Origin of the sequence: Peribacillus sp. Bi96 (assembly GCF_918698115.1) — a bacterium.
In the GTDB taxonomy this organism is placed as follows: domain Bacteria; phylum Bacillota; class Bacilli; order Bacillales; family DSM-1321; genus Peribacillus.
Map to the genome: position 1 here is coordinate 230,083 of NZ_CAKKLV010000004.1, position 82,739 is coordinate 312,821.

Annotated in this window: 76 protein-coding genes, 1 other RNA gene, 1 pseudogene and 1 riboswitch (1 of these 79 running past the window's edge); of the genes and pseudogenes, 61 read left to right on the forward strand and 17 right to left on the reverse strand. The window is 39.2% G+C overall.

Annotated features, from left to right (window positions below):
• On the forward strand, positions 1–536 hold the end of the coding sequence (hpaB, locus tag LQ203_RS07755) for a 4-hydroxyphenylacetate 3-monooxygenase, oxygenase component (RefSeq protein WP_230157004.1). Its footprint begins 949 nt before the window's first position; only the last 536 of its 1,485 coding nucleotides appear in the window; the start codon falls outside the window, past its left edge; the stop codon is at positions 534–536.
• 77 nt (positions 537–613) lie between these two features.
• Here hpaB and LQ203_RS07760 read toward each other — a convergent pair whose 3' ends face one another.
• The 3 genes from LQ203_RS07760 to LQ203_RS07770 are packed head-to-tail and all read right to left on the reverse strand — an operon-like array spanning position 614 to position 2,587.
• Complete coding sequence (locus LQ203_RS07760; protein WP_230157005.1) at positions 614–997, reverse strand: 5-carboxymethyl-2-hydroxymuconate Delta-isomerase; 384 nt, start codon at positions 995–997, stop codon at positions 614–616.
• Positions 998–1,001: 4 nt separating this feature from the next.
• The gene (locus LQ203_RS07765) at positions 1,002–1,802 is read right to left on the reverse strand and encodes a fumarylacetoacetate hydrolase family protein (protein ID WP_230157006.1); all 801 of its coding nucleotides are present in this window, start codon (positions 1,800–1,802) and stop codon (positions 1,002–1,004) included.
• Positions 1,799–2,587, reverse strand: a complete 789-nt coding sequence (locus LQ203_RS07770; RefSeq protein ID WP_230157007.1) for a fumarylacetoacetate hydrolase family protein — start codon at positions 2,585–2,587, stop codon at positions 1,799–1,801. Before LQ203_RS07770 ends, LQ203_RS07765 begins: the two co-directional genes overlap by 4 nt.
• A 202-nt stretch (positions 2,588–2,789) precedes the next feature.
• Between LQ203_RS07770 and LQ203_RS07775 the strand changes: the two genes are divergently transcribed.
• From LQ203_RS07775 to LQ203_RS07800, 6 genes are all read left to right on the forward strand, one after another.
• On the forward strand, positions 2,790–4,307 hold the full coding sequence (locus tag LQ203_RS07775; protein WP_230157008.1) for a 4-hydroxyphenylacetate 3-hydroxylase family protein: 1,518 nt from the start codon (positions 2,790–2,792) through the stop codon (positions 4,305–4,307).
• A 174-nt stretch (positions 4,308–4,481) separates the two neighbouring features.
• A complete protein-coding gene (locus LQ203_RS07780; protein ID WP_230157009.1) occupies positions 4,482–6,350 on the forward strand; it encodes a XylR N-terminal domain-containing protein in 1,869 nt (622 codons plus the stop codon).
• A 282-nt stretch (positions 6,351–6,632) separates the two neighbouring features.
• Positions 6,633–7,925: an asparagine--tRNA ligase gene (asnS, locus tag LQ203_RS07785; protein WP_230157010.1), complete on the forward strand. Its 1,293-nt coding sequence runs from the start codon at positions 6,633–6,635 to the stop codon at positions 7,923–7,925.
• 116 nt (positions 7,926–8,041) lie between these two features.
• Positions 8,042–8,737, forward strand: coding sequence for a DnaD domain-containing protein (locus LQ203_RS07790; RefSeq protein WP_230157011.1), 696 nt, complete (start codon positions 8,042–8,044; stop codon positions 8,735–8,737).
• Between the two features lie 22 nt (positions 8,738–8,759).
• Complete coding sequence (gene nth, locus LQ203_RS07795) at positions 8,760–9,416, forward strand: endonuclease III (RefSeq protein WP_230157012.1); 657 nt, start codon at positions 8,760–8,762, stop codon at positions 9,414–9,416.
• Positions 9,413–9,952 (forward strand): YpoC family protein, encoded by a 540-nt coding sequence (locus tag LQ203_RS07800; protein WP_230157013.1) that lies wholly within the window; start codon positions 9,413–9,415, stop codon positions 9,950–9,952. Before nth ends, LQ203_RS07800 begins: the two co-directional genes overlap by 4 nt.
• 25 nt (positions 9,953–9,977) lie before the next feature.
• Here LQ203_RS07800 and LQ203_RS07805 read toward each other — a convergent pair whose 3' ends face one another.
• Both LQ203_RS07805 and recU read right to left on the reverse strand, forming a co-directional pair.
• Entirely contained in the window at positions 9,978–12,686 is a 2,709-nt protein-coding gene (locus LQ203_RS07805; RefSeq protein ID WP_230157014.1) for a penicillin-binding protein 1A, read from the reverse strand.
• Positions 12,687–12,713: 27 nt separating this feature from the next.
• On the reverse strand, positions 12,714–13,325 hold the full coding sequence (recU, locus tag LQ203_RS07810) for a Holliday junction resolvase RecU (protein ID WP_230157015.1): 612 nt from the start codon (positions 13,323–13,325) through the stop codon (positions 12,714–12,716).
• Between the two features lie 145 nt (positions 13,326–13,470).
• Between recU and LQ203_RS07815 the strand changes: the two genes are divergently transcribed.
• The 4 genes from LQ203_RS07815 (at position 13,471) to LQ203_RS07830 (ending at position 16,164) form a co-directional block, all read left to right on the forward strand.
• Positions 13,471–14,418 (forward strand): DUF2515 family protein, encoded by a 948-nt coding sequence (locus LQ203_RS07815; protein ID WP_230157016.1) that lies wholly within the window; start codon positions 13,471–13,473, stop codon positions 14,416–14,418.
• A 359-nt stretch (positions 14,419–14,777) separates the two neighbouring features.
• Positions 14,778–15,050 carry a hypothetical protein gene (locus tag LQ203_RS07820; RefSeq protein ID WP_230157017.1) on the forward strand — a complete coding sequence of 91 codons (273 nt, stop codon included), beginning with the start codon at positions 14,778–14,780 and terminating at the stop codon, positions 15,048–15,050.
• Between the two features lie 69 nt (positions 15,051–15,119).
• On the forward strand, positions 15,120–15,488 hold the full coding sequence (locus LQ203_RS07825; RefSeq protein ID WP_230157018.1) for a YppE family protein: 369 nt from the start codon (positions 15,120–15,122) through the stop codon (positions 15,486–15,488).
• Between the two features lie 79 nt (positions 15,489–15,567).
• Positions 15,568–16,164, forward strand: a complete 597-nt coding sequence (locus tag LQ203_RS07830) for a YppG family protein (protein ID WP_230157096.1) — start codon at positions 15,568–15,570, stop codon at positions 16,162–16,164.
• 69 nt (positions 16,165–16,233) lie between these two features.
• Here LQ203_RS07830 and LQ203_RS07835 read toward each other — a convergent pair whose 3' ends face one another.
• Positions 16,234–16,692: an Hsp20/alpha crystallin family protein gene (locus LQ203_RS07835; protein WP_230157019.1), complete on the reverse strand. Its 459-nt coding sequence runs from the start codon at positions 16,690–16,692 to the stop codon at positions 16,234–16,236.
• 139 nt (positions 16,693–16,831) lie between these two features.
• On the opposite strand from LQ203_RS07835, the gene LQ203_RS07840 reads away from it, so the two are divergent.
• The 13 genes from LQ203_RS07840 to LQ203_RS07900 all read left to right on the forward strand — a co-directional run bounded on the left by LQ203_RS07840 (position 16,832) and on the right by LQ203_RS07900 (position 32,289).
• A complete protein-coding gene (locus tag LQ203_RS07840) occupies positions 16,832–17,590 on the forward strand; it encodes an alpha/beta hydrolase (RefSeq protein ID WP_230157020.1) in 759 nt (252 codons plus the stop codon).
• A 126-nt stretch (positions 17,591–17,716) separates the two neighbouring features.
• Complete coding sequence (locus LQ203_RS07845; RefSeq protein WP_230157021.1) at positions 17,717–19,996, forward strand: DEAD/DEAH box helicase; 2,280 nt, start codon at positions 17,717–17,719, stop codon at positions 19,994–19,996.
• Between the two features lie 32 nt (positions 19,997–20,028).
• Positions 20,029–21,297 carry a ribonuclease H-like domain-containing protein gene (locus LQ203_RS07850; protein WP_230157022.1) on the forward strand — a complete coding sequence of 423 codons (1,269 nt, stop codon included), beginning with the start codon at positions 20,029–20,031 and terminating at the stop codon, positions 21,295–21,297.
• 454 nt (positions 21,298–21,751) lie between these two features.
• Positions 21,752–22,261, forward strand: a complete 510-nt coding sequence (locus tag LQ203_RS07855) for a CotD family spore coat protein (RefSeq protein ID WP_230157023.1) — start codon at positions 21,752–21,754, stop codon at positions 22,259–22,261.
• 66 nt (positions 22,262–22,327) lie between these two features.
• The gene (locus LQ203_RS07860; protein WP_230157024.1) at positions 22,328–22,876 is read left to right on the forward strand and encodes a DUF1273 domain-containing protein; all 549 of its coding nucleotides are present in this window, start codon (positions 22,328–22,330) and stop codon (positions 22,874–22,876) included.
• 200 nt (positions 22,877–23,076) lie between these two features.
• Positions 23,077–23,388 (forward strand): cell division regulator GpsB, encoded by a 312-nt coding sequence (gpsB, locus tag LQ203_RS07865; protein ID WP_230157025.1) that lies wholly within the window; start codon positions 23,077–23,079, stop codon positions 23,386–23,388.
• 80 nt (positions 23,389–23,468) lie between these two features.
• Positions 23,469–23,858, forward strand: an RNA gene (gene rnpB / locus LQ203_RS07870) — RNase P RNA component class B.
• Between the two features lie 650 nt (positions 23,859–24,508).
• A complete protein-coding gene (locus tag LQ203_RS07875; protein WP_230157026.1) occupies positions 24,509–25,657 on the forward strand; it encodes a class I SAM-dependent RNA methyltransferase in 1,149 nt (382 codons plus the stop codon).
• A 193-nt stretch (positions 25,658–25,850) separates the two neighbouring features.
• The gene (locus LQ203_RS07880; protein ID WP_034307871.1) at positions 25,851–26,051 is read left to right on the forward strand and encodes a cold-shock protein; all 201 of its coding nucleotides are present in this window, start codon (positions 25,851–25,853) and stop codon (positions 26,049–26,051) included.
• 204 nt (positions 26,052–26,255) lie between these two features.
• Positions 26,256–28,169, forward strand: coding sequence for an ATP-dependent DNA helicase (locus LQ203_RS07885; RefSeq protein WP_230157027.1), 1,914 nt, complete (start codon positions 26,256–26,258; stop codon positions 28,167–28,169).
• 126 nt (positions 28,170–28,295) lie between these two features.
• Positions 28,296–29,813: a carboxypeptidase M32 gene (locus tag LQ203_RS07890; protein WP_230157028.1), complete on the forward strand. Its 1,518-nt coding sequence runs from the start codon at positions 28,296–28,298 to the stop codon at positions 29,811–29,813.
• Positions 29,814–30,120: 307 nt separating this feature from the next.
• A riboswitch (purine riboswitch) is annotated at positions 30,121–30,222 on the forward strand.
• Between the two features lie 161 nt (positions 30,223–30,383).
• Complete coding sequence (locus LQ203_RS07895; protein ID WP_230157029.1) at positions 30,384–30,983, forward strand: xanthine phosphoribosyltransferase; 600 nt, start codon at positions 30,384–30,386, stop codon at positions 30,981–30,983.
• On the forward strand, positions 30,976–32,289 hold the full coding sequence (locus LQ203_RS07900; protein WP_230157030.1) for a nucleobase:cation symporter-2 family protein: 1,314 nt from the start codon (positions 30,976–30,978) through the stop codon (positions 32,287–32,289). Before LQ203_RS07895 ends, LQ203_RS07900 begins: the two co-directional genes overlap by 8 nt.
• Before the next feature lie 394 nt (positions 32,290–32,683).
• Here the strand turns inward: LQ203_RS07900 and LQ203_RS07905 are convergent.
• Positions 32,684–33,129, reverse strand: a pseudogene (locus tag LQ203_RS07905) (chemotaxis protein CheX).
• A gap of 191 nt (positions 33,130–33,320) precedes the next feature.
• Between LQ203_RS07905 and LQ203_RS07910 the strand changes: the two are divergent.
• The 8 genes from LQ203_RS07910 (at position 33,321) to LQ203_RS07945 (ending at position 42,189) form a co-directional block, all read left to right on the forward strand.
• Positions 33,321–34,409 carry a 3-oxoacyl-[acyl-carrier-protein] synthase III C-terminal domain-containing protein gene (locus LQ203_RS07910; RefSeq protein ID WP_230157031.1) on the forward strand — a complete coding sequence of 363 codons (1,089 nt, stop codon included), beginning with the start codon at positions 33,321–33,323 and terminating at the stop codon, positions 34,407–34,409.
• Complete coding sequence (locus LQ203_RS07915; protein WP_230157032.1) at positions 34,409–34,939, forward strand: isoprenylcysteine carboxylmethyltransferase family protein; 531 nt, start codon at positions 34,409–34,411, stop codon at positions 34,937–34,939. Before LQ203_RS07910 ends, LQ203_RS07915 begins: the two co-directional genes overlap by 1 nt.
• 142 nt (positions 34,940–35,081) lie before the next feature.
• Positions 35,082–35,240, forward strand: coding sequence for a hypothetical protein (locus tag LQ203_RS07920; protein ID WP_230157034.1), 159 nt, complete (start codon positions 35,082–35,084; stop codon positions 35,238–35,240).
• Between the two features lie 196 nt (positions 35,241–35,436).
• A complete protein-coding gene (locus tag LQ203_RS07925) occupies positions 35,437–39,150 on the forward strand; it encodes a dynamin family protein (protein WP_230157035.1) in 3,714 nt (1,237 codons plus the stop codon).
• Positions 39,151–39,166: 16 nt separating this feature from the next.
• A complete protein-coding gene (locus LQ203_RS07930; RefSeq protein ID WP_230157037.1) occupies positions 39,167–39,307 on the forward strand; it encodes a hypothetical protein in 141 nt (46 codons plus the stop codon).
• A gap of 287 nt (positions 39,308–39,594) precedes the next feature.
• Positions 39,595–40,422, forward strand: a complete 828-nt coding sequence (locus tag LQ203_RS07935) for a sulfurtransferase (RefSeq protein ID WP_230157038.1) — start codon at positions 39,595–39,597, stop codon at positions 40,420–40,422.
• Between the two features lie 85 nt (positions 40,423–40,507).
• Positions 40,508–41,383, forward strand: coding sequence for a 5'-3' exonuclease H3TH domain-containing protein (locus tag LQ203_RS07940; RefSeq protein WP_230157097.1), 876 nt, complete (start codon positions 40,508–40,510; stop codon positions 41,381–41,383).
• Positions 41,384–41,910: 527 nt separating this feature from the next.
• Positions 41,911–42,189: a DUF6123 family protein gene (locus tag LQ203_RS07945; protein ID WP_230157040.1), complete on the forward strand. Its 279-nt coding sequence runs from the start codon at positions 41,911–41,913 to the stop codon at positions 42,187–42,189.
• Between the two features lie 44 nt (positions 42,190–42,233).
• Here LQ203_RS07945 and LQ203_RS07950 read toward each other — a convergent pair whose 3' ends face one another.
• Positions 42,234–43,142, reverse strand: a complete 909-nt coding sequence (locus LQ203_RS07950; protein WP_230157042.1) for a DMT family transporter — start codon at positions 43,140–43,142, stop codon at positions 42,234–42,236.
• Positions 43,126–43,539: a reverse transcriptase-like protein gene (locus LQ203_RS07955; protein ID WP_230157043.1), complete on the reverse strand. Its 414-nt coding sequence runs from the start codon at positions 43,537–43,539 to the stop codon at positions 43,126–43,128. The genes LQ203_RS07950 and LQ203_RS07955 overlap by 17 nt, the downstream gene beginning before the upstream one ends.
• 227 nt (positions 43,540–43,766) lie before the next feature.
• On the opposite strand from LQ203_RS07955, the gene LQ203_RS07960 reads away from it, so the two are divergent.
• The 3 genes from LQ203_RS07960 (at position 43,767) to LQ203_RS07970 (ending at position 45,265) form a co-directional block, all read left to right on the forward strand.
• Positions 43,767–44,447: a reverse transcriptase-like protein gene (locus tag LQ203_RS07960; protein ID WP_230157044.1), complete on the forward strand. Its 681-nt coding sequence runs from the start codon at positions 43,767–43,769 to the stop codon at positions 44,445–44,447.
• Positions 44,444–44,629: a zinc-finger domain-containing protein gene (locus LQ203_RS07965; protein WP_230157045.1), complete on the forward strand. Its 186-nt coding sequence runs from the start codon at positions 44,444–44,446 to the stop codon at positions 44,627–44,629. The genes LQ203_RS07960 and LQ203_RS07965 overlap by 4 nt, the downstream gene beginning before the upstream one ends.
• 348 nt (positions 44,630–44,977) lie before the next feature.
• Positions 44,978–45,265, forward strand: a complete 288-nt coding sequence (locus LQ203_RS07970) for an HD domain-containing phosphohydrolase (RefSeq protein ID WP_230157046.1) — start codon at positions 44,978–44,980, stop codon at positions 45,263–45,265.
• A gap of 91 nt (positions 45,266–45,356) precedes the next feature.
• On the opposite strand, the gene LQ203_RS07975 is transcribed toward LQ203_RS07970, so the two are convergent.
• Positions 45,357–45,821: an Rrf2 family transcriptional regulator gene (locus LQ203_RS07975; protein WP_230157047.1), complete on the reverse strand. Its 465-nt coding sequence runs from the start codon at positions 45,819–45,821 to the stop codon at positions 45,357–45,359.
• Between the two features lie 171 nt (positions 45,822–45,992).
• Between LQ203_RS07975 and hmpA the strand changes: the two genes are divergently transcribed.
• The 13 genes from hmpA to LQ203_RS08040 all read left to right on the forward strand — a co-directional run bounded on the left by hmpA (position 45,993) and on the right by LQ203_RS08040 (position 63,100).
• Positions 45,993–47,201: an NO-inducible flavohemoprotein gene (hmpA, locus tag LQ203_RS07980; protein WP_230157048.1), complete on the forward strand. Its 1,209-nt coding sequence runs from the start codon at positions 45,993–45,995 to the stop codon at positions 47,199–47,201.
• 334 nt (positions 47,202–47,535) lie between these two features.
• Positions 47,536–48,624 carry a glutamate 5-kinase gene (proB, locus tag LQ203_RS07985; protein ID WP_230157049.1) on the forward strand — a complete coding sequence of 363 codons (1,089 nt, stop codon included), beginning with the start codon at positions 47,536–47,538 and terminating at the stop codon, positions 48,622–48,624.
• A gap of 42 nt (positions 48,625–48,666) precedes the next feature.
• A complete protein-coding gene (locus LQ203_RS07990; RefSeq protein ID WP_230157050.1) occupies positions 48,667–49,914 on the forward strand; it encodes a glutamate-5-semialdehyde dehydrogenase in 1,248 nt (415 codons plus the stop codon).
• 80 nt (positions 49,915–49,994) lie between these two features.
• Entirely contained in the window at positions 49,995–50,441 is a 447-nt protein-coding gene (locus tag LQ203_RS07995; protein WP_230157051.1) for a general stress protein, read from the forward strand.
• A 660-nt stretch (positions 50,442–51,101) separates the two neighbouring features.
• Positions 51,102–53,033 carry a sigma 54-interacting transcriptional regulator gene (locus LQ203_RS08000; RefSeq protein WP_230157053.1) on the forward strand — a complete coding sequence of 644 codons (1,932 nt, stop codon included), beginning with the start codon at positions 51,102–51,104 and terminating at the stop codon, positions 53,031–53,033.
• 186 nt (positions 53,034–53,219) lie between these two features.
• A complete protein-coding gene (locus LQ203_RS08005; RefSeq protein WP_230157054.1) occupies positions 53,220–54,194 on the forward strand; it encodes a hydroxyacid dehydrogenase in 975 nt (324 codons plus the stop codon).
• 75 nt (positions 54,195–54,269) lie between these two features.
• Positions 54,270–54,461 (forward strand): DUF3311 domain-containing protein, encoded by a 192-nt coding sequence (locus tag LQ203_RS08010; protein ID WP_230157056.1) that lies wholly within the window; start codon positions 54,270–54,272, stop codon positions 54,459–54,461.
• Positions 54,461–55,957: a sodium:solute symporter family protein gene (locus LQ203_RS08015; RefSeq protein ID WP_230157058.1), complete on the forward strand. Its 1,497-nt coding sequence runs from the start codon at positions 54,461–54,463 to the stop codon at positions 55,955–55,957. The genes LQ203_RS08010 and LQ203_RS08015 overlap by 1 nt, the downstream gene beginning before the upstream one ends.
• A gap of 79 nt (positions 55,958–56,036) precedes the next feature.
• Complete coding sequence (locus tag LQ203_RS08020; protein WP_230157060.1) at positions 56,037–57,701, forward strand: thiamine pyrophosphate-dependent enzyme; 1,665 nt, start codon at positions 56,037–56,039, stop codon at positions 57,699–57,701.
• 83 nt (positions 57,702–57,784) lie between these two features.
• Positions 57,785–58,960 (forward strand): Glu/Leu/Phe/Val dehydrogenase dimerization domain-containing protein, encoded by a 1,176-nt coding sequence (locus LQ203_RS08025; protein ID WP_230157062.1) that lies wholly within the window; start codon positions 57,785–57,787, stop codon positions 58,958–58,960.
• Between the two features lie 93 nt (positions 58,961–59,053).
• Complete coding sequence (locus LQ203_RS08030) at positions 59,054–60,481, forward strand: amino acid permease (RefSeq protein WP_230157063.1); 1,428 nt, start codon at positions 59,054–59,056, stop codon at positions 60,479–60,481.
• A 75-nt stretch (positions 60,482–60,556) separates the two neighbouring features.
• On the forward strand, positions 60,557–61,999 hold the full coding sequence (locus tag LQ203_RS08035) for an aldehyde dehydrogenase family protein (RefSeq protein ID WP_230157066.1): 1,443 nt from the start codon (positions 60,557–60,559) through the stop codon (positions 61,997–61,999).
• Positions 62,000–62,068: 69 nt separating this feature from the next.
• Positions 62,069–63,100 carry an SRPBCC family protein gene (locus LQ203_RS08040; protein WP_230157067.1) on the forward strand — a complete coding sequence of 344 codons (1,032 nt, stop codon included), beginning with the start codon at positions 62,069–62,071 and terminating at the stop codon, positions 63,098–63,100.
• 199 nt (positions 63,101–63,299) lie between these two features.
• Here LQ203_RS08040 and LQ203_RS08045 read toward each other — a convergent pair whose 3' ends face one another.
• On the reverse strand, positions 63,300–63,746 hold the full coding sequence (locus LQ203_RS08045) for a DUF5392 family protein (RefSeq protein WP_230157068.1): 447 nt from the start codon (positions 63,744–63,746) through the stop codon (positions 63,300–63,302).
• A 169-nt stretch (positions 63,747–63,915) separates the two neighbouring features.
• Here LQ203_RS08045 and LQ203_RS27470 point away from each other — a divergent pair, with 169 nt between their 5' ends.
• The 3 genes from LQ203_RS27470 (at position 63,916) to LQ203_RS08055 (ending at position 65,105) form a co-directional block, all read left to right on the forward strand.
• Positions 63,916–64,044, forward strand: a complete 129-nt coding sequence (locus LQ203_RS27470; RefSeq protein ID WP_290370541.1) for a hypothetical protein — start codon at positions 63,916–63,918, stop codon at positions 64,042–64,044.
• Between the two features lie 214 nt (positions 64,045–64,258).
• Positions 64,259–64,639: an endonuclease Q family protein gene (locus tag LQ203_RS08050; RefSeq protein ID WP_230157069.1), complete on the forward strand. Its 381-nt coding sequence runs from the start codon at positions 64,259–64,261 to the stop codon at positions 64,637–64,639.
• Positions 64,629–65,105 carry an endolytic transglycosylase MltG gene (locus LQ203_RS08055; RefSeq protein ID WP_230157070.1) on the forward strand — a complete coding sequence of 159 codons (477 nt, stop codon included), beginning with the start codon at positions 64,629–64,631 and terminating at the stop codon, positions 65,103–65,105. Before LQ203_RS08050 ends, LQ203_RS08055 begins: the two co-directional genes overlap by 11 nt.
• A gap of 130 nt (positions 65,106–65,235) precedes the next feature.
• On the opposite strand, the gene LQ203_RS08060 is transcribed toward LQ203_RS08055, so the two are convergent.
• Both LQ203_RS08060 and LQ203_RS08065 read right to left on the reverse strand, forming a co-directional pair.
• Positions 65,236–65,478: a hypothetical protein gene (locus LQ203_RS08060; protein WP_230157071.1), complete on the reverse strand. Its 243-nt coding sequence runs from the start codon at positions 65,476–65,478 to the stop codon at positions 65,236–65,238.
• Positions 65,479–65,718: 240 nt separating this feature from the next.
• Positions 65,719–67,023: an MFS transporter gene (locus LQ203_RS08065; RefSeq protein WP_230157072.1), complete on the reverse strand. Its 1,305-nt coding sequence runs from the start codon at positions 67,021–67,023 to the stop codon at positions 65,719–65,721.
• A gap of 618 nt (positions 67,024–67,641) precedes the next feature.
• Here LQ203_RS08065 and LQ203_RS08070 point away from each other — a divergent pair.
• Both LQ203_RS08070 and LQ203_RS08075 read left to right on the forward strand, forming a co-directional pair.
• Entirely contained in the window at positions 67,642–69,090 is a 1,449-nt protein-coding gene (locus tag LQ203_RS08070; RefSeq protein WP_230157073.1) for a HAMP domain-containing sensor histidine kinase, read from the forward strand.
• The gene (locus tag LQ203_RS08075) at positions 69,087–69,773 is read left to right on the forward strand and encodes a response regulator transcription factor (protein WP_230157074.1); all 687 of its coding nucleotides are present in this window, start codon (positions 69,087–69,089) and stop codon (positions 69,771–69,773) included. Before LQ203_RS08070 ends, LQ203_RS08075 begins: the two co-directional genes overlap by 4 nt.
• A gap of 560 nt (positions 69,774–70,333) precedes the next feature.
• Here the strand turns inward: LQ203_RS08075 and speB are convergent.
• Complete coding sequence (speB, locus tag LQ203_RS08080) at positions 70,334–71,293, reverse strand: agmatinase (RefSeq protein WP_230157075.1); 960 nt, start codon at positions 71,291–71,293, stop codon at positions 70,334–70,336.
• A 419-nt stretch (positions 71,294–71,712) separates the two neighbouring features.
• On the opposite strand from speB, the gene LQ203_RS08085 reads away from it, so the two are divergent.
• From LQ203_RS08085 to LQ203_RS08105, 5 genes are all read left to right on the forward strand, one after another.
• Positions 71,713–73,059: an APC family permease gene (locus LQ203_RS08085; protein WP_290370542.1), complete on the forward strand. Its 1,347-nt coding sequence runs from the start codon at positions 71,713–71,715 to the stop codon at positions 73,057–73,059.
• A gap of 213 nt (positions 73,060–73,272) precedes the next feature.
• Entirely contained in the window at positions 73,273–74,550 is a 1,278-nt protein-coding gene (locus LQ203_RS08090; RefSeq protein WP_230157076.1) for a Glu/Leu/Phe/Val dehydrogenase, read from the forward strand.
• A 35-nt stretch (positions 74,551–74,585) separates the two neighbouring features.
• Complete coding sequence (locus tag LQ203_RS08095; protein ID WP_230157077.1) at positions 74,586–74,876, forward strand: SAV0927 family protein; 291 nt, start codon at positions 74,586–74,588, stop codon at positions 74,874–74,876.
• A 16-nt stretch (positions 74,877–74,892) separates the two neighbouring features.
• On the forward strand, positions 74,893–75,141 hold the full coding sequence (locus LQ203_RS08100; RefSeq protein WP_230157079.1) for a hypothetical protein: 249 nt from the start codon (positions 74,893–74,895) through the stop codon (positions 75,139–75,141).
• Between the two features lie 388 nt (positions 75,142–75,529).
• Complete coding sequence (locus LQ203_RS08105; RefSeq protein WP_230157080.1) at positions 75,530–76,198, forward strand: NlpC/P60 family protein; 669 nt, start codon at positions 75,530–75,532, stop codon at positions 76,196–76,198.
• Between the two features lie 282 nt (positions 76,199–76,480).
• On the opposite strand, the gene LQ203_RS08110 is transcribed toward LQ203_RS08105, so the two are convergent.
• Positions 76,481–77,974 carry a DHA2 family efflux MFS transporter permease subunit gene (locus tag LQ203_RS08110; protein ID WP_230157081.1) on the reverse strand — a complete coding sequence of 498 codons (1,494 nt, stop codon included), beginning with the start codon at positions 77,972–77,974 and terminating at the stop codon, positions 76,481–76,483.
• 509 nt (positions 77,975–78,483) lie between these two features.
• On the opposite strand from LQ203_RS08110, the gene LQ203_RS08115 reads away from it, so the two are divergent.
• Together LQ203_RS08115 and LQ203_RS08120 are read left to right on the forward strand one after the other, a co-directional pair.
• Positions 78,484–79,689 carry a styrene monooxygenase/indole monooxygenase family protein gene (locus LQ203_RS08115; protein WP_230157099.1) on the forward strand — a complete coding sequence of 402 codons (1,206 nt, stop codon included), beginning with the start codon at positions 78,484–78,486 and terminating at the stop codon, positions 79,687–79,689.
• A gap of 154 nt (positions 79,690–79,843) precedes the next feature.
• Complete coding sequence (locus tag LQ203_RS08120; RefSeq protein ID WP_230157082.1) at positions 79,844–80,347, forward strand: DinB family protein; 504 nt, start codon at positions 79,844–79,846, stop codon at positions 80,345–80,347.
• Between the two features lie 289 nt (positions 80,348–80,636).
• Here LQ203_RS08120 and LQ203_RS08125 read toward each other — a convergent pair whose 3' ends face one another.
• Positions 80,637–81,149 (reverse strand): DUF3189 family protein, encoded by a 513-nt coding sequence (locus LQ203_RS08125; RefSeq protein WP_230157083.1) that lies wholly within the window; start codon positions 81,147–81,149, stop codon positions 80,637–80,639.
• Between the two features lie 404 nt (positions 81,150–81,553).
• On the opposite strand from LQ203_RS08125, the gene sigH reads away from it, so the two are divergent.
• Positions 81,554–82,204, forward strand: a complete 651-nt coding sequence (gene sigH / locus LQ203_RS08130; RefSeq protein WP_230157084.1) for an RNA polymerase sporulation sigma factor SigH — start codon at positions 81,554–81,556, stop codon at positions 82,202–82,204.
• A gap of 443 nt (positions 82,205–82,647) precedes the next feature.
• Here sigH and LQ203_RS08135 read toward each other — a convergent pair.
• On the reverse strand, positions 82,648–82,739 hold a 92-nt coding region (locus tag LQ203_RS08135), incomplete at its 5' end, for an IS3 family transposase (protein ID WP_230156708.1).

An 82,739-nucleotide genomic window follows, 5' to 3' on the forward strand; every position in this document is an offset into this window, starting at 1 on the left:
TGGTAGAAACAATCAATATTGGGCAATACCAGCATGTTCAGGAGAAAATTTCGGAAGTCATTATAGCGCTTGAAACGGTAAAAGCTTTCATTACAGCTTCGGAGGCAAATGCAAAAGTGGATAAATGGGGCATAATGACACCTGATTTCACACCGTTAAACATTGCCCGTAATTATTATCCGAAGATTTACCCTAGGTTCAGTGAAATCATGCAGCTACTTGGAGCCAGTGGATTAATGGCGATACCAAATGAAGCGGATTTCAATTCAGAGCTTCGACCGGATTTAGATAAATATCTTCAAGCAGCCAATGGAGGAGCGTATGAAAGGGTTGAATTGTATCGTCTTGCATGGGATGTATGCATGAGTTCATTTGGAACAAGGCAAACGTTGTATGAACGGTTCTTTTTTGGGGATCCGATACGTATGGCAAGCGCTTTATATAACGGCTATGATAAACAGGAATATGTGGATCGTGTCAAGGAGTTCTTAAACCGTTCAGAACATCTTGCTGAAATCGACCGAGCACGGCTGTAGTTTCATATCATTTCATATTTAAAGGCCTTCCTGTTGATCGGGAAGGCCCTTAAATATGAAACCGGAAGTTCAGGTGTTCATTTATATCTGTTATGGATATTGTTCTTTTTATATGTGCCAAAATCACTGAATTCGGAAAGCTCCATGGAAAGGGCTAGATATCTCTTAGAAAAGAGGGCTGCCAAATGGGATTCCATCGTTTCGAAAAGTTTATCACATACTTTGGTTTTATCACTTTCATGGCGTCCAGCGCCAATTTTAAGTATGGCATGAACAAACGCATCATCCTCAGAACCATCGGCGACCCGATAATGCTTCAATTCTATGGCCCGGGAGCGAATGCCGCCAATTGGAAAGATGGAAGGATAGGAGATCAGGACATCATTCATCTTCTTTAACAACTCGTCAATCTGGATTTCATCTTTAATATTGTCCGTATATTCTATAATAATATGAGGCATGTGATTAATTCCTTCCATTGAGATGGATTTTTAGGTGCGACGATTCCTGGCCTGAGGTAAAAAGATCATCACCGACAATTGTGCTAATGAGTTTTCCGATCCCTTCAATTTCAGTGGTGATTTCATCGCCTACAGCGGTATCCGCCAATCCTTCAGGTGTGCCGGTCAATATGATATCTCCAGGACTCAATGTCATGAAGCTGCTGAAATATTCTATTAAATCAGCAATGCTGAAAATCATGTCTTTCGTGTTGCCTTCCTGAGTCAATTTTCCGTTGACGTAAGTCCTGATGGCAAGATTCGAAGGATTTGGAATATCTTCAGCGTCCACTAGCCATGGGCCAATGGGGGTGCATGTATCGCGATTTTTGACCTTTAAGTTCGGTCTGTAGTAATTCTCGAGATAATCCCTAATTGCAAAATCATTTGCAATTGTATAGCCACTTACATACTTAAGTGCTTCTTCTTTTTTTATGTTTTTCGCCCTTTTACCGATGACGACAGCCAATTCACATTCATAATGCATATAAGCTGCATCAGCAGGCCGTCTTGTCTGTCCCCGGTGGCCGATAAAGGTATTGGGACCTTTTAAGAACGCGAGGGGTTCTTCCGGCGCTTTAAAAGCAAGCTCCTTTGCATGATCTGCATAATTCAAGCCGAGCGCGAACACAGTACGGGGCTCCACTGGGGGAAGCCAAACAACATCTTGCTCGTCGACAATCCGGCCATCCGTTAATCGGAGCTGTCCATTATATTCACTTGCAAGATGTATGGCACCCGCATAGGCTACTCGAGCTCTCTTCATAAAATCCCCTCCAATGATAGTTTTTCTTCGGGTATTATTGAATTTTCCAAATAACCGATTTCGTCTATTTCAATTCTAATTTGATCATTGGCTTTTGCGAGGGGGGCATTCTCTGGAACACCAACTAAAAGAACGTCACCTGAATTCAATGTCATGAAGTCTGTTACATCCTCAATAAGGCGGGAAATGGAACGAATTAGATTTGAAGTTGAATTTTCTTGCTTTAGCTCTCCATTTATATATACCCGGATTCCTAAAGAATCGGGATTGGATATCGATTCTTTGGATACGACCCAGGGCCCGACCGGGCAAAATCCATCACGGGCTTTATGTCGAATGGCAGGTCGGTAAACGCTTTTATGCGGGATGCTGATATCATTGGCGATCGTAAAGCCTTCTATATAATCCAATGCATGTTCTTTCTTGACCCTTGTCGCTGTTTTACTGATTACAATACCAAGTGCCGCCCCGATTTCCAATTCAAGTATGCCTTTTGGAAGGGGAACCGGATTTAAAAAAGAAGAAAATGTGTTTCTAGGTTTAATATAAAGAATCGGCCCTTTAGGAGGCTCATTATAAGGAGGGTGGTGAAATTCATCCTTCAAGGCCTCCAATGTTCCTTTATAGTTTAATAATGTTCCATATACGGTTCCTGAAATAGGGATATCCAACTTTATTTGTGAAACCTCATATTTTTTTCCATTCATTAAAATATAGCGGTTTGATAATATTTCTATCTCTTCAGAATAATCTGATTTTTGTAGCTTCACTCTTGCTTTTGTCATGGACACTCACCCCTTGAATTTTATTAATCATATATGATATCGTATATGATTTTTTGTATAAGTTCAACATTTTTAGATTATTCAGTATAATTAGACAAAAATTGTTAGAAAAAAGATTGGATTCAACAGAAATATGCTTTGAACATTTAGTTAGTATGGAACTAGCAATTCAATTGAAAAATTGTGAATGGGGGATGTTCCGATGATGAATGGAAAAGAGTATTTAGAAAGTTTACGAGATGGAAGAACAGTATTCTTAAACGGTGATAAGGTCGATGATGTGACAACACACCCAGCATATCGCAATTCTGCCAGGTCAATTGCCCAACTATACGATGCTCTCCATGATCCAGTCACTGCACCGATTTTAACGGCAAAGACAGAAGAAGGCCATAGAACCCATAAGTTCTTCATGGCCTCAAAAAATGCAGAAGAACTTCTTGAAGCTAGAGATGCCATAGCACAATGGTCAAAACTAAGTTATGGATTCATGGGTCGTACCCCCGATTATAAAGCTGCTTTCACAGGGTCACTGGGACCATTTGCCGACTTTTATAAAGGATTTGAAGAAAATGCGAAAAGATGGTATGAAAAATCCACAAGGGATGTGCCATTCTGTAACCATACAATTATAAATCCGGCAATGGACAGGAATAAACCACTCCATGAAAACAAAGAAATTTTTGTACGTACAGTGGAAGAACGGGATGATGGAATAATCGTAAGCGGCGCCAAAATGGTTGGGACTTCTGCCGCGCTTACGAATTATAATTTCGTCGCTAATTATTCTCCTGTTGATCTTGGGGAAGGAGATAGAAGCCATGCATTGATTTTCTTTGTACCGATGAATGCGCCTGGATTGAAAATGATCAGCAGGCAGTCGTTTGAAGAAACCGCTGCAAAGACAGGCACTCCTTTTGATTACCCGCTTTCAAGTCGATTCGACGAAAATGATGCGGTCATCGTGCTTGATCATGTATTCATCCCATGGGAAGATGTATTTGCTTATAATAATGTGGACATTGCCAATGGATTTAGGGCCAAGACTGGATGGATGAACAGATATACTTTTCATGGGTGCACTCGGTATGCGGTTAAATTGGATTTTATGGCTGGACTTCTGATGAAGGCAACGGAAATGGCAGGAACGAATCAATTTAGGGGAGTTCAAGCCAATATTGGGGAAGTGCTCGCGTACAGGAATATGTTTTGGGCAATATCGACTGCGATGGCTACAGATCCGATGGAGGGGCCTAATGGCACTGTTCTGCCCAACAGCACATACGCTACTGCTTATAGGGTGTTCGCACCAATGGTCTGGCCAAAAGTGAAACAAATATTTGAACAGGTGGTAGCAGGCAATCTCATTCAACTCCCATCAAGCTCCAAGGACTTTCTAAACCCTGAGGTGCGACCGTATCTCGATAAATATTATAAGGGTTCAGGTGGGGTTTCAGCAGTAGAAAGGGTTAAACTGATGAAACTGATATGGGATTCCATCGGAACGGAATTTGGCGGCAGGAATGAGTTATATGAAATCAATTATGCGGGAAACCATGAAAATATCAGGCTTGAAACGATGAAAATGGCAGATTTAAATGGTCAATCGGATACATTCAAATCTTTTGTAGATCTGGCAATGAGCGATTATGACCTTCATGGCTGGACAAATGATAAGTGGATTAATGCCGAAACTGGTTTAAGTGCTAATTTGAACTAAATCGATAAAAAATTTCATACGAATGAATGCAGCCCATGATAACGGGAAATGTGGTTCGTAGTAGCATCCCTCCGGTTTTTCCATGACGAAAAAATGAATGCGTTTACATTTCTCTTGATAGCTAAGGTATGGAAAAAGTATAATATTATGTAAAAGGAAAGCCGGAGGGGTATCATGACGAATCTTTTGAATCTCAAGAATGATGAAGGTGAAATTCATTTAAATGATGAAAGGATGATCCTAACTTCCTCTTCGATTTTCGGCACCCTAAGAAAGGATTTGATCGAGACTATTGGATTTGAAAGAATGAAATCTTTTTTAATCCGTTATGGCTGGAATATCGGGGTCAAAGATGCAAAAAAGGCACTTAAAGGGGATTTGTCAAGTGTTAAGGAAATATTGAAACAAGGCCCCATTTTACATATGTTACAGGGCTATACAAAAGTTAAGACTACGAAATTGGAATTATCGATGGTGAATCAAGTGGATGTAGACTCCGTGAAGGTTGAAGGGGTGTGGGTGAACTCCTATGAGGCCGAGGAACACATTACCCAGACTGGCATCGCAAAAAGGCCAGTCTGTTATACATTGACGGGATATGCAAGTGGATTTTATTCTACGGTCTGCGGTCATGAAGTGATTTTTAAAGAAAGTGCCTGCAAGGGAGCAGGGCAAGCAGAGTGTAGATACGAAGGTAAATCCATACATTTATGGGGCAGGGAAATACAAGATGAGGTTAACTATTATAAAACGAAACCGATTGTTCAGGAACTAGCCTTAACGTATGAAATGCTGCTGGAAGAACGTAATAGCTTGTCTAAGGTGATGGATATTCATAATCTGTTGACAGAAGAGCTAATTAGCGGAAGAAACCTTCAATCTATAATGAGGATGGTTTATCAAAAAACTAAAATGCCTTTATTGATGGAGAATTTCCATAGCAATCAGGTTTATCATGCTGGATTTGACAACGGTAAGGCAACGGAGGTTAGAAATCAGCTAAAACTCAAATGGGAAAATGGTCCAGACACATTGGAGACCGGGAGTATCGTAACAGATGGCATTAAACTGCTTTATGCTCCCATTACGTTACAAAATCAAATTTACGGCTATTGTGCTTTTGCACTATCGAATCGTATTGAAGGTAAAACGAACCTGGAAATCAATCAAATGATTCTTGAAAGGGTGTCCATGGCCTGTTCCTTATTCCTCTTAAATGAAAAAAACAGTTTTGAAGCTCTTGAAAGGGTAAAGGGCCTATTTCTGGAACAAATATTAAATGGTGAATTTGCTTCTAGAGAAGAAATAATCAATAAAAGCATGTATCTAGACACTTCATTGGATCACCCTTTTACCATTGTTTTGTTAAGCTATCAAAATCCCTCCACTCAAAAGGTCGAGAATGATTATTTCATTCAGCAGAAAATCATCGAGGAGATTTATAGTTTTTTTAAAAAGCGGAATCAAGTCGTCTTAACGGCCTTAAGGGATGGCAATATCGTATTGCTTATACCTCTGCGGCCTGAAAATGAATCACAATCTTTAACTTACCTCAACCAGGAATGCATAAATCATTTATATGCCGTTTTTGGCGGATATCACTTTAAAATGGGAATCAGCACGATAAGTAATGAGTTGGAACGGGCTGATGAGGTTCTCCAAGAAGCTTTAACCGCTCTTAGAATGAACGAAGGGCATCGGAATATAATCAAATTTGAAGAGGTCGATCTACTTTCCATTTTAATGCATACTGGAAGTACTCCAGCCGTCCTTCAAAAAGCGGAGAAAATGATGGGTCCATTATTGTTGAAAGAAGATCCAAAAATGAATGAGCTATTGAAAACTCTCTATGTATTTCTGCAATGCGGCGGTAATCTCGAAAGTAGTATGAAAGCATTGAACATTTCAATGAGTGGTTTACGCTATCGGATCAAAAGACTCGAAGAACTTCTTGCCTGCCAGATAAGAAATCCTAAAAGTGCTTTTCAATTATATGCATCATTAGAAACCCTGTTAAATGCGAAAATGATAACCATTAGTTGATAGTGGGGCAATCAACTGTTTTAAAGCTACAATGTCAAATTTATATACATATAACGTTATGCATCTTACAGCATGGGCGGTCCCATATAAGCAAATTCGTTAGTAAATATGTAATCTATCATGCAATGCGGCGAATAAGCTTATTTAAATCAAAAAAAAGAGAAAGATAAAAGGCATGCAGACTTCCACTTCAAGTGATTTATTTGCTTGTAGGGAGGGCTATGGGTATAATAAGTAGAGTAAATTCGATAGTAAGTTAAGCTATTTTTGGAGGGAAATTCCGTGAAAATTACAATAAAAGATGCTAGCAAATTCGTCGGTCAAGAAGTTACCATTGGAGGCTGGCTTGCAAGCAAACGTTCCAGTGGGAAAATTGCTTTCCTTCAAATCCGTGATGGCTCTGGTTTCATTCAAGGAGTGGTCGTGAAAGCCGAGGTTGGTGAAGAAATTTTCGCTCGTGCGAAATCGGTTTCGCAAGAGACGTCCTTGTATATTACAGGTGTCATACAAAAGGATGAACGCTCTCCGTTCGGTTTTGAATTACAAGTGAAAGATATTGAAATCATTCATGAATCATCGGATTATCCCATTACACCTAAAGCACATGGTCCTGAATTCTTAATGGATAACCGTCACCTGTGGCTGCGTTCAAAACGTCAGCATGCTGTCATGAAAATCCGGAATGAAATCATCCGTGCTACATATGAATTCTTTAATGAAGAAGGGTTCGTTAAAGTCGATCCGCCAATTTTAACTGGAAGCGCTCCAGAGGGAACAAGTGAATTGTTCGCGACTAAATACTTTGATGAGGATGCATACCTATCACAAAGTGGTCAGCTCTATATGGAAGCGGCAGCCATGGCACTAGGGAAGGTATTTTCTTTTGGTCCTACTTTCCGGGCAGAAAAATCCAAAACAAGACGACATTTAATCGAGTTCTGGATGATTGAACCAGAAATGGCCTTCATCGAATTTAAAGAGAATCTCGAGGTTCAGGAACAATTCGTTACCTCCATAATTCAATCTGTATTGAAAAACTGTCAGCTTGAGTTGAATACACTAGGCCGTGACACAACAAAGCTTGAACAAATTAAAGCTCCTTTCCCACGGATTACATATGATGAAGCCATAAAGTTCCTTCATGAACAGGGTTTTGAAGATATCCAATGGGGTGATGATTTTGGAGCGCCGCACGAAACTGCAATAGCTGAAAGTTTTGATAAACCAGTTTTCATCACTCATTATCCAACCAATATCAAACCTTTCTATATGCAGCCAGACCCTGAGAGGGGAGAAGTCGTTCTTTGTGCCGATTTGATCGCTCCAGAAGGGTATGGGGAAATAATTGGCGGTTCAGAGCGGATTCATGATCAGGAATTGCTTGAACAAAGAATCAATGAGCATGGCTTGAGCGAAGAAGCTTACAAATGGTATATGGAATTAAGAAAATACGGTTCTGTACCGCATTCAGGCTTCGGTTTGGGGTTGGAACGTACGGTGGCTTGGATCAGCGGAGTTGAACATGTACGTGAAACCATTCCATTCCCACGTCTATTAAATCGATTATATCCTTGATCTCGTAATGAAACGGTTATCTTGTCATATTTGGCAGATAACCGTTTTTTGTTAAAATTATAAGCTTATTCGGAGAGCCATATTCATGTTATACTTAATTAGAGGTGTCCAAAAACATGAATAAAGAACATTTATATGCGTGGTTTAAGGAAGGAACGATAACGATTCCATCCTTTTTGTTGACTAACTATAAGACAATGGGACTAAACGAACAAGAAATGGTCCTATTATTACAATTGCAAAGCTTTATCGATAAAGGCAATCATTTTCCTGCACCATCCCAACTTTCTGACCGAATGACATTACAGGAAACGGAATGTCTATTCTTAATCCAGCGTTTGATTCAAAGGGGATTTGTGGAAATGGTGGTTGAAGGGAACCAAGAAATCGGTCAGGAAAAATATTCCCTTGATCCCCTATATGAAAAAATGATGGACTGTTTCTTGAAAACGTTGAAACAGGCAGAATCAGCTGAGGTGCAAAAAGCTGGGGAGAGCCTTTATACGATTTTTGAGAAGGAGTTCGGCCGCCCCTTATCTCCATTTGAATGTGAGACATTGGCAATGTGGATGGAGGATGATCACCAACCTGAAATCATTAAGTCAGCTCTTAGGGAGTCAGTCATTTCCGGAAAATTGAACTTCCGTTACATTGATCGTATTTTATTCGAGTGGAAAAAGAATGGAATAAAAACCTTGGAACAGGCAAGGGCGCAAGGACAAAAATTTAGAGTCCATCAAAAAAGGGACAGAAAGACAGAAACTGCACAACCATTGAAAGATGTGCCCTTTTATAATTGGCTTGAGCAGTAATGTAAATTGAAGGAGAACAAATATGTTGAATAAAGCTCAAATTCGATATTGTCTGGATACAATAGGTGAAATGTATCCGGATGCCCATTGTGAGCTGAATCACTCCAATCCATTTGAATTGGTGATTGCTGTTGCACTGTCAGCTCAATGTACGGATGTACTAGTCAATAAAGTCACTAAGGATTTGTTTCAAAAATATAAAACGCCTGAGGATTACATAAGCGTACCGATAGAAGAGTTGGAAAATGACATTCGCTCAATCGGTTTGTTTCGTAATAAGGCCAAAAATATTCAAAAGTTGTCACGAATGCTGATCGAAGAATACGGTAAGGTGGTTCCCAGGGATCGTGATGAGCTCGTTAATTTGCCTGGTGTTGGCAGAAAGACGGCGAATGTAGTCGTATCCGTTGCGTATGGTGTGCCTGCTATAGCTGTTGATACTCACGTAGAGCGTGTTTCCAAGCGTCTGGGTATATGCCGTTGGAAGGATAGTGTCCTAGAAGTTGAGAAAACGTTAATGACTAAAATCCCAAAGGATGAATGGTCAGTTTCGCATCACCGTCTCATATTCTTTGGACGCTATCATTGCAAGGCCCAGTCACCGAAATGTGAAACCTGCCCGCTTCTCGAATTATGCCGTGAGGGGCAAAAAAGAATGAAAAGGAAAGAGGCAAAGTGACGCAGTTCATATCCTTGAAAGTGCCTGCAGAATTAGAGCATCTTTTGTTTTTCCCTGAAAAGGAAACCATCTTGGAGAATGAGCACTATAAAAGATGGAGTGGATCAATCCCATTCGAGTCATTTCCATATGAGTTACTTTATTATAATAATGTAGAGTCGTATGCCCCTTGGACAAAGGGAGCGGAACATGTAAAGGAACTACTGGACAAGTGGAAGGAAATTGATTCTGAATGCAGCTCGTTATTTTCTGAACGAAAAGTGAATCAGACTTCGGGACTTATGAAACAGGGCATCAGTTTATTTTTAACTGCAGTCTTCTGGATGCATGGAAGGCCAGTGATATTGAGCTCTTTGCAGCGACAAATTGAATCCTTGAAAGATATTCCGGTAAACCTGGCTGAAAGGCTTTCTTTCATAATTGCAAGACCTGCTTTTTTCCATTCCTATAGACAGCTTAGTGAGTTGTTCCAGGAGTTTGAAAAACAATATGCGAAGTACTTGATCAAAAATAAGAACAGCAAAAAAAACGTCTAAGCTAAAAGCTTAGACGTTTTTTTAGTCAATCTTTGTTTTCTTTATCCTTGTCTTTATCTTTTTCTGGATCAGGGGCAGGGTTAGGGTCAGGGTCAGGAGTTTCACCTGGTTTTTCTTCCTCTACCGTTCCAGGGTCAGTGACGGCACCCCCGTCTTCAGCATTCTCATCGCCCTTATTGCCTTTTCCATCGTCAGGGTTGTTTCCATTTCCATTGTTATCAGTGTTTCCATTCCCATTGTTGCCATTGTTATTTTTGTCTTCATCTTTATTGCCTTTTTCGCCTTCAGCAGGAGTCTCTTCGGCCGGATCATCGCCTTCTGCCGGATCTTCAATATTGTCGTCTGTAGCCTCAGGGTCTTCCACTTGAGCAGGGATTTCCACAGATGTACTAGCCGGATCACTTTGTTGGCCATCCACTAAGGCAACCACAGAGAAGGTATATTTACTTCCAGGGTTTGGATTTGGGATCGTTAAACTAGTATCCTTCGATTTTTTTAACACACTCTGACCGCCGCCATCAACGGACATCAGAACTTCGAATTTTGTATCTCCATCACCTTTAGGATATGACCATGATAGATTGATTTCATTACTTTCTTGATTGTAAGAAGCGTTAATGCTAGGTTTGTCGATTTTCTCATATTCTGTAGTCACTTGTGTTGGCTCGTGACCCTTTACATAATATTCATAAGTGATTTTACTGCTTGGTGTGTATTCATTGGCTTTAACAGCCGGATTCGAACCTTTTATGACTCCAACCTTTACAACACTGTCCGGTTGATCAAAGTCTTTCGTTGCTTTTGACTGAGCCATATGTTCCATCAAACTCTTAAAGATCGATTTAGGAATCCGTTGAGATGAATCGCCAAGATACTCCATCTTTTTACCTGCTGCATTATCATAACCAGCCCATATCGCGACTGTATAATTGGTTGTATAACCTGCCATCCAGCTATCTTTTACACCGGAAGATGGGATGTTGTTTGCTGCACGCTGTTCTGGCGTGAAATTGGTTGAACCAGTTTTACCGGCTATAGGCAGACTAGGTATGTTCGCTAATCTTCCTGTTCCATAACTTTCATTCAAGACGCTTTTCAACATGTCGGTCACGATGAAAGCTGTGGAATCTTTCATGACTGGTTTCGATTCCGTCTTGTTTTTGATGGTTGTTTTGTCACGTAAAACAATCTTTTTAACACTATGCGGTTCATTATAGATACCATTGTTTCCGAATGCACTGTAAGCACCGGCAAGTTCTAGTGTAGAAACATCCTTACCGCCGCCCAATGCAGCTGATTCGGTGATTTCCTTTTCAAAAGGAATGCCAAGGTCAACGGCAAAATCACGCGCCCTGTCCAGACCTACCTCTTGAAGCGTTTTTAAAGCTGGAATATTCAATGACCGTGCTAGTGCTTCACGAATGGTAACTGTGCCATAATGGCGCCCTGAAGCATTTTTAAGCGGTGTTCCATTACTATACCTATATTCCTCGTCTTTAATCTGTTGGTAAGTGGACCAATTTAAATATTCTACAGCAGGACCATAATCCAAAATTGGCTTAATGGTCGAACCAGGTGAACGCTTGGCATCCGTGGCATAATTCCAGCCGCGTTTAACCGTAGTGTTCCTGCCGCCGCCGACAGCTTTAATTTCACCAGATTGCGTGTCAAGTAAGGTGACTCCAGCTTGAAGATCTTCACTTGGGTAATTGATGATTTCATCACTGTTCAACATTTTATAGACATATTCTTGGGCATCCTTATCAATAGTCGTTTGGATTTCCAAACCATCGGTAAAGACGTTATAGTCCCCCATATCTCCGACTTCTTCAATTACCAAATCGATGAATGCATCATAAGCAGTCGTATCGATTTGGCTCTTATCGATTTCTTGAAGTCCTTCTGTTATATCGATGCTTTGTGCATCTTTCATTTCCTTTTCGGTGATATATCCATGTTTATTCATTAAATGTAGGACAATGTCACGGCGTTCTTTTGCACGTTCAGGATATTTATAAGGGTCATAACGGCTTGGGCTTTGCGGTAATCCTACAAGCATGGCCGCTTCGTTTAATTTCAATTCGTTTAGATCTTTTCCATAATATGTCCGGGAAGCAGTTAAGACCCCGTTAGCACGGTTTGCGAAGAAAATCTTATTCACATACATTTCGAAAATTTCTTCTTTTGTATATTTTCTTTCTAGCTGTATGGAAAGCCACATTTCCTGCACTTTCCTTTTAATGGTCTTATCAGGTGTTAGATAAGAACGTTTGATAACCTGCTGGGTCAATGTACTTGCACCCTCTGAGCCGAATCCGTTTTTGACGTTGGCTATGACGGCACTGCCCAGACGTAATAAGTCCACCCCGTGATGTTCATAAAAACGGGAATCTTCCGTTGCCAGGAATGCCTCTTCGACAAGATCAGGTATGTCTTCATAATTCACATAATCCCGGTTTTCTGTGCCGACTTCAGCTAGCAATTTACCATTTTCATCGAGTATTTTGGATGTGACGGGATCTTTCAAAAGCTTTTCATCAAGTTTTGGAGCGTCGCTTATAAAGTAAGCCATTGCAGCTCCTCCGGCAACCAAGCCAATTATTCCGATTGTTACGAGTATAAGGAAAATGCGCTTAAGCATATTGGCCGGCTTCTTAGGACCTTTCTTCGGTCCTTTATTTTGTGTCTGCCCCTGCTTTCGGCGCTCTTCTCTAGTATTATATTTTTCAGCCATTACAGCTAACCTGCCTTTCTAAAAAAACTAAAAATTTTCTGAGATGAGCGAATCTACTACTTTAATATAGTCAATTCTCGGTTGAAAGCCAAGAGTAATCTTTCGTGAACTGCTTTCAACCTCTTGAAGAGTTATAGATTTGCGCCCGCCGTCTTTCATTCTCTTCCAATAATAATTCAGTTGTTCAGAACTCATCAAATATATATCATCCATGACGGAAAAGCGGATGATGACAAATGCAAGTCCGTCATGCTGAACGATCTGTTTCATATGTTCAATTTGATGGTCATGAAAATTCTTCAGAGGGAAGGAACTGCTGTTTTTCGTTTCCTTTGCCTCAAAATCAATGTACTTTCCTTTATAAACACCGTTGTAATCAGTGGTCGATGCTTGTTTGAAGTAGGCTTCTTTAATGACTGCGGCACTTCTCTTCGGGTAGTGGACATCGACAATTTGAATAGGTGTCGGTTTTTTATGAATGACGGCAATGCCGTGTGCTAAATAATATTGATTGGTTTCGTTCAAATCGTCTTCCAATGTTTTTCCCCGATTGCTATAACTGACTTTTTTTAGTGGGCCTTCCTTTTCTTCCATAGCCTGCGGTACAAATCTTCGCCCGTTGGGATAATGAAATGCCACTTTTACCCCTCCTTTTTTTCACTTATCTATATTAGCAAAAAAAGAATCCCATATGTGAATAAAAAGAATTGTTTCTTAGAACGATAGGATTTATGTACAACTATATGTCACAATTCATCGCTAAAGAAAGGCGGATGACCCATATATGCGAATGTTCCAAACAGAAAAGCAATTGCTTCTTTCGATAAAAGCCCAAACGGCGAAAGGGAATAGGGATAATATATCAAGAACTAAGGCATATGAACAATTTTTCAAGACGCATCCTGAAATACAATGGTCTTTTTTGGCAGGAATGGTTTCAAGGAATGCAGGTTGGAATATGTGTGACCTTGAAGGTATTTGGTTCTCCCAGTTGCTTAGCCTTAAATACAGGCATCACTTATTCCTAACATATGAAGAAGCCAATTGGAGAATATTCCAAGATGCTTATCCGCAATTACTTCTCTATCATTATTCGACGAAGTATAGACGTCCTTTGTTTCACTTAGGTCATTATTTTTTTATTACTAAATTCATGATGGAGGAATGGAATTCTTTTTGGAAACACGGAAATCGCGAAAAACTAGTCACTGCGCTTATAATAAATGAACAAAATATCATTGAAAAACCGGTCATTAAAAAGCAATCTTTCGTTTTCCATTCTTTATTATTTTTCCTGCAGGACTGGATGCACTTTAGCACTGTATTTTTTCCTACCTGCAATGGAAGACTGTATGGTTCGTCCGTTTCTCATTTTAGAAACATCGATGAAAGGATTAAATTGGGGAAAAGATTGGCTGGTCTTTTATTTTCTAAAGAGTTGTTTCCGCTCTTTTATGAATTTTCCTGCCGGACTGAGCCAACTGGAGCCAGATATGATTATGAACAATATCGAAAAAAGCCTAGGTACCATGAAACCCCTATGCTCCGGAGAGTTTATCCATTGATTCATCATCAAGCAGGAGATACGGTACAATGGGATGAGAATAAAAGGATAAAAAATGATTGGTTTATTGAACCCCGATGGGAAGAAGACCCGCAAATGACTGATTGGTTTGACCATAAACAAAAACAATTGCACAAAGTCGTACTGATCAAAAATTTACTTTTTTGAAAAGAAAAACAAGGAAGGCCTCGTTTAAGCCTTCCCTGTTAATGATGCACGTATTTAAGTTTTACGTTGAGGGGCGGTTTTCTCCATCAAGTTTTGGGTTCCCCGTTCCTGCCTTCTTAGTGGGCGGCTTTTGTCGTTTTTCGTATCCTTGCTCTTTGCTTTCATTCGACTGCATAAAATCACCTCCTGTCTGTATTTTTGTTTAAAACTCCATTCTTCATTCTGCCATTGTTGTCGAAGGGCATAATAAATTAAGTGAATTGCACTTTCTTTGCCGATTCCCTTCTAGTTTTGTCAGCCTTGAAGGGCTTTCCGATAAAAAAAAGAATAGTACAGGTAAAGAATGGGGAGGGATCAGCATGGTCAATAAAAGTGTCGCAACAGAGGAAATATTGAGGATGATAGCTGAGATCAGTACCAGCCTGGATCGTTTGGAAATTTCATATGGTGAAACTGTTAATACAGTTCGGTGCAAGCTATGGGCAGAGCAATATACATTAGTGAATGATGCCCAGGAAGCCATTGAGAAAGCCGAGGAATATTGGGTGAATACTGAAGGTGAAAACCATTCCTTCTCATTCGTTCCGGAGAAATCAATTAGAACGCACAATGTTTTGACTGCTCAGGTATAAGCCGACTGGATATCCTTTTATAAAAAACTGGATTATAATAAGGGAAACAAATGTACGGAGGAATATATTTTGCAAAAAGAAAAACTACAGCTATTAACGGAACAATTAATACAATATACATCCCAAGCGGATGAAATCTATGAAGGTGTACGCGAGGAAGGAAAAGAAAAGGATTTCTTCTCAGAAGTTAAGCCGTTTGCAGATAAGGTCAGGTCCGTATGCATCGAATGGGAAATTGGAATGAAGGAGTGGATGAAAGTAACGGAGTTTAAGCATCTTTTCCCCGAGCAAATCGAACAAACCGCTCATAACCTTTCTGATGTAGCCGTTCAGGCATTTTTTCCAAAAACCAGTTACAAGCGATTTAAAAGTCATGTCCAATCGGTTGAATATATCCTTAATAATGTAAAAGCGGAAATCGATCGGATTTTATCATAAAAAACACCTACACTTTATTTCCTCTTTTTTCATATATTATCAGAACCATGTAATGAAAAAAGAGGAGGGCTCATTGAATATGATGAGATCCGGTTTTAACCAAGTCTCCCCAAATCAAGGACAGTATCCTCAATCAATGCCGGAATATTGGGGAGGGCACCAGCAGCCAATGCCTCAACAGAATAATCAACTTTATGAACCATTTATGTATCCATATCATCCCCAGAATACAGGGGGCTATATGACGCCATATCATGATCCTTATCAGCAGGCGGCCTATCACCCCTTCCAACCAGTTCCGCAGCAGGCGATGCCTGTGGGAACTTTTCCGGGCAACAGTGTAATGCAGCCAATGCCTCAATATCCGCAAATGCAGCCAATGCAGTCCAATCAGCAACCGCAGCCTCAGCCGCAAGCTTTCAGCCCGTTTGATAACCCGTTACAGCCTGCTAAACGACCACCGCAAAGTCAACAGCAGGCATATAATCCTTATCCAAAGCAACAGTTCATGCAAAAACCGCAGCCATCAGGGATCAAATCGGTCATGAATCAATTCAAAACACAGGATGGATCAATGGATATAACGAAGATGATGAATACAGCTGGACAAATGATGAATACAGTTTCTCAAGTGTCTTCGATGGTCAAAGGAGTAGGGGGCTTCTTCAAAGTATAGATGGTGAATAAAGTAAAAGCAGACTTACAAGTGACCCAGCCACTTTATTAAGTCTGCTTTTAAAATTGCTCAATTGATCTCAATTCGATTTCCTTTAATTTTTGGTAGGTGAAGCGTAAGGATGCCATCGCGATGCCGTGCGGTTACTTTTGCTTCATCAATCGGTTTTGGAAAGGAAATGGTTCGTGTTATGTTACCTACAGAAACTTCCTTTTGAAACATTCCTTGAGTCTTAAGTTGTTTGTGTCGCCTATCACGCTTTGCCGTTATCGTTACAGCTTGAGTCAGCACATCAATTGATATTTGGCTGCGTGCAATTCCGGGCAAGGTAGCTTTAAGGATATATTCTGAATTCGTTTCATGAATATCAACCGGAAAGCTACGTTCTTTAGTCGAACTGAAGAAATCGTCTAGAGATTGCAGCATGCCTTTTGGAGGCCTTTCGGAAAACAGTCGATCCATTTTATTAATAAAATGGGTAAAGGGTTCTATTCGGTCCTGATTATTATTTTTTTCAGAAGAGGTCATCTCGGTGCTCCTTCCTAAAAATTCCTTTGCCTATAGGCTATGTGGGGACTGAAGATTTGTGAATGCACGGATGGGTTTTAGATATGGACATATAGGGAATAACGTTATGGAAAGAATAGTATAGGAAATGAGGGATATTATGACTGAAAATAGCAAGCTTTCCTACATAGATAACGGGAAAGGAACTAAAACGTTGTTGTTTATCCATGGATTTTGCGGAAGTCATGAATATTGGAGTGACATCATCGCTAAAGTTAAAGATGAATATCGTGTCGTTGCCGTTGATTTGCGAGGCCATGGTGCAAGTGAGGCAATAGGGGCATCTTTTTCGATTGAAGATATGGCTGCGGATATCGCATCATTCTTGGAAGATAGGGAAATCGATCAGGTTTATATGTTTGGCCATTCGCTCGGAGGGTACATCACCTTGGCGTTCGCAGAAAGGTTTCCTGGGAAATTGTCTGGTTTTTCACTCGTTCATTCAACTGCTTTGCCGGACGATGAAGCAGGTAAGGAAGGTCGATTAAAATCCGTCGAGAAAATTAAAAATGATGGAATTCCTGCTTTCATTGACGGACTTGTACCAAAGCTTTTTGCTAATTCAGATGATCCCCACATTGAACATACAAAGGAAATCGGTTATAAAACAAGTGAAAGTGGTGCAATCGGATCTTTGAATGCCATGAGGAACAGGACTGATAGAAATCATGTACTCAGAGATACGAAGCTTCCGGTTTTATTGGTTGCAGGTGAACAAGATAAGGTAATACCAGCTGAAAAAACCTTTTCTGTTAAAGGAAGTCATATTAAAGAAGTAATCCTTGAAGGAAGCGGCCATATGGGAATGCTGGAAGCTCCAAGCAGACTAGCCGAAGAAATCATTCGCTTTGTCAAATGAATGAACTAAAAAAGACTGAGCAGGAAACGATGTGTCGCCGTTTCCTGCTTTTTTTTTGGGAAAGGAAATAGTTTCCCTTTTGCATAGAACGTTCATTCGGTAGAATAGGAAGTATGAGGTGGTTATATGAAACTGCGAAAAAATTTACAAGAGGTCATCAATGATTTAAAAACCAATGAGGATTTTAATGATAATATCGTACATTGGCAGGTAATTGAAGCAAAAGAGGCAAAACACGTTCCATTTCCCGATCGAATGAATGATAAGATCAAGCAGGCCCTCGAAAAACGAGGGATAACTGGGTTGTATACCCATCAGGCAACTGCATTTGATGCAGCTGTGAGTGGCAATAGCCTTGTAGCAGTCACTCCAACGGCCTCTGGTAAAACATTATGCTATAATTTGCCGGTCCTTCAAAAAATACTTGAAGATGAAAAAACAAGAGCGCTATATATTTTTCCGACAAAAGCGCTGAGTTATGATCAAAAAAGCGAATTGAACGAAATGATTCATGAAATGGATGCAGCGATAAATAGTTATACATATGATGGGGACACACCTTCCAACATCCGGCAAAAAATTCGCCAAGCTGGGCATATCGTGATCACCAATCCAGATATGCTTCATTCCGGAATCTTGCCGCATCACACAAAATGGGTCTCTTTATTTGAAAACTTGAAGTATGTGATCATCGATGAACTCCATATTTACCGCGGTGTTTTCGGAAGTCATACGGCAAACGTCATAAGAAGGTTAAAGAGGATCTGCAAGTTTTATGGAAGCGACCCTGTGTTCGTCTGTACTTCTGCTACGATCAATAACCCAAAAGAGCTGGCTATGGAGCTAACGGAAAAAGAAATGGTCCTTGTCGATAATAACGGGGCACCGAGTGGAAAAAAACATTTTGTGTTTTACAATCCGCCAATTGTCAACAAACCGTTAAACATTCGAAGGAGTGCCGTTTTGGAGGTCAGGAAGCTTGCAAATCAATTTTTGAAAAATAAAATTCAAACGATCGTTTTTGCTCGAAGCAGGGTTCGTGTAGAAATTCTATTGACCTATTTACAGGAACTTGTGTCAAAGCAATTGGGGCCGAAATCGATCAGAGGTTATCGTGGAGGCTATTTGCCAACACAGCGTAGAGAAATTGAGCAGGGCCTAAGGGATGGCTCCATTTATGGTGTTATATCTACGAATGCGCTTGAGTTAGGGGTCGATATTGGCCAGCTCCAGGTTTGCATCATGACAGGTTATCCTGGATCGATATCGAGTGCCTGGCAACAGGCCGGCCGCGCAGGTAGAAGGCATGGAGAAGCCCTTATCATCATGGTCGGCAGTTCTAGTGCCCTTGATCAGTATATCGTACAGCACCCTGATTATTTCTTTACCAGGAATCCAGAAACGGCAAGAATCAATCCTGATAATCTTTTGATCATGGTTGATCATGTAAAATGTGCCGCATATGAGCTGCCGTTTAAAAAAGGCGATACCTTCGGAAAAACAGAGATTATGGACGTTCTGGAATTTCTTACGGAAGAAAGGGTTTTGCACCAAAATGGGGACAAATGGCATTGGATGAACGATGCATTTCCCGCAAGCAATATCAGTCTTCGTTCTGCGGCACAGGAAAATGTCGTGATCATTGACCAAACCAATGCCCCGAATAATCGGGTAATTGGAGAGATGGATACGTTCAGTGCAATGACCCTTCTACACGATGAAGCCATTTATTTGCATCAGGGAATACAATTTCAAGTGGAAGAACTGGATTGGGAAGAAAAGAAAGCATTCGTACGTGAGGTCAATGTGGACTATTATACGGATGCAAACCTAGCTGTTCAGTTGTCTGTATTGGAAGTGGATAAACAGCGCACTTTCGCTTCCACAACAGCTGCTTTTGGCGATGTCGCCATCCGGGCGATGCCTACGATATTCAAAAAAATCAAATTTGAAACGCATGAAAATATTGGATCAGGGCCAATCAGTCTGCCAGAAGTGGAACTACATACGAGTTCGGCCATGCTTTCCATGGAGCCTGATATATTTGAATGGGACGAAAATCGGATCGAGCAAGGAATGATTGGTGCTTCCCATGCGCTTAATTACATGATTCCGCTATATGTCATGTGCGATCCACATGATATCCATGTTTATCCTCAGGTTAAGGCCGCGCATAATGAAAAACCAACCATTTTTATCTATGATAGTTATCCAGGAGGCATTGGGTTAAGTGATAAAGTATATGAAAACTCTGAGATCATTCTACTTGAAACCATATCAATGATCGAAAATTGTTCTTGTGATAACGGCTGTCCTTCCTGTATAGGAACGGAATCCGCTACGAAAACGGCCAAGAGTGACGCAAAACAGTTATTGGGTCAATTTTGTCAGGAAAAACGATCATAGGGAGCGGGAATTAGGGAAGAGAGGTGTAGTTTATGTCATTAAAAAATAAATTGAACCGTATGAAAACGCATATGAACCTAGAGAAAGTGGATCATCCTTCTCCGGTGGAGGAAAATATCGGGATTGTGAATGAAGATATTCCTTTTCTTGAAAAATGGCTGGAGAACGATACCGTACCCTATCATTTCGATGATGACTATTGTTTCATTAGGGAGGTCCGCTATCCTTTAAATCATAAACATGGATTATATGCCTTTTCTGAATTGAAAAAAATCGTAAACGAATGGAATCAAACTTCATTGGAGCATCCCCTTTCCGCTAGAGGTGTGAATAGTGAGGACCTTTTTTTCTTCGATACGGAAACAACAGGGCTTGGCGGTGGTGCAGGTAATACCATTTTTTTACTTGGTTATGCCTATTTAGAAGGCGAAGAAGTGGTCGTGAAACAACATATCCTGCCCCAGCCCGGCAGTGAAATACCGCTTTACCAAAGCTTTCTGGAAAAAATTAATTACGAAACGCTTGTCACATATAATGGTAAGTCTTTTGATTGGCCTCAGCTAAAAACAAGACATACCTTGATAAAAGAACATGTTCCAAAACTCCCGGAATTCGGACATTTCGATTTGTATCATGCTTCAAGAAGGCTTTGGAGAAACAAATTGGAACGTGTGAAATTATCTGTAGTCGAAACAGACATTCTCGAAGTACATAGAGAGGATGATATTCCTGGATATTTGGCACCGATGATTTATTTTGATTTTGTTGAGAGAAAGAACCCGGAAATTTTGTTTGGAATCATGAAACATAATGAATTGGATATTTTATCACTGATCTCTTTGTATATTCATTTGTCCCGGAAAATTCTCCAAATCGATGGTTATACGGAAGATTCCATGGAAATTGCACGGTGGCTTGCATATCTAGGGAAAAAAGAGGAATCGGTTGAGACATATGAAAAAATATTGACAGCAGGAAATGAGGAAGATCGAATCATTGCTGGCCATGCTTTAGCCTTTCAGAAAAAGAAGGAAAAACAATTCAATGAAGCGCTGGAAATTTGGAAGGAAGTTGCCGTAAAAGGGAATGTACAATTACGGATACAGGCACAGATTGAATGTGCAAAATTATATGAACATCAATTTAAGGACGTCGCCTTTGCTCTAAAATGTTCTTTAATCGCGCATCAAGAGATGATAAGGGAAGAAAGTGGCCTGATTCCGGGGAAAAAACAATTGGAATTGGAAAAGAGGATCCGACGGCTTGAAAAGAAAGAGTTATCTAAGGATATTTTTGTATAAGATAAGGGATTTCGAATGGTCTTTTAGTGCGAAAGGCAAAAAAAAAAAAATGTAGATACAAATATTGTAGCCTTCAACTATTATGTGTAAAATGGAAAGAGTTGAGGGTGAAATTTTCAAGCATTCATTTCATTCCTTTCCAGTATAAATTTAAGGTGAAAGCGGAGCGGAGAAATGTATAAAACGACTTTATTTCTATTTTTTGTAGTACTTTGTTTAACGATTGTTTTATTTACATCATTAAAAGACAGTTTATATTCCTTTTTATAGAAAATTACCCTCAGTGCATTTGAAGGGTTTACCAAATATAATTTAGTGTACTTATTGACTGACATAAATGGTTTTATACTTATTCTGTATAAATAGGTCATTTCATCAGTACACGTCTCCCGTTTTTTTCATAGTCTGTAATGGTAAGACTAAACTTATCATGATGAAAGGGGACGTATTATATATGTATTTTCGTAATTGTGGAGGAAATAACCCCAATGTAATGGGAGCATCCAACAATGTAATGGGAGCATACGGTAATGCACCAGGAGTAATGGGAGCATCAACCGGTAAACACCACAATAATGTAATGGGAGCGTCAACCGGTAAACACCACAATAATGTAATGGGAGCGTATACTGGTCAAATGCCAACGGCTGTGTCTCCAGCGCAATATGGTCAAATGCCAACGGCTGTGTCTCCAGCGCAATATGGTCCAACACAAACATCTCCATCTCAAGTTGCCCCAGCGCAAGTTTCTCCAACACAGCAATTTGTCAATACGAATGTATCGAACACAGTGATTCCTGTCGTTCATCCATCACATACTACAAATGTGAATAAACAAGTGAACACATTTAAGCATTTCTTCCCGCATACTCAATCCGTGGTGAATGAGTGCTATAATCAACACTTGATTTGTGGAAGGCCGCCGCAAAACCCATGCTGTCCGCCTAGACATTTCGGATATTAAAAAATAAGGGCTTATCAAGCCCTTATTTTCTTACATAATTATGTTAAAAGGGAGATTGGCCAAGTAATGAAGGTTTTGTATATGACGGGCTACAAGGCTTTTGAATTCGGGATATTCAAAAATGACCATGAAGCTGTAAAATATATTAAGAAAGCGATGAAGCAACGTCTTTTACCATTGGTGGAAGATGAACTGGAATGGGTGATTATATCAGGCCAATTGGGTACGGAATTATGGGGTGCCGAAGTGGTGTTTGAATTGAAGGAAGAATATAATCAGCTTAAATTAGGGGTGCTTACTCCATTTCTGAATCAGGAAGAGTCATGGAACGAGACGAACCAAGATTATTACCGGTCCATATTGGCTCGTGCCGATTTTGTAGAGTCCATTTTCAATAAGCCATACGAAGGGCCACAACAACTAAAAACCAAAAATAAATATATGGTCCATAAAAGTGATGCCATGCTCATCATTTTTGAAGCCGAAAAAGAAGGATCAGCCAAATATCCATATTACGAAGCGATGAAAAAAGCGGAAACACAACCATATCCCATCTTTCAGATTAACTTTGATGACCTGCAAATGGCTGCTGAAGAAAGCAGCTGGTCCGAATGACAGATAGAAAATAATTATCGATTAAAAGTTGTTTCCAAAGCATATTCATATTATGATGAAATTTAGATAGAGATTCATGGGAGTACATAGCGGCACTGAAACAATAAGCATAAAAAAAGTGTTTCGTTGACAAACCCAAGTAGATTTGAAAAAATAATAAAAAGTCGATTGTATTGGCGAAAGTATTGAGGTGAAGTCTTATGCTATCCGATAAGATAAAATTAACGGCTAAAGATATTCTTGAAAAAGATTTTAAAACAGCCATGCGAGGTTATAAACCAGAAGATGTGGATCAATTCCTGGATCTTATCATGAAAGATTATGAAGTGTTTCATCAGGAGATTGAAGATCTTAAACAAGAAAATCTTAAATTGAAAAAACAGGCCGAAGAGAGTACAAAGCGTCCAAGTCAACCTGCTCCCGGTGCCACTCCGGGAACAACTAACTTTGACATCCTTAAACGATTATCCAACTTGGAGAAGCACGTTTTTGGAAACAAGCTGTTTGACTAAGGTGTTGCTTTTAAAAAGGGAAAATGATTTTGGTATTGTGTTTTCATGAAGAATGAAGTATAATCAATAATGTTATGTTAACGTTTGGGTAATTGCTGCTGCATTTTTTGCAGTAGAGGAAAGTCCATGCTCGCACGGACTGAGATGTCCGTAGTGTTCGTGCCTGGCGAAAAAATAAGCTTGGGCAGCAGTCTTTGATTGCTGACGGCTGGGAAAATGCCTAAGTCCTTTTGGATATGGCATGAATACCTATAAAAGTGCCACAGTGACGTAGCCTTTACAGAAATGTAAGGGGTGGAACGAGGTAAACCCCACGAGCGAGAAACCCAAATTAATGGTAGGGGCGCTTTCTTCCTTGGAAATGAACGAGGAGAAGGACAGAAGCTATGCTTCTGTAGATAGATGATTACCACCGAAGTACGAGACGCGAGTCGCTTGCAGTACTGAGGAACAAAACATGGCTTACAAAACGTTATCATATTCTACCAAAAGCACAACTCTCCTTTTAAAAGGAGAGTTTTTGTTTGTGAAAAAATGAAAAAAGTGGGGCATTCCAAATCATTTATCGTTTTCTAAAACCCTGCTGTGTTACACTAAGGACTTGATGAGATTTAAATCCCATTCGGATGATTTCTAATTCAAAGTGTAAGGGCAGAATTTTCATGTCAACCATTACATTTTAAAAAAAACGTGAGAATGTTAAGCAATTCCTTCATTCTGGGTATCCTATAAATGTTGGAGGGATTGAATGTCTGGATATGAAAGCATGACCTCAAATGTTACAGTTAATGAATGGGAAGCGTGTTTTAAAGGTATACATAATGAGCTGTGAATAACTGTTTTGGATATTTCACTCCTAAACCTTCGCAGCGTTTGGATACATAGAAAAATGAGTAAAGTTTATTTAGACTGTTGGATGACCCGGTTTTAAAAAAATGCAATCATTACAGGCCTAAGACATTTAGACAGGAATCAATGAAGAATTCTAAGCAAAAGTAAATGGAAGGTAGACTTTTTAAAAGAAGGGGTTTACTTGTCAAAAATCGATACCTATTTCTAATATGTGTGAATTAGAGAAGGTGCAATTGATTTGGATTAATGGGAAGAAGGTGCAAGACTAATGAAACAATTCGATATTATCGCAACATCCGCAATGGGATTGGAATCGATCGTTGCGAAGGAAGTTAGGGATCTTGGTTACGATTGTGAAGTTGAAAATGGTAAAATCATGTATAAAGGTGACCAATCTGCCATTGCTCGCTCTAATTTATGGCTGCGGAGTGCAGATAGGGTGAAAATTAAAGTAGGTGAATTTAAAGCATATTCTTTTGATGAGCTGTTTGAAAAGACTAAGGCCTTGAATTGGGAAGATTACTTATCGGCTGATGTCGAGTTCCCTGTAAGTGGTAAGTCGGTTAAGTCACAGCTTTACAGTGTCCCTGACTGTCAGGCTATCGTGAAAAAGGCAATTGTTGATAGATTGAAAAGCAAATATAAACAAGTATCTTGGTTTGCTGAGACGGGTCCGTTGTTTAAAATTGAAGTATCCATCTTAAAAGATGTAGTGACACTTACGATGGACACTTCAGGTGCAGGTTTACATAAACGAGGATATCGTACAGGGCAGGGAGAAGCGCCACTAAAAGAGACATTGGCGGCGGCTTTGATTATGCTGACCAATTGGAAACCTGATAAACCTTTCATAGATCCATTTTGTGGGTCTGGAACGATCCCTATCGAAGCTGCCTTAATCGGGCAGAACATTGCACCTGGCTTTAACAGGGAATTTGTTTCCGAAACGTGGTCATGGATGGACAGTAAGGTTTGGGATGAAGCGAGGATTGAAGCTGAAGATTTAGCTGATTATGATCAGTATTTGGACATAACCGGTTGTGACATTGACCATCGAATGGTTGATATATCCAAAGCAAATGGTATTGAAGCAGGTCTCGGTGATCTGATTGAATTCAAACAAATGCAGGTGAGGGATATCTCGACTAGGAAAGAATATGGCGTCATTGTCGGCAATCCGCCTTATGGAGAACGTCTTGGGGAGCAAAAAGCGGTAGAACAGATGTATAGAGAAATGGGCCAAGCCTTTAAGAAGCTTGATACTTGGTCTGTATACATGATTACCTCCAACCCTGACTTTGAACAGCATTACGGTAAGCCCGCAACGAAAAAAAGGAAGCTGTTCAATGGTTTCATCCGTGCTGACCTTTATCAGTATTGGGGAAAAAGGCCGCCGAGACAGCCCAGAGGTGAATGAGTAGGTAGAATATAACGGAAAATTATGAATAGTCAGGACATTTTATTCATAATAGGTTCCAGTCTTGCTTATCATTTCCTTTTCTGTTATTCTAATAATGAATTATTTTTGTTCAGATTTAAGGAATACCTTAATATTCAATGAGCAAGGATAGTAATATAATGTGTGGCGAACACACTAGGAGGCAACAAAAATGGAACAAGGTAAAGTAAAATGGTTTAACGCAGAAAAAGGTTTTGGATTCATCGAACGTGAAGGCGGAGATGACGTATTCGTACATTTCTCAGCAATCCAAGGCGAAGGTTTCAAAACACTTGAAGAAGGCCAAGATGTTACATTTGATGTAGAACAAGGTCAACGTGGACCACAAGCATCAAACGTAAACAAAGCTTAATTCAACCCTATATTATTTACAGACAGGCTCTCTTGTGGAGCCTGTCTTTTATTTTACGGATTTGAACAAGCAACATACATAGAATATCTGGTAGAATGGAAAATACCTTGACTATTAAAGTGAAATAAAGGATAATATACTTTTGCCTAGATATATTTTGATACGGATTCGATATACTGATGATAGATAAAAGGGGAGACCATGATGCTTAAAACACTGCCTTTTTCGGTAACAAAGGAAGATTCTTTTTATGATAAGCTTTCAGAATGGATCGGAGATGTCTTTTACGATATTCTTCCCGAAAAAGGATTTGAACTGCGTGACGAACAAATCTTTATGGCTTTTCAGTTAGAAAAAGCCTTTAAAGAAAAGAATGTAAGCTTTGCTGAAGCTGGTGTAGGGACCGGTAAGACGTTGGTTTATTTACTATATGCGATTTGTTATGCGAGATATACGAATAAACCGGCCATTATTTCGTGTGCAGATGAAACGCTGATTGAACAGCTTGTAAAAGAAGAAGGCGACATTCAAAAAATTAAGAATGCATTAGGTATTGAAGTGGATGTTCGTCTTGCCAAATATCACGATCAATATGTATGTCTTAAGAAGCTGGAACACGCAGTGAATCATGAAGATTCTGAGGGAATAGATCAGCTCTATGATGAACTTCCGAAGTTCGTTCATGATAATTCATCGATGAATGCCTATACTGCATATGGTGACCGTAAACAGTATCCATATTTGAATGATGAAGACTGGTCTAAAGTGGGCTGGGATCAGCTTCAAAACTGCTTTACTTGTGATAAACGACATCGTTGTGGACAAACCCTATCACGGGACCACTATCGGAAATCAAGCGATTTGATCATTTGTTCACATGACTTCTTCATGGAGCATGTATGGACTAAAGAAAAACGTAAGCGTGAAGGGCAATTACCGTTATTGCCTGAACATAGCTGCGTTGTCTTTGATGAAGGTCATCTATTGGAATTTGCTGCTCAAAAAGCGTTAACCTATAAAGTGGGTGAACAAACTCTTGCTTCTGTTTTAGAGTTGCTTACAGCCAATCAGGTTCGTGAAGAAACGTTATATATCATTGAAGACCTAATTGATATTAATGAAGAGTTTTTTGATTTATTGGACGAAAAAGCCATACATGTCAGCGGATCTAATCGCTATGAAATCCCGATGTCCAAACAAATAACAAGCTTTGCACAAAAGCTTCATAAAAAGGTTGAAGAGTTAGAGGAGAACCTTGTTTTCGAAGCGGAAATGTACACGATCAATGACTACGATTTAAAGGTGACGGAAGAATATTTAGAACAGCTCGGGTACTCTCTTTCACTATTTGTGAAGGATGAACAGGCCGTTTCCTGGTTTGAAGAAAATGAAATGACCAAAACATTGGTCATTATGCCAAGGCTTGTACAAGACATTTTGTCTGAACAGGTATTCTCTAAAAAAATCCCTTACATTTTTTCATCGGCAACATTATCGGATAATAAATCTTTCCAGTACATTGCGGATAGCTTAGGGATAGAAAAGTATGACAGCTTCTCTGTTGAATCACCATTTGACTATGATGAAGTCATGAAAATGAACATGCCGGTCTTTGAAAATGGAGACCAATTGGCAAAACTTCAATATACAATGAAGACAATTGAGGAAAATGAAGGTCGAACGCTTGTGTTATTCCAATCAAAAGAGGAATTGCATTGGTTCAAAGAAAACTGCCCAATATCATCCTATCCCTTTTATTTTGAAGGAGAAGCGGAAATCAGCGAGCTTGTTAAGAAGTTTCAAGAAGATGAGCAATCTGTACTTTTCTCCTATCATTTATGGGAAGGGCTTGATGTCCCAGGACCTTCATTACAAAATGTAGTGATACACTCCCTTCCATTCCCACCACGTGATCCGGTGTTCGAGGCGAAACGTAACTCGGTTACCAATGCATTTGAAGAAGTGGATCTTCCATACATGCTCCTTCGTTTGCGTCAGGGAATAGGGCGTTTGATAAGAACAAGCAATGATTCGGGAACCGTACAGATTTTGATAGAAAAGGATCTTTCGGAACAGGTCAAAGAGAAGATTGTTACCATTCTCCCTGTAACGCTTTAATACATTTAATTTGTGAGCCAAGGGAAATCTTCCCTTGGCTCTTATTTAATTTATTATATGGGGTAGTTCTGAAGTGAAAGATTTTTGTATAATATGGTAAAGTGAAGTTTGGAAGGAGCAGTGAATATGAATAAAAAGGGTACAGATTTGATAGAAAAAGAATTTAAAGAGTATGTCAAGAAAATCTCTGCTTATAATGAAGCTCTCGCTTTAATTTTTTGGGATTTGCGTACAGGTTCACCGAAAAAGGGCGTTGAACAACGTTCAGAAGTAATCGGGGTGCTTTCCTCTGAAGTATTTAATATGATCACAAGTAAGGAAATGGAATCTTTCATTACAGAACTTACAATGAAGGAAGCTTCTCTTAGTGAAACGACGAATATGATGGTTCAAGAGTGTAAAAAAGAATTCGAAAGGAATAAGAAAATCCCTGCTGACGAATTTAAAGAATTCGTCATTTTACAATCCCGCTCTGAAAGTGCATGGGAAGAGGCAAGGGAAAAAGCGGATTTTTCATTATTTCAACCGTATCTAGAGCAGGTTGTTGCTTATACCCGTAAGTTCGTAGAGTATTGGGGGTACGAAGGTCAGAAATATAATACCCTTCTAGATATGTATGAACCAGGCATGACGGTAGAGATACTCGATAAGGTATTCAGTGAACTGAGGGCGAGTATAGTTCCTCTGGTAAAACAAATTGCTAATAGCGAACACAAACCTGAAACAGCGTTCCTTTATAATAAATTCCCAAAAGAAAAACAACATCAACTCAATCTTGAGGTTTTAAATCAACTAGGATACGATTTCAAGGCTGGCAGGCTGGATGAAACAGTTCACCCATTTGCAACTGGAATAAATAGGGGCGATGTCCGTGTCACGACCCGTTATGATGAAAATGATTTTAGAGGGGCAATCTTTGGTACGATTCATGAATGCGGACATGCCATTTATGAGCAGAATATCGCTGAGGAATTAACCGGAACACTACTAGATGATGGGACATCGATGGGAATCCATGAATCACAATCATTGTTTTTTGAAAATTTCATCGGTCGGAACTATAGCTTCTGGAAAAATAAATTCAACCTTTTAAAAGAAAATGCTCCCGAACAATTCAATGATGTGACTTTGGATGAGTTTTACCGGGGCATTAACGAATCAAAACCATCGTTCATCCGTATAGAAGCAGATGAACTTACTTATCCTTTACATATTATGATTCGGTATGAACTGGAAAAGGCCCTCTTTAATGGAGAACTTGAAGTGAAGGATTTACCGGAAGTCTGGAATGCAAAATATAAGGAGTATTTGGGGATAGTACCAGAAAATGACGCTTTGGGTGTATTACAAGATGTACACTGGGCAGATGGCAGCTTTGGTTATTTCCCTTCTTACGCATTGGGATATATGTATGCAGCGCAAATCAAGCAGTCGATGCTTAAAGATTTGCCTGATTTTGATGGACTGCTGGAATCCGGTGATATTGCTCCAATCAGGAAATGGCTAAATGAAAAGATCCATAAATACGGAAAAACAAAAAAGCCTTTAGAGATTTTGAAAGAAACAACAGGGGAAGGCTTGAATGTTCAATACTTAATCGCATATCTTGAAAATAAATATAAGGAAGTTTATAAAATCAAATAAATCAAAGAAGGAAGCCTCGGCAAAATTGTCGGGGCTCCTTCTGCTTTAGAAAGCTAAACATTTTTTGTCCTTTAGGATCCTAAGAGCACAGTTTTTCATCATTGTTTTTTCGACTCTCTTTAGATAATTCTCCTACTAGTGATAGTGAAATTCGTTTCTTTAAACTGGTGAAATATCTCAATTTCCGATTGGTAAATTTCATAATTTTCAAAAAAAACGAATGATTATTTCGTTTTCAAAGTGAAAGTTCGGTTTTTATTAAAAATGCCTTTTCAAATGGTGCGAGCGTTGTTATAATTCATATATTAATAAAATATTAAGTTTCACTCGTATAATCGCAGGGATATGGCCTGCAAGTTTCTACCGAATTACCGTAAATGATTCGACTATGGGTGAGTAATGGATCTTGTTGCATAATGGACGGCTTTTCCCATTCATTTTTCATTCATGCCCAAGAAATATTGCTTCACTCCAAAAAAGTGCCGCAATGTTTCCTGGGCTTTTTTATTTGCCGGGAAACGATTGCCTAGTTTATGGGTCAATAAACATCCACGATTGGGAGGAACCTTCATGCAACTTTTAAAGGAAAAAATCTTGTCCGAGGGTCAAGCTTTATCAGAAGACATTTTAAAAGTAGATTCATTCTTAAACCATCAAATGGATCCTCTGCTAATGAAAGAAATTGGTAAAGAATTCGTAAAACGTTTCGGACAAAAGGAAATAACGAAAGTGCTGACCATTGAATCTTCAGGCATTGGACCTGGTTTGATGGCTGCGTTAGAATTGGAAGTTCCGCTAATTTTTGCACGTAAACGTAAATCACTTACTTTAACAGATGATTTAGTGACGGCGTCCGTACATTCTTTTACAAAAAAAGAAACCAACACAATTACGGTTTCCAATAAATATATTGAAGCTGGGGATAAAGTTTTGATCATCGATGACTTCCTTGCGGTCGGACAGGCAGCCCGGGGCTTGGTGGATATCTGTAAGCAGGTTGGAGCAGAAGTGGCCGGAATTGGCATCGTTATTGAAAAAGCATTTCAAAGTGGTGGTAAGGATCTTAGGGAACAAGGTTTTCATGTGGAATCTCTTGCGCGAATTGCAAAGTTGAAATTCGGTGAGATAACGTTCGCTGAGGAAAAGGAAGGGGCAACCGCCAATGTCTAATCAATCACCATTGAAAGTTGCTTCCTTAGGATTACAACATGTTCTTGCAATGTACGCAGGTGCAATTGTCATTCCATTGATTGTCGGTGGGGCACTGGGATTGACTGCAGCACAGTTAACTTATTTAGTATCGATTGATATTTTAATGTGTGGAATAGCAACCTTATTGCAAGTGTGGAAAAATAAATTCTTTGGAATTGGGCTTCCGGTCGTCCTAGGCTGCACATTCACAGCAGTTAGCCCGATGATTGCAATTGGTACGCAATATGGAATCAACTCCATTTATGGATCTATTTTGGTGTCGGGATTGATTGTCGTTTTAATTAGTAAATTCTTCGGAAAACTGGCAAGGTTCTTCCCACCCATTGTCACTGGTTCGGTCGTTTTGATTATTGGCATTACGCTCATTCCTGTTGCAATCAACAATCTTGGCGGAGGTCAAGGGGCTGCTGATTTCGGTGACTTGAATAATGTAGCTCTTGGCTTTGGAACTCTATTATTCATCATATTCATGTATAAATTCTCAACGGGATTCGTACGCTCCATTTCTATTTTATTGGGGCTGTTAGTCGGAACTTTTGTAGCTTTCTTCCTTGGAAAAGTGGATTTTAGCTCAGTGGTCAGTGCCACGTGGCTGCACTTGCCACACTTCTTCTACTTCGGCACTCCGACATTCCACGTCACACCGATCATTACAATGACCTTGGTGGCGATTGTCAGCTTGGTGGAATCGACTGGTGTTTATTATGCCCTTGGTGAAATTACGGACAAAGAGATTTCAGAAGACGATCTAGCTCGCGGATATCGTTCTGAAGGTCTTGCCATCATGATTGGCGGTTTGTTCAATGCGTTTCCATATACGGCTTTCTCACAAAATGTGGGATTGATTCAATTGTCAGGCATTAAAACAAGGAATGTCATTTATACGACAGCAGGTATCCTTATTTTCATAGGTTTTGTTCCGAAAATTGGTGCATTCACGACCATTATCCCTTCCTCCGTACTTGGCGGTGCAATGGTTGCGATGTTTGGTATGGTGATTGCCGCTGGAATAAAGATGTTGAGCAAAGTGGATTTTGCTTCCCAAGAAAATTTATTGATCATCGCTTGTTCAGTAGGCATGGGCCTTGGGGTAACAGTCGTTCCCGAGTTATTTGCCCAAATTCCTCAAAGCTTTCAAATCTTAACGGAAAACGGTATTGTAGCCGGAAGTTTGACAGCCATTTTCTTGAATATCGTCTTTAACATGGTCCCGACAAAAGGGAAAGTAAAGGAAGAGCGTATAGAAGGGCAAAAAGTAGCCTAATTAAAAATTGATTCGGTAAACTTGATAGATTCACCTAATAGATGTCCCCTGATCCTCAAACAATTGAGGGTAGGGGCATTTTTTTATTTTGCCCGGAGATTGATCACAGATCATGATTTTTTCATGAAATGGGGTTTTGTCAGATAAAAGGAAACTCTCTTCACTTTTTGAATATATTGATAGTATAAGTTCAGGAAAGTAGTGATAGAGATGGAGAAAAAATATTGTATTCATTGCCGGACCATTTTAAGTCAGGAGTACAGGTGCAGAGTGTGTGGAAAAGAGGAGTTTCAAAATATCATTATTCAAGTACAAAATCAATCCTCATTAAAGAAGGAAGAATGAAAGCCCCCCCTTACCGAGTATTAAGGTAAGGGGGTTTTATTATTTATGACTACATTTCAATCATTAAGATGATATGAATCGTACCTGCCCCATCCATTGAAATGGGTAAATGGATTGCTTCGTTAAATCCATACATTTTGGTTTTGCCCACAATGACAGTGGGCGGTGTAATATCCATTATTGTATCCTCGCTAGCTAAAGAGGTGGCGACATTGCCCGCGAGCATATTGCCGAGTTCTGCAGCGAAAGATTCAAGCATTTCACCTTCTAATGGCATGCCAAACATGCTTTCACCTATCTTGCTCATGCATCCGTTTGTACCTTCGATGATTAATCTTCCACAGATATCCCCTGTCATCCCATGAGGACGCTAATGGATTCCTGTTCGAAAGGCTGTCTAATGAGGGATGGCTTTTGAATGTCTAAAGAGAAAGGAAGAACGGACTTGACCGCCAGGATGGTTCCGTTTAAAACTTTTGTAATTATAGCGTTGATTTCCAAATTCAATCCCCAGTTTGTATGGTTATGTTCTCTATTTTAACAATGAAATAGGTGTTTTTACCTATTTTTCGAGAAAAAAATAAAAAAATAATCAACCATCAATAAATATACCCATTAAGCTATAAAGCATAAAAGGGTTTATGGTGGGTATATTAACCATATAAAGAATAATAAGGAGTGGGTTCATGCCATATTTATTATCTGCATCACATTTAAAGCTCCCATATTTGCTTTCACAGGAAAAAATAATGGAATTTTCGAGAGAAATATTCGGACCTTCATTTAAGAATATTGAAAGATTACTAAAGGCCTTTAAGAATGGCCAAGTAGAAAATCGTTATTTTACAAATGATCTTGATTGGTTTAAAGAGGAGCATACTTTTGCCGATCGGAATGATTTATACATCAAGCAGGCGGTCGAGTTTGGGAAAGAGGCGATAGAAAAATGTCTAGCAAACACAGAGTTTTTAAAAAACGAGCTGCAGGCAAATGAACTAGATGCTTTTTTTTATATTTCAAGCACGGGGATGGCTACCCCGACCATCGATGCCAGGATAATGAATGAGCTCCCATTTAACCCGCATGTCAAAAGAATTCCGATTTGGGGGCTCGGATGTGCAGGGGGAGCGAGTGGACTATCGCGTGCATTTGAATATTGCAAAGCATACCCGAACGCAAAGGTCATTGTCTTAAGTGTGGAAGTATGTAGTTTGACATTTCAACGGAATGATATTTCCAAAAGTAACTTGATTGGAACCTCCCTGTTTTCTGATGGAGTAAGCTGTGTTTTGGTTTGCGGCGATGAAGTGCCATGTGAACAGTTTTCAAGAAAAGGACGTCATTTAAAATTTTTGGATTCCCAATCTACGCTTATGCCGAATTCTTTGGATGTAATGGGGTGGGATGTGAAAGACCAAGGTTTATACGTGGTCTTTTCAAAAGATATCCCTACTATCATCAAAGAGTGGCTTAAACCGAATGTCCAAGAATTTTTAATGGAGAATGGCTTGGAACTCCAGGATATAAAAGATTTCATTGCTCATCCTGGAGGAAAAAAAGTCATTGATGCTTATCACGAAGCTCTGGGATTCGATGAAAGAAAGACGGCTGAATCAATGAGTGTATTGAGGGAATTTGGCAATATGTCCTCTGCTACCATATTGTATGTCTTGGAGAGGTTCATGCAGCGCGGCGGAAATGAAGGTGAGTTGGGCTTGGCTGCTGCATTGGGTCCTGGATTTTCATCGGAACTTGTGTTAATGAGGTGGAAATGATGATATTCGCCATTTTCATTATTTTGATTGCCTTACAGCGCATCGTTGAATTATATATTGCCAAACAAAATGAAAAACAGCTGAAAGTGGCCGGAGCCGTAGAATACGGTAAGTCCCATTACAGATGGATGGTTCTGATGCACCTAAGTTTTTTTATAGTTCTCATTATTGAAGTGAACGTGTTTGAAAGGAATGTCGCTGGTCTATGGCCGATTTGGCTGACCCTTTTTCTGATTGCACAGTCAGGAAGGATCTGGGTAATCAGTTCTTTGGGGAAACATTGGAATACAAAAATTATAGTGGTTCCTAATGCAGAGGTAGTCATAAAAGGTCCTTATAAATATTTTAAACATCCGAACTATATCATAGTAGCAACCGAAATTATTGTTATTTCCTTATTATTTAGTGCATATTATACAGCAATCATCTTTAGTTTATTGAATGCATGGATGATGGCAGTAAGAATACCCCTTGAAGAGAAGGCACTAAAAGAACATACGGAATATTCTGTGGTTTTTAAGGGAAAATAATAAAAATTTCAATTTCTTATTGAAAATGATTATCGTTCGTGATAAGATTCTAAATGAAGATGAAAATTATTCTCAATCACATATCGATAAATTTTTTAATGAACTTTAAAGCTACCCAATATATTAGAGGATGGTGTATGTAATGGTCTGGTTATTCATTATATTGACAATCGCTACATATAGTTTTGTGATGAAACATGTATTAAGTAATATTCAAAAACCTGCAAAGGCAGTAAAACCTTATAGAGAGTCATCAGTGGAAAGCCAAGCTGCATTTAACCCCACCCCTACAACCAGGTAAACAACCTGGTTTTTTTTGTGCTTTCAAGACTTATACCCAAGGTATATTCAAACGATTTGAATCCACTTTGAGTGGTTTTTTGAACATGGCCTGTAAAGATTCATATAGTAAAACTAAAAGCTGACGGTATGAATAATGAACGAAATCGTTTACAATAAGAGTATTAAAATGACGATAGATTAAGGGGTATGGATTCATGATTCAAGAAACATTAAAACAACAGTCTAAATTGGGGATTTTGACTGCCATGTATGAGAAATTTCAATCGGCAGGTGATACAGGCAACGCTGATAAACTAAAACAGTTAATCATGAAAGTGAATAAAGAGGAGTTCATCATTGCTTTTTGCGGGCATTTTTCTGCTGGAAAATCAAGTATGATCAACTTTCTCCTTGATGATCAAGTATTGCCTTCAAGTCCTATTCCAACGAGTGCCAATACGGTTAAAGTCCAAAAAGGTGAAGATTATGCCAAAGTCTTTTATCATAATCAGCCGCCTGTCTTATTTCCTGCACCTTATGATTTTAAAGAGGTCAAGAAATTTGCCAAGGATGGTGATTCAGTATCGGCAATAACAATAAGTTCCAATCATTTCTCCCTTCCGGATTCATGTGCGATCATGGATACGCCAGGTATCGATTCGACTGATGATGCACATAGAGTTTCTACGGAATCTGCCTTGCATCTTGCAGATGTCGTGTTCTATGTTATGGATTATAATCACGTACAATCAGAAGTGAACTTCCTTTTCACTAAAGAATTGTTAGAAGCTGAAAAACCGACATACTTAATTATTAATATGATTGATAAGCATGATGAGAACGAGCTTAGCTTTCAAGACTTCAAGCTCTCCGTTTCTGAAGCATTTGCGAACTGGAATGTCTATCCGGATGGGATCTTTTATACGTCTGTAAGAGATTTGAACAACAGCGAAAATGAAATAGAAGTGGTCCGCCGATTTATATATGAAATGGCAGGCAAAGGTCAAAATGATGGGAAAGATGCCATCATGCAATCGGCTAATGCCCTTGTGGAAAGGCATCTTAGTTGGCTGAAGGAGCAGTTTGAAGAGGAACATGCCGATGATTTTGAAGTATTGGCAGAACTTCCTCACGAAGAGCGAATTCACCTGACGAATCAAGTGGACAGCCTATTAAAAGAAAAAAAATCATTAACTGGACGTATAGAGGGTATCAAGTTCCAATATGCCGATGCATTAGAAACAATTTTGAAAAGTGCGTACATCATGCCCGCGTCTACACGGGACCTAGGTGAATCTTTCTTGGAATCGGCACAGCCGGATTTTAAAATGGGATTATTATTTGCCAAGAAAAAAACGGAAGCCGAGCGTGAGATACGGATCAAAACGTTCTTGTCGGATTTACAAGAAAAGGTGAAAACCCAGCTTGAATGGCATCTTAAGGAGTTAGCGGTTAAAACGCTTAATCAAGCGGAAATCCATGATTCAGCACTTGAAAGTAAGGCTCAGTCACTTCAAATCGAGGTCACGGAAGATTACATAAAAAACTCCTTGAAGCCTCAAGTTGATATTACGGGTGAATACGTCTTAAACTATACGAATGATTTGGCCTCAGCCATCAAAAAGAAAGCCCGTGATATATCAGAAGAATTATTGAATAATGTGGTTGCCGTTATGGAAGGAATAGTTGAACAGCAGTCCATATCCATCGAAAAGGAGCTTGAAGGTTTTTCTGAATTTGCGGAAGCCCTGAAAGTTACTGCGGCAATGAACACGGAAATCGAGTTTCAAACGGAACGATTTGAGGCCATTGCCAATCAAACCGAATCATTAGTCGATGAACGCGATATCGATATGCTATTAACACAATGGAACGAAGAAGAAAAAAATATTACAGTCAAAATCATGAATACCGATGAAGGAAGTACTCCAATGCCATTCAAGGTACAACCTGAAACGGATCAAGATAAAGAAAACAAGGAAGCTGTACCATCTGTGACTGTTACTTCATCGGATGCTCCTGATTTACGCGGCAAGGAAAAGCTGATGGAAACATCAACGAGTTTACAACAGGCGGCTAACCTGATTCAACCGTTGAGAGGGTTTCAGTCACTTTACAAGGAATTGACAGATAAGGCAAAACGCTTGGAACAGCAGACTTTCACGGTTGCCCTTTTCGGTGCATTCAGTGCGGGTAAATCTTCCTTTGCCAATGCGTTAATGGGAGAAAGCGTCCTTCCTGTTTCACCTAATCCGACAACTGCTGCAATCAATAAAATCATGTCTTCCGACGCTGAGCACCCACATGGCACAGCAACCGTCAAATTAAAGACAGAAGTCATGCTGCTAGAAGATGTAAGCCTGGCTTTAGCTGCTTTTGATAAATCGGCAAAGACACTAGATGAAGCCCATCATTTAGCAGGGCAAATCATTGAAAAAGCAGGGGAAGTGGATAAAGGGAAAACACATTTATCCTTCCTTAGGGCTTTTCATCAAGGAATGCCCCAGCACAAAAATGATTTAGGAAATGTAGTCACGGTTGATCTTGAAGGGTTTAAACGTTTTGCTGCAGAGGAATCCAAGTCGTGTCTTGTTGATTTGATTGAATTGCGTTATGACTGTGAAATGACAAAACAAGGGATGGTGCTTGTTGACACTCCTGGGGCGGATTCGATAAATGCCCGTCATACAGGCGCTGCTTTCGAATATATCAAGAATTCTGACGCCATCCTTTTTGTGACCTATTACAATCATCCATTTTCCCGGGCAGATAGAGAGTTCTTGATACAACTTGGACGTGTGAAAGATTCTTTCGCCATGGATAAAATGTTCTTTATTGTCAATGCTGTCGATCTTGCACAAACAACTGACGAATTGGACGAAGTGATGGATTATGTCACAGATCAATTGAATGGATTCGGTATCCGTTTTCCAAAACTGTTCCCGCTTACGAGTAAAGGAGCGTTGTTGGAAAAACAAACGCCTGGTTCATTTAAGCATTCGTTCCTTCCGAATAGCGGAATTTCGAAATTCCAAAACCAGTTCGATTCTTTCATCGAAAACGATTTAACTGGACTTGCCATTGAATCAGCTAAAGCGGCTGTAAAAAGAACGGAAGAACTGCTCAGTGATGTAATTACAGCTTCCAAGCAGGATGAAAAAGCCAAACGAAAAGCCCTGGAGTCCCTTTCAGGTGAGGCACAAGCCATTACGGAACTTCTCTCCGTCATAAAAGGAGATGCAGAAAAACAACGCTTGAAAAAAGAAATTGATGAATTGACTTTCTATAGCAAACAACGGGTCTTTTTCCGGTTTAATGATTTCTTCAAAGAATCGTTTAACCCAGCCGTTTTAAAGGATGATGGAGGGGATCTGAAAATTGTCCTCAAGCAAGCCCTTAAGAACCTATTGGAGGCGTTAGGCTTTGACCTTGCCCAGGAAATGCGGGCGACAGCCTTAAGGACAGAAATGTTCGTAAATAAATTGTTGAATGAGAAACAAAGCGGTTTGCTTTTGCAAATGCAAAAAGTAAGAAAAACACTATCATTACAGCCTTATGAACCAAATGATAGAGAGTCCCTTGAATTTACTGGTGCTTTTGACCAATTGGATACGGGGGAATTCAAAAAGGAATTGTCGTTATTTAAAAATCCTAAGTCTTTCTTTGAAAAAAATGAGAAAGTGAAAATGAGTGAAGGACTTCAGCAGCGTCTGGATGAACCTGCCCTAGTGTTCGTGAAAGAGCAGGGTGAACGGATCTTCGATATGTATAAAGATGTACTTGATCAAGAGTTACTGGCGATTCAAGAAGAGTATAAGACGGAAATAGCGGATATCTTTGCAGGTTTACGTGCAGCTTTAGAGGAAAAGGTCGATATTCCTTATTATGAAAAAGCAGTAGCGGAATTGGCAAAAATGCAATCGAAATAGTAACGAGGTTCCATTCATGAAAGAAATCCTTATTTCTCGATTGAGATACCTAGAAAAGCAAGAGAATAAGATCGTATTGATGGCTGCTGTTACTGGCAGCCATTCTTTTGGTTTATCCTATATGCTCATAAAGATAAACGAACATACCTCAGTTTGAGTCAGCCCGTTCAAGTGATTTAATTGAAAGAAGGCTGATACGAAGGCTGGGTAATATTTTAATCCTTTAGTCATTCGGTAATAATCTGTTTGTGAATAGCTTGATTTAGATTTGATGGATCAAAATGATAACGTGGATGGCTCGTATATTTAGGGATAAACAAAAAGAAGGATGTACAATCAACAAGAAAAGTGAAAAGAATCTTTCGTTATTAGAAGGGAAATCACTTTCCTTAAAGAATGAAATAAATAAGCAGCTTAATCAATATGAAATAGGGGGATTTGCAGATGGGGTATATAATGGAAAAAGAAGAACTGTTACCGTTGTTGAATTCAGTAGATATCAGAATATGTGACTGTCGCTTTAAGCTAGGCTCTCCAGATGTTGGGTATAGTGAATACGAAAAAGACCATATTACCGGTGCAGTTTATTTCGATCTTGAAAAAGACTTATCGGGGGATGTTCAAGAACATGGCGGAAGACATCCTCTTCCTGACCTAAAAACGCTTAAAGATAGACTGGAATCCAAGGGAATATCCAATGATACGATACTTGTTGCTTATGATGGAGGGGAAGGTTCCTTTGCTTCGAGGTTTGTCTGGCTCCTGAGCTATCTCGGACATCAGAAAGTGTATGTACTTAACGGCGGATATCGGGCCTGGAAGGATGCGGGCTACCCGATTGACACGAATCAAAAAGAGTATACTTCAACAGAATATCAAATAGATTTGAATGAAACCGTTTTTGCATCTTATGAAAAAGTGAAGGATTATACAATGAAGAGGCCTGGTGATACCGTATTAATCGATTCAAGGGAATCTAAACGGTTCGAGGGGATCGAGGAGCCGATTGATAAAAAAGCCGGACATATACCTGGTGCAGTCAATAAGGTGTGGACGAAGGTTCTGGAAAATGGCTATTATAAGAAAAAGGATGACCTTCAGGCGAATTTCACAGACATCGGCAAGGATAAGGAAATCATTGTATATTGTGGGTCCGGTGTAACCGCATCTCCCAATTATGTCGCTTTGAAAGAAGCGGGTTTTAAAGATGTGCGAATATATATTGGCAGTTTCAGTGACTGGATTTCCTATGATGATAATCCTATTGACTGATATTGTTTCCAATTAAACGTCCCTTAACAAAGTGGACAGGTATGGTAAAATGGAAGTACATCATGATAGAGGTGATAATGTGTTAATGAAAGAAAATGAGCAGCATCCTTCCTTTATGCTTGTCGATGGGATGGCGCTATTATTTAGAGCTTTTTATGCAACGGCAGTTACTGGTCAGTTCATGATTAACTCAAAAGGCATTCCGACTAATGCCGTTCAAGGATTTTTGAAACATATGCTGACGGCGGTGAATCATTTTTCACCTAGTCATGTAGCAGTTTGCTGGGATATGGGCAGCAAAACTTTCCGTAATGAATTATTTGATGGATACAAGGCTAATCGTTCAGAAGCTCCAGTCGAAATGATTCCTCAATTCGAACTGGCGAAAAAAGCGGTTGAAGCATTTGATATTCCGAACATAGGGCTCTCCGGATATGAAGCGGATGACTGTATCGGGACGATTGCGAAGGCATCTGCCCAACATAGCCGAGTGGGTATTTTGACAGGCGATCAAGATATGCTCCAGTTAATAGATGAAAACATATCCGTACTTTTGTTGAAAAAAGGGTATGGTAATTATGAAGTGCATAATCCCGATAGCTTTTTTGAGTGGAAAGGGATCACGCCAAGGCAAATGATCGATTTAAAAGCTCTAATGGGTGATACAGCTGATAACTATCCCGGAGTTAAAGGAATTGGGGAGAAGACAGCGTTGAAATTATTGATTCAGTACCAAAGTATTGAAGGGATTCTTGAAAATGTAGCTTCATTGACGAATGGCCAGCGAGCTAAGATTGAAGCCGCCGTCGATATGCTTCATTTATCCAGACAACTTGCAGAAATAAAATGTGACGTACCCATATCATGTTCTTTGGATGATGCGGTCTATCAGTATGATCGTGAGAAGGTCAAAAGTCTGGCAAGGGATCATGAATTCAGGGCTTTACTTCGTATGATTTAATAATGGTACAAAGCGAAGGCTCTCAGTATGTAGAAAAAAAGGTTTCGGAATGGTCTCATTCCGAAACCTTTTTGATTTTTTATTGGATTTGTAGCAGTTTTAGTAAATATTCATTTTACGGACAAAGTGATTCGCTGGCACCAGTTGATCTCGCTGAAAAGAATCATGTTTAGAAAGCATCCTTATCCCCTCAAGTTTAATCCTTCTATTTTAATAAAAAAAGACTGTGGAGTAAGTTCTATCTAAATATTAAAATATTGGAAAGGAAGGTACGAGACTCCTGCTTAAAAAAGCGCGTCAACGGGAGACCCCGCAGGCGCCGAGGGCGGACCGCCCGCGGAAAGCGAGTGCCTGTAGTGTAAATAAAAAACTCTAGGCAAACTCGATTTTCATCGAGTTAGTCTACAAACTGAGGAGCTACCCAAATGGAGCTCCTTTAATTTGCAGGATGAATTTTTTGTCGAAAAATGGATAGTCAAAATCTTTTATTTACGGTAAGATGAAAATAAGGCAAGAAAGATGGAGTGATGCAAAAAGTGGGGAAATCAACAGAAGAGTATGTTAGTTTTTTAGAAGGTAAGGGGTTCACTTTCGGTAATGACGCCATTGGTTTTATTTATTTTGGTAAGCGCTACACGGACGCAAGTGATATATTAGTCAATGCTGCAATAGAATTGACTTTGAAGGTTCAAAAGAATTTTGATGGTAGCTTTTATATCTCGTTTTTGGAAAATTTAAAACAAAATGGCATAGAAACACGTAGCGCAGCGGTATCGTTTGCAAAAGACCAGGGGTTGCTAAAATAAATCGGACTTCGTTATTTGGAAGTCCGATTTATTTATTTAGATTTTCAAGAAAACTCCTGTGTTATCGTTTTCTTTTTCCTCGAAGGAAGCTCAGCAAGAATCATCCCTAAGAAAATGAATGCGCATCCGATGATGGAAGCGGTAGTCAATTTCTCCCCAATCAGTATGTATGAGGATAAAGCAGCAAAAACGGGTTCCATCGAAAAGATCAATGCCACTCTTGTAGGCGTCGTATAGGCTTGGAAAAAGGTTTGAGCGAAAAAAGCGAACGCCGTCGCAAGGGCTGCCGTGACAAGTAAAGCAGTCCAGACGTCTTTCTGTAACATGACCTCCGAGCTGAAGATGACAGAATGATTCTCTTTGAAAATCAAGGCTGAAACAAAGGATAATAAAGATACGGTAGAAATCTGTATCAGCGTCAACGGTAAAGCGGGAAGCGTCTTGGCATACCTAGCGGTTGTAATGATCTGCATGGCAAAACTTATTGCGCATAAAAATACCAGTAAATCACCGATGTTCAAATTTGAACTGTCAGCGAAGGTCATTAAATAGAGCCCAACTGTTGCGGCTGCAACACCTAACACTGTATTGCGGGAAAGCCTTTGCTTTAAAAGCAGCAGAGAAAAAACAGGTACCATGACAACACTTAATCCCGTTATGAAGCCCGTCTTCGCTGGTGTTGTATAATTCAATCCGACCGTTTGAAAACCATAACCAAGAAAAAGCCAAACCCCGATATGAATTCCTGCTTTAAAAAGGCCTTTATTCCAAGTCTTTCCCCTATTGTGAAAAGTCAATGAATATGGGATGAGCAATAAAACTAAGGCCATGAAGAAACGGACGGCATTAAATGTGAAGGGGTCAAGAAATGACAAGGCGTTTTGAACCATGACAAAAGTGACACCCCAGATAAATACAACGAATAATAATGAAATATCAGCTGTCTTGTTCATGGACTTCCTCAATCTTATTTAATCGAATCGCTCGCCTAGCCAACTCATCAGCGGACTTGTTTTCGAGATTTGGAATCCATTTCATGAAAAATAACTCAAGCTCGTCGGAAAGGGTAAGCGCTCGATCAAGTAATGGGGCATACTTATTTTTTGCAAATCTTTTTTCAATGGCTTGGTTGATGGCTTGGGAATCAGTCCGAAAAGACACGACTTGATATTTATTGGCTATACAAATTTCTAGTGCTTTAATTAAAGCATGATACTCCGCTTCATGGTTTTCCATCATTCCAAGCGGAATGGAATGCCGCTCGACCACTCCGTTATTATTGATGAAAACACCTGCACCACTTGGACCTGGATTGCCCGCACTGGCACCATCAATATACACTTCAATCATGATGTGCTCCTCCTTTTCGTTTAAGTTGTTAATATGCTATGATTAAAAACTATTTCATATAAAAATATTAAGATTGAAACATGAGAATTTCAGGCTGATATGGGAACTATAATTAAAGAAGTGATTCAATTGCTTACATTATATTATAAATGGTATTACGAAAGATAGGTATCAAAATTGTACGACTGTACTGCTTGAATAGTGAGATGATAAGGAGCTGGAAATCTTTGAAGGTAATTATGCAATGGACATATCATGCTTCAAAAAAACCATCCGCCGATTTCGTTTCGGATTGGCTTGATGCCGGTATTGCACTAGTCATTACAGAAGACCTTGAAAAGGCAGGCAGGCTGAAAGAAGTGGAATTCAAGGATGAATTCGATACAACATGGACAAAGAAGGAGTTAAAGAAACTCTTAACGGAAGTTGAGGAAGAACCGCAGGATTTGACGGTTTATTTTGATGGTGGTTATCAAAAAGCAGAAGGGGTGGCGGGAATTGGTGTAGCCATTTACTTTCGTCAAGGTAAAAAGTTTTGGCGTTTACGCACTAATGTAAAACTGGAGCAATTCGAATCCAATAACGAAGCGGAATATGCAGCCTTTCATGAAGCCGTTAGGCAGATGGAAGAACTTGGGGTCCATCACCAAAGCTGTGTATTTAAAGGGGATTCGCTTGTTGTTTTAAATCAACTTTCCGGTGAATGGCCCTGTATGGAAGAAAACTTAAATAAATGGCTGGACCGCATTGAAGCGAAACTGGATAAGTTAAAGATCATCCCGGTCTACAAGCCAATTTCACGTAAAGAGAATCAGGAAGCAGATCGATTGGCCACTCTAGCTTTACAGGGAAAAGCCATTTTCAGCAAATCAGAAATTGCTGAGTCAAAGGAGCCATATCAACAATGAACAGGAAAAAAATATATGAAGAAGTAGAAGATGTGCTCGCTTCATTTTGCCAAGATTGTTTTTTACGAAAACATTTTCGAAAAGAGAAGGGGCGTGCTTATGCTCACCAGTTCTGTATATCAGAATGTACAGTTGGTGAGAAGTTAAAACAGCTGGGCAATGAACTTAGCGACCGCTCGTAAATATATGAAAACTGTTTTTATAAATACATGATTACATGAAGGATATGGTATTATAGGTAAAAAATAGAGAAATGGTGTAGGCGCTGAAGAATAGAAACGGGAAGCCGAATAGTAAATGGATTCCACCTCTTACGATCCCTGAAATTGATTTCATAATGGAAGAAATGAATTAAGGGAAAGAAAGTGAACCCGCTTTAACTGAATATCATGTGCAACCTAAAGTGAAAATCCTTAAAAGGTAATGAAGGAAACATACAGCAGAAATCGGTTGAAGTAATTAAGTCGAAAATTTCACCTGCCATTGCGGAGGCTGCAAAGAATCCGGATATTTATTACCCTTTCGAAGAGGTGCAAACAAAGAACGAGTACACTTATAACCATAATATCGGGGTCGGGATCATTGGCACTTATCTAGGGATGAAGCTTGGATTATCGAAAGAAAGCCTTTCCGAACTGACATTGGCCGCCACCCTGCATGACGTGGGCAAAACAAGCATTCCCGAGAGTATATTGGAGAAATCAGGGAAATTGACAGCGACAGAATATGAAGAAATGAAGCGCCATACCATTTATGGGTATGAGTTACTTAAAAATATCCCTGACGATCATTATGATCAATCCAAACGATCCCCTTAAAGTTTTAATGAAAACAAGTACAGGGATCATAGATTTACGAATGGAAAAGGAGATGCAGATCGAACGGATCATAGGTTAACAAAAAGCCCGATTATAAGAAATCGGGCTCTTGGTCATTATGCTTTACCGAATCGAAATAGGCTTTGAGCATCACTTTATTTTCGCTGAAGTCTGCAATCGTATATTGGTCAAGGACCTGTAGAAAAGCGTCCAAGGCATTATTCAGGACAAATTTCAAAGAACAAACAGGAGAAATCACACAATTATCGTGATCTTTAAAGCATTCCACTAAATAAAAATCCTCCTCGGTCTTCCGTACCAGTTCACCTACATTTATTTCAGCAGGTGATTTTGCAAGCCGGAAACCGCCATTTCTTCCACGTATCGTCTCTATATATCCTAATTTCCCTAGATTATGAACAATCTTCATCAAATGATTTTTAGATAGTTGATAAACCTCTGAAATTTCTTTTATATTGGATAATTTGCTTTGGTCGTGGGAAGCTAGGTAAATCAACACTCTAAGTGAGTAATCGGAATAACTCGTCAACCTCATGTTTTATCGCCTCACATTCTATCCCCATTTGACTATATCATAAATGTGAACATTTTATAAACATGAAAACTTATTTCTTGAAAAGATGTATTAGAAATATTGCTTTAAATACAAATTCGTTTTAATATAAACATGTATTTAAAATACTTGTTAATGAAGAGAGGTTTATCTATGCTATCCCAGAAAACGATCGATATTATCAAATCCACTGTACCTGTTTTAGAAGTACATGGTACAACTATAACAACTGTATTCTACAAAAATCTTTTCGAAGCACATCCTGAATTATTAAATGTTTTCAATCACGCCAATCAGAAAAAAGGGCGTCAGCAAACTGCACTTTCCAACACGGTTTTGGCTGCAGCTAAACATATAGATCAACTTGAAACGATATTACCTGCCGTAAAGCAAATAGCACAAAAACACAGAAGTCTCGCAGTTAAACCGGAACATTATCCCATTGTAGGACAATATCTATTAGGTGCTATCAAGGAAGTATTACAAGATGCTGCTACAGAAGAAATTCTCCAAGCTTGGGGAGAGGCCTATGGAGTCATTGCCGATGTATTCATTAGCATCGAAAAGGAAATGTACGACCAAGCTTCCAATCAGGTCGGTGGATGGTCGGATTTCAAACCATTCACTGTGGTTGAAAAAGTACGAGAAAGTGATGTAATCACTTCCTTTTATTTAAAGCCATCAAATGAAGATGAGGTTCCATCATTTCTTCCTGGACAATATATCACCGTTCGTATCGAGATACCAGGTGAACGATATTTATTCAACCGTCAATATAGTTTGTCCGATGTACCAGGAAAAGATTACTTCCGGATTTCCGTTAAAAAAGAAAAGCCGGGAATCTCTCCTGATGGTAGGGTCTCTAACTACTTACATGAATCCATTCAGATGGGCGACAGTATAGACGTAACGGCTCCTGCAGGTGATTTCACGATCGATTTGGAAAAACGAACACCTGCAGTATTCTTGAGCGGAGGCGTTGGCATAACACCTTTCATGAGTATGGTCCATGCCGTAGCTGAACAAAAACCTGATCGTGATGTCCAATTCATTCATGCGTCCGATAATGGTCATTTACAGCCGTTTAGAATGGAATTAATAGATATTAAACACAAGCTTGCCAGCTATCAATTATCCTTTGTTTTTAAAAATCCGAGTGAGGATGATAAGAACATGCCGAATTTTGAGAAGGAAGGGTATATCGATAAGGAATTATTGAGCCGTCATGTAAAACCTGAAGCTGATTATTATGTGTGTGGTCCTGTTCCTTTCATGAAAGCCATCATCACTTACCTAAAAGAGTTGGGGATCGACTCGGATAAAATTCACTATGAGTTCTTTGGACCGGCCATAGCGTTATAAGGTTCATTCATCTTAGGAATGTTATTGACATCAAGAAGATAATTTAGCATACTATATTAAAACCATGAACGTTGAGAGAAGATTAGTATGCGAGAATTACTGTGACAGAGAGCGGCGTCAATTGCTGGAAGACCCGCGACAGGAAAGCGCAGAACCTGCTTCTTGAGTCCTATGCAAAACATAGGCGCAGATCCTGGCGTTAACAGGCAAAGTGGAATGCATCAACTTGCATTCAATGAAGGTGGTACCACGGAGAGAAGCCCTTTTCGTCCTTATTTCAAGGATGAAAAGGGCTTTTTTTCATGTCTATGCTATTTATTGGAGGAAAAAATCGATGGAAAAGAAGCGCATCGTTGTAAAGATAGGAAGTAGTTCTTTAACGAATACACAAGGTGAAATCGACCAAAACAAATTTTCCGATCATATCCAGGCTGTGGCAGCATTAAGGAAAGCGGGACATGAAGTGGTCCTTGTTTCATCAGGTGCGGTAGCGACAGGTTTTCGCAAGCTCGGATATCCTACGAGACCTGTCACTCTTAAAGGGAAACAAGCGGCTGCAGCTGTAGGGCAAAGCCTATTGATACAGTCATATATGGAACAATTAGGGCACTTTGGAATCGTTCCAGCGCAGATTTTATTGACACGGAAAGATTTCTCGAAAAAAGATCGATATCAAAATGCATATGCAACATTAATGGAATTACTTGAACGCGGCATACTTCCAATTATTAATGAAAACGATACGGTATCGGTCGAAGAGTTGACATTCGGTGACAATGATATGCTTTCAGCCCTCGTGAGCGGGTTGGTTCACGCTAACCATTTGATCATTTTAACGGATATTAATGGGCTTTATGATTCCAATCCCCAAACAAATCCAAGTGCCAAACGATTTGATAAGCTTTCCGAAGTTACGGCGGATTTATTGCAAATGGCCGAAGGAGCTGGTTCCAGTGTTGGTACAGGTGGTATGAAATCGAAGCTGATTGCAGCCCAAACAGCACTGTCTCTGGGAGTGAAAGTATTTATCGGATCTGGTGAAGGGAGTGAAAAACTTCTTACGACCCTGGAGGGCAATGGTGATGGCACCTATATCGGCAATGATGTCTTGACGACTGTAACGAAAAACAAACAGTGGATTTCCCTTCATTCACAAGTATCCGGAAAAATATTCGTTGATGAAGGTGCTGAAAAGGCTTTAGTTTCAAATGGCAGCAGTCTATTACCGGCTGGGATTTATGAAATTAAAGGTGTGTTCAGTAAGGGGGATGTCGTCGAGGTCTATGGTGCAAATGGATTATTGGGGCGGGGGGAGGTTCTTTATTCTGACGAAGAATTAAAACAGGCTATGGGCAAGCGGACAACCGAGCTTGTGTTCACATCCATAGAGGTCATCCACCGCGATAAATGGGTGAAAGCATAGGGGAAGATCAATTTTAGCGAAGGAAAAGGGGGCAATTTGAAAATGAGTGAAGTGATTGCGAAAGGAAAGGCAGCGAAAGCAGCAAGTTTCCAGCTAATTGGATTGACAACGGAAAAGAAGAATGAAGCACTTGAGAAAATTGCCAAGCAACTTATTATCGATAAAGATTTTTTGATAAAAGAAAACCAAAAGGATCTGGAAGATGGCAGGAAAAAAGGCTTCAGTGAGTCTACATTGGATCGAATTATGTTAAATGGTAACCGTATAGATGACATGGCTGCGGCCATTATGCTTTTAATCGATTTAAATGATCCAATTGGGGAACAATTGGAGACGATCGAAAAAGAGAATGGTTTATTAATTAAAAAGTTACGGGTGCCGATCGGTGTAATCGGGATGATTTATGAAGCAAGGCCGAACGTGACCATCGATGCAGCTACATTATCCTTGAAAACGGGGAACGCCGTCCTATTAAGGGGCAGCTCGTCAGCCAAGAACTCGAATATGGCCCTAGTCTCTTCCATTCATAAAGCTTTAGAGAAAACGGAAATTCCAGTGGACGCTGTTCAGTTAATCGAGGATACAAGCCGTGAAACCGCTAAGGAACTTTTTCATCTTAATGAGTATTTAGATGTTTTGATTCCCCGCGGTGGAAAGAATTTAATTGAAACGGTCATTAAGGAGTCCACTGTTCCCGTCCTCGAAACGGGGGCAGGTAATTGTCATATTTTCATTGATCAAACGGCAGATATCACCATGGTTGAGAAGATTGTATTGAACGGTAAAACACAGCGGCCTTCCGTATGCAATGCAATTGAGAGCCTTTTAATACACGGAAAATGGTTTGAAGAAAATGGAAAACGAATTTTGGAAATCCTCGACGAAAAGGGTATTGAAGTTTACGGAGACAAAGCAGTTTGTAACGCTTTTCCGAAAGCGAAAACGGCTACGGAGGAAGATTGGTCAACTGAATACCTAGCATTGAAAATCAGCGTGAAAGTAGTAAACGGTGTATCGGATGCCATTGAACACATTAACCGATACGGTACGAAACATTCCGAAGCAATCCTAACAGAAGATGAACAAAACGCTTCCTTATTTTTAAATAAAGTAGATGCAGCAGCCGTTTATCACAATGCTTCCACTCGCTTTACAGATGGTTTTGAATTCGGTTATGGAGCAGAAATCGGCATATCCACGCAAAAGCTTCATGCACGTGGACCAATGGGTTTACCTGCCTTAACATCGAGCAAGTATTTCATTTATGGCCAGGGGCAAATCCGGGAGTGACATTCATTTTTGCATAGAAGGTTATTAAAACTCAATTAAGGGTATTGTATAGTACATTACTTTTAAAGGAGCAGATACTTATGGACAAGAGGTTTATAGCAATATATGAAAATGAAAATGAAGCGATTTCGGCAGTCGGAAATTTAAAGGAACAAGGATATAACTCCGATCAAATATCAGTAGTAGCAAAAAACATTGATAACTTACCAAATGAAGCTGAGGAAGTCAGCCCAGCTAAGACTGATGGATTGGTAGCTGGGGCAGCAGCTGGAGGAGCTGTCGGATTGACTGGCCTACTTATTGGAATGAGTGCATTAGCCGTACCGGGAATTGGTCCGATTTTGGCAGCAGGCCCGATTTTCGCCACGTTTGGCGGAGCGGCAGCCGGTGCAGCATCAGGAGCAGGCGGATTGAGGAAGCCATTATTGGATATTGGACTGAAGGAAGCGGAAGTCGATAAATATGTGGAAGACATCAAGTCCGGGAAAATCCTTGTCATTGCCGATCCTTCGTTAGTTCGTAAGTAAAAATCACCATGGAACAATTTAAGAAGATTGACAACAAACCCTGTCCTCAAATACCCAATATGTGTTTATTGAAAAACCCCGTTCAGGATTTCTTGAACGGGATTATATGTTTTTAGCCTAATTTTATTATCAGTTACTAAAAAATCAAAAGGAATTCCCCATTTGTATGAAGAATATAAGGAATATGTACTATTAGTGTGAAAGGAATGAAAATTATGAAAAAAATAGGTGATGAATAAAATGATATACCAGTAATTTGTTTTTATACTGAAGTTCATGTTACATGCGTATTCTAACGATGAAGATCAGAGGAACATAAACATTCGAAGAAAAAGGTTAGTGGCGTTTGAATGTGACACCCATACCCCTTTAAATAGGTGACTAATGTTTTTGGATCATTATCAAAACATTCGAAAAAACCCACGATAACAGGGTTTTTTATTTTTCAAAAGAGATTTTTCATAAATGAAATATCTAAATAAATTGCGGACGATTAATTTTTTTGGAAAGTGCCAATTGGTAATCAGGATAGCAAGCCATTTAATTTTCATATGATTGAAAATTTTGCTTGCCATTCTTAGCTATCTCGATTATTTCAAGTCCATGTTTAATGCTAGTAGATAATATCCAATAAACCTATATGATTTTGAGGTGTGTGCTTTGATAAAAATTAAACTCGTTGTTCCTCGAAAAGGGTATATAACGGACGCTTTTGAAAGATTTGAGGAATTCAACCAATTGGAAGAAGCGGAAAATAATGATGATGGTTCAGTGAAGTTTGTGTTAGAGGAGGTAGTTGTGGATGCTGATCAGATTGTGAAGCTGAAGCTTGATGCTGATGTAGTCATCTCACGGGGATTAATCACGAAGCTTTTAAAGGAATGCAATGAATTAATTCCTATCGTTGATATACCTGTACAAGGTATAGATCTCATTCGTTGTCTGTATGATTGCAAGGCACGTTTTGGCAGTAAAAAAGTGGCCGTTATTGGAGCGTTAAATATGATTTATGGCGTGGAAAACCTTTCTGATATCGTTGATTTGCCAATCCAGTCCTATATATTAAATGATATCGAGTCCTCCGCCAGTTTAGTAGATTTAGCGGTCAGTGATGGCTGTGAGGTGGTGCTAAGTGGTTTAAGTACCTGTAAATATGCTGAAGAGATAGGATTGGGAGCCATTCTCGTTAATACTGGAAAGGAATCATTTCGGCAGGCGTTGATCGAGGCGAAAAGAGTAGCTCTTGTCAGTAGAAGGGAACAGGAGAAGACCAAGCGCTATCAAACGATTCTTAATTATGCCTATGAAGGGGTTATTGCTATAGATTTAAAAGGGCAAATATCTGTATTTAATACGGCGGCTCAGGAGATATTATCCATTTCCAAGGGGAACTTAATTGGAAATTCTATATATGAAATAATAAAGCATGGAAAATTTCGTGATATGTTTTTAAGTGACGATGAATACGAAAAAGATATCGTTGCTTACCAATCTATTCAATTATCGGTAAAAAAAGTTGGGATATTTTTAAAAGGTAAAAAAGTGGGGGATATGGTCGCCTTTCAAGATGTTACACGCATTCAGGAAATGGAAGGGAAATTCTATCGGAAGTTACATTTACGCGGACATGTGGCTAAGTACACATTTGATGATATATTGTATCGGGGTCCCGAAATTAAGCGGACGATTGAAACAGCTCAACATTATAGTGAAGTAGATTCAAACATTCTTATAATTGGAGAAACCGGAACGGGCAAGGAAATATTCGCCCAAAGCATACATAATCATAGCAGCCGGAAAAATAAACCGTTTGTAGCCATTAATTGCGCGGCGCTTCCCGAAAATTTATTGGAAAGTGAGCTCTTCGGATATGCAGAAGGAGCTTTCACGGGTGCTATGAAAGGCGGAAAGCAAGGATTTTTTGAACTTGCTCATAGAGGTACCATCTTTTTGGATGAAATAGGGGAAATCTCCCCAAAAATGCAAAGCCGGCTGCTCCGTGTCCTGCAAGAGCGGGAAATTATGCGCATTGGCGATGATAAAGTAATTCCGGTTGATGTGAGAATTGTGTCGGCAACGAACAAAGACCTCATGCAAATGGTCAAAAGTAATGACTTTCGCGAAGATCTGTATTATCGCTTGAGTGTACTGGACCTTTTATTGCCTCCACTTCGGGAACGCAGGGAGGATATTCCGTTATTGGTGAATGCTTTTATTCAGAAAGGTCATTCGGATCAAAAACAAATTAAGATTACGGATGCTGCCAAGAAAAAGCTGAGTGAAGAGAACTGGGAAGGGAATATTCGCCAATTGCAAAATTTTTGTGAGCGATTAAGCGTTCTTTATAAAGACAAGTTAATTGATGTGTACGATATCGAAATGTTTTTTCCGAATAATAGTAAAAAGAAAATAGTGTTGAAACAAGAGGAAGAAAGCGGGATGTCGCCTGGGATACATTTATCCGAGCGTGAAAGAATTGTTCAAACGTTAATAAGGGTTAATTATAATAAGGGAAAAGCTGCCTCTGAGTTAGGGATGAGTCGCACGACTTTATGGAGAAAGATGAAAAATTTACATATTGAAACAAATTGAAACATAAAGAAACAAATTAATTCATTTTGAAACAATTTGTTAACTTCATTTATGTCTTGATTAAGAACGAAAAGGCTTGTTTCTTGGATAATACTGATGTTTTTTATGTTGGCACAATTATTGTATATATACAAAGGAGTAGGAAAGATTTATCCTTCCGGGTTAACAAGAAAGGGTGGTGGGCATGTGAGTCATTTAGTGTATATTCCACAAGATATTGAGAAAGAGGGCAAAAGTTATTTAGTGGAAAGAGGCTATAAGATTAAAGTAGGGTCTGACCTGGCGCAAGAAATTCTAATCGAAGAAATCAAGGATTGTGATGCAGTATTAACGAGATCGACGGCTGTAATAAATAAAGATGTTATTCAAGCAGCTGAAAACCTCAAAGTAATCGCTAAGTATGGAGTGGGCTTGGACAATATTGATATCGAAGCAGCTACAGAACGTGGCATTTATGTAACAAATACGCCAGAGGCAAATGCGAATGCTGTAGCTGAACATGTAATGGCATTGATTTTATCATTGTCCAAAAATTTAAACTTGGCTGATAAAGAGCTGCGCAGTGGGAATTTTGCTATCCGTAATCAACTTTTTGGCATGGACTTGGAAGGCAAGACTTTGGGGATTATTGGACTAGGTAGAATCGGCAGAATACTGGCCAAAAAGGCTTCGAAAGGCTTCGATATGAAAGTAATTGGCTACGACCCCTATGTTACAGCCGGCATGGACTCGGAATTAGAGATAGTAACAGATTTAGAATGGTTATTCAGAAACTCTGATGTTATAAGTCTGCATCTGCCGTTAACGAAAACAACGAAGGGTATAATCGGAAGCCGTGAGTTTACCTGGATGAAACCTTCTTCCTATTTTGTAAACGCTTCCAGGGGCGGTGTAGTGAAGGAAAGTGATTTAGTAAATGCTTTGCAAGCGGGCAAAATTGCCGGCGCTGGAATAGACGTGTTTGAAGTTGAGCCTCCTGATAAATGGAATCCTCTTTTTAAATTGGATAATGTGATTGTCAGTCCTCATAATGCGGCATTGACGAAGGAAGGTTCGATACGGATGGCTGTACATGCTGCCATGCAAGTGGAACAAGTTCTTACTGGTGTAAAACCGAATTGGGCTGTAAATGAGCCCTTAACTAAAGGGGTGTCAATGTAAGTACACGTATGTTTTTTAAAATAGCAAGGTATTAAAAAGTTCAGGTTGGCATTTGTTGATAAGGATGGTGAACAAATGAAGAAAATGATCTATGTGATAAGTGTGATACCAGCACTCGGCTCGCTTTTTGTTATCAATCGAATTGAACCTTATGTTTTAGGAATGCCATTTGTTCTTTTTTGGGCCATATTATGGGTATGTCTTACATCTGTATTTTTGATGATTGCTAATAAACTTGATCCTGCAACTAAGGAGGAAGAAGACTGATGAATGCAGCCCTGCTTGTTATCTCTTTCTTTCTCGTTCTGTGTATTTGGTTAGGACTTCAAGCACGAAAAGGTAAAAATATGAGTTTGGAACAATGGGCTATAGGTGGAAGAGGTTTCGGCAGCTTTTTGCTCTTCTTTTTGATTGCAGGTGAAATGTTTACGACATATACGTTTCTGGGGGCCAGCGGCGGAGCTTATAGATCCGGTATGCCTCCTGCCTTATACGCTTTCAATTGCTTCTATTTTGTAATCGCCTATTGGCTGTTGCCGCCAATTTGGAGGTATGCCAAAAAAAACAATGTCATATCTCAATCTGATTTTTATGACAAAAAGTACAATAGTCCGGCTTTAGGTATTCTTGTGGCGGTAATTAGCGTTATTTCAATTATTCCTTATCTGATCATGCAGTTGAAAGGGTTAGGAATAATCGTATCGGAAGCCTCCTATGGCTCCATCTCTCCTAATGTGGCTATAGTTGTAAGTGTAATTGCAATCACAATTTATGTAACGGCTTCAGGAATGCATGGTGTAGCATGGACGGCCGTCATTAAAGATATCATGATTTTGGCAGTTGTCGTCTTTATGGGGATTTATTTTCCACTTCATTATTACGGTGGTTTGCAGCCGATGTTTGAAGCAATCGATACAGCAAAACAAGGATTATTGTTATTCCCTGAACAAGGAATGAGTATCTCTTGGTTCATTTCCGCTACGATTATGACGGCACTTGCCTTCTATATGTTTCCTCATATGTTAGCGGGAGTGTTCTCTGCAAAAAGTCCAAAATCACTTCGTTGGAATGCTGGGATTATGCCAATTTATCAAGTAATCATCATTTTTTCGCTTTTTATTGGTTTTTCTGCGATACTTCAAGTTCCGAATTTACAGGGAGCAGAAGCAGACTTAGCTTTATTTAAAATGGCGAAGATGTCATTCGATCCCTGGTTTGTTGGAGTGATTGGAGCATCTGGGGCGATGGCGGCCCTAATACCTAGTTCACTCGTGTTGACGGCTACGGCCACGATACTTTCAAAAAATGTATATAAGGTTTGGAAACCGAATACATCAGATGAACAACTTCGGAGTTTGAGCAGGATGTTAGTACCGGTCATTTCTATAGTGACTCTATACTTTACGTTCAATGGCGGGGAGTCAATTTTTACGTTGTATCTTATGGCATATAGTTTCATGGCACAGTTGTTCCCAGCTCTTTTTTTCAGTCTGTGGAAAAAGAATCCCGTTACCGTTCAAGGAGCTTTTGTCGGCATGATTGTGGGAATTCTGCTTGTCATATACTCGACTACTTCAGGTACGACACTTGCCACATTATTTCCATCACTACCGCAAGCAGTACAGGATCTTGATGTGGGGTTAGCTGTATTACTTATAAACATTGCAGTAACTTTGGGGGTTAGTGCTGTGACAAGAAAAACTTCAATCCATGTGGAAGAAGATGGTGAACAAGTTTCGGGTATGGGGAAACTTGTTAAATAATAGTAAAAATGAGTTCAATATTCATATAAACATAAATTACTAGAACAAAAACACGTTTTTGAAAGCGGGAGGCTTGATTATGAAAGTTAATGGAGGAAGAGCGGTCGTAGAAGTAATGGCTAAAGAAGGGGTAAAAAAAGCTTTTTGTGTACCAGGTGAAAGCTATCTTAGTGTAATGGACGCACTATATCAACATTCTGAAATAGAACTTATTTCTGCCAGGCATGAGGGTGGTGCCTCTTTTATGGCAGAAGGGTATGCGAAGGCTTCTGGTGAGGTAGGAGTTTGCATGGCAACACGTGGAGTGGGTGCGACAAACTTAGCTATCGGTATCCATACTGCTGCTCAAGATTCAACCCCTTTGGTTGCGCTTATTGGGCAGGTTGAACGCCCTTTTAAAGAAAAGGAAGCATTTCAGGAAGTAAATTTGACGGGCTTTTTCAGTCATTTATGTAAATGGACGGTAGAAATCGATCGTGTCGAAAGGATCCCGGAATTATTGCAACGGGCGTTTCATATGGCACGGTCGGGACGTCCGGGCCCTGTATTAGTGTCTTTGCCGCATGACATGTTAGAGGATGAGGCAGAGTTGAGCATCAATCATTCTTATCGCTCGCTTCCTCCTCAACCACATATGGAAGATGTGAAGCAGGCTATAGAGACGTTACGAAACGCGAAGCGCCCCGTATTGATTGCTGGTGGCGGTGTGATTCATGCTAGGTCTAACAGGCTGCTTGTACAGTTTGCCGGGGCAATGAAACTACCTGTTGTAACCGCTTTCCGCCGATTCGACGCGTTTCCGAATTCCCACCCTTGCTATGCAGGATGGCTTGGGTTTGGGACACCTCAATATTTACTTGATGCAATCCGAGACGCAGATGTTGTTTTGGCGTTAGGGACGAGATTCTCTCAAGTAGGAACACAAGATTACACCTTGCTTTCTAAACATACAAAACTGATCCATGTGGATATTTGTCCCGATACTTTTGGTAAAGTGTATGCTCCTTCTCTTGCCATTGAAGCCGATGCCAAGAGTTTCTTAGAACAAGCGGTGCAAGCGCAAGGTTCAGATTCTTCTATTTCAAATGAAGATAATGTAAAAGAATTGCACGATAAATATATGGAATTTTCTGAAACGAAGCCCGACTACACAGAAGATTTCGTGGACATGGACGGATTCATGCATGACATTGCTGCCAGTCTTCCAAAGGATACCATTATTACAAATGATGCAGGCAACTTTTTTGGATGGCTATCGAGATATTATCGCTTTGAACATGAAAATACTTATGTGGGGCCAACATCGGGGGCCATGGGATATGGACTGCCTGCGGCAATAGGGGCAAAACTGGCGCAGCCTCACAAACATGTGGTTTCTTTTTCAGGAGATGGCGGCTTTATGATGACTCTCCAGGAGATTGAAACGGCTGTACGATATAAAATTCCGATCATATCCATTGTTGTGAACAACAATATTTACGGAACAATTCGTGCACATCAAGAAAGGCATTTTCCAAATCGGGTCGTTGGAACGGACTTGTCCAATCCTAATTTTGCCGAATTGGCCCGCTTATTTGGAGCGCATGGTGAAAAGGTTGAAAAAAATAGTGAATTTGCGCCAGCGCTGCAAAGGGCGATTGCTTCAGGGCTTCCGGCTGTTATCGAGGTTACAGTCAATCCAAAGATTCTTTCTGTAGGCCAAGACAAGAAAGAAGTACACGAAAAGCTCGTGTCCAACAAATAGTAGCCGGCATAAATGCTTAGGTATTGTTTGCATTAGAAGGTAGTAGGAACGAATAAAAGGAAGGTTTTGGGGAGGTTTCAAAGATGTTAAAACCATATTTAGTTGTCGAATGGAACGATACGGAAACAGATGCAAAAGGCTGGCTGGTCGTTCATAATTTTGTGAAAGGCTACGCAGGCGGCGGTACGAGAATGCATCCAACGGTTACAAGAGAAGAGGTAGAAAGGTTAGCTGAGGCGATGGCTTATAAGTATGTAGCTTGTGAGTCTGAGACGACTGGCGGTTGTAAAGCGGGAATTGCCTATGATTATAAAGCGCCAGACGCGTATGCAGTATTAAGAAGATTTCTAATTGCGATGATGCCTTATATAGACATCGGGGTATCTTTAGGCAGTGATTTAGGTACCAAATATGACGATGTGCTCAAAATATTTAAAGAATTTGGTATTGATATCCCTCTTACGAAATCAATGAAGCAAAACCCGAATGTTCTGCAAGGGATAAAAGACTTCGATGAACTGTTGACGACAAAAATTGACGGGTTGTTTTTAAACGATGTCGTTACGGGCTACGGTGTAGCATTTTCCGCAGATGAAGCATGGAAATTTAAAAACGGAAAAGATGAAGCGAGAGTTGTCATTCAAGGATTCGGATGTGTAGGAGCAAGCTGCGCATTGAAAATGTGCCAGTTAGGTTATAAAGTGGTTGGAATTTCTGATGCAGCCCTTTTAGTAACGTGTGAAGAAGGATTAGATGTCCAAAAGCTTATTGATCACAAGAATTTGTACGGAGAAATGGATAAAGCATTTTTTGAACCGCATTATGATGTAAGATCGAACACGGAATGGCTCGATATAGATTGCGACATTTTAATTCCGTCCGCACTCGAAGATGTCATCCACAGTTCCAATGCTAATAGCGTAAAAGCAAGCTTGATTGTGGAAGCGGCAAACATTCCCCTTTCTCCTGAGGGGGACGAAATCATAAAACAAAGAGGAATTGATCTTGTCAATGATTTTGTAGCCAATCTGGGGGCGATAAGATTTTATGATGTGATTATTTTCGGACTAGTTAAACCAAACCCACAAGCTGTAGTTGATGATATTGAAAAACTATGTAGAAAAAATACGTATCAATTGTTTACAGAGGCAAAAAACCAAAATAAATCTCAAAGAGAAGTAGCTTATGAAATATTTAAACCAACAATAGGCGACTTGCTAGAATATGGGGAGCCTTCCGAAGCGTTATCTGCACAATGATGTGCTTTGATTTCAGAATAATGGCAACTCTCGTTATCTTGTGTTAATTAAAGGTGTATAGGCCAGGTATTCGATTAGAAACGGAGGGTATTCATGCAAACAGTACCTGAAAATCAGCCAAAAGAATTACAGCGATCAATGAAGAGCAGACATTTATTTATGCTCTCCTTAGGTGGGGTAATTGGAACAGGCCTTTTCCTGGGATCAGGTTATGCAATCGGGGAAGCCGGACCCGCAGGAGCGATTATTGCCTATTTGGTCGGTGGTTTATTAATGTACTTGGCGATGATATGTCTCGGTGAATTATCGGTAGTGATGCCGGTGTCCGGTTCCTTTCAGGTCCATGCAACGAAATTTATTGGACCCGCCACTGGATTTGTCATTGGATGGATTTACTGGCTGAGCTGGGCTCTATACGTAGGCCTGGAATTTGTAGCGGCTGGTTTGCTCATGACTAGATGGTTTCCTGATATACCAGTATGGGTTTGGTGCACGATATTTACCGTCCTTTTGTTCAGTATTAATGCGTTAACAACAAGAAGTTTCGCAGAAACAGAGTACTGGTTCTCAGGGATTAAAGTACTTGCCGTTATTCTGTTCATCATTATCGGTGCGGCAGCGATGTTTGGATTGATTCATATGGATGCAAAGCCTGCTCCGTTTTTTTCTAACTTTATAGGTGATGGACTATTCCCTACAGGGTTCACAGGTGTGTTTGTATCGATGATGACGGTCGTATATGCATTTCAGGGATCAGAAATCATGGGGGTTGCAGCAGGAGAGACGGAAAACCCGCAACAGACCATTCCGAGAGCGATTCGAAATATCGTAATACGTGTGTTGCTATTTTATGTACTAGCAATCTTTGTCTTGTCGGCTATCGTTCCGTGGCAAGAAGTTGGGGTGATGGAAAGCCCATTTGTTACCGTGTTTGAAATGGTAGGCATCCCTTATGCTGCCGACATTATGAATTTCGTAATTTTGACGGCAGTCCTTTCTGTTGGGAACACGGGTCTGTTTGCATGTACGAGGATCCTTTTCTCCCTTTCTCAAAACGGTATGGCGCATGCTTCATTTGGAAAGCTCAATCGGCGTGGTATACCAATTAACGCCTTACTTATCAGCATGGTCTTTGCCTTGCTGTCGTTACTTACTAGTGTAGTAGCAGAAGAAACGTTATTTGTTGTGTTACTGTCTATAAGCGGGGTTGGAGGATTACTTACTTGGATAGCAATTGCGTTGGCACAGTACAGATTCCGTAAGCAATATATCAGAGAAGGCGGAAAGATTGAAGATCTGAAGTATAGAGTACCTTTCTTCCCATTTGTCCCGATTCTCTGCATTCTTATGTGTCTAGGTATTTTCGTTTTTACCGCTTATGACCCGACACAGCGTAATTCGTTGTATTGGGGATTAGGTTTCGTCGTTGCTAGCTATATATTTTACTATTTTAGATATACGAGAAGGAAAATAGAGGTTCCGGTCTTATCAAATGAACCGCCCAATGATTTCGTTCAATAGAAAATATTGTTCATATGCAGACAAAGTGCAACCATAAAGAAAATCTACCATCAATAGAATGTGGGAGGAAATCGTATGCGTTATTTAAATTATATTAATGGAAAATGGAAAGAACCAACTACTGGGGAGTATAAGGAAAACCTTAGTCCCCATAATGGAGAAAATTTAGGGGAATTTCCATCTAGTGCGGCCGCAGATTTACATGATGCAGTGGCTGCCGCAAAAAATTCATTTCCTGCTTGGAAAAAACTATCGTTTCAGCAAAGGGCTTCATACTTGCAGAAAGCAGCTGATATTTTGAAAAAGAATATGCAGGAAGTAGGTCGGGATTTGATAAAGGAAGAAGGAAAAACATTCTTGGAAGGGATGGGGGAAGCCAATCGAGCTGCTAGCATTCTTGAATATTATGCTGCTGAAGCCCGGCAGCCACTTGGAGAAGTAATTCCTTCAGCGAATGCCAATACATTTTTGTACACAACTCGTACTCCGCTCGGTCCGGTTGGTTTGATTACACCATGGAACTTTCCAATTGCCATCCCTGTGTGGAAACTGGCACCGGCCCTTATTTATGGGAATACAGTCGTAATTAAACCGGCTGACCTTACACCTAAGTCAGTTTATCATGTGATAAAAGCATTGGATGAAGCGGGTCTTCCGGCTGGAGTCATTAATTGTGTATTCGGAAGGGGTTCCGTCATTGGTGCTGAATTAGTGGAACATCCGGATGTGAAGGCTATATCTTTTACCGGTTCGAATCAAGTAGGTCAGCAAATTCAAAAACAAGCCATTGAACATGGGAAGAAAGTGCAAGTGGAAATGGGAGGGAAAAACCCGCTCGTCGTACTAGCTGATGCTGATCTAGATAAAGCAGTGGAAATTGCTGTAGGTGGAGCTTTTAAGTCCACTGGGCAAAAATGCACAGCCACTAGCAGGGTGATTGTCGAAGAAGGAATTTATGAAGCATTCCGTGACCGTCTTGTAGCTCGTACGAAAGAATTAAAAGTGGGCGACCCTCTCAACGAAGAAACATATATTGGTCCGGCTGTATCTAGATCACAACGCGATGGCGTGCTTGAAATGATTGATGTTGGGAAATCAGAAGCAACGCTATTGTGTGGAGGAGAGATTCCGACTGAAGAGGAATTGGCGAACGGTTTTTATGTACGACCGACTATCTTTGAAAATGTTGCTCAACATGCCCGCATTGCACGTGAAGAAATCTTTGGACCAGTCATCGCACTTTTTAAGGCAGAAAATTATGAGGAAGCAGTTAAGATGGCGAATGATACCGAATATGGATTGAGCGCAGCAATTTGCACGAATAATTTAACGGCGGCTCAAAGATTTATTGAGGATGTAGAAGTGGGTCTTGTCCATGTCAATTCGGAAACAGCAGGAACTGAACCGCAAATGCCATTTGGCGGATGTAAAAATTCAAGTGCAGGCAGCCGTGAACAAGGGAAGAGTGCAGTTGAATTCTATACAGAAGTCAAGACAGTCTATATGGATCGGGTATAACTAGAATAAAAATTGTACGAAGCGGTTTTATTGAAAAAAATCAGATAATTATCAGGAGGGACTTTCAATATGTCAATTAAAGAAAATGTACAGTTCAGCCCTACACTACCATATTCAAGTTATGTCGATCCAGAAGTATTTAATGAAGAAAGAAAAAAGATTTTCAGTAAAAATTGGATATTAGTCGGGCATACCAGCCAACTTGAAAAAGTAGGTGATTTCTTGACATTGGATATCGCAGGTGAGCCTATTATCGTTTCTCACGGTACTGATGGTGAACTGCGTGCTTTCTACAATATTTGTCCTCATCGCGGAATGAAAGTAGAAAACTCTGACAAAGGAAATAAAAAAGTTTTACAATGTGGATACCATGGATGGACGTTCAAATTAGATGGAAATGTAAATAGGGCTCCTAATTTTAAAACGAATGAACTGGGAGAACACAGCTGTATGAAATCCATTCGCTTAGAAGTTCAGAATGCTATGGTTTTTGTCAATCTGGACCAAAATGCCGCTTCTCTGGCAGAAGTATATCAGGAATTTTTAGAGGGAATGAAAGAGTATCCCTTCTTTGATTCTCTAAAACTAGTTAGGGAAACTCGGCGTGAAGTTAAAGCTAATTGGAAAGCTGTTGTTGACAACTACCTTGAATGTGATCATTGTTCCATTGCCCATCCTGGCTTTGCAAAATCTTTTGATATATCGAACTTTTGCACAACGACACACGACAAATTCACCTATCAATATATGGCAGCGAGCAAGAATGCTGAAGGTGACCAAGCGCGCTTTTATTGGATTTGGCCAAATATGATGATTAACGTTTATCCAGGAGACGGGAATGTGAACACCATTCAAGTAGTTCCTGTTGATGCAGAGACATCACTAGGTATTTATCGTGATTACTCCCTCAATGAAATCACAACAAAAGAAAAAGAAGAATATTTTAAATTTGTTGATCAAGTAAGGCAGGAAGATTTTGACCTGGTGGAAAAATTGCAAAAAGGATTGAGTTCCCAGGCATTTACAAATGGTATCTTTTCTCCGACCGAACATGCTGCAGTCTATTTTCACGAACTTATTGATAAGAACCTCCAAGACTAATTACTTTTTTGGAAAGGATCTATCGTAAAGTAGTTTTACCTCGTTAAGTAGACAGTTTCAAAGGCTACACAACCAACCCGTTTGAATCGGCAGGTAACCGATTCCAACGGGTTGGGGTGTTTTTTATCTTATATTTTTTTAAGCGCTAATCGTTGGCTGATTCCAACGGGTATAGTAATTTACGAACTTCCTTTTGCATTTATTCCTCGTGTGAGGTTCTGTTCATCCTTTGTTGTTCTTCAGAGAGAAACTCAAAAAAAACATTCATGGCAAAAAGCGGCTGATCATTTACCCTTTTATAGTAATTACTTTTCCTGGCATCTGTTAAATAGTTACTTTTTTTCATTCTTTCCAACATATATTTTTGGCTCATTTTCACTATTTCTTTTTGATTGTGTTTATTTTCTTTTAAGAGAGCAAACCCAACAGCTCCTACCAATGCATAAATTCCAAGAGCAATTTTCGAGATGGGTAATGATTCGCCCTTAAATAAAAGGAAAAAAAGATTAATGATGGAAAAACCTATCATCACAGTTGATAAAAGTCTGTATTTCATATTTTTTTTCAACAAGGGAGATAATTTTGATTGAAGCTGTTCCATTTCGGCTTGCATGAAGCGCGGTATCTTATTTATTTTTATATTCATTGTTTCCTCCTTATTATCTTGCATGCATTCAATAAGTATGGTGCACGATAAAATCACACCTATTTAATGAAACAGGAAAGGAACCTAATAGTATATATCTTATCGTTTTGAAGGGCATTTGTCATTTAATATACTTCAGGTGGGAATTCCGCTAAGAGGAAAAGTGAAAATGAACGTGAAGAAACGAGCAAACGATGAAAAAAAAGCTGTTAATGATGAAAAACCTCTATTCCCTCATGTTGTGGAAATTTTATATGCAGGATTATTACATGATCAAAATATATTAACAAAGCTTTGATTCATCATTTGATAATGGTAAAATAGTATTAAAATGGAAGGTGTTAATATGTGTTTTACCATTATAATTATTGAAGGATAGCCAACTCTCGCCTTTTTTTGTCATAAATACATGACTATCGTAATATTTTGTTCTTTTAAATCGAGTTTTGGTGCAAATCAATATATAATTAGAAAGCGAGATTATAGATACAAAGATTAAGGAGGGACATAGAATGATGGAATGGGCTCTAGTCATTTTGTTTGGTGCAGCAGTTTTACTGTTCATTTTGTCGTTTATTAAAAAGGATTCAATGAAAGTGGACAGTCAATTGGAAATGCTTGCTAGCAATTTTGGAGATGAAATGAATGTATTACATGAAAAAATCAGGAACATCGAGATAGATGCTGAAATTACGGTGCAAGAGTCGGGCATACTTGCCATGTCTTCCGAAAAGCGGAACTTGTTGCGTGAAGTACTCGACTTACATAAGCGGGGCTATTCTTTTGAAAGCATCGCGTTGAAAACAAAACAGCCGGAAAATGAAATAGAACGCTTGCTTACTCCTTACATAGTAACGAAGAATGAAAGGAGAAATGTTGCCAATGACATCTAAATCAATGCGCAGCTTTGCAGGGGGTCTTATTGTTGCCGCTGGATTGTGCGGTGCAGTATACTTCTTTGGACCAGGTGAAGCGACCGACACATCAGAGAAACTATCGGAAGATGATATGAAAGAGTCTCTGGCTTCGAAAGGGTATGTTATTCATTCTGAAAAAGAATGGGAAGATCAGATAGCAGAAGAGCAATCTATTAAAGATAAGGCGGAAGCCGAAAAAGAAACAGAAAAAGAAAAAGAACCAACTGAAAAAATCATCTACCGTACAGTTCTGAAAGTATCTAAAGGCTCGACAAGCATCGATGTAGGCAAAACACTTCAAAAAGCAAAAGTCATCAAGAATGCCAATGAATTTTCTGACGAGGTTGAGAAAAAAGGCAAGGCCAACGGATTACGTCCAGGAACATATGAGGTAGATAGCGAGATGACGACGGATAAAATCATATCCATCATATTTAAATGACCATAAAAAACGACCATCTTTATGATAGTCGTTTTTTTATGCTTTGAACTCCCGTTTAATCATTTTAGGCTTAAGAAAAAACAGCCATGTTGTTTTTGGACTTACCAGTATCGGATTCATAGATAGCTATTTAAGTTCGTTTATTCATTGTGTTTTTAAGTTTACCTATAATAAGCAATAATAAAGGCATGATCAGACCAAAAGTCGATGCAAAGAATAACCAAATATTATTATTGAACTCTCCAGATACCTGGACCGTTGGAAAAATAATGATTGAAAGAAAGATCATAATCATTCCTAAAGCAGTAGTAAACACCGTTCTGGTATAGGTTGTAATGATCCAAATCGTAGCGATAATAGCTTCAATTCGCACGTGGAAATCCCCTACATTAATCTTTTTCGCCAGAGTATAGCTTGGGGCAATATTTCTTGTGGTAGAATCGGGACCATTAACTAATATATCCAGCAATGCAACCCCGGTGCCGAGAAATGCCGCAAGCCACGCATCCTGCTTTGCAATGGAAGCTAAAGGAGAAGGAGTATGAAAATAACGGTTCCAACTGAATACAAAAGGACTAAAATCATCAATTGATGAGATGAAATTTTGAAACTATCAGTCATTCTTATTCACTTTTGTGTTTGGTTTATCAGATGTAGAAAGAGACCAGATAATTACAGGGATAAGTACTAATGGCAGTATACCACCGACAAGAGATAGTGTTGCGTAGCTTGAATTTGCCACAACCATTCCTGAAAGTACCCCAGCTAATGCCCCAGCCAATGCAATTAACACATCTACTTTTCCTTGAGTCTTTGCACGAGAGGAAAGGGGCGTCCCATCAACGATGAGTGTAGTTCCAGTAATCAAGCCAAAGTTCCAGCCAAGACCAAGTAAAGCCAGTGCACCGATGAGACCTGGCATTGAATTGGCAGGTGCCATGGCAGCTAGTGCTCCAGCGGCCAGTAAAGTAAATCCGGAAGCAATTGCCATTACAGTTCTACCCAACTTGTCCACGAGGTAACCAGTCATCAGGGATGGTAGATACATAAAACCGATATGGACGCCAATCACCATACCAACCTGACTTAAATCATGTCCGTGATGTTTCATATGTACAGGTGTCATTGTCATAATAGCAACCATGACAACTTGAGTTAAGATCATTACTGTAGCCCCGACAATAATACCTCGTTTGTTTTTTTTCGTTGTTAAAGCATGTGTACTTAGAAGTTTATTGTCGTCTGCCACCTGTCCCTCAGCAATGGCCTTTGCAATCATGAAAGGGTCTGGACGAAGGAAAACCAAAAGAATAAAACCAGCAAGAATGAAAGCTGCGGCCGCTAAAATAAACGGTCCTGCTAGTGCTGGAATCCCCATCGATAAGGCAAACTCACCCATCACATTAACCGAGTTTGGACCCGCTACAGCCCCAAGTGTTGTTGAAACCATTGCGATGCTGATGGCCGTAGCACGCTGAGTCGAATTGGCTAAATCGGTTCCTGCATAACGAGCCTGTAAATTAGTAGCAGTCCCGGCACCATAGAACAGTAATGAAGCGAAAAGCAGGGGAATACTATTGGTTACTGCCGCCACCACCACACCGATTGCCCCAATCCCACCAGTCATAAAGCCCGTTACGAGACCTAAACGTCGACCATATCGTTGGGAGAGTCGCCCAACGAGTAGCGCCGCCCCAGCGGAACCTAGAGTGAATAGGGCAGTTGGTACTCCAGCAAAACTATCCGTCCCTAACATATCCTGAGCGATTAGTGCTCCGACTGTTACCCCTGCTGCAAGTCCGGCCCCTCCAAAAATTTGTGAAATGACAACAATCATTAACGTCCTACGATACAGCTGGCGTTGTCTTTCATTCGAATCAATGTAACTTTTTATCAAAGGCGACTGACCTTGTGACATGATGCAAACCTCCAATCTATTTGTTTATCATGTTGTAAATAAGCATGAATGATAAAATAGCAACAGCTAATGCGTAAATCAACTATAAAGAGATTTTTTTATTTAAACAATAAAAAGGTGAAAATATATTCATCTTTAATAAAAGTTTCGCTACCTAAGGATTGAACTGGGCGGCTTTTCTAGGGAAATGAAACTTGAATGAGGGAAAATCCTGTTGGGACAATTTAAACGATTCTAGGCGGCTTGGTGTTTAGGAAGCATGTAAAGCAGGCAGTCGGCTCCATCTAAGACAATGGTGTGGGATGATTCCGGAGTTGAACCAAAAAAAATCTTCTGCCATTAAAATTTAGAGAACCATGCACACTGAATTGTAGTATCGTACGAATGATCGCTGTTTTGAAATTAAATCGATCAGTGTCCGTCAAACAAATGATGTTTAGAGATATTTCATACCTATTTTAGAAAGTTTTAAGATTTGTATGTTACTTTTAAATGGTAAATCCGCATTTAAGAACAAGCTAATGATAGTGTTAACTCAACAAACTGTATAAAAAACAATTATATAGTGCCTAATAAACATTTATAGGAGAGGGAAAAGTAAAAACGGAGTTGATTAATATGTCAATTAAAACGAGGTTTCTGTTGTCTTACGTTGGAGTGGTATTCATCTCTATCGTTTTACTGTTGGTCGCTGGGTTTTTAATTATTTTTACGATTACAGGCGACACAAAATCGATAGAGCATTTTTACAAAAAATCTTATGTCCAAAAACCATTGACTACAGTAGAAGAAAGTGCATTTCTTGATTTAAAGCTCTTGGCTAAAAATAATCCTGCACAGCTTCTAAATGAAGAGCAGTTGAAGAAAATAAATCAGAAGGATATTGGGATTGTCGTTAGAAAAGATACGAAAATTGAATATGCTTCCCCCTCTCTCGATAAACAGGCATTGGTTAAGTCTCTTCCCGGATTTGAAGAAACGAACATCAATACGCGAGATACGATTAAGATCGAAGACTTTTTTTTCACATATGTGAAATTTGATTTTTATTTTTCAGATAAAAGTAAAGGAAGTATTTTTGTACTAAGAAAGGCGAGTTCCTCAGCCGAGTTGGCTCGAGAGTTGTTTCCGATTTTATTTGGTTTTTTGCTATTTTTATTTATTATGATTATTGGGCTGTTAAACTATTTAGTATCACGAAGCATCATCAAGCCGATCTCACTTCTTAAAGAAGGTGCGAAACGAATAAAATCAGGAGATTTAGACTTTGAAATCATTGATATATCGAATGATGAAATTGGACAGTTAAATCGGACATTTGATGAAATGAGAATAAAATTAAAAGAGTCCGTTAAAATTCAGCTTCAGTATGAGGAAAATCGGAAAGAACTATTATCCAATATTTCACATGATTTGAAAACACCTATTACTTCAATTATTGGATATGTTGAGGGGATAAAAGACGGTGTAGCAAACACCCCTCAGAAAATGGAAAAGTATTTATCAACTGTATATTTAAAAGCGAAAGATATGGATTCATTGATAGATGAATTGTTCTTATTTTCCAAGCTGGATTTAAAAAAAGAGCCATTCACTTTTGAAACGGTGGAACTGGATAAATATTTGAGAGACTATGTAGAAGAACTTCATATAGATTTATTTCAAAAAGGGATTCAGATTGAACTGTGCCATATGAATAAACCTGTATTCGTGACAGCAGATAGAGAGAAATTAAAACGCGTATTGGCTAATTTGATCAGTAATTGTGTGAAGTATACGAATGAAGAAAAAGCGAGCATTTCCATTACTCTGCATGAAGGGATCTATGATGTAGTAGTACAAGTGACAGATAACGGACAAGGAATAGAACCTTCTGCATTACCCTTCATTTTTGATCGCTTTTACCGTGCAGAACAATCAAGAAATTCCCTGACAGGTGGAAGTGGCTTAGGACTTGCGATTGCAAAACAAATTATACAAGAGCATAGAGGGGATATTTGGGCTACTAGTGAGATAGGAAAAGGCACAAGTGTCTTCTTTACCTTAATGAAAGGTGAGGAAAAATGAAAAAAATATTACTTATTGAAGATGATGTCAGCATTGCAGAATTGCAGAGAGATTATTTGGAGATTAATGATTTTAGTGTCTATATTCAACATACAGGAGATGCTGGTCTTCAACATGCCCTTCAAAAAAACTATGATTTAATAATACTGGACATCATGCTTCCCGGAGTAAATGGATTTGAGATATGCAAACAAATACGCGCTGTCAAAGACATTCCTATCTTACTTTTGTCCGCCAAAAAGGAAGATATTGATAAAATCCGAGGTCTTGGTTTAGGGGCAGACGATTATATTACAAAGCCATTTAGTCCTAGTGAGCTGGTAGCAAGAGTGAAGGCGCATTTAGCGCGTTATGATCGTCTAGCAGGAAATCAAGCCAAAACAAACACAGTTTTCGTTCATGGAATTTCGATAGATAAGTCGGCACGGAAAGTACAAATTAATGGCGAGGAAGTGCCGTTTACTACAAAGGAATTTGATTTGTTACTATTTCTTGTGATGCACCCGAACCAAGTGTTGAGCAAAGAGCAGCTATATGAACGTAATTGGGGGCTGGAGTCAGCTGCGGATGTTTCAACCGTGACCGTTCATATTAGAAAATTACGTGAAAAAATTGAAAGAGAGCCGGCACATCCTAAATTCCTGGAAACCGTTTGGGGTGCCGGATATCGTTTTAATGTTTAATAGTGAGTTTTATGACCCGTCACAATGTGGCGGGTTTTTTTAAAATCATTAATAAAATATATTAATACGTTTATCTTCTTTTTAGAAAGATTATAGAGGGTGATTAGGAGGTGTTTAGGATTAAGCATGAACATCATTTTAAGACGGAAAATGTATAGTGGGAGGAGAATTTCAAGGAGCCCCATGAATTATTTGGATCATTCTATTTTAAGGATACTTGGTGTAACTGATCTCCTTTTGGTTAATGCGAATTCGGAGAGAAGATTTCTAACAATTAATAAAAGGGGCGTGTTTATTATGTGGAAGTGGTTGTCATCATAGGGTTGCTTCTTTTGCTTGGACCTGTAATAGCTTCACCGATTTTTTAAACATCACTCAGGGCTGCAGAATATGACCTGAGTTTAACCGCCATGAAAAATCCCCAATCAGAGAGACTAGTAAGACCATTTTATCAAATGTCCTCCTTTTGCCTGTCTACCTGTAGGGGATACTTCCAGCTTATCGATTCGTAAAAAGAAGTTCAAAACATGATGCTCATGAACTTGAGATCATAACTTTCCTTAATTATTTTGGATTGATTTTTCTTGTTCTTTTTTGATTTTCAAGGCTACTAAACTGGCAAAGTCATGAATGATGGTGGCTGCCAATAGTGATGTGATTTGTGTTGGATCATAGGGTGGGAGGACTTCCACCAGGTCGAATCCAATAAAGTTGAATCCTTGCAGGGAACGAATCATCTCTAAGGTTTCAAAACTATTCAGACCGCCGACCTCAAGGGTGCCCGTACCAGGTGCACAGGATGGATCAACAAAATCAATATCAAAGCTCAAGAAACATGGTGTATCACCAATGGTCTTCTTGACTTCCTTCACAACATCCATGAATCCTCTTTCCTTCAGCTGAGGCGTAGTTATCACGTTGTAGCCGAGATCCGTGCTGGAATCAATATCTCCTGGATGATTGAGCGTACCTCTGATTCCTATTTGGAAAACTTTATCCGTTTGGAGCAAACCTTCCTCATATGCACGGATAAACGGAGAACCATGCCAATACTTCTCATCATAATATGTATCCCATGTATCTGTATGTGAATCAAAATGAAGGAGTGCAACAGGCCCATGTATTTTTGCGGCAGCTCTTAGATTAGCTAAAGTTACTGAATGATCTCCTCCAATTGCTATGGGGATGATTCCGTTTTTCATCAAATCTGACATAGCGGTTTCAATTAACTCATAGCTTCGGTGTATATTATGGGGAATCACCGAAACATCGCCAATATCTATTGCATTACATTCGTCAAACGGGAAAACCTTTTGAATGGGGTGATAAGGAAACAATGTCATCGATGCCTGGCGGACTGCCTGTGGGGCAAACCGTGCTCCTACCCTGAATGAAGCAGCTGTATCAAAAGGCATTCCTACCACTGCCAATTTGGCATTTTCACGTGAAGAAGGTAAGCGCATAAACGATCCTGTCGTACAAAACTCTGGTTTAACATCAGGTGATAAAGGATATTTCATTTTTCTATTCCTCCATTTTCTTATAACTTTTAATAGGCTTAAACATTCATTTTAAATTGAACTCATTTAACTATTATGCAAATACTATGCCAATTCATAATAAGAGATTTACTGCTGACTATTACTAGGTTTCATTTGTAAGGGAGTATGCAGGCGCGAATAATCTATGGAAAATTGAATCGTAATTTTAATAGAAGACCGTAATGCTACATTTCCATGAAGCCAGCTAAGGATGTGTCTTATAAGGGAATTTCAACGTATTTTTAGCGTTTATATTTATTGAAATAAACAGCAATCATTTGGCACAGAATTTGCATAAAGGTATACAGTTAAAACTTTTCAAAAGAGGGAGGCATTGAAATTTATCTAGTAAGAAATTGAACCTACTATTTGAAAGCGGTTTCAAGGAGGAATGATAGGTGGAAAATGAGGTTACATTGAAAAGAACACTGAAATTATGGCAAATTGTCATGATGGGGCTGGCTTATATGACACCCATGGTCGTTTTTGATACATTTGGCATTGTATCTGGAATTACGGGAGGCCATGTGCCGACTGCTTATATCGTTGCATTGGTGGGGATGCTTTTTACAGCCGCAAGCTATGGAAAACTTGTAAAGGTTTTTCCTGCTGCAGGTTCTGCCTATACTTATACACAAAAGGCCATTAATCGACATTTAGGATTCCTGGTAGGTTGGTCTTCGTTGTTAGACTATCTGTTTTTACCTATGGTAAATGCATTGTTGACCAAAATTTATCTGACAGCATTATTTCCAGAAGTCCCAACATGGCTTTGGGTAGTATTGTTCGTAGCAATTGTCACCATACTCAATCTCCGAAGTGTCAATGTGCTGGCCAACTTTAATGCCCTTTTTGTTTTAATTCAAATTGCCATCATGGTAGTGTTCATCATCCTTGTTGTCAAAGGCTTGCATAATGGAGAAGGTACAGGAGAAGTGTTTACAATAAAGCCTTTCATAAATGGGGATATGGACTATTCAACAATCATAACGGGAGCCACGATCCTTTGTTTTTCCTTTTTGGGATTCGATGCGGTAACGACGCTATCTGAGGAAACGCCGAACCCGAAAAAAACGATTCCAAAAGCGATTTTTTTAACAGCACTTTGGGGTGGAATCATCTTCATTACCGCATCTTTCTTTATTCAGCTCTTTTTTCCGGATATATCCCGTTTTAAGGAACCGGATGCTGCATTACCGGAAATCGCCCTTTATGTAGGCGGGAAGCTATTCCAATCCATTTTTCTTTGTACGACGTTCATTAATACGCTAGCCTCTGGACTAGCATCGCATGCTAGCGTTTCCCGTCTTTTGTATGTTATGGGCCGTGATAAAGTGTTTCCGGAAAAATGGTTTGGATTTATCCATCCTAAGTGGAAAACGCCAGCCATTAATGTTCTCCTGGTTGGAGTCATTTCATTGTCGGCTCTATTCTTCGATTTAGTGACAGCCACGTCACTGATCAACTTTGGTGCATTAATGGCATTTACCTTTGTTAATCTGTCAGTTATCAGCCATTTTATCATCCGGGAAAAGAAGCATCGAACGGTTAAGGGCTGTATCAATTACTTGATCATGCCATTAATTGGAGCTATATCAATTGGGATACTCTGGATCAACCTTGAGACAAGCTCACTAATAATGGGATTAGCGTGGTTTATTCTTGGCTTTTGTTATCTATTATATATTACAAAGGCATTCCGGAAAGCTCCGCCCCAATATCAAGTTGAAGAAATTCAGATATAGACAAACGGATAAAAAACGCATTCCAATAGGATGCGTTTTTTTACTTCAACTTCATTTTTTACATATGCAATCCTGAATTGATTATGAATGGATACATATGTCTGGATGAGTTTTGCCTGGCGAACATGAATGTAAAGGGCTATCCATACGGTGTTTTCAAAACTGGCATGAAAGTTGCTTAATCTATTAATAGAATAAAAGTGAGGTGCTAATATGACAGGCAAAACAAAGAGTATTGAAAAACGTCAAATGGATAATCCATTGCAAGAATTTCAGGATATTTTAAAAGAAGCCATTCATGTTTTGGACTATCCAGATCTGGTTTTTGATTTTTTAAAAGCGCCAATGCGTTTTTTGGAAGTCAGTATTCCCATTCAAATGGATAATGGGGAGACAAGGATGTTTCAAGGGTATCGGGCTCAACATAATGATGCAGCCGGTCCAACGAAAGGCGGGATTCGGTTTCACCCGGATGTCACTGCCAATGAAGTCAAGGCATTGGCGGGTTGGATGAGTTTGAAATGCGGAATAACGAATCTTCCATATGGAGGGGCAAAGGGTGGCATTGTCTGTGATCCCCGTCAGATGAGTTCGTTTGAACTAGAGCGATTAAGCAGGGGGTATGTCAGGGCGGTCAGTCAATTAGTGGGACCGACCAAGGATATTCCTGCACCGGATATGTATACAAATTCCCAAATAATGGCCTGGATGTTAGATGAATACGATCACATCAAGGAATTCGATTCACCGGGCTTCATTACAGGTAAGCCACTGACTTTAGGAGGATCGAAGGGCAGGGAAACGGCTACTTCCAAGGGAGTATTATATACGCTTCAAATGGTAAGTGATTTAAAGGGGATTCCTATTGAAGGTATGAGGATAATCATTCAGGGATTCGGGAATGTTGGCAGTTATTTGGCCATGTATTTGCATGAAATGGGAGCTAAGGTTGTAGGGATAGCGGATGAACTTGGGGGGTTATATGACCCTAACGGCTTAGACATTCCTTACCTTTTGGAGAATAGGGACTCTTTTGGGGTCGTTTCGAATTTATTCAAAGATTCAATATCCAATCAAGCATTATTGGAAAAAGAGTGTGATGTGCTTATTCCTGCTGCTATTAGTGGAGTGGTGAATAAAGATAATGCCGAACGATTGCAGTGTGAAATCTTAATCGAAGCAGCAAATGGACCGACAACAAAAGAAGCAATCAAAATTCTTGATGGAAAAGGTGTAATGCTAGTCCCGGATATTTTGGCGAATTCAGGAGGCGTGATCGTCTCGTATTTTGAATGGTGCCAAAATAACCAAGGTTATTACTGGACGGAAGAGCTTGTTGATGAACGATTGAAAGAAAAAATAACAGCCAGCTTTTTGAATGTCTATCAAACATCTCAAAAATTTTCCGTGAATATGAAAGTTGCTGCTTATATAGAAGGGATTCGTAAAATAGCAGAAGCATCACGGGATCGAGGATGGGTCAGATTCTGAACTAATTAAAGGCTTACAAGAAAGGAGGCAATCAATTGAATTTTGATATTCTTTCGGAAAATAAAGAAAACCAGGCCATACATCATTATTGCTTATTATCAAGAAATTATAGATATGATGTGACCATTGTATATTCGGCTCAGTTTTACGGTAAAGCAATGGTAACTTCCATTCAAAGCGGAAGAATGATCCTTCTGTGTGCCGATGATATTAATTTAGATCAGTACTGGGCTCCGACCCTTGGCATTGAACAAGAAGATATATCCGAATTTCAAGACTTTCTAAATTTGGTCCTACAATCCCCATTTCATTTTGAACAATATTGAGGAAGGAATGATGTAAATGTATGTTGATGTAATCCTTAGCACTTGTGATGGCAGGGTTGAAAAAATTTCGATATCCAAAAACTCCAGATTCTACGAATGGGAACAGTTATTTCATATTAAGAAAGAAGACGGACGTGTGGAAATCATTGATATTGGCCTCAGCGGTGAGGTCGAATCTTTGGAGGTAATGGAAGGGGAAAAAGTGGTGGCTGGTGAGGTCCTCGCCTATTTTAAAGAAGATTTATTTGTGACGGGGAGCGATTAATATATAGGAAAAGAAGATGAAATGTTTCATCTTCTTTTTTTTGCTTACTTGCTAATCATCCGCCTCATTTTGGTTAAGAATAGAACTTTGAGTGTATGTCCCTAGGACCAGTATGCACACAGTGGACAAAATCAAACAGGAAAATCCACCTACCTATCCACAAAAGACTACTAACATAGCAACTTAGTAGAGATTCATATGCTTATTATTTTCAAGGTGCACTATTGTCACATCATTTTCAGGAGAAAATTGGCGAATTATAGGCATTATGTCATTTTTGCACGTATTCTGCATAAATTTGTAATGATAATGTAAATTTAGGTAAATATATTTGTCATTTAAGGGTGATAAAATAATGAAAAAGACCTAATCGGGGGAAAAATAGAAAATGAAAAAAATTATAGCTTCAGTTGTAGTTACCGGATTGTTATTATCGAATCCATTGGTCAGTAATGCAGCACTAGGAGACCGAACATTAAAAAGTGGAATGACTCATAAAGAAGTAAAACAACTACAAGAGGTTCTAAAGAAAAAAGAATATTTTAAGAGTAATAATACCACTACCTATTTTGGAACGGTTACTAAAAGTGCAGTAGTAAAGTTTCAAAAAAGTAAAGGCTTAAAAGCTGATGGCATTGTAGGGCAGAATACATATAAAGCATTAGGCATAAAAAAGCAGACAGCCATGAACAATTCAAGCAATAAATCTACAGCGATAGTAAAAGAAGCAAAAAAACATTTGAATGTACGGTATGTATGGGGTGGAACTACGCCAAAAGGTTTTGATTGCAGCGGATTCCTAAAATATGTTTTCGAAAAAAGTGCAGATGTCACCTTGCCAAGAACGGTATCGGAAATTTATAAAAAGGGGACAAAGGTGTCCAAACCACAAGTTGGCGATGTGGTCTTTTTTGAAACCTATAAATCCGGTGCCTCACATGCGGGTATTTATATAGGGGGTAATCAATTCATACACAGCTCCTCATCAGGTGTAACCATTACCTCAATGGATAATAGTTATTGGGAAAAAAGATATTTAGGAGCTAAAAGAATGTAATAGTGATAGCAGCCAGTTCCTTTTTTGAGACTGGCTTTTATAGACAATCTAGCAATATGTTATTGCTAATAATAGGATGTTGGAATATACAGAAAGGAAGCAGGAATGGGAGTTTGGAAAAATGGATGTTCTGAAATTTGGTTATGTATGAATGAGCAGCAGATTACATGAAGGAATTACGGCTAGAATGAAGGGACACTTTTAAAAAGTGTCCCTTATTTTTCAGGTATTTAACTGTCTTCTTGAGGCAAGTTGTTCATGTATTGTTCCTTGGAAACTAGGTCATGTTACATGTTTCTTGGATAGGCGATTTGTGATGGTATCTTCTTGTGGTGAAGTTCGTCGAATGTAAAAAGCCAGGATGAACGCAACTATTGTTAACCATGTAGCGATCATAAATGCATCATCTACCCCCATTACGCTTCCCTGTTTAATGGCCATGGCCATTTGAGTTGTATTTTCTGATGATATGTGCTCTTTAGTTAAAATTCCCTGTACATGTTTCGTACCCTGATTTGTCATTATTGACACAAAGAACGCCATGCCAACAGCACCTGCAACCATTCTCAATGTATTCACCATTGCTGTTCCATATTTATTTAGACTAAGTGCCAATTCGTTTAGTCCAGCTGTGAAGATAGGCATCATCAGTAATGACATACCTAACATTCTTATCGTATATACCCACACCACATAAGAAAAAGAGGTATCTGTTTCAAGCCGCGTTAAAAGATAGGTTGTAATAATAGTAATAGCAAGTCCGCTTACTGCCAGCCATCTTGCGCCAAATCGATCAAATAGCTTTCCTGTTATAGGAGACATGATACCCATTAGGATACCCCCAGGCAATAGCATGAGTCCAGATTCCATAGGTGTAAAGCCACGGATATTTTGCATATAAATTGGCATAATAATCATTCCAGAGAACATGCCCATCGTCGCGATAATGTTGATGATTGTCGTTAATGTGAACATCCGGTAACGGAATATACGAAATTCCAAAATAGGATGCCTTACAGTAAATTGCCTCCATACAAATAACCCTAAACTGATTCCGCCAACAAGGAACATAGTCAGGACTTCGAAGCTGTCCCATCCCTTAGTACCGCCTGTTGCAAATCCGTATAGAACTCCTCCGAATCCGATGGTGGATAGAATGACACCAATTTTATCGAGTTTAGGTCGGCTCGTTTCACCCACCTTTTTAATGATAAAAATGGCAAAAATTAAGTCAAGAAGTGCAAATGGGAAAATGATAAAAAACAGGACTCGCCAGGAATAGTTTTGTACAATCCATCCTGATAACGTAGGTCCAATGGCTGGGGCAAAATTCATTGCGATACCGAATATACCCATTGCAAAACCGCGTCTGTTAGGAGGAAATATAGTGAAAATTACGTTTGTAATCAAAGGGAATAAAATCCCTGCACCTGCAGCTTGAACCACACGTCCGATTAATAAGACAAAGAAGCTGGGGGCAATTCCACATAATAAAGTTCCTAAAGCAAACAGTCCCATCGAAGCAAGATATAATTGTCTCGTATTAAATCGTTCCATTAAGAAAGCTGTAATCGGGATGACAATCCCATTGACCAACAAAAAGATAGTTGTAAGCCAATTAGCTGTTGCAGCTGATATTTCAAAATGATTCATCAATTGAGGCAACGCGATATTGATTAAAGTCTGATTCAAGAAAGCGACCAGAGCACCAGCCAGCATTACCGCAAACATGGGGCCTGTACGAAAAGTAGAGCTTGTTGTTTTGTCGTGATTCATTCTTATGGCACGTCCTTTTGGTTGAGTTAGTACATATTGTTACTTCCTGCTATTTTAAGTTATGGAAACTAAAGCGACTATAATAAGTTAATATTCCCCTCTTTCTTAAAGAAAATCAACCTACCTTTTCCAACAATATACACCAACTTAAGGTATTTACCTAAATCTACGACTTTAAAAAGATATTTTTCTTTTTTAACACCTGCGATTGACCATTTGATCCATTCTGCAGGTATGTTTTAAAGATGACGATGAAGCTCTATGAAATTTACAGAAAATCCAGATATTCCCTTCTTGGTATTATTAAAAGGTGCTTATTTAAATATGGCGCGTAATAAGATTCTGTCACTAAAGAACCATTTACATGAAAATCAGCCTCCCATAAAATAAATGTTAGATACAAATAGTTGGAAATGTTAGCCAAAGCAATTTCACAGGCAGGTTCAGATAATGTAGCTAAGGCATTCGCCCCGATCGCTCGTTTATGTAAAATATATACTATTAAGGGAGTGGGATTGTTGAAAAAGAGACTTTGTATTATTGGTAGTGGTGTAGCGGGTCTGCACCTAGCTTATGCTCTAAAGGACGACTTTGATATCACTGTCATTGAACGTCAATCACCAGATCAGATAAGAAAAGGCCGAATCATGTCCACCCAGGTGCATTTTGGATCAACAAGGACTCGTGAAAAACGTTTTAATATGCCGAAATGGGGAGAACAAACACTTCTTGAAAGCATTCATATTACAATTGGAAATCAAAAACTATTTGTGGGAATGTTGCAAGAACCGGCGTTATCTGTTGATCAACGTTTGTATTACTCTCATTCTATTAAAGATCTTATAGAAAAAGGAGTTTCCTTCCGTTTTGAAAAGGTAGATAAAGAGAATGTGGAAGTACTAATTGATGAGTTCGATTTACTTATTGATTGTACTGGGAAAAATGGACCTCTTTTGCCGTTTCCGATTGAAGAGGCTCTGACTCCTTACCAAACTCCTCAGCGAAAATGTATCGTTGGATATTTCACAGGAATAAGAGCAAACACTCCCCTAGGGGTAAGCGTTACGGTTCTTCCAGGGTTGGGTGAAATGTTTGAAATACCCGCAATAACAGAACACGGTCCTGTGACCATACTATTCATTATGGGCATACCAAACACTGAATTGGATGTATTTAAAGGTATAAAAAATGCAGAAGAGTTTACTCTTAAAATGAGGAGTACAGTTCAACAGTTCTTCCCGGAAATTCATAACCGAATTGATGGAAATAATTTTGCTTTATGTGATGAAAGTAGCTTTCTTCAAACAGCCTTAACACCGGTTATACGAAAGCCGTATCTCATGGTTAATAATAAGTTGGTTGTCGGCTGTGGGGATAGTGTGTTTCTAAACGATCCTATTTCGGGTCAAGGCTGTAATCTTTCTTCTTACTGTGCTGAACAATTGTATGAAACCCTTATTGAATACAAAGATTCTAAGTGGGACGCAGACACAGGGAAGTCTTATTGGAATCGAACGAAACAGTATGTAAAAGAGGTAACGGAATGGACAAATGCCATGACGGAACCATTACCTGAGCATGTTATTCAATTGCTGCTACAGGGTGCTCAGGACCAAGTACAAGCAAACGAAATTGCTGAATGGTTTGCCAATCCGACAAAAGCGTTTGAAGCGTTTTTTTCAGCCACAGCGACGATACATAAAAATAATCAATGACCGGCATTAAGATTAAAAAGTTTAGTTTCATAATGAATCCGTTTATGTACCCCGTTGCTTTATTCACGCAATGCAAGAGTTTAATGAGGCATTTGAATTAAGGGAACATATGTTTTATAATGTGTTTTGAATATAAAAATATGGGGGGATGTTTATGTATATGACAATTTCAGATTTTATTAAAGAATGGAATAAGGAAGCCATACTGACACAAAGTGTTTTGGATAGCTTGACTGATGATGCATTGGAACAAAAAGTTTATCCTGAAGGTCGGACTTTAGGAAGAATTGCGTGGCATTTCACAACAAATATCCCAGATTATTTAGCACATTTTGGAATTAAAATAGACAGGATTGATAATGGGGAAAGCGTCCCATCTTCTGCAAAAGAAATTGCCATAACTTTTAAAAATGTAAGCTCACACGCGGCTAAAATAATTGAACAACAATGGACAGACGAATCACTAGGACAAATACAAGAAGCGTTTGGAAGACAGGAATCAAATGCTTCAATCCTAATGGGATTAATCAAGCATATTGTTCATCACCGCGGACAAATTACAGTTCTTATGCGTCAGGCAGGAATTAAACCATATGGGGTTTATGGGCCACCAAAAGAAGATTGGGTTCATTTAGGTGTAAAAAATCCACCACTTTAATAAGAGTGTTCTACCAAAAAGGGTAAGCAATGATCTTCAACAAAACGGGCGCTATTGTTGAAAAAATACATCCCAATTTCTCATTTATCGAACTGAGAGATTGGGATGTTTAATAGTGGAATTTCTTTAACGTTGTAAATTCGCGTAATGCTGTCTGAACCCCTAAAAGTACTTAACCCTTTTGGTTATGCTTTTTTATCGATTGCTTCCCATCTAAGCTCGTCAATCATGTATGTGATGGAGGTGAAAATTTCTATGTAGCTAGTCTTATCTAACAGAGATAAACTCTTTACTTATATGTTTCATTTTCTAAAATGATCACTTTTTCCTCGTTTGAGTTTTTCCCTATTTGTTTCGTATTTTCAACCAACCGAAAAATATTATCACAGCATTGCTTGGTTCCTAAAATTAATAATGGTACACCAATCAAATCAATTTTTAATTGTTTTGATAAAAATCCTCCAATTGACATGACGAACGGTACAGTTGGTGATGTATTTGAGAATATTATTTTTTCATGAAATGGATGTTTGCTTTGAAGTAATAAGATTAAATTTTTTAATGCTGGAACAACTAGTTTGGAGGATTTCCGTCCTATAGTATAGACAGAGTCTCCATTTTCATCTATACCATGAAAAATGATTTTCCCTGCATCATCTTTAGATAATTTATTGAAATAGTTCACATTTAATATTTCATCTTTAGTTAGTTTTCGTTCAGATTGGGTAAGTTCTTTTAAATGATAGGCGGCTGCCAGGGCCGTGGTATGTGTCCCACCATAGTCATTATAGATATAAATCATGTTATCATCCTTTATATATATTTTTATCTATGGTTACCATTATGGTCATTTATTCTAGTTCCAATTCAATTATTATCTTTTAGCTCTTACCTCGCAGTTTGTGTCGAATCCATTTTATCGCTAAAGAAATCTCTTATATTTAGCTTGAATGTAAAAAATAACAAAAAAACAATGTTTATGGTCATTGAGTGGGCTGATTATACAGCAAGTGGATTTAGTTATAGGGCAGTATTTTAAAGAGAAGGAATAATAGTAGAAGTTTTGTAGAAAAATGTCGATATTTACGAATATCTTTATCGTCATTTCTAAGATATTATTATATTGTATTGTATGTACTTTAACACTTTTATGTGGCAATGCAACCATAATATCGATGCTCAACTTTAATGAGTGGGGGAAAATAAATGAGTGTAATCATCGAGAAGAAACAAGTGGAAAACTATACTCATATGGAAGATGTAATGTTGGTTGAGAAAATTCAATATGGTGATGAAGATGCACTGGACTATTTAATCAAAAAATACAGATGTGTCGTTCAATCTAATGCTGTGAAGTATTTTTTAACGGGTGGAGATAAGGAAGACGTCTTTCAGGAAGGTATGATTGGATTATATAAGGCGATTCGCGACTACAAGGACTGCAAAAAGTCTTCTTTTAGGTCATTTGCGGAACTGTGCATTACCAGGCAAATCATAACGGCGGTTAAAGCGGCTATCCGCCAAAAGCATTCGCCCTTAAATAATTATGTTTCATTGTATAGGCCTATCTATCAAGGGGAGTCGGAACAAGCCTTAATTGATCTAATCCCTGAACAGAGACAAATCGACCCTGTCACGATTTTAATAAAATCAGAAGAAATGACAGATATAGAGCTAAATTTAGCGGAAGTCCTAAGTGAGTTGGAAAGTAGAGTGGTGGACTTGTATCTGGAAGGTCAAACATATCTAGAAATATCAAAGGAACTGGATATTCAGGTAAAGACGGTCGATAATGCTCTTCAACGGGTAAAAAAGAAGTTGGATCGGTACTTGGAATCAAGGATTTCGGAAGAATAATCACTATAAGCATAATAATGGCAAGATTTTTGTATATTTATTGATTAGTCATTGAAAACATCGAAACGATTTGTGATAAAAGTGAAAGTAAAAATACATACATGTTCTTAAACAAGAATCTTCCGATACACCATTTAACACGCTGAAGGATATTTCCAAAGAATCTTTTGCATTATTTATCCTGAATTACTGTCTAGAAGAAGTGTATGTTTATATTATTGTCGATTGGATAAGGGATTGATGAAGTTGACAATAGCTTCACGACTTTTAGAAAACAAAAAAGTAATAATTGAGGATAATAAGGTTATTATAATTATTGAAAAATCTTTGTACTTGAGCTAATGATCCTGATTGGCAGCTTTTCTTAATGAACAAACAGGTGCAATAATTCGATAAAGAGCTGTGCAATGAAGTGAACCCAAAAAGTTAGACACTTTATTTAATTAGGCAGCCTTGAGGGCATGAATCCGGTAATCTACCGGGCTCATGCCTTTTAATTTTACCTTGATTCGTTGATGATTGTAGTAATGGATAT

Bases quoted from the DNA above. Each gene is read 5' to 3' on its own strand.
- LQ203_RS08090 (WP_230157076.1), top strand. From the start codon at position 73,273: ATGACAGGCAAAACAAAGAGTATTGAAAAACGTCAAATGGATAATCCA.
- LQ203_RS07915 (WP_230157032.1), top strand. From the start codon at position 34,409: ATGATATTCGCCATTTTCATTATTTTGATTGCCTTACAGCGCATCGTT.
- LQ203_RS27470 (WP_290370541.1), top strand. From the start codon at position 63,916: ATGAACGTGAAGAAACGAGCAAACGATGAAAAAAAAGCTGTTAATGAT.
- LQ203_RS08015 (WP_230157058.1), top strand. From the start codon at position 54,461: ATGAATGCAGCCCTGCTTGTTATCTCTTTCTTTCTCGTTCTGTGTATT.
- gpsB (WP_230157025.1), top strand. From the start codon at position 23,077: ATGCTATCCGATAAGATAAAATTAACGGCTAAAGATATTCTTGAAAAA.
- speB (WP_230157075.1), bottom strand. From the start codon at position 71,293: ATGAAATATCCTTTATCACCTGATGTTAAACCAGAGTTTTGTACGACA.
- LQ203_RS08120 (WP_230157082.1), top strand. From the start codon at position 79,844: ATGTATATGACAATTTCAGATTTTATTAAAGAATGGAATAAGGAAGCC.
- LQ203_RS07875 (WP_230157026.1), top strand. From the start codon at position 24,509: ATGAAACAATTCGATATTATCGCAACATCCGCAATGGGATTGGAATCG.
- LQ203_RS08040 (WP_230157067.1), top strand. From the start codon at position 62,069: ATGTCAATTAAAGAAAATGTACAGTTCAGCCCTACACTACCATATTCA.
- LQ203_RS07790 (WP_230157011.1), top strand. From the start codon at position 8,042: ATGAATAAAGAACATTTATATGCGTGGTTTAAGGAAGGAACGATAACG.
- LQ203_RS07920 (WP_230157034.1), top strand. From the start codon at position 35,082: ATGGTCTGGTTATTCATTATATTGACAATCGCTACATATAGTTTTGTG.
- LQ203_RS07815 (WP_230157016.1), top strand. From the start codon at position 13,471: ATGCGAATGTTCCAAACAGAAAAGCAATTGCTTCTTTCGATAAAAGCC.
- LQ203_RS07955 (WP_230157043.1), bottom strand. From the start codon at position 43,539: ATGATTGAAGTGTATATTGATGGTGCCAGTGCGGGCAATCCAGGTCCA.
- LQ203_RS08070 (WP_230157073.1), top strand. From the start codon at position 67,642: ATGTCAATTAAAACGAGGTTTCTGTTGTCTTACGTTGGAGTGGTATTC.
- LQ203_RS08125 (WP_230157083.1), bottom strand. From the start codon at position 81,149: ATGATTTATATCTATAATGACTATGGTGGGACACATACCACGGCCCTG.
- LQ203_RS08055 (WP_230157070.1), top strand. From the start codon at position 64,629: ATGACATCTAAATCAATGCGCAGCTTTGCAGGGGGTCTTATTGTTGCC.
- LQ203_RS07775 (WP_230157008.1), top strand. From the start codon at position 2,790: ATGATGAATGGAAAAGAGTATTTAGAAAGTTTACGAGATGGAAGAACA.
- LQ203_RS07885 (WP_230157027.1), top strand. From the start codon at position 26,256: ATGCTTAAAACACTGCCTTTTTCGGTAACAAAGGAAGATTCTTTTTAT.
- LQ203_RS07965 (WP_230157045.1), top strand. From the start codon at position 44,444: ATGAACAGGAAAAAAATATATGAAGAAGTAGAAGATGTGCTCGCTTCA.
- LQ203_RS08035 (WP_230157066.1), top strand. From the start codon at position 60,557: ATGCGTTATTTAAATTATATTAATGGAAAATGGAAAGAACCAACTACT.
- LQ203_RS07910 (WP_230157031.1), top strand. From the start codon at position 33,321: ATGCCATATTTATTATCTGCATCACATTTAAAGCTCCCATATTTGCTT.
- LQ203_RS07940 (WP_230157097.1), top strand. From the start codon at position 40,508: ATGAAAGAAAATGAGCAGCATCCTTCCTTTATGCTTGTCGATGGGATG.
- LQ203_RS07805 (WP_230157014.1), bottom strand. From the start codon at position 12,686: ATGGCTGAAAAATATAATACTAGAGAAGAGCGCCGAAAGCAGGGGCAG.
- LQ203_RS07975 (WP_230157047.1), bottom strand. From the start codon at position 45,821: ATGAGGTTGACGAGTTATTCCGATTACTCACTTAGAGTGTTGATTTAC.
- proB (WP_230157049.1), top strand. From the start codon at position 47,536: ATGGAAAAGAAGCGCATCGTTGTAAAGATAGGAAGTAGTTCTTTAACG.
- LQ203_RS07935 (WP_230157038.1), top strand. From the start codon at position 39,595: ATGGGGTATATAATGGAAAAAGAAGAACTGTTACCGTTGTTGAATTCA.
- LQ203_RS07860 (WP_230157024.1), top strand. From the start codon at position 22,328: ATGAAGGTTTTGTATATGACGGGCTACAAGGCTTTTGAATTCGGGATA.
- LQ203_RS08050 (WP_230157069.1), top strand. From the start codon at position 64,259: ATGATGGAATGGGCTCTAGTCATTTTGTTTGGTGCAGCAGTTTTACTG.
- LQ203_RS07990 (WP_230157050.1), top strand. From the start codon at position 48,667: ATGAGTGAAGTGATTGCGAAAGGAAAGGCAGCGAAAGCAGCAAGTTTC.
- LQ203_RS08065 (WP_230157072.1), bottom strand. From the start codon at position 67,023: ATGTCACAAGGTCAGTCGCCTTTGATAAAAAGTTACATTGATTCGAAT.
- LQ203_RS07770 (WP_230157007.1), bottom strand. From the start codon at position 2,587: ATGACAAAAGCAAGAGTGAAGCTACAAAAATCAGATTATTCTGAAGAG.
- LQ203_RS08030 (WP_230157063.1), top strand. From the start codon at position 59,054: ATGCAAACAGTACCTGAAAATCAGCCAAAAGAATTACAGCGATCAATG.
- LQ203_RS08110 (WP_230157081.1), bottom strand. From the start codon at position 77,974: ATGAATCACGACAAAACAACAAGCTCTACTTTTCGTACAGGCCCCATG.
- LQ203_RS07840 (WP_230157020.1), top strand. From the start codon at position 16,832: ATGACTGAAAATAGCAAGCTTTCCTACATAGATAACGGGAAAGGAACT.
- LQ203_RS07820 (WP_230157017.1), top strand. From the start codon at position 14,778: ATGGTCAATAAAAGTGTCGCAACAGAGGAAATATTGAGGATGATAGCT.
- LQ203_RS07925 (WP_230157035.1), top strand. From the start codon at position 35,437: ATGATTCAAGAAACATTAAAACAACAGTCTAAATTGGGGATTTTGACT.
- LQ203_RS08100 (WP_230157079.1), top strand. From the start codon at position 74,893: ATGTATGTTGATGTAATCCTTAGCACTTGTGATGGCAGGGTTGAAAAA.
- LQ203_RS07945 (WP_230157040.1), top strand. From the start codon at position 41,911: ATGCAAAAAGTGGGGAAATCAACAGAAGAGTATGTTAGTTTTTTAGAA.
- LQ203_RS08105 (WP_230157080.1), top strand. From the start codon at position 75,530: ATGAAAAAAATTATAGCTTCAGTTGTAGTTACCGGATTGTTATTATCG.
- LQ203_RS07855 (WP_230157023.1), top strand. From the start codon at position 21,752: ATGTATTTTCGTAATTGTGGAGGAAATAACCCCAATGTAATGGGAGCA.
- LQ203_RS08045 (WP_230157068.1), bottom strand. From the start codon at position 63,746: ATGAATATAAAAATAAATAAGATACCGCGCTTCATGCAAGCCGAAATG.
- LQ203_RS07845 (WP_230157021.1), top strand. From the start codon at position 17,717: ATGAAACTGCGAAAAAATTTACAAGAGGTCATCAATGATTTAAAAACC.
- LQ203_RS07950 (WP_230157042.1), bottom strand. From the start codon at position 43,142: ATGAACAAGACAGCTGATATTTCATTATTATTCGTTGTATTTATCTGG.
- LQ203_RS08075 (WP_230157074.1), top strand. From the start codon at position 69,087: ATGAAAAAAATATTACTTATTGAAGATGATGTCAGCATTGCAGAATTG.
- LQ203_RS07765 (WP_230157006.1), bottom strand. From the start codon at position 1,802: ATGAAGAGAGCTCGAGTAGCCTATGCGGGTGCCATACATCTTGCAAGT.
- LQ203_RS07830 (WP_230157096.1), top strand. From the start codon at position 15,568: ATGATGAGATCCGGTTTTAACCAAGTCTCCCCAAATCAAGGACAGTAT.
- LQ203_RS07930 (WP_230157037.1), top strand. From the start codon at position 39,167: ATGAAAGAAATCCTTATTTCTCGATTGAGATACCTAGAAAAGCAAGAG.
- LQ203_RS08025 (WP_230157062.1), top strand. From the start codon at position 57,785: ATGTTAAAACCATATTTAGTTGTCGAATGGAACGATACGGAAACAGAT.
- LQ203_RS07850 (WP_230157022.1), top strand. From the start codon at position 20,029: ATGTCATTAAAAAATAAATTGAACCGTATGAAAACGCATATGAACCTA.
- nth (WP_230157012.1), top strand. From the start codon at position 8,760: ATGTTGAATAAAGCTCAAATTCGATATTGTCTGGATACAATAGGTGAA.
- LQ203_RS08010 (WP_230157056.1), top strand. From the start codon at position 54,270: ATGAAGAAAATGATCTATGTGATAAGTGTGATACCAGCACTCGGCTCG.
- LQ203_RS07995 (WP_230157051.1), top strand. From the start codon at position 49,995: ATGGACAAGAGGTTTATAGCAATATATGAAAATGAAAATGAAGCGATT.
- LQ203_RS07895 (WP_230157029.1), top strand. From the start codon at position 30,384: ATGCAACTTTTAAAGGAAAAAATCTTGTCCGAGGGTCAAGCTTTATCA.
- sigH (WP_230157084.1), top strand. From the start codon at position 81,554: ATGAGTGTAATCATCGAGAAGAAACAAGTGGAAAACTATACTCATATG.
- LQ203_RS07780 (WP_230157009.1), top strand. From the start codon at position 4,482: ATGACGAATCTTTTGAATCTCAAGAATGATGAAGGTGAAATTCATTTA.
- LQ203_RS08020 (WP_230157060.1), top strand. From the start codon at position 56,037: ATGAAAGTTAATGGAGGAAGAGCGGTCGTAGAAGTAATGGCTAAAGAA.
- hmpA (WP_230157048.1), top strand. From the start codon at position 45,993: ATGCTATCCCAGAAAACGATCGATATTATCAAATCCACTGTACCTGTT.
- LQ203_RS07760 (WP_230157005.1), bottom strand. From the start codon at position 997: ATGCCTCATATTATTATAGAATATACGGACAATATTAAAGATGAAATC.
- LQ203_RS07835 (WP_230157019.1), bottom strand. From the start codon at position 16,692: ATGACCTCTTCTGAAAAAAATAATAATCAGGACCGAATAGAACCCTTT.
- LQ203_RS07890 (WP_230157028.1), top strand. From the start codon at position 28,296: ATGAATAAAAAGGGTACAGATTTGATAGAAAAAGAATTTAAAGAGTAT.
- LQ203_RS07880 (WP_034307871.1), top strand. From the start codon at position 25,851: ATGGAACAAGGTAAAGTAAAATGGTTTAACGCAGAAAAAGGTTTTGGA.
- LQ203_RS07900 (WP_230157030.1), top strand. From the start codon at position 30,976: ATGTCTAATCAATCACCATTGAAAGTTGCTTCCTTAGGATTACAACAT.